Annotated in this window: 114 protein-coding genes, 1 tRNA gene, 1 other RNA gene and 2 pseudogenes (1 of these 118 only partly in view); 70 read left to right on the top strand and 48 right to left on the bottom strand. The window is 39.7% G+C overall.

Annotated features, from left to right (window positions below; translation table 11 throughout):
- A protein-coding gene (locus tag KV40_RS21025) for a folylpolyglutamate synthase/dihydrofolate synthase family protein (RefSeq protein WP_036485709.1) crosses the window boundary here: on the bottom strand, positions 1–1,258 show its 5' portion. It extends 5 nt beyond the left edge of the window; 1,258 of the gene's 1,263 nt are visible here — the first part of the coding sequence; the start codon lies at positions 1,256–1,258; its stop codon lies off the left edge, out of view.
- Positions 1,259–1,351: 93 nt separating this feature from the next.
- Between KV40_RS21025 and galE the strand changes: the two genes are divergently transcribed.
- The 6 genes from galE to KV40_RS20995 all read left to right on the top strand — a co-directional run bounded on the left by galE (position 1,352) and on the right by KV40_RS20995 (position 7,365).
- On the top strand, positions 1,352–2,347 hold the full coding sequence (galE, locus tag KV40_RS21020) for a UDP-glucose 4-epimerase GalE (protein WP_036485707.1): 996 nt from the start codon (positions 1,352–1,354) through the stop codon (positions 2,345–2,347).
- 6 nt (positions 2,348–2,353) lie between these two features.
- Complete coding sequence (locus KV40_RS21015; protein WP_036485705.1) at positions 2,354–3,046, top strand: urease accessory protein UreF; 693 nt, start codon at positions 2,354–2,356, stop codon at positions 3,044–3,046.
- Between the two features lie 107 nt (positions 3,047–3,153).
- A complete protein-coding gene (locus tag KV40_RS21010) occupies positions 3,154–3,474 on the top strand; it encodes a hypothetical protein (RefSeq protein WP_036485703.1) in 321 nt (106 codons plus the stop codon).
- A 13-nt stretch (positions 3,475–3,487) separates the two neighbouring features.
- Positions 3,488–4,027, top strand: a complete 540-nt coding sequence (locus KV40_RS21005) for a GIY-YIG nuclease family protein (protein WP_036485701.1) — start codon at positions 3,488–3,490, stop codon at positions 4,025–4,027.
- 57 nt (positions 4,028–4,084) lie between these two features.
- Positions 4,085–5,809 carry a serine/threonine-protein kinase gene (locus KV40_RS21000; protein ID WP_036485699.1) on the top strand — a complete coding sequence of 575 codons (1,725 nt, stop codon included), beginning with the start codon at positions 4,085–4,087 and terminating at the stop codon, positions 5,807–5,809.
- Positions 5,810–6,081: 272 nt separating this feature from the next.
- Positions 6,082–7,365: a pentapeptide repeat-containing protein gene (locus tag KV40_RS20995; RefSeq protein WP_036485697.1), complete on the top strand. Its 1,284-nt coding sequence runs from the start codon at positions 6,082–6,084 to the stop codon at positions 7,363–7,365.
- Positions 7,366–7,594: 229 nt separating this feature from the next.
- On the opposite strand, the gene KV40_RS20990 is transcribed toward KV40_RS20995, so the two are convergent.
- Together KV40_RS20990 and KV40_RS20985 are read right to left on the bottom strand one after the other, a co-directional pair.
- Entirely contained in the window at positions 7,595–8,920 is a 1,326-nt protein-coding gene (locus tag KV40_RS20990) for a hemolysin family protein (protein ID WP_036485695.1), read from the bottom strand.
- A gap of 81 nt (positions 8,921–9,001) precedes the next feature.
- A complete protein-coding gene (locus KV40_RS20985; protein ID WP_036485694.1) occupies positions 9,002–9,676 on the bottom strand; it encodes a hypothetical protein in 675 nt (224 codons plus the stop codon).
- A gap of 86 nt (positions 9,677–9,762) precedes the next feature.
- Here KV40_RS20985 and KV40_RS20980 point away from each other — a divergent pair.
- Positions 9,763–9,835, top strand: a tRNA-Ile gene (locus tag KV40_RS20980).
- A 41-nt stretch (positions 9,836–9,876) separates the two neighbouring features.
- On the opposite strand, the gene KV40_RS20975 is transcribed toward KV40_RS20980, so the two are convergent.
- Entirely contained in the window at positions 9,877–10,257 is a 381-nt protein-coding gene (locus KV40_RS20975) for a hypothetical protein (RefSeq protein ID WP_036485693.1), read from the bottom strand.
- Between the two features lie 73 nt (positions 10,258–10,330).
- On the opposite strand from KV40_RS20975, the gene pyrE reads away from it, so the two are divergent.
- Both pyrE and KV40_RS20965 read left to right on the top strand, forming a co-directional pair.
- Entirely contained in the window at positions 10,331–10,924 is a 594-nt protein-coding gene (gene pyrE, locus KV40_RS20970; protein ID WP_036485692.1) for an orotate phosphoribosyltransferase, read from the top strand.
- Positions 10,925–11,017: 93 nt separating this feature from the next.
- A complete protein-coding gene (locus tag KV40_RS20965; protein WP_036485691.1) occupies positions 11,018–11,527 on the top strand; it encodes a hypothetical protein in 510 nt (169 codons plus the stop codon).
- 41 nt (positions 11,528–11,568) lie between these two features.
- On the opposite strand, the gene KV40_RS20960 is transcribed toward KV40_RS20965, so the two are convergent.
- Entirely contained in the window at positions 11,569–12,249 is a 681-nt protein-coding gene (locus KV40_RS20960) for a hypothetical protein (protein WP_036485690.1), read from the bottom strand.
- 175 nt (positions 12,250–12,424) lie between these two features.
- On the opposite strand from KV40_RS20960, the gene KV40_RS20955 reads away from it, so the two are divergent.
- The 4 genes from KV40_RS20955 to KV40_RS20940 all read left to right on the top strand — a co-directional run bounded on the left by KV40_RS20955 (position 12,425) and on the right by KV40_RS20940 (position 15,047).
- The gene (locus tag KV40_RS20955; protein WP_036485689.1) at positions 12,425–13,390 is read left to right on the top strand and encodes a lysylphosphatidylglycerol synthase transmembrane domain-containing protein; all 966 of its coding nucleotides are present in this window, start codon (positions 12,425–12,427) and stop codon (positions 13,388–13,390) included.
- Positions 13,391–13,462: 72 nt separating this feature from the next.
- On the top strand, positions 13,463–14,422 hold the full coding sequence (locus KV40_RS20950; protein ID WP_036485688.1) for an SDR family NAD(P)-dependent oxidoreductase: 960 nt from the start codon (positions 13,463–13,465) through the stop codon (positions 14,420–14,422).
- 50 nt (positions 14,423–14,472) lie between these two features.
- On the top strand, positions 14,473–14,718 hold the full coding sequence (locus tag KV40_RS20945; protein WP_036485687.1) for a hypothetical protein: 246 nt from the start codon (positions 14,473–14,475) through the stop codon (positions 14,716–14,718).
- Positions 14,685–15,047 carry a type II toxin-antitoxin system PemK/MazF family toxin gene (locus KV40_RS20940; RefSeq protein WP_036485685.1) on the top strand — a complete coding sequence of 121 codons (363 nt, stop codon included), beginning with the start codon at positions 14,685–14,687 and terminating at the stop codon, positions 15,045–15,047. The genes KV40_RS20945 and KV40_RS20940 overlap by 34 nt, the downstream gene beginning before the upstream one ends.
- Before the next feature lie 89 nt (positions 15,048–15,136).
- On the opposite strand, the gene prfB is transcribed toward KV40_RS20940, so the two are convergent.
- Positions 15,137–16,247, bottom strand: a protein-coding gene (gene prfB / locus KV40_RS20935) for a peptide chain release factor 2 (RefSeq protein WP_156114108.1) whose coding sequence is annotated in 2 segments (ribosomal slippage) — positions 15,137–16,174 and positions 16,176–16,247 — 1,110 coding nt in all. Because the reading frame shifts where the segments join, the coding sequence is not laid out codon by codon here.
- A gap of 25 nt (positions 16,248–16,272) precedes the next feature.
- Entirely contained in the window at positions 16,273–16,491 is a 219-nt protein-coding gene (gene sipA / locus KV40_RS20930) for a regulatory protein SipA (RefSeq protein WP_036485683.1), read from the bottom strand.
- 108 nt (positions 16,492–16,599) lie between these two features.
- Between sipA and KV40_RS20925 the strand changes: the two genes are divergently transcribed.
- The 4 genes from KV40_RS20925 to ccsB all read left to right on the top strand — a co-directional run bounded on the left by KV40_RS20925 (position 16,600) and on the right by ccsB (position 20,152).
- Positions 16,600–17,469 carry a dienelactone hydrolase family protein gene (locus KV40_RS20925; RefSeq protein ID WP_036485682.1) on the top strand — a complete coding sequence of 290 codons (870 nt, stop codon included), beginning with the start codon at positions 16,600–16,602 and terminating at the stop codon, positions 17,467–17,469.
- A gap of 39 nt (positions 17,470–17,508) precedes the next feature.
- On the top strand, positions 17,509–18,174 hold the full coding sequence (locus KV40_RS20920) for an SDR family oxidoreductase (RefSeq protein WP_036485681.1): 666 nt from the start codon (positions 17,509–17,511) through the stop codon (positions 18,172–18,174).
- 69 nt (positions 18,175–18,243) lie between these two features.
- Entirely contained in the window at positions 18,244–19,101 is an 858-nt protein-coding gene (locus tag KV40_RS20915; RefSeq protein ID WP_036485680.1) for an SMP-30/gluconolactonase/LRE family protein, read from the top strand.
- Positions 19,102–19,165: 64 nt separating this feature from the next.
- Positions 19,166–20,152, top strand: a complete 987-nt coding sequence (gene ccsB, locus KV40_RS20910; RefSeq protein WP_036485679.1) for a c-type cytochrome biogenesis protein CcsB — start codon at positions 19,166–19,168, stop codon at positions 20,150–20,152.
- A gap of 101 nt (positions 20,153–20,253) precedes the next feature.
- On the opposite strand, the gene KV40_RS20905 is transcribed toward ccsB, so the two are convergent.
- From KV40_RS20905 to KV40_RS20895, 3 genes are all read right to left on the bottom strand, one after another.
- Positions 20,254–20,502: a hypothetical protein gene (locus tag KV40_RS20905; protein WP_036485678.1), complete on the bottom strand. Its 249-nt coding sequence runs from the start codon at positions 20,500–20,502 to the stop codon at positions 20,254–20,256.
- Between the two features lie 170 nt (positions 20,503–20,672).
- Positions 20,673–21,023: a DUF565 domain-containing protein gene (locus KV40_RS20900; RefSeq protein ID WP_036485677.1), complete on the bottom strand. Its 351-nt coding sequence runs from the start codon at positions 21,021–21,023 to the stop codon at positions 20,673–20,675.
- 33 nt (positions 21,024–21,056) lie between these two features.
- Entirely contained in the window at positions 21,057–21,653 is a 597-nt protein-coding gene (locus KV40_RS20895; RefSeq protein WP_072013864.1) for a DUF3611 family protein, read from the bottom strand.
- Between the two features lie 114 nt (positions 21,654–21,767).
- On the opposite strand from KV40_RS20895, the gene rnpB reads away from it, so the two are divergent.
- Together rnpB and rnc are read left to right on the top strand one after the other, a co-directional pair.
- An RNA gene (rnpB, locus tag KV40_RS32400) (RNase P RNA component class A) lies at positions 21,768–22,194 on the top strand.
- Between the two features lie 39 nt (positions 22,195–22,233).
- Positions 22,234–22,941: a ribonuclease III gene (gene rnc, locus KV40_RS20890; RefSeq protein WP_036485676.1), complete on the top strand. Its 708-nt coding sequence runs from the start codon at positions 22,234–22,236 to the stop codon at positions 22,939–22,941.
- Positions 22,942–22,990: 49 nt separating this feature from the next.
- Here rnc and KV40_RS20885 read toward each other — a convergent pair whose 3' ends face one another.
- Entirely contained in the window at positions 22,991–23,626 is a 636-nt protein-coding gene (locus tag KV40_RS20885; protein WP_036485674.1) for a M23 family metallopeptidase, read from the bottom strand.
- Between the two features lie 424 nt (positions 23,627–24,050).
- On the opposite strand from KV40_RS20885, the gene KV40_RS20880 reads away from it, so the two are divergent.
- On the top strand, positions 24,051–24,425 hold the full coding sequence (locus tag KV40_RS20880; RefSeq protein WP_036485672.1) for a hypothetical protein: 375 nt from the start codon (positions 24,051–24,053) through the stop codon (positions 24,423–24,425).
- 111 nt (positions 24,426–24,536) lie between these two features.
- A pseudogene (locus tag KV40_RS20875) lies at positions 24,537–25,871 on the top strand (CIA30 family protein); the annotation flags it as partial.
- A gap of 32 nt (positions 25,872–25,903) precedes the next feature.
- Here the strand turns inward: KV40_RS20875 and KV40_RS20870 are convergent.
- From KV40_RS20870 to KV40_RS37025, 3 genes are all read right to left on the bottom strand, one after another.
- The gene (locus KV40_RS20870; protein WP_036485670.1) at positions 25,904–26,164 is read right to left on the bottom strand and encodes a SemiSWEET transporter; all 261 of its coding nucleotides are present in this window, start codon (positions 26,162–26,164) and stop codon (positions 25,904–25,906) included.
- A gap of 199 nt (positions 26,165–26,363) precedes the next feature.
- Positions 26,364–26,639 carry a hypothetical protein gene (locus KV40_RS20865; protein ID WP_036485668.1) on the bottom strand — a complete coding sequence of 92 codons (276 nt, stop codon included), beginning with the start codon at positions 26,637–26,639 and terminating at the stop codon, positions 26,364–26,366.
- Positions 26,640–26,680: 41 nt separating this feature from the next.
- Positions 26,681–26,815 (bottom strand): hypothetical protein, encoded by a 135-nt coding sequence (locus KV40_RS37025; protein ID WP_256381154.1) that lies wholly within the window; start codon positions 26,813–26,815, stop codon positions 26,681–26,683.
- A 73-nt stretch (positions 26,816–26,888) separates the two neighbouring features.
- Here KV40_RS37025 and KV40_RS20860 point away from each other — a divergent pair, with 73 nt between their 5' ends.
- Both KV40_RS20860 and KV40_RS20855 read left to right on the top strand, forming a co-directional pair.
- The gene (locus tag KV40_RS20860) at positions 26,889–27,119 is read left to right on the top strand and encodes a DUF433 domain-containing protein (protein ID WP_036485667.1); all 231 of its coding nucleotides are present in this window, start codon (positions 26,889–26,891) and stop codon (positions 27,117–27,119) included.
- Between the two features lie 2 nt (positions 27,120–27,121).
- Entirely contained in the window at positions 27,122–27,424 is a 303-nt protein-coding gene (locus KV40_RS20855; RefSeq protein ID WP_216595662.1) for a DUF5615 family PIN-like protein, read from the top strand.
- Positions 27,425–27,528: 104 nt separating this feature from the next.
- On the opposite strand, the pseudogene KV40_RS37110 reads toward KV40_RS20855, so the two are convergent.
- The 5 genes and pseudogenes from KV40_RS37110 to KV40_RS20835 all read right to left on the bottom strand — a co-directional run bounded on the left by KV40_RS37110 (position 27,529) and on the right by KV40_RS20835 (position 29,430).
- Positions 27,529–27,717 (bottom strand): annotated as a pseudogene (locus KV40_RS37110) (type II toxin-antitoxin system HicB family antitoxin).
- A 29-nt stretch (positions 27,718–27,746) separates the two neighbouring features.
- Entirely contained in the window at positions 27,747–28,286 is a 540-nt protein-coding gene (locus KV40_RS20850) for an alpha-ketoglutarate-dependent dioxygenase AlkB (protein WP_036485666.1), read from the bottom strand.
- Between the two features lie 135 nt (positions 28,287–28,421).
- On the bottom strand, positions 28,422–28,688 hold the full coding sequence (locus KV40_RS20845) for a hypothetical protein (protein WP_156114105.1): 267 nt from the start codon (positions 28,686–28,688) through the stop codon (positions 28,422–28,424).
- 93 nt (positions 28,689–28,781) lie between these two features.
- Positions 28,782–29,000 (bottom strand): hypothetical protein, encoded by a 219-nt coding sequence (locus tag KV40_RS20840; RefSeq protein WP_036485664.1) that lies wholly within the window; start codon positions 28,998–29,000, stop codon positions 28,782–28,784.
- Positions 28,990–29,430 (bottom strand): PIN domain-containing protein, encoded by a 441-nt coding sequence (locus tag KV40_RS20835; RefSeq protein ID WP_036485663.1) that lies wholly within the window; start codon positions 29,428–29,430, stop codon positions 28,990–28,992. The genes KV40_RS20840 and KV40_RS20835 overlap by 11 nt, the downstream gene beginning before the upstream one ends.
- A 92-nt stretch (positions 29,431–29,522) precedes the next feature.
- On the opposite strand from KV40_RS20835, the gene ileS reads away from it, so the two are divergent.
- From ileS to KV40_RS20810, 6 genes are all read left to right on the top strand, one after another.
- Positions 29,523–32,444, top strand: coding sequence for an isoleucine--tRNA ligase (gene ileS, locus KV40_RS20830; protein ID WP_036485662.1), 2,922 nt, complete (start codon positions 29,523–29,525; stop codon positions 32,442–32,444).
- Positions 32,445–32,522: 78 nt separating this feature from the next.
- Positions 32,523–32,696 (top strand): hypothetical protein, encoded by a 174-nt coding sequence (locus tag KV40_RS37370; protein WP_371260811.1) that lies wholly within the window; start codon positions 32,523–32,525, stop codon positions 32,694–32,696.
- The gene (locus tag KV40_RS20825) at positions 32,696–32,905 is read left to right on the top strand and encodes a hypothetical protein (protein ID WP_036485661.1); all 210 of its coding nucleotides are present in this window, start codon (positions 32,696–32,698) and stop codon (positions 32,903–32,905) included. Before KV40_RS37370 ends, KV40_RS20825 begins: the two co-directional genes overlap by 1 nt.
- A gap of 159 nt (positions 32,906–33,064) precedes the next feature.
- Positions 33,065–34,438 carry a S1 RNA-binding domain-containing protein gene (locus KV40_RS32370; protein WP_052055801.1) on the top strand — a complete coding sequence of 458 codons (1,374 nt, stop codon included), beginning with the start codon at positions 33,065–33,067 and terminating at the stop codon, positions 34,436–34,438.
- Positions 34,439–34,928: 490 nt separating this feature from the next.
- On the top strand, positions 34,929–35,573 hold the full coding sequence (locus KV40_RS20815) for a Uma2 family endonuclease (protein ID WP_036485660.1): 645 nt from the start codon (positions 34,929–34,931) through the stop codon (positions 35,571–35,573).
- A gap of 86 nt (positions 35,574–35,659) precedes the next feature.
- On the top strand, positions 35,660–36,595 hold the full coding sequence (locus KV40_RS20810; protein ID WP_036485659.1) for a cobalamin-binding protein: 936 nt from the start codon (positions 35,660–35,662) through the stop codon (positions 36,593–36,595).
- A 115-nt stretch (positions 36,596–36,710) separates the two neighbouring features.
- Here KV40_RS20810 and KV40_RS20805 read toward each other — a convergent pair whose 3' ends face one another.
- Positions 36,711–37,181, bottom strand: a complete 471-nt coding sequence (locus tag KV40_RS20805; RefSeq protein ID WP_036485657.1) for a YchJ family protein — start codon at positions 37,179–37,181, stop codon at positions 36,711–36,713.
- A gap of 89 nt (positions 37,182–37,270) precedes the next feature.
- On the opposite strand from KV40_RS20805, the gene aroC reads away from it, so the two are divergent.
- Positions 37,271–38,359, top strand: a complete 1,089-nt coding sequence (gene aroC, locus KV40_RS20800) for a chorismate synthase (protein ID WP_036485655.1) — start codon at positions 37,271–37,273, stop codon at positions 38,357–38,359.
- Between the two features lie 32 nt (positions 38,360–38,391).
- Here the strand turns inward: aroC and KV40_RS35095 are convergent, their stop codons facing one another.
- Both KV40_RS35095 and KV40_RS20795 read right to left on the bottom strand, forming a co-directional pair.
- The gene (locus KV40_RS35095; protein WP_156114104.1) at positions 38,392–38,580 is read right to left on the bottom strand and encodes a hypothetical protein; all 189 of its coding nucleotides are present in this window, start codon (positions 38,578–38,580) and stop codon (positions 38,392–38,394) included.
- A 212-nt stretch (positions 38,581–38,792) separates the two neighbouring features.
- Positions 38,793–39,827, bottom strand: a complete 1,035-nt coding sequence (locus KV40_RS20795; RefSeq protein ID WP_036485653.1) for a sodium:calcium antiporter — start codon at positions 39,825–39,827, stop codon at positions 38,793–38,795.
- Between the two features lie 276 nt (positions 39,828–40,103).
- On the opposite strand from KV40_RS20795, the gene KV40_RS20790 reads away from it, so the two are divergent.
- Positions 40,104–41,039 carry a phosphoribulokinase gene (locus KV40_RS20790; protein WP_036485650.1) on the top strand — a complete coding sequence of 312 codons (936 nt, stop codon included), beginning with the start codon at positions 40,104–40,106 and terminating at the stop codon, positions 41,037–41,039.
- Between the two features lie 157 nt (positions 41,040–41,196).
- Here KV40_RS20790 and KV40_RS20785 read toward each other — a convergent pair whose 3' ends face one another.
- Positions 41,197–41,475, bottom strand: a complete 279-nt coding sequence (locus tag KV40_RS20785; protein ID WP_036485648.1) for a hypothetical protein — start codon at positions 41,473–41,475, stop codon at positions 41,197–41,199.
- Between the two features lie 165 nt (positions 41,476–41,640).
- On the opposite strand from KV40_RS20785, the gene KV40_RS20780 reads away from it, so the two are divergent.
- Positions 41,641–43,449 carry a glycosyltransferase family 39 protein gene (locus tag KV40_RS20780; protein ID WP_036485646.1) on the top strand — a complete coding sequence of 603 codons (1,809 nt, stop codon included), beginning with the start codon at positions 41,641–41,643 and terminating at the stop codon, positions 43,447–43,449.
- Positions 43,450–43,870: 421 nt separating this feature from the next.
- Positions 43,871–46,849 (top strand): choice-of-anchor Q domain-containing protein, encoded by a 2,979-nt coding sequence (locus KV40_RS20775; RefSeq protein WP_036485644.1) that lies wholly within the window; start codon positions 43,871–43,873, stop codon positions 46,847–46,849.
- Positions 46,850–46,892: 43 nt separating this feature from the next.
- Here KV40_RS20775 and KV40_RS20770 read toward each other — a convergent pair whose 3' ends face one another.
- Positions 46,893–48,827, bottom strand: a complete 1,935-nt coding sequence (locus KV40_RS20770) for an alpha-amylase family glycosyl hydrolase (protein ID WP_036485642.1) — start codon at positions 48,825–48,827, stop codon at positions 46,893–46,895.
- Between the two features lie 172 nt (positions 48,828–48,999).
- Here KV40_RS20770 and KV40_RS20765 point away from each other — a divergent pair, with 172 nt between their 5' ends.
- The 3 genes from KV40_RS20765 (at position 49,000) to KV40_RS32360 (ending at position 50,672) form a co-directional block, all read left to right on the top strand.
- Entirely contained in the window at positions 49,000–50,121 is a 1,122-nt protein-coding gene (locus tag KV40_RS20765) for a class I SAM-dependent RNA methyltransferase (RefSeq protein ID WP_036485640.1), read from the top strand.
- 103 nt (positions 50,122–50,224) lie between these two features.
- Positions 50,225–50,446 carry a hypothetical protein gene (locus tag KV40_RS32365; protein WP_052055800.1) on the top strand — a complete coding sequence of 74 codons (222 nt, stop codon included), beginning with the start codon at positions 50,225–50,227 and terminating at the stop codon, positions 50,444–50,446.
- A gap of 16 nt (positions 50,447–50,462) precedes the next feature.
- Positions 50,463–50,672 (top strand): hypothetical protein, encoded by a 210-nt coding sequence (locus tag KV40_RS32360; protein ID WP_052055799.1) that lies wholly within the window; start codon positions 50,463–50,465, stop codon positions 50,670–50,672.
- Between the two features lie 145 nt (positions 50,673–50,817).
- Here the strand turns inward: KV40_RS32360 and KV40_RS20755 are convergent, their stop codons facing one another.
- Entirely contained in the window at positions 50,818–51,267 is a 450-nt protein-coding gene (locus KV40_RS20755; protein WP_036485638.1) for an AAA family ATPase, read from the bottom strand.
- 156 nt (positions 51,268–51,423) lie between these two features.
- Between KV40_RS20755 and KV40_RS20750 the strand changes: the two genes are divergently transcribed.
- On the top strand, positions 51,424–51,831 hold the full coding sequence (locus tag KV40_RS20750; RefSeq protein WP_036485637.1) for a nuclear transport factor 2 family protein: 408 nt from the start codon (positions 51,424–51,426) through the stop codon (positions 51,829–51,831).
- Between the two features lie 173 nt (positions 51,832–52,004).
- Here the strand turns inward: KV40_RS20750 and KV40_RS37020 are convergent, their stop codons facing one another.
- The 3 genes from KV40_RS37020 to glp form a co-directional block, all read right to left on the bottom strand.
- Entirely contained in the window at positions 52,005–52,127 is a 123-nt protein-coding gene (locus tag KV40_RS37020) for a hypothetical protein (RefSeq protein ID WP_256381153.1), read from the bottom strand.
- 92 nt (positions 52,128–52,219) lie between these two features.
- On the bottom strand, positions 52,220–54,715 hold the full coding sequence (locus tag KV40_RS20745; protein ID WP_072013862.1) for an FG-GAP repeat protein: 2,496 nt from the start codon (positions 54,713–54,715) through the stop codon (positions 52,220–52,222).
- 253 nt (positions 54,716–54,968) lie between these two features.
- Complete coding sequence (gene glp, locus KV40_RS20740) at positions 54,969–56,198, bottom strand: gephyrin-like molybdotransferase Glp (protein ID WP_036485635.1); 1,230 nt, start codon at positions 56,196–56,198, stop codon at positions 54,969–54,971.
- Positions 56,199–56,507: 309 nt separating this feature from the next.
- On the opposite strand from glp, the gene KV40_RS20735 reads away from it, so the two are divergent.
- The gene (locus KV40_RS20735; protein WP_036485633.1) at positions 56,508–57,092 is read left to right on the top strand and encodes a PAP/fibrillin family protein; all 585 of its coding nucleotides are present in this window, start codon (positions 56,508–56,510) and stop codon (positions 57,090–57,092) included.
- Between the two features lie 423 nt (positions 57,093–57,515).
- Positions 57,516–57,872, top strand: a complete 357-nt coding sequence (locus KV40_RS20730; protein WP_036485631.1) for a DUF6464 family protein — start codon at positions 57,516–57,518, stop codon at positions 57,870–57,872.
- Here KV40_RS20730 and fmt read toward each other — a convergent pair.
- Positions 57,869–58,870 (bottom strand): methionyl-tRNA formyltransferase, encoded by a 1,002-nt coding sequence (fmt, locus tag KV40_RS20725; RefSeq protein ID WP_036485630.1) that lies wholly within the window; start codon positions 58,868–58,870, stop codon positions 57,869–57,871. The genes KV40_RS20730 and fmt overlap by 4 nt on opposite strands.
- An 89-nt stretch (positions 58,871–58,959) precedes the next feature.
- On the opposite strand from fmt, the gene KV40_RS20720 reads away from it, so the two are divergent.
- The 8 genes from KV40_RS20720 (at position 58,960) to KV40_RS20685 (ending at position 67,225) form a co-directional block, all read left to right on the top strand.
- A complete protein-coding gene (locus KV40_RS20720) occupies positions 58,960–59,310 on the top strand; it encodes a YtxH domain-containing protein (protein ID WP_036485627.1) in 351 nt (116 codons plus the stop codon).
- Positions 59,311–59,325: 15 nt separating this feature from the next.
- Entirely contained in the window at positions 59,326–59,700 is a 375-nt protein-coding gene (locus KV40_RS20715; RefSeq protein ID WP_036485625.1) for a hypothetical protein, read from the top strand.
- A 101-nt stretch (positions 59,701–59,801) separates the two neighbouring features.
- A complete protein-coding gene (locus KV40_RS20710; protein ID WP_036485623.1) occupies positions 59,802–60,602 on the top strand; it encodes a TPM domain-containing protein in 801 nt (266 codons plus the stop codon).
- Positions 60,603–61,007: 405 nt separating this feature from the next.
- Positions 61,008–61,646, top strand: coding sequence for a hypothetical protein (locus KV40_RS20705; RefSeq protein WP_036485621.1), 639 nt, complete (start codon positions 61,008–61,010; stop codon positions 61,644–61,646).
- A 333-nt stretch (positions 61,647–61,979) separates the two neighbouring features.
- A complete protein-coding gene (gene acpP, locus KV40_RS20700) occupies positions 61,980–62,228 on the top strand; it encodes an acyl carrier protein (protein ID WP_036485620.1) in 249 nt (82 codons plus the stop codon).
- A 126-nt stretch (positions 62,229–62,354) separates the two neighbouring features.
- Positions 62,355–63,605 carry a beta-ketoacyl-ACP synthase II gene (gene fabF / locus KV40_RS20695; protein ID WP_036485618.1) on the top strand — a complete coding sequence of 417 codons (1,251 nt, stop codon included), beginning with the start codon at positions 62,355–62,357 and terminating at the stop codon, positions 63,603–63,605.
- A 235-nt stretch (positions 63,606–63,840) separates the two neighbouring features.
- A complete protein-coding gene (tkt, locus tag KV40_RS20690; RefSeq protein WP_036485616.1) occupies positions 63,841–65,853 on the top strand; it encodes a transketolase in 2,013 nt (670 codons plus the stop codon).
- A 316-nt stretch (positions 65,854–66,169) separates the two neighbouring features.
- Positions 66,170–67,225, top strand: coding sequence for a Gfo/Idh/MocA family protein (locus tag KV40_RS20685; RefSeq protein ID WP_036485615.1), 1,056 nt, complete (start codon positions 66,170–66,172; stop codon positions 67,223–67,225).
- A gap of 116 nt (positions 67,226–67,341) precedes the next feature.
- On the opposite strand, the gene KV40_RS20680 is transcribed toward KV40_RS20685, so the two are convergent.
- Entirely contained in the window at positions 67,342–68,067 is a 726-nt protein-coding gene (locus KV40_RS20680) for a hypothetical protein (protein ID WP_036485612.1), read from the bottom strand.
- Between the two features lie 35 nt (positions 68,068–68,102).
- Complete coding sequence (locus KV40_RS20675; protein WP_036485611.1) at positions 68,103–68,789, bottom strand: hypothetical protein; 687 nt, start codon at positions 68,787–68,789, stop codon at positions 68,103–68,105.
- A gap of 261 nt (positions 68,790–69,050) precedes the next feature.
- Between KV40_RS20675 and KV40_RS20670 the strand changes: the two genes are divergently transcribed.
- From KV40_RS20670 to KV40_RS20655, 4 genes are all read left to right on the top strand, one after another.
- Positions 69,051–71,789, top strand: a complete 2,739-nt coding sequence (locus tag KV40_RS20670; RefSeq protein WP_036485609.1) for a valine--tRNA ligase — start codon at positions 69,051–69,053, stop codon at positions 71,787–71,789.
- A gap of 79 nt (positions 71,790–71,868) precedes the next feature.
- On the top strand, positions 71,869–72,336 hold the full coding sequence (locus KV40_RS20665; protein WP_036485607.1) for a hypothetical protein: 468 nt from the start codon (positions 71,869–71,871) through the stop codon (positions 72,334–72,336).
- Positions 72,337–72,414: 78 nt separating this feature from the next.
- Entirely contained in the window at positions 72,415–73,560 is a 1,146-nt protein-coding gene (locus KV40_RS20660) for a quinone-dependent dihydroorotate dehydrogenase (RefSeq protein WP_036485605.1), read from the top strand.
- Positions 73,561–73,933: 373 nt separating this feature from the next.
- Positions 73,934–75,109 (top strand): LL-diaminopimelate aminotransferase, encoded by a 1,176-nt coding sequence (locus KV40_RS20655; RefSeq protein WP_036485603.1) that lies wholly within the window; start codon positions 73,934–73,936, stop codon positions 75,107–75,109.
- 27 nt (positions 75,110–75,136) lie between these two features.
- Here KV40_RS20655 and KV40_RS33565 read toward each other — a convergent pair whose 3' ends face one another.
- Positions 75,137–77,605 carry a DNA polymerase III subunit gamma/tau gene (locus KV40_RS33565; RefSeq protein WP_072013861.1) on the bottom strand — a complete coding sequence of 823 codons (2,469 nt, stop codon included), beginning with the start codon at positions 77,603–77,605 and terminating at the stop codon, positions 75,137–75,139.
- Positions 77,606–78,006: 401 nt separating this feature from the next.
- Between KV40_RS33565 and KV40_RS20645 the strand changes: the two genes are divergently transcribed.
- Both KV40_RS20645 and KV40_RS20640 read left to right on the top strand, forming a co-directional pair.
- Complete coding sequence (locus KV40_RS20645; protein WP_036485601.1) at positions 78,007–78,282, top strand: hypothetical protein; 276 nt, start codon at positions 78,007–78,009, stop codon at positions 78,280–78,282.
- 5 nt (positions 78,283–78,287) lie between these two features.
- Complete coding sequence (locus KV40_RS20640) at positions 78,288–79,583, top strand: GNAT family N-acetyltransferase (protein WP_036485600.1); 1,296 nt, start codon at positions 78,288–78,290, stop codon at positions 79,581–79,583.
- A 73-nt stretch (positions 79,584–79,656) separates the two neighbouring features.
- Here KV40_RS20640 and grxC read toward each other — a convergent pair whose 3' ends face one another.
- Complete coding sequence (gene grxC / locus KV40_RS20635) at positions 79,657–79,986, bottom strand: glutaredoxin 3 (protein WP_036485599.1); 330 nt, start codon at positions 79,984–79,986, stop codon at positions 79,657–79,659.
- A gap of 112 nt (positions 79,987–80,098) precedes the next feature.
- Between grxC and KV40_RS20630 the strand changes: the two genes are divergently transcribed.
- The gene (locus KV40_RS20630) at positions 80,099–81,805 is read left to right on the top strand and encodes an ABC-ATPase domain-containing protein (protein WP_036485598.1); all 1,707 of its coding nucleotides are present in this window, start codon (positions 80,099–80,101) and stop codon (positions 81,803–81,805) included.
- Between the two features lie 173 nt (positions 81,806–81,978).
- On the opposite strand, the gene KV40_RS20625 is transcribed toward KV40_RS20630, so the two are convergent.
- Positions 81,979–82,176 carry a hypothetical protein gene (locus tag KV40_RS20625; RefSeq protein WP_036485597.1) on the bottom strand — a complete coding sequence of 66 codons (198 nt, stop codon included), beginning with the start codon at positions 82,174–82,176 and terminating at the stop codon, positions 81,979–81,981.
- A gap of 358 nt (positions 82,177–82,534) precedes the next feature.
- Between KV40_RS20625 and KV40_RS20620 the strand changes: the two genes are divergently transcribed.
- Positions 82,535–83,122, top strand: a complete 588-nt coding sequence (locus tag KV40_RS20620) for a hypothetical protein (protein ID WP_216595659.1) — start codon at positions 82,535–82,537, stop codon at positions 83,120–83,122.
- Between the two features lie 19 nt (positions 83,123–83,141).
- On the opposite strand, the gene KV40_RS20615 is transcribed toward KV40_RS20620, so the two are convergent.
- From KV40_RS20615 to KV40_RS20605, 3 genes are read right to left on the bottom strand one after another with little or no spacing between them, the layout of a single operon-like run.
- Positions 83,142–84,035, bottom strand: coding sequence for an MBL fold metallo-hydrolase (locus KV40_RS20615; protein WP_036485596.1), 894 nt, complete (start codon positions 84,033–84,035; stop codon positions 83,142–83,144).
- A gap of 24 nt (positions 84,036–84,059) precedes the next feature.
- Complete coding sequence (locus KV40_RS20610; RefSeq protein ID WP_036485595.1) at positions 84,060–84,494, bottom strand: thioesterase family protein; 435 nt, start codon at positions 84,492–84,494, stop codon at positions 84,060–84,062.
- Between the two features lie 12 nt (positions 84,495–84,506).
- Positions 84,507–85,310 (bottom strand): alpha/beta fold hydrolase, encoded by an 804-nt coding sequence (locus KV40_RS20605; RefSeq protein ID WP_036485594.1) that lies wholly within the window; start codon positions 85,308–85,310, stop codon positions 84,507–84,509.
- Positions 85,311–85,709: 399 nt separating this feature from the next.
- On the opposite strand from KV40_RS20605, the gene KV40_RS20600 reads away from it, so the two are divergent.
- On the top strand, positions 85,710–86,255 hold the full coding sequence (locus KV40_RS20600) for an FkbM family methyltransferase (RefSeq protein ID WP_156114103.1): 546 nt from the start codon (positions 85,710–85,712) through the stop codon (positions 86,253–86,255).
- A gap of 204 nt (positions 86,256–86,459) precedes the next feature.
- Here the strand turns inward: KV40_RS20600 and KV40_RS20595 are convergent, their stop codons facing one another.
- On the bottom strand, positions 86,460–87,026 hold the full coding sequence (locus KV40_RS20595; protein ID WP_036485591.1) for a manganese efflux pump MntP family protein: 567 nt from the start codon (positions 87,024–87,026) through the stop codon (positions 86,460–86,462).
- A 575-nt stretch (positions 87,027–87,601) separates the two neighbouring features.
- Here KV40_RS20595 and KV40_RS20590 point away from each other — a divergent pair.
- Entirely contained in the window at positions 87,602–88,339 is a 738-nt protein-coding gene (locus KV40_RS20590; RefSeq protein WP_036485589.1) for a succinate dehydrogenase/fumarate reductase iron-sulfur subunit, read from the top strand.
- A 20-nt stretch (positions 88,340–88,359) separates the two neighbouring features.
- On the opposite strand, the gene KV40_RS20585 is transcribed toward KV40_RS20590, so the two are convergent.
- The 4 genes from KV40_RS20585 to KV40_RS20570 all read right to left on the bottom strand — a co-directional run bounded on the left by KV40_RS20585 (position 88,360) and on the right by KV40_RS20570 (position 92,815).
- Positions 88,360–89,535, bottom strand: coding sequence for a M20 family metallopeptidase (locus KV40_RS20585; protein WP_036486007.1), 1,176 nt, complete (start codon positions 89,533–89,535; stop codon positions 88,360–88,362).
- Between the two features lie 203 nt (positions 89,536–89,738).
- Positions 89,739–90,461 carry a Stp1/IreP family PP2C-type Ser/Thr phosphatase gene (locus KV40_RS20580; protein WP_036485587.1) on the bottom strand — a complete coding sequence of 241 codons (723 nt, stop codon included), beginning with the start codon at positions 90,459–90,461 and terminating at the stop codon, positions 89,739–89,741.
- 41 nt (positions 90,462–90,502) lie between these two features.
- A complete protein-coding gene (locus tag KV40_RS20575; RefSeq protein ID WP_371260810.1) occupies positions 90,503–92,218 on the bottom strand; it encodes an ABC1 kinase family protein in 1,716 nt (571 codons plus the stop codon).
- A gap of 249 nt (positions 92,219–92,467) precedes the next feature.
- Positions 92,468–92,815, bottom strand: a complete 348-nt coding sequence (locus KV40_RS20570) for a DUF6825 family protein (protein ID WP_036485585.1) — start codon at positions 92,813–92,815, stop codon at positions 92,468–92,470.
- 165 nt (positions 92,816–92,980) lie between these two features.
- Between KV40_RS20570 and KV40_RS20565 the strand changes: the two genes are divergently transcribed.
- The 3 genes from KV40_RS20565 to KV40_RS20555 all read left to right on the top strand — a co-directional run bounded on the left by KV40_RS20565 (position 92,981) and on the right by KV40_RS20555 (position 96,508).
- Positions 92,981–94,618, top strand: coding sequence for a mechanosensitive ion channel family protein (locus KV40_RS20565; RefSeq protein ID WP_036485584.1), 1,638 nt, complete (start codon positions 92,981–92,983; stop codon positions 94,616–94,618).
- 216 nt (positions 94,619–94,834) lie between these two features.
- A complete protein-coding gene (locus KV40_RS20560; RefSeq protein ID WP_036485583.1) occupies positions 94,835–95,929 on the top strand; it encodes a class I SAM-dependent methyltransferase in 1,095 nt (364 codons plus the stop codon).
- A 198-nt stretch (positions 95,930–96,127) separates the two neighbouring features.
- Positions 96,128–96,508: a hypothetical protein gene (locus KV40_RS20555; protein WP_036486005.1), complete on the top strand. Its 381-nt coding sequence runs from the start codon at positions 96,128–96,130 to the stop codon at positions 96,506–96,508.
- A 4-nt stretch (positions 96,509–96,512) separates the two neighbouring features.
- Here KV40_RS20555 and KV40_RS20550 read toward each other — a convergent pair whose 3' ends face one another.
- Positions 96,513–96,956, bottom strand: a complete 444-nt coding sequence (locus tag KV40_RS20550) for a hypothetical protein (RefSeq protein ID WP_036485582.1) — start codon at positions 96,954–96,956, stop codon at positions 96,513–96,515.
- A gap of 580 nt (positions 96,957–97,536) precedes the next feature.
- Between KV40_RS20550 and KV40_RS20545 the strand changes: the two genes are divergently transcribed.
- The 10 genes from KV40_RS20545 (at position 97,537) to KV40_RS20500 (ending at position 111,259) form a co-directional block, all read left to right on the top strand.
- Positions 97,537–99,750 carry a polysaccharide biosynthesis tyrosine autokinase gene (locus KV40_RS20545; protein WP_052055798.1) on the top strand — a complete coding sequence of 738 codons (2,214 nt, stop codon included), beginning with the start codon at positions 97,537–97,539 and terminating at the stop codon, positions 99,748–99,750.
- Between the two features lie 61 nt (positions 99,751–99,811).
- Positions 99,812–101,488 carry an alkaline phosphatase family protein gene (locus KV40_RS20540; RefSeq protein WP_036485581.1) on the top strand — a complete coding sequence of 559 codons (1,677 nt, stop codon included), beginning with the start codon at positions 99,812–99,814 and terminating at the stop codon, positions 101,486–101,488.
- A 238-nt stretch (positions 101,489–101,726) separates the two neighbouring features.
- The gene (locus KV40_RS20535; protein ID WP_036485580.1) at positions 101,727–102,743 is read left to right on the top strand and encodes a glycosyltransferase family 2 protein; all 1,017 of its coding nucleotides are present in this window, start codon (positions 101,727–101,729) and stop codon (positions 102,741–102,743) included.
- 90 nt (positions 102,744–102,833) lie between these two features.
- On the top strand, positions 102,834–104,102 hold the full coding sequence (locus KV40_RS20530) for an O-antigen ligase (RefSeq protein WP_036485578.1): 1,269 nt from the start codon (positions 102,834–102,836) through the stop codon (positions 104,100–104,102).
- A 24-nt stretch (positions 104,103–104,126) separates the two neighbouring features.
- Complete coding sequence (locus KV40_RS20525; RefSeq protein WP_036485573.1) at positions 104,127–105,410, top strand: oligosaccharide flippase family protein; 1,284 nt, start codon at positions 104,127–104,129, stop codon at positions 105,408–105,410.
- 202 nt (positions 105,411–105,612) lie between these two features.
- Positions 105,613–107,190: an MBOAT family protein gene (locus KV40_RS20520; RefSeq protein WP_036485572.1), complete on the top strand. Its 1,578-nt coding sequence runs from the start codon at positions 105,613–105,615 to the stop codon at positions 107,188–107,190.
- Positions 107,191–107,207: 17 nt separating this feature from the next.
- Entirely contained in the window at positions 107,208–108,323 is a 1,116-nt protein-coding gene (locus KV40_RS20515; protein WP_036485570.1) for a hypothetical protein, read from the top strand.
- A gap of 23 nt (positions 108,324–108,346) precedes the next feature.
- Positions 108,347–110,296, top strand: coding sequence for a glycoside hydrolase family 9 protein (locus KV40_RS20510; RefSeq protein WP_036485569.1), 1,950 nt, complete (start codon positions 108,347–108,349; stop codon positions 110,294–110,296).
- A 154-nt stretch (positions 110,297–110,450) separates the two neighbouring features.
- Entirely contained in the window at positions 110,451–111,011 is a 561-nt protein-coding gene (gene def, locus KV40_RS20505) for a peptide deformylase (RefSeq protein WP_036485568.1), read from the top strand.
- Between the two features lie 44 nt (positions 111,012–111,055).
- Complete coding sequence (locus KV40_RS20500) at positions 111,056–111,259, top strand: hypothetical protein (RefSeq protein ID WP_036486001.1); 204 nt, start codon at positions 111,056–111,058, stop codon at positions 111,257–111,259.
- Between the two features lie 123 nt (positions 111,260–111,382).
- Here the strand turns inward: KV40_RS20500 and KV40_RS20495 are convergent, their stop codons facing one another.
- The 5 genes from KV40_RS20495 to KV40_RS20475 all read right to left on the bottom strand — a co-directional run bounded on the left by KV40_RS20495 (position 111,383) and on the right by KV40_RS20475 (position 115,304).
- Complete coding sequence (locus KV40_RS20495; protein WP_036485566.1) at positions 111,383–112,222, bottom strand: M28 family peptidase; 840 nt, start codon at positions 112,220–112,222, stop codon at positions 111,383–111,385.
- Positions 112,223–112,224: 2 nt separating this feature from the next.
- Complete coding sequence (locus KV40_RS20490) at positions 112,225–112,683, bottom strand: NUDIX hydrolase (RefSeq protein WP_036485565.1); 459 nt, start codon at positions 112,681–112,683, stop codon at positions 112,225–112,227.
- 32 nt (positions 112,684–112,715) lie between these two features.
- A complete protein-coding gene (argH, locus tag KV40_RS20485) occupies positions 112,716–114,101 on the bottom strand; it encodes an argininosuccinate lyase (protein ID WP_036485563.1) in 1,386 nt (461 codons plus the stop codon).
- A gap of 74 nt (positions 114,102–114,175) precedes the next feature.
- Positions 114,176–114,391 (bottom strand): hypothetical protein, encoded by a 216-nt coding sequence (locus tag KV40_RS20480; RefSeq protein WP_036485562.1) that lies wholly within the window; start codon positions 114,389–114,391, stop codon positions 114,176–114,178.
- Between the two features lie 352 nt (positions 114,392–114,743).
- Positions 114,744–115,304: an antibiotic biosynthesis monooxygenase gene (locus KV40_RS20475; RefSeq protein WP_036485561.1), complete on the bottom strand. Its 561-nt coding sequence runs from the start codon at positions 115,302–115,304 to the stop codon at positions 114,744–114,746.
- Positions 115,305–115,343: the final 39 nt, after the last annotated feature.

Here is a 115,343-nt window from a genome sequence, read left to right as displayed (position 1 = left end):
TAACATCATTTTGCTTGCCTAAGAAGTGACCTACTAAATACAGAGAACCGCACAGCACTACTAAAACATTACTATTATTTTGCCAAACGGCATCTAAGGCATAGAACACTCCAGCATAAGTTTTACAACTACTAAGTTGAGGACAAACTTGCCCTGCCAAAGCTGCTAAATCTTGAGGGTTGGCACTACTATGGTCGGGAACTGGAACCAGATGCAGTTCGTCTTGGGGTTTGAGCAAAATCTCCAAGATATCTTGATGATCTTTAGTAGACAGCATACCCATGACCCAAATTACGGGTTTATTAAAAGTATCTATGTATTTACGTAAAGCGATCGCCGCTTCTGGATTGTGTGCGCCGTCAATTAGCAACGGGCGATCGTGGTAAGTCGTCCATTGCAGTCTGCCTTGCCAGCGAGTTTTTCGCATTCCTGTTTGAATTGCCAGTTTGGAAATACTCCAACCCTGATGCTGTAAAACTTTAATAGTAGCGATCGCTATAGCTGAATTATTTAACTGTACTTCTCCTAGTAAAGGCAGAGGATATTCAAGATCTTCGTACTTTGCCCAGCGAGAGCTAGCAAACTTTAATTCTGTGGCGGGTTCTACCCAAACTGCGGGACAATTTAGTTCGGCAATTCTGGCGGCAACTACGGTTTTGGCTGCGGTAGGTAGTCTACCTATTACCGCAGGACAGTTAGCTTTTAAGATACCTGCTTTTTCTCTGGCAATATCGGCTACAGTAGGACCCAACCGCTGCCAGTGTTCTTTACTAATTGAGGTAATAACACTGACTAAAGAGCGATCGCCAGTATTAGTAGCATCCAATCGACCTCCCAACCCCACCTCCATAATTGCTATATCTACTTGTGTCCTGGCAAAATAAAGCCAGGCTGCTGCGGTAATGACCTCGAACTGCGTGGGACTTTCAGTATCTGGAGCAATTGCGGCTCGTACATCTTGTAAGATAGCAACTAAATCCCCTTGGCTAATCTTATTTTCGTTAAGATAGATTCTTTCTGTCCAATCAACAAGATGCGGCGATGTATAGCGTCCGACTCGAAAACCTGCCTCGGTCAAAATTGAAGATAAATAAGCGCATACCGAACCTTTGCCATTTGTTCCGCCAACGTGAATAATAGGAACTTGGCGTTCGGGATTTTCCAAGTTAGCTAATAATTTTTCAATTCGTTTTAACCCCAAATGCACTCCAAAACGCTGAAAGGGTTGGAGCAAAGATTGAACTTCGTCTTGTGTCATATTGAGTCAGTTTAAAAAATAAGAACAATATATAAAAAGCAATGTCAAACACCTTCAACGTTGAGTGCTGACGAACGAAATAAAATATAAAACATGGGCAAAATTTTAGTTACTGGTGGCGCGGGATATATAGGTTCTCATACAGTCAAAAAATTGGGAGAAGCTGGTTACGATATCGTAGTATACGATAATCTCTCTACAGGTTCGCCATCGGCGGTATTATATGGAGAATTAGTTACAGGAGAACTTAAAGACACTAGGTCGTTAACCAGAGTGTTTGCTAAATATCGCTTTGACGCAGTGCTGCATTTTGCTGCCAATATTTCCGTTCCCCAATCAATCAGACAGCCTCTCGCTTACTATGCTAATAATACCTGTAACGTAGTCAATTTGTTGCGCTGCTGTCAGCAATTTGAAGTCAACAAGCTAGTTTTTTCTAGTACGGCAGCAGTGTATGGCGAAACTCAAGAATATCCCGTTACCGAATTGTTTCCGACAGTACCAGTAAATCCCTACGGACGCTCCAAACTAATGAGCGAAACTATTATTAGAGACTATGCCCGAACTTCAAGCTTGAAATATGTAATTTTGCGTTATTTCAACGTTGCAGGAGCTGATAGCTCTGGCAAAATCGGACAGTCTAATAATGCCTCTCATTTAATTAAAATAGCTTGTGATGCTGCTTTGGGTGTTCGTCCTTCTGTTTGTATTTTTGGTACCGATTATCCGACTCCAGACGGTACGGGTATTCGTGACTATATTCATGTAGAAGATTTAGCCAACGCTCATGTTAACGCTTTGGCATATTTGGAAACGGCAACAGATAGCCAGATTTTCAACTGCGGTTATGGTAGGGGTTATAGCGTGCGTGAAGTTTTAGCGAAAGTTAGAGAAGTTTCAGGAAGAGATTTTGCGATCGCCGAAACAACTAGAAGACTTGGAGATCCTGCCTGTGTAGTGGCAGCCGCAGATAAAATTCGTCGGATTTTAGGTTGGCAACCTCGTTATGATAGTTTGGAGCAAATTATTAGCAGTGCTTTAGCATGGGAAAAAAAGCAGCTTATGGTTGAAGGTAAACGCGACTCGTAAGTAGAAATGAATAAAATTAACCGCCAGCTTGCTTTGATGCAGTTATCCGATTCGTTTTTTCCTTCTGGTTCCTATACTCTTTCTCATGGTTTGGAATCATTAGTGCAAAACGGCTTAGTAACTACAGCAGAAGATGTCAAACAGTTTTTAGACATACTATTGCACAATAAGATTGGCACTTGCGATTTAGTGGCGTTAATTCACGCCTACCGAGGTATTCTAAGCAATAACCTGGAAGCCATAAAAACGGCAGACAGGGAATTATTTACCCGAACCCTAATTCAGACTAATCGCGAGGCTCAAATTAAAAGCGGACGCGCTTTACTAATGGTTGCAAGCTCTACCTGGCAAGACGTGTGGTTAGAAAGCTTAAAACAACTTACGGCTACCAAGCAGATTTACTGTTTGCAGCCAACTGTTTTTGCTGTAGTTAGTAGGGTAGCAGGTTTGACCGAGTCAGAAGCCGCGATCGCGTTTCTGCATAGTTTGACTACTGGTTTGCTGGGCGCGGCAATTCGTTTGGGCGCGATCGGACACATTAACTCGCAACAAATCTTGACTTCTCTATCGGAGGCGATCGCAACTGTGTATCTAAAGGCAAAGTCTATGACCATAAACGAGATGAGTTCCTGTACGCCACAAATAGATTTAGCTCAAATGCAGCAGCAGAAACTAAGAATGAGACTATTTGCCAACTAAATAACCACCGAAAACTGTTGTCAATATAAGAAAGTTAACACTCGGTAATTAACTAAGTGATGTCTGCTACGATCGCATCAGTCCTTTGTTATGGCAAATAGTAAAATATGGCTTTGAAAATTGTCCAAAATTACGATACCAGCTTTACTCTCCAGCCCGAAGCTAAAAATATTTTGTTTGGTTTATTAACTAATGAAACGTTTGTCAACCAGATTACTCAAAGTCTTAAAGAGAATAAATTAGAGTTTATTAACCAATTATTTCAACCCGTACCCTACAGTCAGAAAACACCTAAAGGTATGCCCGTAGAGTACGAAAGATATCACGCTTCAGATGATTACATAATCATCAACGTTCCTCCTACTTTTATGTTTCAAGCCAAAATTTTCAAACCCAATCGCCTCTGTGCCATCTATCGCAAAGTTTAACTGAGTATTTTTTATGACCGCACAAACAGCAGCTACATCGCTTTCTAGTCTGCAATATATCGAGTATTTAGATGATAATGGTTGCATTGACGAAGATTTTCAAAAAACCATTGGTGCCTATGCAATCTTCGATCGCCACAAACAACTTCAGTATGTCGGTTTTTCTCGCGACATCTATCTTAGTCTCAAACAGCATTTAGTACGTCAACCCCAAAATTGCTACTGGCTGAAAGTTAAGCCAATCGATCGCCTGAGCAGAAAAATTTTAGAAGAAACTACTGCCGCCTGGATTGCCGAAAATGGCGCAACTCCAGTGGGCAATGCCGAAGCCAAACATATTTGGACTGAGCCGATTGATGCCCAACCAAATATGACAGACGAGGAAAAGGCACAGTATCAACAAAGTAGCGAATTGGAACAGACTAAGATTTTAAAACGAGTAGCGAGACGAGTTGAAGCCGAAATAAAAAAGCGGTTGAGCGAACGTGGAGTTACAATGGATATTCGTTTTAATCCCAAACTCAAAGAGCGCGGATTACTCGATTTAAAATAACCTGTAGTCGTCGGCGATGGGACGTTACTTCCCAAAACTATTGCCATCTATAGCTGTATGAAAGTTGGACTTCTAAATAACCGCTATCGCATTTTAGAAACTCTCGGTAGAGGAGGGTTTGGCGAGACTTATCTGGCTGAGGATACCCACATGCCATCAAAAAGAAAGTGTGTCCTCAAGCAACTCAAGCCAGTGGTAAACCAGCCTCAAATTCCCCCCTGGATGAAGGAAAGATTTCAGCGTGAAGCAGCAATTTTAGAAGAATTAGGAGAGGGCAATTCGCAAATCCCCCAACTTTATGCTTATTTTTCCGAAGCCGACAAATTTTATCTAGTTCAAGAATGGATTGACGGACTTACTTTAGAGCAGTATTGGCAACAGGAAGGCAATTTACGTCCCGAAGAAGTCAGACAAATTTTGCTACAGCTTTTGCCCGTACTCGATTACGTACATAGTCGTCATATCATCCATCGAGATCTCAAACCAGAAAATATTATTCTTCAAGGAAAAACTCCTTTTCTCATTGATTTTGGAGCGGTAAAAGAAGCAATTGTTACTACGGTAGATCGCCACAGCAGTATTTATTCTGCCGCTATCGGTACTCCTGGCTATATGCCATCAGAACAAGCTGTAGGTCGCCCCGTTTACTCCAGCGATTTGTATGCATTGGGACTGACTGCCATTTTTTTGCTTACGGGTAAGTCTCCTCAAGATTTAGACAGCGATCCTCGTAATGGTGAAATTCTTTGGCAAGAACATGCCGAACGTGTAGATAAAGAGCTAGTTGCTATCATTAACCGCGCCATTCGTCTGCATCCTCGCGATCGCTTTTCTACCGCCAGAGAAATGCTAGCGGCATTGAGGTCTTCAGGAGCAACCGAACGAGTTACAGGGGCTACCCTCAGAGTCGCTCCCGCTCATACAGGTACTGTAGGTGTTGCTTCAGAAAACTACAGTCATACTGTAGGTATTGACGTGCCCGAGCGCAGAAAAACCCAACAGCGTAGCTGGTGGGCGGGTGTCCTATGGTTTGTGCTAATCGCCGTAGGCGTAGCAGTCGGTACATTTTCTGTAGGATTTTATGCCGTATCCAGCTTGTGGCGATCGCGTCCCGAACCGACATCAGCCGAATTAGAGAAACCAGACCCAGAAACCGAAACAATTCGATTTCCTCCTTTAGAAGATTTAGAAGCAAAAGTAAAAACCAGGCAGCCCAAAGCCAAAAGCAATCGGCGAGCGGAAGCACGAGAAACCGAACTAGAACCAGAATCAGAAACAGCAGCAGAAAACGAGACAGAAAAACCTGAAATTGCCAAACAAACCAAATCTCAACCGCCAGAGGTAGTAGTAAATTCTCAACCGAAACCAGAGATCGACGTTCCTATTTTGACTACGGGAACATCAGAAAGCCAATTAGTTAGTACTTTAGGAGAACCAACGTTTCAAGAGCAAGACCGTAGGGGACAAGAAGGCAGCCAAATCTTAGTCTATCGAGATATCGTTCCAGACCGAGTCAATCTTAGCTATCGTTCTGATAATAAAGGTAATATACATCAAACAGATATTGCTTTAGACCCAGAGCTAAGTTTGGGAGCAATGCAGGAAACTTTAGCCAAACTTTTAGGCGGTGAAGCACCTGCAGTAGTCAAAGATAAGCTTAGAAGCGTCTATTCACGCCAGACCGATTTAAGTTCCTTTACAGTGGGGAATCGTAGCGGACAGATCAGACGCGATTCTAAAAATCGGGTTAATATTTCAGTCTGGGAAACGGGAACTTGGTGAGTCAATAAGGCTTTGCTTTTGACGGCAGAAGGCAGAAGGATTTTTCTTCTAATTTATTCCTTTGGATTAAATTCCTAATTTCCCAAGTTCCAAAAAAATAAACGCCGATAAGTAAAAAACTTACTCTCGTGAGGTATTTCTGTCTCTACTAATCTTAACTATCCGATTACGATGCAATGCCTATTTTTTACAGCAATCGGTAATTAGTAGAATGCTGCTAGGTCGTGGTTTGAGTATGATAGTTGAAAATATTATAAAATTTATCAGCAAGGATGAACGATCGCTCAAATACTTCTCAGGATAATTTGGATAACGCTCTAGCAAAAGTAACTGAAAATGGCAAAGATGCGCCAAATACAGACTCCAAATCTGTTTCATTAGTAGAGTCTGAATCGCCATCCTCTAACGAACGTCAGAATCCCAAAAAAATAGTCGTTCCCAGTCCTACCAGCAAATTTCGCTTTTCCCAATCACAGCTAATTTTACTCTCGGTAGCCGTGATGGGGGTCGGGTTGTGGCTAAAATTTTCCTGGCTGGGAGTAACTGGTGCGATCGCGGCGTTATTATTTTCCCTGGGCGTAGTTTTTAACTCGGTTCGAGTCTGGATTCTCAAATTTTTGACTCTTCAAGAAAGACGAACGCTGTTGGCATTTATTGGCTTCACTGCCGCACTGGCAGGTTTATTTAACTATCTAGGCGTATATCGTCGCGTTGGCGATTGGTTGACTCAGTTTAAATACGATGAGTTCGGTTCTTGGGCAGACTGGGTTGCAGCTGTAGGTCAAATATCGATCGCCATACTGGCAGTATATGTCGCCTGGGCGCAGTACGTTATTTCCAAAGATCTAACGATTCAACAAAACCGTATCACCCAACAGCAAACCATCGATGCTTATTTTCAGGGAATTTCCGACCTAACCCTCAACGAAGAAGGATTGTTAGAAGACTGGCCCCAAGAAAGAGCGATCGCCGAAGGTAGAACCGCCTCAATTGTTTCTAGTGTTGATGAAGGGGGAAAAGCCAAAATAATTCGTTTTTTGTCTCAATCGCGCTTGCTAACACCTCTACAAAGAGATAATCGCCTGGGTAGACCGATGCTAGACGGCAGCGGTGGTTATGCTGAAGATCGCCCTTACGGAACCAGAGTAATCGATTTAGGAGTGATGTTAGCTGGAGCAAGTCTTGTGGGTCAGGATCTACGTTGGACGGATTTAAGCGATGCCAACATGGTAAGAGCCAATCTCAGTCATTGCGATTTGGTCAAAGCCAATTTAGCTCGTACCGTACTATACGAAGCCAATCTGGCAGGGGCAGATCTCAAAAGCACTCGTTTGTATTATGGCGAACTAGAAACTGCTTCTCCACGCAGTATTAAAGGTTCGCCAAATTATAAAACGGGAGAAAATACTGGAGTGGTAATTGAAAAAGCCAATCTTTCGGGAGTTAAAAGACTTAGTGCCGAACAAAGGTATTATTGCTGTGCTTGGGGGGGAGAAAAAACGAGAGCCACGATTCCTGGAGGCTGTGAGGGAATTCCTAATAAGTTGGGTAGATAAATACAGCAGTTTTTAGTTGGATGAGGTACACTTTGGACTAGTCAGGCACTAGGCACTAGGGATTCAGCGATTCTCGTTCGCTCTAAATTTGCACTTAATTAATATGAAAATTGCTGTAAGTAGCAAGTAGCAATTAATAAAAGACGGGGAGACGGGGAGAGATTTCTTTAGTAAAGTGAAATCTCTTAGTCCCCAAGTCTCCTTTTTTCCCTAAAGCTTAAATTACATTCTAGTTATTACGGCGTACGGTAATGCGATCGAGACGATTATCTTTAGCGGCAGTAACGATAAAATCGAGATTATCGTAGTTGAGTTTTTCTCCTTGAACGGGGATTTTTTGCCATTGATACAGTAAGAAACCGCCTAGTGTATTGTATTCTTCGGCTAGAGGTAAATCTAACTCTAGCTGCTCGTTAACCTCTTCCAAATTCATTTGAGCGGGAACGATATAGGTATTTTCGTCAACTTTAATTGGCGAACCTGTAAGTGTGGTTGCGGAATTACCTACGTCACCAATAATTTCGTCGATCAAATCTTGCAGGGTAATTAGTCCCGACGTACCGCCAAACTCATCGACAACTACAATCATCTTTTGCTGCGATCGCTGCATTAAAGGCAATAGCTCATATAAAGAAGTTGATTCGGGAATAAAGCTAACTGGTTCGACCCAAGATTTAATTGTCGAGCGATCGAGCCAGCGTCCTTTAGCTAAAGCAGCAGCTATATTTTTATAATCGACAACACCACGAATGTCGTCTAAAGAGCCATCAATGACAGGATAACGGGAATATCCTTGACTGGCTACTGTATGCAGTAACTCACTAATAGTAGTATCGACAGTCAAAAACTTAATATCGGGACGGGGAATCATAATTTTGACTGCCGTGTCTTCTCTAAATTCAAATACGTTTTTAATTATTTGCCTTTCTTGAGCTTCTAAACCAGTAGATTCTCGTTCGGTAGCAATAATTAACTGTAATTCTTCAGAGGTTACTTGGTGATACCATCCCTGCCCGCTGTATTCTATACCCACAAGCCTCAAAAACCAACGAGTAGACCAATTTAAAATGGCGATAAAAGGACTAAAAATGCGAGCGATAACTATACTAGGAGCACCAAAAAACCTGGCTAACTGTTCTGGGTAGAGTAGAGCCACTGATTTGGGACATAGTTCTCCTAATACTATTTGTAAATAGGTTAAAAGTAAAAAAGAAATTGGAACGGCAAAAGAATGGGCTAGTGCTTCAGAAAGTCCAATCGGTAAGGCTAGGCTGCGGATCGCAGAAGCAATAGAAACCGCCATCGTTTTTTCTCCCACCCACCCCAAAGCCAAACTCGATAGAGTAATACCCAACTGCGTAGTAGACAACAAACGCTCGATGCTTCTCTGTAAAGATTGAACTGTTTGTGCCTGAATATCTCCATCTTTAACTAATTGGCTTATACGCGAGCGCCTGACTGAGACAATCGAAAACTCTGCGGTAACGAAAAAAGCATTAATCGCGATTAAGAGAAAAACACCAAAGAAAGTTAGAAAAAAGTTGCGCTCGACCATCAATTAATTAGCGATTGAAAAAAGTACTCGTACCACTTACATCAAACATTCTCAATCTAATTTTCAATAACGGGTTGCTATCTATCTAACTATAGGAATGTTATTCAATTGTAGTTCTATTTCCCGTTTGGGATAATCAGTCAAGGTTAATGAAACACTTTTACTGTTATCGAGTAATGTTTGGGGAATTTCAAGCTTACCGCGATAATTTTTTCCATCGGCAGGTAGTTCTGATGGTAAACCTTCGGGAATGGCACTCAAAGGCAAATTGCGATCGTCTATGAGATCGATAAAGCTATATAGAAAGCGAACCGAACGATCGCTGTCATTTTTAAGATTTAGTTCTAGCAATAGTGAATCAGCTTCGTATCGAGCATTTGATACCATTAAAGTTAACCCTTTAGATTGGCTGTCTACAGGCGTAAAATTGGCAACGGTTTGAGGCTTAGAATCATGTCTGACTATCTTATTCGATCTAACTGCTTGGGACTGCTGTTCGATTTTTTTTTGCTCTCGACCGTGAGTACGATTGTAAACATCGATTAAAATTTCTCTTTCGCTGACTAATTCTAAACCTTTATATTTTCCTGCGGGCTTGTTATCCGTACTACGCTCTCTAGATTGAATATCTGGCTGAGTTACGACTTTAAGTGCTTCTCGGCCCATTATATATCCTACAAAGGCACTGGCAACGCTAGCGGCTAGCATGAGAAAAAAAAAGGTTAAAGTCAGTAGTAATGTCGATTTTAGCTTCATCTAAAAAAATGACCCCGCTATAGAAGCGATTTCTTTTGTCAAAATAACGGTATTTATCTAATATAATGATCGAGCGAGAAAAAATACCAGGGTTGGCCGAGCGGTTTAGGCAACGAACTCATAATTCGTGCTAGGCAGGTTCAACTCCTGCACCCTGGATTATACTCAAAGAAAATAAAAAATAAGAGGTATACTAAATTTTATTCGATGCCTCCAGACTCTCTTAATGATGTTTCATAGGGATTGGGCAGATCTAAAGTCTTAATTGGCATTCCCACCTCTACTTGCTGGTTGAGGGCATCTTGATACAGGCGATCTACTGCCTTGCCATCTAAAAGAATTTGAGTTTCGGGAAACCTGTTAAAGCCAAGAATAGTATTTAACTGTCCCAGAATACCGCTTTCGTAATAAGCATCTCGAGCATGGTCAAAGTAAGCCTTTTTAAAAGCTTGCTCTAAGGAGATTGAATCTTCAATTACAGACGCTTCGGGTTCGGTTTGAGCCATAGTTTCCAGAGAAAATAGGCTAGCAACACCAGCCATCGCCAAAATTTGAGTTAATTTAGTAAACTTAATAAACATTTATGACAATTTCCATAAACTTCTGCTCGATCCTAGCCGAAGATTTAGCGAAAGCACAGTCTATTAGTTAATTGTGAATATAGATACAGTGGAAACATCTCTTTTATCTGCCGATCGCGATACTTTACGCCAAACTCTTTTAGATTTACTAGTAAAGTATGCCTATGTTGAAGGTGATTTTGTGCTTTCTTCAGGTGCTAAAAGTTCTTATTATATTAATGGCAAACAAGTTACTCTAAGAGCAGAAGGTGCTTTGGTTATTGGTCGCCTGCTGTTTTCCTTGTTACCGCCAGATACAGAGGCAGTAGCGGGTTTGACTTTGGGAGCAGATCCGATGGTTACTGCCGTTAGTCTGATTTCGGCAATTGCCAATCGTCCGCTTCCCGCTCTGATTATTCGCAAACAAGCCAAAGGACATGGCACCCAAGCTTATATTGAAGGCTGTCAGCTACCAGAGAAAGCCAAAGTAGTTGTTTTAGAAGATGTAGTTACTACGGGAGGTTCGGCTTTGACTGCGGTAGAAAGATTGCAGGAAGCTGGCTATCAAGTAGACAAAATTATTGCTCTAGTAGATCGCGAGCAGGGCGGTAGAGAATTATATCAGTCTAAAGGAATTGATTTTCAAGCTATTTTCTCAATCGCTGATATTCAACAGCATTCTCACTAAAAAGAATTTAAAAATACTTTACGTTTTGTGATGTTTTACACCAAAATTATTAGTTAAGCTGGAAATGCAATAAATAATATTTTTTCTAAATTTATGAATTTTGTTTCTTCTCGTCCTTCGAGACAAATTAATTGGCAAACAATTATAATGTTTGCTTTAGGTTTTTGGCTTAGTGGTAGTTTAGTTTTAGATTGTCTAATTATTCCTGGGCTGCTGTCGGCAGGCATGATGAATGAGCCTGGTTTTGCTGGTGCTAGCTACACAATTTTTGGTTCTTTCAACCACGTTGAAGCACTTTGTGCCGCTTTGGTCTTGACTGGTTGTCTGGTTTTTCGCTATGGCGATCGCTCGACAATGCACATTAACAACAAATCTATTTTTCTAGCTACTGTTTTACTGGCAATTGCTTTGGTTTATACCTACAATCTCACTCCTCACATGAGTGCGATGGGATTATCTTTAAATCAGTTTGAATCTATCGGAGCTACTTCTGGTTCCATGACTACAATGCACGTAAGCTACTGGATTTTAGAAGCGACCAAGCTAATTTGCGGTGCAACGTTGTTACGCAGTTTTTATCGTAACTCCTGTAGTCTGGGATAACGGCTATTAAACTTGTTACTAATTTGAGGGCGTGGTGCTTACTACGCCCTTATTTTGTGCGCGATCTTTCGCTGACAAATATACCAAAAGTAAACCGTGAGATTAATCAAACCAATTAGCTTGGTACCATCTTCTAGCATGGCGTGAATACCGCGACTACCTAAAGGGGTAATATCGATCGCGCTGGAAAAGGCAAATAAACAAAAAGCAATTAGTAAGGGAACATAAGGAGTTTTCTTAATTGTCTGGCGAAACGCTCTAGCATAAATAATCAAAAACGAGCCATAGACTAAATACACCGTAGTTTTTACTACTCGATATGCCCCAAAAAAAGTGCAAAGTATCAAAGTCAGACGGAAGCGGTCGTCAAAATACAGCAAAGCCATTAATAGTGCGCTAAAAGACAAGAAAACTCTAAATCTATAGTCCGCACGGGGTAATAAAGCAGTAGTAAAGCCACAAATAGCGATCGCCACACACCACATAATTTCTGAAATGCTAGTCAACCAACCAAAATAAAACACGCTAGCTTCAAAAGGATCGCTAAACAAGTTTTCAATACCCTGTCCTTTACTGCGAACTTCGGCATAGATACTGAGAAGTCCCAAACAGATAATCGTTAAAAAATTCAACCAAATTAAAACGGGTATGCGTGAAAAATCTCGTCGGCTTTTACGAAACCAAGATATAAAAGTAGGAAAGTTGATAATTTTATGATTCATTAAGGTTTTTTAAAGCTCGATCCTATTATTTCTGTCGGACAAATGACAACTTATAGCACTTTATAGCCGATCTAAAGTATGGCTCGATCTTGTTAAAGAATAGAAAATGCTAAAGCAATACTTGGGATACTATAAACTTAATTTTTAACCGATCGCGCTTGTTGATTAAGACTTCATGAATCTCAAACGATTTGTATCTATAGTAGTCAGCGTTGCTATTCTTCTAATTATCTACTCGCAAATAGATTTGCCCAATTTAGTACGGGTATTTCAGAACTGCGATCGCCTGTGGATGGTAGTTAGTTTGGCAATGGTAATTCCGATAACTCTATTTACTTCCTGGCGACTGCAACAGCTAATGCCTAAAAGTGCGAGTTTGGGGTTTATCGAAGCCAATCGCTTGATTTTAGGAGCGAGCGTTTTAAATGCGGTGTTGCCTTCTAAAATGGGGGATATTGCCAAAGCCTATTTTATGTGCGATCGCCACAATCTTAGTGCTACTTTGGCATTAGCCATTTCTATATTTGAAAAAGCCTGCGATCTGCTTTCTTTACTATTGTGGTGCGTGTTTGGTTTACTACTCTATCCTAATAAAGACAGTTTATTTTGGACGATGACTATCGGGGTAGGAACTGGACTAATTTTAGGTTTGTTACTATTAGGTTCGGTGCAGTTTGCCAACTTATTTTTTAATCTTTTTACTGCCATAACTCCCAAAGCAATTGGTAAAAAGCTACAGCAAATGCAGGCTTCCTGGCAAGAAATGCACGGTTATTTTTGGAGCGACAAAAAACAATTATTAGTTATTACCACTACTTCTATTTTTATTTGGTTTTTACATTTATTACAAATTTGGCTATTCATAATCGCTCTCAAAGCCTGGACACCTTTTATTGTCAGCTTGGCTTTGTCTCCGCTATCAATTTTAGCAGGCTTATTACCGCTAACCTTTGCAGGAATTGGTACTCGCGACGCAGCCTTAATTTATTTTTATCAAGATTATTTTAGCGAAGCAACGGGTGCGGCTTTGGGTTTGTTATGTACTTCACGTTACTTTATTCCCGCTCTAATTGGTTTACCTTTTCTGGGTCAAATGTTAGCAGCTTTAAAGAAAGCAAAAAGGTTAAAAGCCAACGGTTAAAAAGGATGTTGGCATAAGATTTTTTAGAGACGATAAATAAATCTAGTTAATTACTTTAGATAGAGAAGCAAAATGAAGACGGTTATTATAACTGGCGGCAATAGCGGCTTGGGTTATTATTGCGCCCAAGAAATTGCTAATAATGAAGATTGGCAGGTAATAATTGCCTGTCGCAACTTAGAGAAAGCAACTCAAGCGGTAGAAAAATTAAAAGCAGCGACTAACAGCGATCGCATTACAGCTATGTTATTAGATTTGGCTTCTCTAGACTCTATTCGCCAGTTTGCTAAAGAATTTGCTAAAAGAGAACTTCCTCCTTTAGGCGCGATCGTTTGTAATGCAGGGGTACAGTTTATTCAAAGACGAACTTATACCGAAGACGGCTTTGAAACTACCTTTGGTGTCAACCATCTCGGACATTTTCTGCTAGTTAATTTACTGCTGAAACAAATAACTCCACCAGCCAGAATTATTTTCGTTAGTAGCGATACTCACGATCCAGATAAAATTACGGGTATGCCAGAACCTCATTTTCGAGATCCCAAGCTGCTTGCCAAACCAGAACGAGATCCCGATCTCAAAAATAAAAGTATCGACGTAGCTGGAAGAATTGCTTACACTACTTCAAAACTTTGCAATATTCTTTGCGCTTACGAACTATCTCGCCGTCTTACAGAAGCAGGATATAGTACCGAAAAACAACCTATTACGGTAAATGTTTTTAATCCAGGTTTAATGCCTGGTTCGGGTTTGGCAAAAGATTATCCACCCGTAGCCCGTTTTATTTGGTATTCTGTTTTACCCATTCTGCAACTATTACCAGTAGTCAACGGTATGAAACAATCAGGCAAAGCCTTAGCAAAATTGGTTCTCGATCGCGACTTAGAAAACGTCACAAGAAAATATTTTAGCGGTTTTAAAATGACTGCATCTTCCAAAGAATCGAGCGATCGCTCTTTAGCCAAACAACTGTGGCAGGGCAGTATAAAATTGACCGAGCTGAAGCCAGAAGAAACGATCTTGAAACTATAATCGAACGTTTGTTTTGTTATGCTACTCTATGTACGATATAAAAATTATTCATGGCAAAAATATCTATTTATTTGGATGAGCTTAAGCTGAAACATTTAGATGATTTGGTAGACAGTAATCCTCATTTGACCAAACGTAGTCGTAGCTCTTTGCTTGGTTATTTAATCGAACAAGAAGTAGCCAAAGAAACTAAACGCAAAATGATAGAGGCAGCCCAAACTATAGACGAATTAGACTTAGGTTGGAACGAAGACGAAGAAGAATGCGCGATTATCGATCTGAAAGTATCTGGTTAGTTAATTTTGAACCGCAAATAGGAACTGAAATTAAAAAAACTAGACCAGCTTTAATTATTTCAGCCTCAGAGTTTAATCGAGTTAGAAAAAAAGTTACTCTATTACCTATTACTTCTAAGGCGATCGCCAATCCCACGTTAGAACCTGTGGTAGTTACGGTTAAGGCTTCAATAACTAATGGTTTAGATAAGGATAGTATTATTATTGCTATTGAACCCAATACTTTTGATAAAAAAAGATGTATTAAATATTTAGGGCAAATTGACTTAGAGATTTTGAGCGAGGTGAAGCAAAAACTAAACATTTATCTGGATTTACTAAACAGTTAGTTTATTGATGAACAATAAGCAGTTAGCAATGAGCAATTAACAGTCTTTAATGTTTAATGTTCAATGTCTCGCCACATTACGTATAATCTCTAAACCAATTGAGTTTCTTGACGCAGATAGGCTTCGATAAACGGTTCTAAGCTACCATTCATAACGTTGCTAACATCAGTTGTTTCAGTTCCCGTTCGTAAATCTTTAACCATTTGATAGGGATGAAAGACATAGTTGCGAATTTGATTGCCCCAGGCAGCTTCTACCATATCGCCGCGAATTTCAGCTATTTCTTTAGCCCGTTGTTCTTCAGCAATTACTAACAGTTTGGCTTTGAGTAAGGCTAAGGCTCTTTCTTTATTCTGCAACTGCGACCGCTCTTCCGTACAGCGAACCGCAATACCTGTAGGAATATGTAAAATTCTAACTGCCGTTTCTACCTTGTTGACGTTTTGTCCGCCAGCACCACCAGAACGAGAAGTGGTAATTTCTAGATCGCTGTCGGGAATTTCTACATTAATATCTTCATTGCCCAAATTGGGCATTACCTCTACACCAGCAAAGCTAGTTTGTCTTTTGCCGTTAGCGTTAAAAGGAGAGATTCTAACTAAGCGATGAGTACCTTTTTCCGCTTTTAAGTAACCATAAGCGTAACGCCCATCTATTTCGAGAGTTGCCGACTTGATACCCGCTTCATCTCCCGAAGATGATTCTACTAGTCTGACTTTATAACCTTGTTGTTCTCCCCAACGGGTATACATTCGCAGCAGCATTTCCGCCCAATCTTGAGCGTCAGTCCCCCCCGCACCAGCATTAATAGTTAAAACTGCTCCTTTGGTGTCGTAAGTACCAGAAAGAAGCTGCTGTAGTTCCCACAAATCTAGTTCTTTTTGCAGTTTCTCTAAATTTTTCTCTGCTTCTGTTGCCAGTGCGTCATCTGTTTCTAACTCTAACAATTCGGCGATCGCTTCGGTATCTTCTAAAGTTTTTTGCCACTGTAGATACTGTTCCAAATTAGACTTAAGATCGCTTAATTCTTGCAGCACCTTTTGAGCTGAGGTGTTATCGTCCCAAAAATCTGGTTGGGCAGCTAGCTGTTCTAAATCTTTAATTTTTGCCGTGAGTGCTGGTAGGTCAAAGATACTCCTGGGTTTGACCCAGGCGTAAAGATATCGTTTCTATATTGCGTTTGAGTTCGGTAAGGTCCATAAGTTGCGATGATTAACTATTAGTTTTATTTTATCGATTCTAAATACTGAGTTTCTAACAAAAAAGCTCCATTATCAAAACGCACTCCCCAATAACCACCAGGACGGCGATCGATTATTGTTCCCTCATCGCCAATCTGCAATAAGTTAGCAGGGCGAAGCATGGGCATGGGTTCTGCTGTTTTTAGATAGGGCGGTAACGCAATTAATCTGACGCGATCGCCAACAGTAATTTTTCGATTCATTCTTAAAAATACTTATTTTAACTTTTAACTTTTGACTTTTGACTTTTGCTATAAGTAATCTCAAACGTAGCTAGTATGATGATAAAGTCCGAATCATTGAGATAAAGCATGAAGCAACAAGGGAGTAAAAAATTAGGGTTAGTATTGGCATTTATAGTTACGCTGGTAGTTAGTTTGGTAGTATCTTCAATACCATCAGACGCGGAAACATCTTTAGCAGCAGTACATCAAAACGATCGCCCTACCCCAACCGCGATCGCCCGTGTCGAACCAAAAGTTGCTATAACTGCTAAAGAAGTGGACTATGCTACGGCAAATGGAAAAACTGTAACTGGTTACTTTGTCAGCCCTCAAGACCAAGCCAAACCTTTACCTGGAATCATTGCTATCCACGAATGGTGGGGTTTGAATAATAACATTAAAGCAATGGCAAGACGTTTGGCAGGTGAAGGCTATCAAGTACTAGCCGTAGATTTGTATAACGGACAAACGGCAGATTCTCCCGATAAAGCCAGTCAGCTTACCGAGACTGTAAGCGAAAATCCCCAGGTAGCCAAAGAGAATTTAAGATTAGCCTATCAATATTTAGTCGAACAAAAGCAAGCACCAACTATGGGTTCTATTGGCTGGTGTTTTGGCGGTAGTTGGTCGCTGCAAACTGCCCTAATATACCCTGAAGAATTAGATGCTGCGGTTATCTATTATGGCGGACAAATTGGTGAGGCGACTGAAGCAGAATTAGCCACTCTTAACGTACCAATTTTAGGAATATTTGGCGCAGAAGATAGTTCGATTCCCGTCGCTACAGTCACAGAATTTGAATCGACTTTAGATGAATTAAACGTACCATCAGAGTTTCATATTTACGAAAATGCAGGTCATGCTTTTGCCAATCCTTCTGGCAATCGCTACGTAGCTAAGGCAGCAGAAAAAGCTTGGCAAGAAACTACACAGTTTTTAGCTAAATATTTATCTTGAAACTTTTTTAGCTCTAAAAACATATTAAGAGGAACAAATATGTCTACTTATTTAGTAACGGGAGCCAATCGCGGTATTGGCTTAGAATATTGTCGCCAGTTAAAAAAAAGAGGTGATGCAGTTATTGCCATTTGTCGCTCGGTATCCGACGAACTTAAAGATCTAGATGTAGAAACCATAGCAGATATAGATATTACCTCAGACGAATCAGTAGCCAGTTTAGTAAAACAAATAGGCGATCGCACTATAGATGTTTTGATTAATAATGCTGGTATCGTCGAACGAGTTAGTTTGAGCAATCTTGACTTTACCAGTATTAGAAAACAGTTTGAAGTTAACTCTCTGGGAATGTTGCGGGTAACTCAGGCTTTATTGCCCAAGCTCAAAGACGGCTCTAAAATTGCCATTATGACTAGTCGTATGGGATCGATTGAAGATAATACTTCTGGGGGTTCTTATGGCTATCGGATGTCTAAAGTGGCAGTATCGATGGCGGGTAAATCTTTAGCTGTCGATTTAAAACCCCAGGGCATTGCCGTAATAATTCTCCATCCAGGACTAGTAAAAACGCGCATGACTGGCTTTACCGATTCTGGAATTACTACCGAAACTTCGGTAAAAGGATTGTTGGATCGTATCGATGAATTAAATTTAGACAATACGGGGACATTTTGGCACGCTAAAGGTGAAGTTTTGCCCTGGTAATGGAAGTTTGTAGAGGCAAGGCATTGCCTCGTCCGTACGGGAATTTGTAGTTATAAATTTTTCAACGATATGAAACCAAATATTTTGGTTGATGCACCCCATCACAACGCCGAAGTTCCTCTGTGGCACGAGCGAGAAGGCTGTTTGTATTGGACGGATATTCCCCAGGGGCAAGTTTTTCGCCACTATCCCCACAATAATAAAACCGAACAGATCTACTCTGGAGAACCTGTTGGGGGTATGACCATTCAGACTGACGGCTCGTTATTACTATTTAAAACCAAGGGAACGATTCAACGTTGGCATAAAGGTAATATTACCACGCTAATTGCTGAAATTCCTGCCGAAAGAAACACTAGGTTTAATGATGCGATCGCCGATCCTCAAGGGAGAGTTTTTTCGGGAACGGTAGCAACTCCAAAGCGATCGGGGCATCTCTATCGTCTCGATTGCGATGGTTCGCTACACCAAATTTTAGATGGGTTAATTATGCCCAACGGCATGGGCTTTACTCCCGATCGCCAGCAATTTTACTTTACTGACTCAGAACGCCGTATTATCTATCGGTTTAAGTACGATCGCGCCACGGGAAAATTAAGCAATCGCCGAATTTTTGTGGTTACACCGACCGATGAAGGAGTACCCGACGGACTGACAGTAGATGCTGAAGGTTATGTATGGTCGGCACGTTGGAATGGCGGTCATTTATTTCGCTACAACCCACAAGGGCAAGAAGTCGGACGAATTGCTTTTCCCGCTCGTAAAATTAGCAGCGTCATCTTTGGCGGTGACAACTGCGATCGAGTTTATGTTACCACTGCGGGGGGAGACTATCGAACACAAGAAGGGTCGGGGGCAGGGGCAATTTTTCAGCTTCAACCAGGGGTTAGAGGAGTACCAGAATTTCCCTCGCGAATTTTGCTGTGATGGTTAGATGTAGACTGGAATTAATTAAAATCGTATACACAGCTACTTATAATTAACAACTTAAATGAATCTAATTTCTTTAGAAAATTTCTTAGATAATACCTCTTTTGGTATTCTCTTGATGACAATGCTGGTTTACTGGGTAGGAGCGGTTTTTCCCCGCATTCCCTATTTAGCAATTTTGGGAACTACAGGCATGGCGATCGCTAATTTGTGTTTGGCGGTTTTACTCGGTGCGCGGTGGATAGAAGCTGGTTACTTTCCTCTCAGTAACCTCTACGAATCTTTATTTTTCCTGGCTTGGGGAGTTACCACCATGCACTTAATTGCCGAACAAATGAGTCGATCGCGCTTGGTTGGTGCGGTTACTAGTCCTGTAGCGATGGGAATTACGGCGTTTGCAGCCCTGTCTCTACCAGCAGAAATGCAGCAGTCGGCACCTTTAGTACCCGCTCTAAAATCTAACTGGTTGATGATGCACGTCAGCGTAATGATGCTTAGTTACGCTACCTTAATGGTTGGTTCTGCAATCTCCATTGCTTTTTTAATCGTAACTCGCGGTCAACAGGTACAGCTTAAAGGTAGTTCGGTAGGAACTGGCAGCTTTCGCGATCGCCTCAAACAAAAATCTCTGAAAACTTCTTTAGATAAAGCCTCTTTTGCTACTACTACTGCTAATACTGCAGTGCTAGATCGCCCTCAGACTGAAATTACTCTTTCTCCCGAACGACTCAGTCTTGCCGATACGTTAGATAATATTAGCTACCGTATCATCGGCTTGGGATTTCCCCTACTAACTATCGGCATTATTGCTGGTGGAGTTTGGGCAAATGAGGCTTGGGGTTCTTATTGGAGTTGGGATCCCAAAGAAACCTGGGCATTTATTACCTGGCTGGTGTTTGCGGCTTATTTACACGCTAGAATTACTCGCGGTTGGCAGGGTAGAAAACCCGCAATTTTGGCTGCGGTTGGTTTTGTAGTGGTTTGGGTGTGCTATTTAGGAGTCAATTTGTTGGGTAAAGGCTTGCACTCTTACGGTTGGTTCTTTTAGTATTTAAGCGATCGCTTGTTTCCAGATAATTTTTAGGCGTTGCCAATTAGGTTCTTCCTTCAATTTAGCAACGCCTGGCTAGCGGAAGTTCGATTACACGTTTAAATATCGCCGTCAGCTATAGAGATAGACTTTGGCACGATCGCAAAAGCATCTACTTCAGCTTTTTTATCGGCTTTGGCTTTTAGTTCTAATAGCGATCGAGGAATTACGATAAACCAGAAAATTGAAGCTAATAATGCTACAGTCAAATGAATGGGATCTTTAAGAGATGATTCTTTATCTTCAACTATAAGTACCAACAAAAAACTAAAATAGCTACAGGCACCAAATAAATATAGCGGTAACATCAAAAATATGTCGCTCTTGTATAAAATTCGGTTCAATTCTATCCCTTCAATTTTCTATTCGTAATCCGTAAAAATGTCCAGAGCAATTAAGATTTGTAAACCTCAAACATTTAACGAGCGAGATTTTCAATTTCTCACATAGCTAAAGGCCAAAGGCTTAAAGCTTGTCTTTAAGAACCCAACTTAAATGCTTCTACAAATAAACTATAGGTAAGACCAATTTTAAATAAATTGAGAATTTCAATTATTAGCGATCGCCTAACTGGTTTGGGACTTAGTGCTGGATTGCGACGATAATAAACTAAACGGCTGGTTATTTCGGTAAATATTAATAAAAAACCTGCAGCTGGCACATCCCAAACCGCATCCTGTCCCGCAGTAGTGGCAATTGCCGAACCCATAAAAAATCCCATCAACAGACTAATTAAGTTTAGGGCAATTCTGCGCCAGGGATTGCTAAACAAAGTTCCTAACTGTCTGTTAGTTATATCGATTAAAGTATAAAGTCGAGTACGTTGCACAATTTATGTATATTTAAATAAAGTAGCTGAATTTTATTCGGTTATGCGACCGAGCAACCATAAAGAAGAGGTTAATCCTGCAAAATGTGCCGCAATGATATTAGTATTAGCTTGAACGATAAATAAATCCAAAGAGTTAACAAATTCTTTGGTGTTTTGAGCGGCAAAAACTTCTCCCTGACCGAAAGCCAAGATTTTTGATAGTACGATACCAGCGATCGCTTCAGCACCCAGTATAGTCAACAACATTCCTACCAGGTTGATAATCAAGCCAATTTTAATAGTTTTAATTGTGGTAGATTTTTTGGGACGAGCGGTATTGTTTTGAAGGCGTTGAGCCATTTTGCCGTATCTAAAAGAAAAATAAATTGCCACAATCAAACAAATCAATCCAGAGGCGGCGCAAAATAGGCTAAATCCAGTACCAGGTCTGCTGGTTTCGGTACGATTGGTAATTGCTAGCAGTAACATTACCGTAGAAATTACTCCCAACACTAACTGAACCCAAAAACCAGTAAGACCAGCCCATTTTAGTGAGGTAGATACACGGCGTATCTTAGGAGTTTTAGTAGTTGTACGAGATTGAGAAGAGCGATCTTCAAATGGAGTAATTTCTGTATCTCTATTCATAATCGATTCTTGTAAATTAAGACCCTTAATATTGTTTAGCGTAACCTGTCTTTAGACAGTTAGTTTATAAAACTTAGTCAAATTTGAAGTTAAATAATAAACTTAATAAATGAGAGAGTAGACGAGGTGGTTGCAGAATTGCTCATTGTGAGTAATCTGAGGAAAGTCTGGACTCCCGAAAGACCGAACTTGCTGGGTAACGCCCAGTGCGAGCGATCGCGAGGATAGTGCCACAGAAAAATACCGCCCGTTCGATGAATCATAACCCATTTATCTAGAAACGGGTAAGGGTGCAAAGGTGCGGTAAGAGCGCACCAGCAGTATCGAGAGGTACTGGCTCGGTAAACCCCGGTTGGGAGCAAGGTCGAAGGGACTATGGTTGGTCTTTTTCCAGTTCCGTTTGAGGTGAACCGCCAGAGATGTCTGGCAACAGGCATCCTAGATAGATAACCGCCCTCACTAATTTGAGTCTGGTTCGGTAAAACGAACGGGGCTTTCGATCTAGTGAGAACAGAATCCAGCTTACGTTGCTACTCTCTCTCTGCTTTGCCAAATGCCTAATTTTTTTCTGTGTTGCTAAATGTTTGCCGATCCCAGACGTAAAAAACAACTTCAAACAATGCTTCTAAAATTGGGAGTACCAACTACTGCAGCTGTTAACTGGAAGTTGTTAGATTTAGCTCTTACCCATCCGAGTATTTCTACGACACACAATTACGAACAGCTGGAATTTGTAGGCGATGCGGTAATTCGTTTGGCTACAGCAGAGCTATTATTAGAAACTTATCCTCAAGAAACTGTAGGTGAATTTGCGGCAATCAGATCGATTTTAGTGAGCGATCGCCTGCTAGCCGAGTTAGCAGAGACTTATGGTATCGAACCATATTTGCTCATTGGTAAGAATGCTATGGGCAACATAGCAGGGAGACAGTCTTGGCTGGCAGATGCTTTTGAAGCTATTTTAGGCGCGTTATATCTAAGTACTAACAATATGGATTTAGTTCGTCCCTGGCTGGACGAAGCTTTATTAGACAAAGCTATAGAAGTCAAAAACGATCCCGCCCGACAAAATTATAAAGATGCTTTGCAAGAATGGACTCAGAGTAAATATAAAGTTTTGCCAGAATATCGCGTTAGGGAAAACAAATCTTTTAGTTCGCCAGGCGATCGCTTTATAGCAGAAGTCTGGTTGCAAAATCGCTGTTTGGGAACTGGTAAAGGTCGTTCTAAAAAATCCTCAGAACAGGCAGCAGCGAAAATAGCATTTTTAGCAATAGGCGAGCAATGAGCACTTAACATTTAGCATTTAACAGTCATCACCGTTCAATGTTCGCTGTTCACTGTTCGTGGATGCTCGAAACTGTCTGACGTTTGAACATTTCTTTTAAAACTAAAGCAGGATCGACATAATCTCCTCTATATCTTAAAACCCAATGCAGATGAGGACCTGTAGTGTTTCCTGTCATACCAATACGTCCAATTCTCGCTCCTGCGGGAACTTCTTGTCCCTGGAAAATTTTTATGCCACCACCAGCATCGAGCATATAAATACCGCTATTATCTCGTTCTACATGACCTTCTAAATGACAGTAAGAATGCTTCCAAGTACCAGATTCAATAGTTATAGAAGTTCCACAGTTTGTATTGTCCGATACTTTAGTCACTTTTCCCGACCACCAACTGCGAATATAGCTTCCTCGAGGTGCCGCTAAATCCAGACCATTATGAAATTGAGGTTTGCCATCGATGGGGGAGATGCGATAGCCAAAGGGAGAAGTGTAGGATTGAAAGTTTTCTACAGGAAAAGACCCTTGTTGCCAAATAGCACTGGCATTTTGAGATTCGGATACATTTTTTGGTGGAGTCGAAGCCTGAATCGCATTCGAGCAAATACTTTCAAATCCAATTAATAATAAGGTTGCAATTCCAACAACCAGCAGGCGATACCATTTCTTTTTAAAAATATAAATCATTTATTTTTATAAAAATAAACATAAATTGTACAAATTTATTACAAATTAATATACAAATAAAGCGATCGAGAAAAACCCTAGAAACTCGATAAATAAATACTGTGTGTAATGTATAAATGACAGTAAACTCGCTAATCTGGTTAAGTTAACGCCCATATTAACCGATCTTTCTGGCAACTATAAAATATTGTCAAAGTTACGCGTTAGGAAAAGTCGTTCGAGTATTATTGCCAACAACAATATTACAGACAAAAGTTAAATTTAGGGTCAGAGTTTTGTTAAAATTTTTTAAAACAAATTTAATTTTTTTAACTTATAGGGTTTCTCGAATTAATTGAATTCAGTAAGTATTTTTCTTAAAGATCGGAGTTTAAAAGCTATCGTTCTATAAAAGTTGAGAATCGCTATAAGTATCTTTAAGACTATGAGATTAAAAGTCTTACCATTTAGCTTTGAATTAAATACTGTAGCGATCGCGGGAGCCTGTTTGTGGTCGCTGGCTTTATATATTAGCTTTCCTAAAATCAAAAATTGGATTACCAAGCAACTAACCCGATGGTTTAATTTTGCCGAGCGATCGCTTTACACCCCAGAAGAATACGAAGCAACTCGCCAAGCCAGAGAATCTCAAAATGAATTTTATGCTTCGGTATTGAGTATCGTACCTTTTATAATTTTAGGAGCGATAACTTACTGGTCGCTCGACCTTAGCTTTGACAGCAGTAGCTGGGCAATTAGTTTGGGTATTATCACCTGTATGATTTCGGGAATATTTGCTTTGGGTAGTCTCGATTCTTAGCTAAAGCTTGAGGGGCGATTAGCAAAGCTAGCGCGTCCAGCGCGATCGCCACAACACTTAAAAACACCAAACTGTCCTAAGCTTAAGATTAGAGGCAAAAAAATACACAAAACGGTAATGGACAGAGTATTAGTAGCAGGTGCGACTGGTGGCGTAGGCAAACGGGTAGTAAAACTTCTTTTAGAAACAGGTTATGCAGTAACGGCTTTAGTAAGAGACGCAGAGAAAGCCAAAGATTTACTAGGCGAAGAAGTAAAGGTGTTTGAAGCCGACATCACCATTCCCGAAACCCTCAAACCAGAAATGATGGTAGGAGTTACGGCAGTTATTTGCTGTACGGGGACAAAAGTGCAGCCAGTTGAAGGAGATACTCCCACGCGTGAGAAATACTATCAAGGAATTAAATTTTATCTTCCCGAAGTTGCCGACAGTCCAGAACAGGTAGAATATCGCGGCATAAACAACTTATTAGAAGTAATAAAGCAAAATCTACCTCACGCTACAAACAAAGTTATTTTTGATTTTGCCGATCCTGCGGTCAATATAAAAGACTGGGGATTAGTTAACGATGGCGTAATGGGAGGAGTCAGCCAAAGTAAGATTCGTCTTGCCGATGACAAAGCAGTTTTTTCGGGAGTTGTGTCTACTGAAAATAATGGAGGTTTTGCCTCTACTCGCACTCGTAATTTCGACCCTCCCTTCGATTTATCTGCTTATGAAGGAATCGAACTAAAAGTTATGGGAGACGGTTTGCGCTACAAGTTTATCTTACGCAGTGAAGATAACTGGGATGGAATTGGCTACAGCTATTCTTTTGATACGGTACACAATTATCCCACTACAGTTCGTATTCCTTTTAGAGATTTAATCCCCGTATTTCGTGCCAAAACCGTACCCGATGCTCAACTAGATACGAGTAAGGTTTATGCCATGCAATTGATGTTGAGTAAGTTTGAATACGACGGCGAATTAAACCCCAACTTTGAAGCGGGAAACTTTGGTTTAAAAGTAGAGTATATTAAAGCCTATGGCGGTGAAGCTACGCCGCAATTTGTTATGGTTAGTTCGGCAGGAGTGACGCGCCCCGATCGCCCCGAAATCGACCTAGAATCCCAACCACCAGCCGTAAGAATGAATGAGCAATTAGGAGGGATTTTAACCTGGAAACTAAAAGGCGAAGAAGTAGTTAAAGCTAGCGGACTTACATACACGATAATTCGACCCTGTGCCTTGACCGAAAAACCAGGAGATAAAGTTTTATATGTCGAACAAGGAGATAATTTAACAGGACAGGTAAGTAGAAATGCGATCGCGCAACTTTGTACGGCAGCAATTATCTTACCCGAAGCAGTTAACAAAACTTTTGAAGTCTGCGAAACAAACAACACAGGCAAAACCCACTGGAGAGATTTGTTAGAAAAGTTAAGCGATGATAGTTCTGTTTAACGCTCTCTCGTACGGATAATAGTAATTTTGTTTTATCCGTATTTTAGCTTACAGACCAAAATCGAAGCAGCTAAAATAAAAGTGGCCAAGTTGGCTACAAACACGGGTAAGTTTTCTGTAAATAAGCCATAAATTATCCAAAGTATGACTCCCAGACAAAAGCAGAGAAACATCGATAGAGAGATATCTTTAGTTGATTTAGACTTCCAGGCTTTGACTGCTTGAGGCAGAAAGGAGATAGTAGTCAAAATACCTGCCAGCAAGCCTACATAGGTTATAAGTTCTAGTTCCATAGGATACAAAGCGATTGCGCCTAACCAGTATCGAGCAATAATTTTGGTATGGCGATCGATAAAGTTTAGCGTGAGTTTTCTAAATTTAACTTTAGCTAATCATAGACCGAGATCGACCAAATATTTAGTTGAATAAATTTTAGAAGCGTCTATACTAACATTTAGGCGATCGCTAATTAAATTTCATAAATATACAATCCTAAAAAATAGATTTTTTTAGACTTCGAGAGCCAAAGCGATAAACTGCTCTATGTCCAATCCTAATTATCCAGGGTTGAGCGTTAGGGTATCGCTTATAAAAACGATCTGTTGACGTGATGAGAGAGTCTGCTACTTCAAAAGCACCAGTTTCGATGTCGATCGCCACAATCTTTCCGTAGTTTCTTGCCTCAACTTGCGATCGCACTTGAGACTCATAAATCTCATCCCCTCGTCGAGCAAATTCTTCTTTACTATAGCGAGGTTGTCGAATCATAGAACTAACTTTGTTGTAACGCTTATCACTTCATTGTATTGTTAATAGGCTGTTTTTATTAGCAATCTTTCGGGTAGTGCGATCGCTCCACCTAAAGCTGTGTAAATTGCCTTAGTTAATCGATCTTTTAAAGCAAAACACAAATCGTTAAATTGCTCAATACGATCTTCTTCCACATTATGTTGTGTTTGCCTGCTTGTTAATATCCATGTCATAAAATTAAGGAAATGCTTTATTCGCTCATCTTTTATGAGTACAAACAGAATCTCAGTAAATTCCCAAGTCCACTTCGGTAAACCTTGTATATTAGGTACGCGAATCACGGTGCAAAGCATTCTCGAACTACTTAATGAGGGACTTTCTTTTGAAGCAATTATTCAAGATTACTATCCCGATTTGCAAGTTGAAGATATTCGTGCCTGTCTAGAGTACGCTATTGCGCTGATAGCGGCTGAAGACATTCGCCTTGTTACTTCATAGGGATGAGATTTTTACTCGACCAAGACGTATATGCTGTAACAGCCAGATTTTTAATTGAAGTCGGACACGATGTAATTCTTGTGGCTCAAATTGGTCTTTCAAGAGCTAGTGATGAAGAAATACTCAAAAAAGCTCAGGAACAAAAGCGGATTTTAATTACAAGAAATAGAGACTACGGAAATCTCGTTTTTGTTAGAGCAATTGGTTCTGGTATTATCTATCTTCGGATCTTGCCCTCAACCGTAAATGTAGTTCATGGCGAACTAAGAAGAATTAATAAGAGCGTTTGTAGTTGTAGAGCATAGTGGACACAGGTTCAGACGACCGCTTTCTTCCTAACCCGTTTGCGATCGCTTCGTTTTAAGCTTTTTGACTATAATTTTACACAAACGTTTGCTAGAAATAGATTTCATACAGCAATTTCGACAATGCGATCGCTTGACTCAAGTGGATTACGACTGTTAGCAACATTAAGCCATCCTTCAATGGCATCCTGTAAATTAGACCTTACTTCCTCTATTGAGTCACCCTCTGTTATACATCCAGTAAGTGCTGGAACCTCTGCCTAATAACCACCTTCCTCTGCTGGATGAATAATCGCTTATGGTTGCACTTGATTATATTTTGTTATTGTTCGCTACTTTCTCCTGCAAACAAGCGAAACGTCAAGCTAATTCTGCCATCCTCAATTTCTTTATGCTTCAAAATAGCGTGCTTCCAATGTTTTTGCACTTCTTGCGACATTAAAAGTAACGAACCACTCGTAAGCCAAATTTCGCGCTCGATAGATTTATCATGCTTGTTTTGAAAACTAATTGCTCGTTCTGCACCAAGCGAGACTATAATAACGCCAGTATTGTCTGCAAGGTTTTCAATTGCGTCAGAATGAAAACCCATTTTTGACTCGCCATTGTCATAGTAATTGATGAGACAGTTGTTCGGACGATAATTGAAACGCGCTTCGATATCTTTAACAAGCGGCAATAATATTTTTGGCATTGGTTGAAAAGGATAAGAGATACCCGAATAGTTGTAGGGTACACCAAAGCTTGCGGTTTTACGCGCTTGCATCCTTTCATCCCACTGTACTTCTCTAAGTAAGCGATCGAAGAGTAGTTGAGCGTTGGAAACAAAATGGTTGTCAATGGTCAAATTTAATTCATTCATCTGCTCGAATTATCTCATCGTTTGGCTTCAAGCAAACTACAATATGTATTTAAAATTATAGTTGAAGATAGTTTTACATCGCGATCGCCACCAACTTTAAAATAGATCGAATGCTCTATAAAAGGCTACTAACATTTATTTTATAGTGATTAAAACGGTCAATAATACAGTGATTATTATTGAAAAAATACCATAGAGCCATTTTAGCCAGGTTAAATCGTTTTTAATTACAGTAGTAGCAATCAAAATTTGTTCGGTTTTATCTTCTAACTTATTTATGCGGCGATTGCAAGTATTTTGTTCTAGCGAATCCTCAGTTTTGATTTCTGCTTGCTCTGCCATCTTAGCCAACACATTTATTTTTATTTTATCAAGTAGGCTAAAATCAAAATTTGCAATCAACGCGATCGCAACAAAACCTTATAAAAGATCGAATGTTTTATAGAGGACGATCGACTATCAATTTAAGTATATAAACTCAAAGCAGGGTTAATTTTAAGCTTCGCCCTTCGATTCCTGAAATTCTAAAATTTTGGAGTATAAACTTGCTACCGATTCTCGTTCAAAAAGCTCATCCTTAAGTTTTAAATAATCTCCACTTCCCAAATTACAAGCTGCACAAAAACGAGCAACTTTCGATGGCTCCATATTTGCTAACAGAACTTGAAGCCCTTCTTGTAAAATTTGTTGCTCATTCTTCACTTTAATTGTCACTGTCTATCTCCACCACAAAATTAACTGGATTTATTACCTTCAGCGTTAACTCAGAACATCTATTTATTAACCGTTTGTCGCAGGTAACTAAATAATCACAATTGCTAGCCTCAGCAAAAGCAACGTGTAACGCATCAATGGCTTTAATTCCATTATGCTCTAACTGTTCGGCTCTTTGTCTAATTACTTCATTTACTGTCTGCCGAAATTCAGCTAGCTGAAGATATCGATTCATAGCCTCTTGCTTAATGAGATAAGGATTTCGGCTATTCTCGTATTCTAACACTGAAGAACCAACTAGAGCGATCGCTTTGGTCTCTACCATTTGCATAACAATCGCGACAGCTTGCGTTTCTAGAAAAATTTTAGGCTGGGTTTGGTCGTCAAAAGGACGCTGATACACACTAGTATCCAAATACACTTTTGTCATGAGATTGTACAGCGCAAATTCTGTTTATTATATTTAATCGATCGCGTAATAATATACAAATAAACAAACCCCTAGCCAGATCGAGATTGACTGTGACAGAAGCAAAGAGCTATAAGGATACCGTAAATCTGCCCCAAACCGATTTTAGTATGCGGGCAAACTCTAAAGTACGCGAACCAGAATTGCAGCAATTTTGGGCGGAAAACCGAATTTACGAGCAATTGTCGCAGCATAATCCTAAAGAAGCTTTTATTCTCCATGATGGACCACCTTATGCCAATGGTTCGCTACACATGGGTCATGCGCTGAATAAAATTCTTAAAGATATTATCAATAAATACAAGTTGCTACAGGGTCATAAGACAGACTATATTCCTGGTTGGGACTGTCATGGACTGCCTATAGAACTAAAAGTTTTACAGAAAATTAAATCTAAAGAAAGAAAAGAACTTACTCCTTTAAAACTACGACAAAAAGCCAAGGAATTTGCCTTAGAAGCACAGCAAGAACAGTGTGAAGGCTTTGAGCGATATGGTATTTGGGGCAACTGGCAGCATCCCTATTTAACTCTTACTCCCGAATACGAAGCCGCGCAGATTGGCGTATTTGGAGATATGGCGTTAAAAGGCTATATCTATCGCGGTTTAAAACCCGTTCATTGGAGTCCTAGTTCTCGTACGGCATTAGCAGAAGCAGAATTAGAATATCCCGAAGGGCATACTTCTCCTAGTATCTATGCCGCGTTTACCGTAACTGAGTTAGGAGAGGGCGCAAAAGCATTAGAAGAATATCTGCCTAATTTAAACGTCGCGATTTGGACGACGACACCCTGGACTATTCCTGGTAACTTAGCGGTTGCCGTCAATGGCGATTTAGAATATGCGGTTGTGGAATTAAACCCGCCTTTACCAACTGTAGAAGCAATGGCAGCAAAGGAAAATGCATCTTATTTAATAGTTGCTAAAGATTTGGTGGAAAGATTATCAGCAACCTTAGAACGAGATTTAACCGTAAAAACTACTTTAAAAGGTAAAGCTTTAGAAGGTACGACTTATCGCCATCCTTTGTTTGACAGAGAAAGTCCAGTAGTTATTGGTGGTGACTACATTACTACCGAATCTGGTACGGGATTGGTTCATACCGCACCTGGACACGGACAAGAAGACTATATCACGGGGCAAAAATATGGTTTACCTATTATTTCGCCTGTAGATGATGGCGGCAAATTTACCGAAGAGGCAGGTAAGTTTGCAGGTTTAAACGTTATTGCTAAAGGTAACGAAAAGGTTAGCGAAGGAAATAATGCCATTATCGAAGCCCTAACTGAAGCAGGTTCTTTACTCAAACACGAAACCTACGCCCACAAATATCCCTACGACTGGCGCACTAAAAAACCAACCATATTTCGCGCTACAGAACAGTGGTTTGCTTCAGTAGAAGGCTTCCGCGATGAGGCTTTAAAAGCCATCGGTACTGTAACCTGGATTCCCGCTCAAGGAGAAAATCGCATTACGCCGATGGTCAGAGAACGTTCCGACTGGTGTATTTCTCGTCAGCGCAGTTGGGGCGTACCAATTCCCGTATTCTACGATAAGGAAACTAACGAACCACTATTAACCGAAGAAACCATCGCCTACGTTAAAAATATTATTGCCGAAAAAGGTTCTGATGCCTGGTGGGAATTATCAGTAGAGGAGTTATTACCCGAATCATATCTTAATAACGGACGCACCTATCGCAAGGGTACGGATACGATGGATGTCTGGTTTGACTCTGGTTCTTCTTGGGCAGCGGTAGCCAAACAAAGAGATTTAAAATATCCCGTCGATATGTATTTAGAAGGATCGGATCAGCATCGGGGTTGGTTTCAGTCTAGTTTGCTTACCAGCGTCGCGGTTAACGACATCGCACCTTATAAAACTGTCCTGACTCACGGCTATGTTGTAGACGAACAGGGGCGCAAAATGAGTAAGTCTCTGGGTAATGGTGTCGATCCTAACATCATCATTGAAGGCGGAAATAACCAGAAAAAAGAACCTCCCTATGGTGCTGATGTTTTGCGTTTATGGGTATCTTCTGTCGATTATTCTTCTGACGTTCGTATTGGAGGTAATATTCTCAAACAGCTTGCAGACATTTATCGTAAGATTCGCAATACGGCGCGTTTCTTACTCGGTAACTTACATGACTTCGATCCCAAACAAAACGCTGTCGCTTATGCAGACTTGCCCGAACTAGATAAATATATGCTGCATCGCATTACCGAAGTGTTTGCAGACATTACTAATGCTTACGACAGCTATCAATTTTATCGTTTCTTCCAAACGGTACAAAACTTTTGCGTCGTCGATCTGTCTAATTTTTATCTCGATATTGCCAAAGATAGGCTTTATATCAGTAATGTAGACTCTTTTCGTCGTCGTAGCTGTCAGACGGTACTAGCCATTGCAGTAGAAAATTTAGCTAAAGCGATCGCGCCAGTATTATCTCACATGGCTGAAGATATTTGGCAATCTTTACCTTACGAAATGGATTATAAGTCGGTGTTTGAATCTGGTTGGGTAAAAGTAGAGGAGGAATGGAAAAAACCAGAATTAAATAAATTCTGGAATACGATCCGTACTCTAAGAGATGAAGTTAACAAAGTAATGGAAGAAGCCAGAAAAGATAAGGCGATTGGTTCTTCTTTGGATGCTAAAGTGTTACTTTATATTCCCGATACAGAGTTACGCCAAAAATTAGCGTCTTATAATTCTTCCGATATTTTAAGTGAGACAAACGTAGACGAACTACGCTATTTCTTTTTAGCTTCTCAAGTAGAACTTGTAGATTCAGCAGATGCAATCGCCCAAGAAAAGTATAAAAGTGATTTTAATATTGCTTCTATTGCTGTAGTTAAAGCCGATGGCGAAAAATGCGATCGCTGTTGGAATTATTCTTTAAGCGTGGGCAGTTTTGCTAACGATCCGACAATTTGCGATCGTTGTGATGCAGCCTTGAAGGGAGAGTTTTAATTTTAGTTTATTTTAGGGGTAATTTCTAAATTATCTTTATAGCACTTGTAACCAAAAATAAAACAGTGAGGGAAAGCAATTTTACCAACAGCCAATCAAGGAATTACTGTAATTTTGTGTCAATCTTTAACCAATACATTCACACCAATTTTCATCGTTAGAATAGATGAAAGAACAAGAAATGTTTTTATTCTGGCTGGAGATGATATACAAATAGAAATTTATTCTAATGGTAACTGGAGGTTCTTATAATGAAAGTAGATTTCGATAAAATGACAAAAAATGAATTAAGAGCCTATTTAATTAAGCATCCTAACAATAAATCTGCGTTTCAAGCTTTTGTAGATTGCTATACTTCGGAAACTTCTTCTACAACCTATTCTATGGCAGAAACTCCTGAAGATATACAAAAAGTTGACAATTTAATTCGACGAAAAGTTACTCAATCTAAAAGTAGTTAGCAATGCAATACTAAAATTATTCTTTAAGCGTGGACAGTTTTACAGACGATCCAACAATATGCGTCGTTGTAATGCAGCATTGAAAGGAGAGTTTTAATTATTAGTTAAATGTAGAAATGAGTTATTAATCAACTCTTATCTATACCAATCAAAAACAATATGAACAAACAATTAAAAAAATTTAAGCGAGGTGATATTGTATTAGGTAAAGTTATTGGAATAGAACCATCAAAAGCTTTAATTAAGATAGAAGACTGTGAACCAGTTTATATTATCAAGGAGGTTGCATCTACTCAAGAAATAAAATCAATTGAAGAAGTTTTACAACTCAATCGAGTTTATGAATTTGCGATCGCGATAGATTATACTGCCAGATATTACAAAACCGATGAATACTATTTGTCAATTGTTGAATTAGAATATTTAAGAAGGATAAAGAGATTAGAGCAATTAGCAGCAGAAGATGTAACAATATACAGTGAAGTCATTCAAGCTTATGATTATGGAGTATTAATAAAGGTAGAAAATCGAAATTTTATTGTTTCTAATATCTATCTTAAGACCAAAACATCAAATCAAAAATTAGTTGGAATAAAAATACCGATAAAGTTTGTAGCTGTTAGAAAAAACAATGTTTATAATGAAATATTTGCAAGTCATCGCTGGACATTAGAGAGTACAAAAAATTACTCTTTAGGTGATATTGTTATAGGTAAAGTAATAGAATTAAAAGACAGCTATGCGTTAATTGATATTGGAGCCGAGAAACTTGCATGTATTGAATTGAGAGATGTATCAGTTTGGGCTAAATCTTGCAAAGAAGTTTTACATATTAACTTAATTCGTGAGTTTTTAGTTTCTAGTATTTATCATTATCCTTACAGTGAAACACTTGGACTATCTATTAAAGAACTAGAGCGTCAAATAGGTTGGGAAAGATTACAACAGGTAGACCAAGAAAAGACAATATTTTACTGTCAACAAGCTAAAAGAAATACAGTAAACAATGGATTTTTAGTTAATCTTGAAGGCGTAAGTGCTTTTCTTCCCGACAGTCATATAAGTTGCCAACTTTTTAAAAACAACAAATTCAAAACTAAAATTCCTTTTAAAATAATTAGATTATATTCAAGAAGCCGTTCTGTAGTAATTAGTAATCGAAAAGCATTAACTTATTTTAGATTAAAACAAATCAAAGTCGGGGATTTAATAACAGGAAAGATACTTGCAATTAAAAAGTACGGTTTGTTTATTCAGACAGATAATATAACAGTTTTGTTGCATATTTCTGAAGTCTCCCAGGTTTCTATAGGCTTAGAAGATTTATATAATATTTTTAGAGTTGGCGATGATATAAAAGCGTTAATTATTTGGATGGACATTCACAAAGGACGTGTTTCTGTCTCTACCAAAGAGCTTGAAATAGACCCAGGCGATATGCTTAAAAATCCGCAATTAGTCTATGAAAATGCTGAATCAATGGCAATTAGATACCGTGAACTAGTTTTAGAAAGATTGAACAAATTTGAGTAATAAAATTAATTTTAATTAAAAACTTTTAGAATCATCTTCTTTAGAACGTTCGATCGGCTATATAATATATTATGACTGTATTATTATAGTTTTTACGATCGCTGCTAAAATTGTCTTCCATTAGTAAAAATTTTGCTGACGATCTGAGTATATGCGATCGCAGTTTGTACTTTGTTGAAAGACGTTTTATGTATATTTTATAGTATAAGCATTACTACAAAATTATTTACCAAGTAACCTGTATATTTATCTATTTAATATAGCTTATGAAAGATGTACTGAGATTTAGCAAAATATTTTATCCTTAGCTGCTTTAATCTTTGTAAATTTAGTCTGGTTTGGTAAGAGAATTGCGATCGAAGAAGATATGTTAGTTCGAGAATTTGGCGATGATTACCAAAGATATCGACAACAAACCAAAAGATTAATTCCTCTGGTGTATTGAGTTATTCTTTTAGTATAGAAAGCTTTGCTAACGCTGCGATAGTTTATGATTGCTACTTCACCTACCAAACTAATAACGGATACTTGGGTAACTGCTACCTGGGATGAATATCTGCAAAATATCGAACATCCCGACTGCAAGAAAACAAAAGGCTATTATTACGATGGCAAATATAGAATTGAAATGACTCCAATTGGTAATGACCATTCAAAAGATCATTGTAGTATTCAGACGGCAACTAGCCTATTTGCTATTTCAAAGCAGATAGCTATAGATATTCGCGACAACTGTAGCTATCGTAAAACTGGCTTTAAAGAGTTTCAACCAGATTTATCCTGTTATGTAGGAGATAATGCCGATGCTATTCCTTGGGGAACGGGAGTAATTAATTTAGATGAATATCCCACACCAGATTTGGTAATTGAGATTGCCAACACTTCTCTATCGGACGATCTGGGAGCAAAAAGATTACTATACGAAGAGTTAGAAATAGCCGAATATTGGATTGTTGACGTACACAATGCCCTAGTGATGGCTTTTAAGATCGAAAATAGAGGAAGTAGAAGAGTTACCGAATCAACAATCCTACCAGGACTAGAAATTAATGTATTAACTGAGGCTTTAGTGCGATCGCGACAAAGTAATCATACACAAGTTGGTACTTGGTTATTACAGCAATTTCAACAATAAAATAAATCTGGGTTTATTGACAAGTTAGTGAGAAGTAGTAGTAACTTTATCTTATGCGGCGAAAAATTCGATTCTGGTAAGTTAACATGAGCAAAAAAAACAATCTGAGAATTGTTTCACTTCTTCCTAGTGCTACAGAGATCGTTGCTTGTTTGGGTATTAGCGAGGCATTGGTAGGACGCTCTCATGAATGCGATTATCCTCCAGATGTTAGAGATTTACCCGTATGTACCGAAGCTAGATTAAATACGGATAAACGAAGCGGTCAAATAGATGCCGATGTACAAACTTTGCTACAAAATGCACTAAGCATCTACAAAATTAAAACTGAAGTTTTGGGGCAACTCAAACCAACTCATATTATTACTCAAGACCAATGCGATGTATGCGCGGTTAATTTAGCAGATGTAGAACGAGCTATAGCCGAACTTACTAATTCTAATTTTAAGCCTCAGATTATTTCTCTCCAGCCAAATTTACTAGCAGAAGTTTGGCAAGATATCGAAAGAGTGGCTCAAGCTTTAAAAATTGACGCTTTTCCCGTTATCTTTGAACTGCAATCTCGTATGGAAGCGATCGCCAAAAAAAACAAACAGCGGGCGACTGAAATACCGACTGTAGTAGCCTTAGAATGGGTCGAGCCATTAATGACAGCAGGTAACTGGATTCCCGAACTAATTGAAGTTGCTGGAGGAAAATCGCTACTCAGTGTAAAAGGTGAAAATTCTCCTTACCTCTTTTGGGAAAGTTTGCTCGATCTAGATCCAGAAGTAATTATTATTATGCCTTGTGGTTTCGATCTAGAACGTACCGAACGAGAATCACGAGTTTTGACTAAACGTCCTGGCTGGAAGAGTTTAAAGGCAGTAAAAAATAACAGAGTTTATTTAGTAGATGGTAACTCCTACTTTAATCGACCAGGACCTAGATTAGTCGATTCGACAGAAATACTAGCAGAAATACTCCATCCTGAAATATTTACTTTTGGTCATAAAAACCAAAGCTGGAAGCCTATGGTTTAAATCGAAGTTTATTTAGATTAGAGAATAAGAAATAGGGAACGGGGAAAGGGGAACAGTTTAATGTGTAAGTAATTATTCTTAGATACCTACTTGCTACTCGCTACTCGCTACTCAATTAAACACCATGACATTTTTTATATTTTTTGCCACTACCACACCAACAGGGTTCATTGCGCTTGGGAATTATTGGCGGTAGAAAAACGCCATCTACATAAAACCAGCGATCGCTTTCTTTAACAAACCGAGAGCGTTCGTGTAGCTGTTGTGGTTCGCTGACTCGATAAACTGCCACAAATTCGACGAAACCAAGCTCGTCTTTTGACTGTCCTTTGTTAGTAGCGATGACTTTTAGTCCTAGCCAATCGGTATTGTGAATACTTTTAGCCAGTTGTAGGCGATCGTCAAATTTACGCTTGTCGGGATGAAGCGTAGCAATTAAATAATCTATCTTACCCTGACAAAAAGCCGTATAGCGCGATCGCATCAATTTTTCTGCCGTTAGTGCAGTTGCTTTGCCCGATAGATACACTAGGCAACAGTCTCGATATGGTTGGTTACTCCCACAGGGACAGTCTAGCTGTGACATTGATAACTATGAAAAACGATCGTTAGTTTTTACTCTACAGATTTATAGGTTACAATACATATCGCCGAACCCTACAAATTAAGAGCAGCATGGGTAACACTTTCGGACAATTATTTCGCATTACTACATTTGGTGAGTCTCATGGAGGTGGAGTCGGAGTAGTTATCGATGGCTGTCCCCCGCAGTTGGAAATTAGCGAGGCGGAAATTCAGCAGGATCTCGATCGCAGACGACCGGGACAGAGTAAAATTACCACACCACGTAAGGAAACAGATACTTGTGAGATTGTTTCTGGAGTGTTTGAAGGTAAAACTACAGGAACGCCAATCGCAATTATCGTGCGAAATAAAGATGCTCGTTCTCAAGACTACAACGAGATGGCGGTAAAATATCGTCCTTCCCACGCCGATGCTACCTATGATGCTAAATATGGAATTCGTAACTGGAAAGGCGGCGGACGTTCTTCAGCCAGGGAGACAATTGGGAGAGTTGCCGCAGGTGCGATCGCCAAAAAAATTCTGCGACAGGTAGGAGGCACAGAAATTGTTGCTTATGTCAAGCGAATTAAAGATTTAGAAGCAGTAGTAGACTCCAACACGGTCACTTTAGAACAAGTAGAAAGTAATATCGTGCGCTCTCCCGATAGCGAGTTTGCGGAACGCGCGATCGATCTGATCGATCGCACGCGCCGAGACAAAGATTCTCTTGGTGGAGTTGTAGAGTGTGTGGTTCGCAACGTTCCCAGAGGTTTGGGCGATCCCGTATTCGATAAATTGGAGGCAGATTTAGCCAAAAGCGTCATGTCTCTACCAGCAACAAAAGGATTTGAGATTGGTTCTGGTTTTGCAGGAACTACTATGACGGGAAGCGAACACAATGATGAGTTTTATATTGACGAACGGGGTGAAACGCGTACCGTTTCCAATCGCTCGGGAGGAGTCCAGGGAGGCATTTCCAATGGCGAAAACATTATTATTCGGGTTGCTTTTAAACCTACAGCTACCATTGGTAAAGAGCAGCAAACTGTAACCAAAGGTGGAGAGGCGACGGTATTGGCAGCTAAAGGCAGACACGATCCTTGTGTTTTGCCCAGAGCAGTACCGATGGTAGAAGCAATGGTAGCTTTGGTACTTTGCGATCGCCTTTTAGCACAGCAAGCACAATGCAAATTGTTATAAAGTGTTGTTGTAATTAATATCGTAATACGATATTATTTTCTAATTGAAAGATGATAGTTTTGAGGATCGCTCAAGGCAGCTTTTTGTAATTCGGCTTTAGTTTTTTTAGTTAGATCGGGCATTTCTTGCCAGCAGTGGCGACAAAACCAGTAGCTGCGATCGCGCTCTAAACATCGCAGCATCGAGTTAGAACAACAGGGACAAATTTTATTAGTGGTCACGACTATTTAAACCTCTGTTAAAAAAGTATATTAAATTGTTAGCTTTACAGTTTAAATATAATTACAAATTTTCAAACTTTAAAGATTTGAGGAAGCTACCCCCTATATTCTTTAGAATTCTTTAGATAAAGTAAGAAAATTAAACTTACAGTTTTTTTAGGTAGCATTAGATACCAAATCAAATAATATTAATTGATGTTTATCAATTAGAGTTAACTACTAGAACCCGCTGGTAGCAATAACATAACGACACCACTGGCGTAGAGCAAAAGAATTAGCAAGCTTTCAAAACCGATATTGCCAATACCGTGTTTTTCGCGGCGCAATAAACCAAGCAAGAGTACTCCCGTCATTAAAATAGTCAGAGACATCACAAAAACTTGTCGATTGGCGATCGCGCCATAAATAGAACCCTGACGATATGCCACGTCAGAAAAAGCCAGCAGCATTAAATCGAAACAGTTACCGCCGATAACACCGCCAACTCCTAAAGATAATGCCCCCTGACGTACTGCTGCTATAGTAGTGACCAATTCTGGTAAAGAAGTAGTTATGGCGGTAAATAGACCCCCGACAACGGATTCAGAAATTCCCGTTAGAGAGGCTAGTGAAACACCAGCACGAGCAATAATAAAGCCAGCCACCGCTACAATGATGGCGTAACAGACAAACTTTAACCATAGTTTAGTCAGACTGCTATTTTTGGCTGTCTCATCGGGTTCATCGATATTAGTTTCTTTAGTTTGTCTTGGCGACCACATTCTTGTCTCTTGCGAACGAGATACCAAACGCAAACCCATGACATATGCAGTAATTAAAATGATAGTCGCAGGATGAATTCCCCAAAGATCTACTTGGGGACTGGACATAGCCAACATGGGAATTGCCAGCAGAGTCATCAATAATGTTCCCTGTACCAAATTAGCAATTGAAGCAGCAGCATGTTCTAAATTAGCCTTGGCATAAAAGATATCGGCGATCGCCAGAAAGGCAGTCTGCGCGGCAATACCCCCAACAGCGTTACTGATAGCTAGTTCTGCATGACCGTCGGCAGCAGCTGTTACCGAAGTAACAATACCTGAAAGAGAGGTGCTGCCGCCCAAAAATACCGCTCCCATAACCGCTTCACCCCAACCCGTGCGATCTGCCAGGCGATCGCATACACGGGACATTCTCACGCCAACTACAGCGATAACGAAAGCCGCAACTATAAATAAACCAATACTAATTGGTAACGATTCAATCACTGTTTTATCCGTTTCCCTCTAAAGCTTAATTTGATTCTGTAAGACACAAGAATTAGTTCGACGGTTGTAGACTACTCCTGAATATAAAGATGCAGTAATTTAACTTAACCAACCATACAGCATATATTCCAGTGTAAGTTTCAAACATCTGGCGCGAGAGAGTTATCGATCTATTAATCTATTGCAGAATTGTTCGCTATTTGTTTTACAATCTTCTTCGATAGTGTATTGTTTAGTTTTGAGCTTGAGTTTAACGCCCGAAGTTAAGGAGAAATTATGAACGAAAGACCAGTGATTCTTGGTATTGTTGGTGATAGTGCTGCTGGTAAAACCACTCTAACCAAGGGTATTGCTCAAGTATTGGGAGCAGAGAATGTAACTATTATCTGTACTGACGATTATCATCGCTACGATCGCGCCCAACGGGCTGAAAAAGGTATATCGGCACTACATCCAGACTGTAACTACCTTGATATTATCGAACAGCATCTGGCTTTATTAAGAGCGGGACAGGCAATACTCAAACCAATTTACAATCACTCAACGGGTAAGTTCGATCCGCCAGAATACATCGAACCCAGACAATATGTCATCGTCGAAGGACTTTTAGGATATACAACTCCCGAAATGCGCGATAGCTACGATGTCAAAGTCTATCTAGCACCACCAGAATCTTTAAGGGCAACTTGGAAAACCAAGCGGGATACACGCAAACGAGGTTACAGCGAAGAACAGGTTTTAGAACAGTTACGCAAACGCGAACCAGATTCAGAAGCTTTTATTCGTCCGCAAAGACGTTGGGCAGATGCAGTAGTTATTTTTTATCCTCCCGATACAGACTTAGATGAAAGTAATTTATTACTCAACGCTAACTTAATCTTGCGCCCTACTATACCTCATCCCGATTTAACTACAATTTTAAGCTCGGAAGGTAATCATTTAGGCTCGGCAATTCGTTTGGAGTTGGATCGGGATATGGGCAAACCAGTTGATGTTTTAAAAATTGACGGACACGCTACTCTAGAGCAGGTAAGAGAATTAGAAAAACTCCTTTGCAAAGAAGTGCCTTATTTAGGTCAGTTTTGTAGCTTGGAAGGTAATCAAGAGCTTGGCAAACTTACGGGAACCACAGGAGAAACCTTGCAGAGTTATCCTTTGGCTTTAACTCAGTTATTAATCACCTATCATATGCTTAAAGCATCTAGCAGCTAATAGTTAAAAAGGTTTTGGGAAAGTAGAAAGTAATTTTAGGCTTTAGGGAACAGGGAAAAAAAGGAGACTTGAGGAGTTGGGGGATCTCTCTACAAGAGAAAACCTTCTCCGCCTTTTCTTAATTGCTACTTGCTACTCTCGCGAAGCGGTACTAGCATTACATTTTTTTCCAGCCCATAATTTTGCTACCGTCACGAAAAATTATGGAATTAGCCAAACCTAATTTAGCTAGTGCTTGGGCTAAAAGTTCTGTCTGCTGACGATCGATGGGAAAAAATTGCGGACAGCTTTCAAAATCAATACACAATACAGTAGAACGTCCCCAGGGTTCGCGAAAAATTTTGCTATCTTGAGGAAGACAATCAGCCAAAGAGCGAAATTTAGCCAGAGCGGCTTTTTCAAAACTAGCACTCGTCGAGTTAGGAAGCGAATCCATCAAATATTATCCTTAATTTAGCAGAGACAAAAGCTCCAAGTATGCTTGCACTTATAGGTTAGCATTTACTATTTAGCCAGTGGTATTCTTAGCATTTATTTAAGAAAACTCAGTAAAGCTAATTTGCGGCAAAAAATAAGTGTATTCGACGCTATAAAAACAAACATGAAAAAAATCGCACAACGGGGGCATAAAATAGAACAATATCCTAAAATTTACTGGATAATTGCGATTTTATGGTTATTGGTAATTAGCTCGATCGCCTTTATAGTCAATTTAGGCAGCACCAGTTTGGTAGATGAAACCGAGCCATTATTTGCCGAAGCAGCCCGTCAGATGAACGTTACGGGAAACTGGATCACTCCATATTTTAATGGCGAAACTCGCTTTGATAAACCACCTTTAATCTACTGGTTAATGGCGATCGCCTACAAATTAATCGGAGTCAATGAATGGGCGGTGCGTCTTCCTTCAGCCTTAGCAGCGATCGCGCTTATGTGTTTGGGTTTTTTTACTCTCAAACGTTTTGGTTTTTCTCCTTTTAGCGTCAGCAGAACAGATACCGATAGAATTCAACGACAATTATGGTTTTCAGCAACAATTGGTGCGGCTTTGATGAGTTTAAACGTACAAGCAATTGTCTGGGGGAGAACTGGCGTTTCCGATATGTTGTTGAGTGGCTGTATGGGATGCGGCTTACTGTGCTTTTTCTGGGGATATGTCAGCGAAGACAAGTTAATTGAAGCTAATCAACAATGGCGACTGCCTAATAAATGGTATTTAGCATTTTATATTTTAATTGCTTTAGCCGTACTAACTAAAGGTCCAGTAGGCATTGTGTTACCAGGATTAATAATTTTTTGTTTTTTAATTTATGTCAGACAATTTTGGAGAGTTTTAGGCGAATTAAAGCTGTTTTGGGGAACAATAATTTTTTTAATTATTACTTTACCTTGGTATATACTCGTTTATTTAGAAAACGGTAACGCCTATCTAAATTCATTTTTTGGCTATCATAACTTTCAACGCTTTACCGATGTAGTTAACGGTCACGATGCCCCGTGGTATTTTTACTTTATAATTGTCTTAGCTTTATTCGCTCCCTGGTCGGTATACTTACCTTTAGCTTTAGTTCGGGTTCGTTTTTGGCGATCGCGCTTTTGGTACAAAAAACCCCGACAGGCACAGTTTAGTTTGTTTGCAGCGTGCTGGTTTGTCTGTATTTTTGCTTTTTTTAGTATTTCCGTTACCAAGCTACCCAGCTATACTTTACCTTTAATTCCTGCCGCAGCTATACTGGTTGCTCTAGTTTGGAGTGAAGCTCTAACAAACTATAATTCTAAAATCGATCGCGGCTTACTTATTAGTATCGTTCTTAATTTATTGCTGGCGATTGCCCTTGCTATTGCTTTTTATTTTTGTCCTCAATTTATCGGTAAAGATCCGGTTATTCCCAATTTAGGTGAAAAAGTAGCCAGAGCTAATTTACATTTAAAGGGTGCAACGATTTGGGGTACGATTTCGTTAGCTAGTATTGCTTGTTTGCTATTAAAACATTGGCGTTGGACGATATTCATCAATCTAATTGGTTTTCTAGCTTTTATTAGCTTGGTCTTACAGCCCAGCTATATGTTTGTCGATCGCCTGCGACAGGCACCGATTAAAAATTTAGCGCAGACGGTAATCGAAGTAAAACAACCAACCGAAGAATTATGGATGTTGGGCTTTGAAAAACCCAGTCTCGTTTTTTACTCTCAAAATTTGGCAAAATTCTTTAGAAATGATGAGCAAATAGAAGATTATTATCGCCAGCCTGATGTTACCAAACCGCAAGCTTCTAGCGTTTTAATTGTCTCACGCGATCGCGAACTTAAAGATCTTGATTTGCAACCTCAAGATTATCAGGTATTAGACAACGAAGGTGTATATAAACTAATCCGTATTTCAACTCAAAAAATGTTTGAAAGTTTATAAAGTTTTTTAAAGAGCTTATTACTTTACGGCGATCGCCTATTAATTTTAAGAAACGGTTTGGGTTAAAAACATATTGCTTTATCTTTACTTTATAAAAAAACAATTGTTTATCAGTATTTTTACGTAAACTAAATACAAATACAACATCATCCAATTTTCTAGACTTACAGCTTAGTGCTTTATCTTTGCTTTATAAAACAACAAATTATCGACCGGTATCTTTACACAAACTAAATACAAACATAACACCTTCTCTGTTTAAATACTTAATATAGGCGGCAATATTGAGATGTAAGGATTGCTTGTGGATTGGTATTTTAATGCAAATAAAAATTATTTTAATTTGCTCTTAGCTGGCTGCGTTTTTTAGTAATCTGCTCGATTTTTGAGCTTTATGTAAACTATTTATGTGGTAAGTCAAATGAACTCTAAACAGAATTTTTCAGATGAAGCAAAAACAACTTTTGTAGTCAATACTGCTATTGATAAAAACGATGGTGATTTCAATTCTGGAGAGCTATCTTTAAGGGAAGCGATCGCCTCCGCTAATGAAAAGAAAGGTACAGATACAATTACTTTTAACTCTAGTCTGAGCGGACAGACTTTTAATTTATCTCTTGGTGAATTAAAAATAGAAGATTCGCTAACTATTAATGGTTTGGGTGCAGAAAATATTATTATTGATAGCAATAAAAACAGTCGTGTATTCAATATTGATGACGGTAATTCCGACACAGAGATTGATGTCACTATAGAGGGAATAACTATTACAGGTGGCAGTAGCGATTCTGATGAAGCTGCTGGTGGTATTCTCAACCAAGAAAACTTAACTATTTCTAAAAGCACCATCAGCAAAAATAGTGCCATTAGCGGTGGCGGAATTACCAATCAAGGAACAGCAAAGATTGAAAAGAGCAATATTGTAGATAATTTTAGTCCCTTTGGCGGGAGCGGTATTCTTAATGATGGTGAAATAATTGTTATTAGCAGTAATATCAGCAATAACAGTTCTTTTCGGGGTTCTGGTGTGGGAATTGCCAACAATGGAATTGCCAGAATTGATAACACTAGCATTAACAATAATCGTATTAGTTCATTAGGTTCTGGTGCAGGGATCTCTAACGAAGGTACGCTCTCACTCACTAATAGCACTGTTAGCCGTAATAACGGCGGCTTTGGTAATGGTGGTGTTGAAAACAGAGGCACAATAGAAATTTTTAATAGTACTATTACTGACAACAGCGGCAGTATGGGTACTGGTGGAATTTCCAATCAAGGTTCGGCAACAATTAGCAGCACTATCGTTGCTGGCAATAAAAATAATGAAGATCTAAAAGGAGATGGATTTATCAGTGGTGATAATAATCTAATTGGTAACGGTAACGATATTGCTGGCTTTACTGACAAAATAAATGGGGATATTGTCGGTACTAATGACAATCCCATAGATCCATTATTAGGAGAGTTACAGGATAACGGTGGCGTAACTTCAACCATTGCTTTGCTTGAAGGAAGTCCCGCAATTGATGCTGGTAGTAATCCTAATAACTTAGAAACCGACCAGAGAGGAAAAGGTTTCAATCGCACTGTCGGTAACGGCACAGACATTGGCGCATTTGAAGTGCAAAACATTGATGGCGAAGAAGATTTGGTAGTTTCTACCATAGAAGATGAAAATGATGGCGACTTTAGCGCGGGGGATCTATCTTTACGAGAAGCGATCGCACTTGCCAACAAACGAGAAGGTGCAGACACGATTACCTTTGACTCTAGTTTTAATGGCGGAACGATTACCTTTAATGAAGCTGAAGAACGTATATTATCAATTGACGACTCACTTAAAATTCAGGGTTTAGGTCGAGAAAATTTAACTCTTGATGGTGCTTTTCAGTTTGATATCTCTTTAACCAACATTGATGTCGAACTTAACGATCTGAATATTGTCGGGGGTAGGATTGAAAACTCTGGTAATTTAACTCTTACCGACAGCTCTATTAGAGAAACTATCGAACGTGCTTCGGTAGACAATAGCTCGATTATCAGTCGAGGCGAGACTCTGATTATCAATTCAACCATCAGGGATAACAGTGGCGGTGGTAATGTGGGAGTGCTGATTGAGTCTGGAACCACTACCATCAAAGGCAGTACGATTGCCAACAATGACGCTACCGCTTACGCTCAAGCTGGATTAATTATTCGCGATCGGGCAAGGGTAAATCTTAGTAACAGTACGGTTGCCAATAATCGTGGTAGAACTAATGCAGGTATAGAAAATGGTGGAACTTTAATAATCAATAACAGCACCATAGCGAATAACAGGGGTGGTTTGGGTGCAGGAGGCATCGTAAATTTTGGTACTGCCACTCTAACTAGTAGTCTTTTAGCTGACAATACTGGCGGTTTGACTTTAATTGGAGATGTTTCTGGTTCGAGAGAGTTTATCAGTGGCGGAAATAATCTTATTAGTAATGGTGATGAGGCTGAAAGTTTTGTAGATGGAGTTAATAGCGATCTAGTTGGTAGTAATGGAGACGATTTCGAGAATCCACAAATGGAGTTGTTAATAGATGCGCGACTCGGAGAATTACAAGATAACGGCGGTACGACTCCAACTATAGCTCTTTTAGAAGGAAGTCCTGCAATTGATGCTGGTATTAATCCCAGTAACCTGGAAACCGACCAAAGAGGAGAAGGTTTTAGCCGCACTGTTGGCAACGGCACGGATGTCGGCGCGTTTGAAGTGCAAGCTGTTGATGGTAATGAAGGTAAGAATCTTATTGGTAGCTCGAAAGCCGATACTTTAATTGGGGGTGTAGGCGACGATTTTCTTAAAGGATTGGCAGGTAATGATTCTCTCGTTGGTAATGCTGGTAAGGATGCCATCAAAGGCGACAAGGGTAAAGATACTCTTAGTGGCGGTACAGGTAATGATACTCTCCAGGGAGGCAACGGCAAAGATCTTCTCTATGGTGGCGACGGTACAGATATACTTTTGGGCAATAACGGTAAAGACACTCTTAAAGGTAGTTCTGGTGACGACACTCTTATAGGTGGTAACGGCAGAGATAATTTATATGGAGGCAATGGTGACGATCTTCTAATCGCAGGTAGAGGCAAAGATACCCTCTATGGTGGAAAAGGTATTGATTCGCTTGTGGGGGGAGATGGTGCCGATGTCTTTGTTCTCGAAGTAAATGGAAAAGATACCATTGAGGATTTTCGCGATCGCACAGATTTCTTTGGCTTAAGCGACAAATTGAGCTTTGGCAGCTTAAATATCGTTAACAATGATGCTGGTACGGCAGCTTTAATTCAAGATGGCAGTAACAATTTGACTCTTTCCGTAATTAAAGGTATTGATGCCACAAATATTAGCGAAGATGATTTTGTAAATATCTAAAGTTAGCTTTCAAGGGCGTTGGAAACAAACGCCCTAAAAATAATTAACTTGCCCAGCGATCGCGCCATTTAACCGTGCCAGATTCGGCAATTACCCAGCGACGAGCAACATTGTTTTCTCGTAAAGGCGATTGTCCTTCGCGCCACATGGCATATTTATAGCTAATTAGTTTGCCCGCACTTTCGTTAAAGGGAATTTCGCCAAACCAAGTATTACTGTTTACATATTCTAAAGGATAAGCATCGGCAATATTCCAGTTACCCAATTCAGGACAGTTACCGATAACAACGATAGTTTCTCCAGGCAGAGTATCTACACCGTTTAACTGTACCCTAACTACAGTTTGACCTCTAACACGTTCTCCGACATGACTGATAACAAGCGCTTCTTTACTACCTAATTCGAGATTGTATAGCATTCCCTCTTTCACTTCCAATTTTCGATGGGTCAAAATGCAGGTATGTTCGCCATCGGGAAAGTTGGTTTGCACCTTGTCTATAGTTGCTGCTTCTCCGCGATTAAGCGCGACAAAAATCCGCGAATCGCGATAGCGGCGAGTATAACAGTAAAGATCGGGTGTGAGATATTTTTGCCACTGACTGCCCAAAGATACCGCAGGATTGAGACGACGTAACCCAGAAAGAAAGCGTATTTCGCGATATAAAGGCGTTTCTGTATCCCAATTTTCCATCATCGGACGGTTGTAAGGATCGTTATTGCCATAGGGATTATTATCGCCGTTAGTATCGTTATGTAAATATTGTTCCGTACCGTAAAAAATACAGGGAATACCACGTGAGGTCATCAATAATATCATTGCCAACCGCAAACATTCGGGATCGGGATTGAGGGTTTGAAAGCGGTGCATATCGTGGTTATCGATAAAGGTAATTAACTCCGTCGCACCATCGTAACGAAAGTCTAAATCTAAAACCTCTTGAACTAGATGAAATCCCCCTGCTTCCCAAGAGCCTACTGCCTGACGAATAGCTATACACAAACCAAAATCGAGAATGGTCATTCCTGAATTGTTGGCAAATTCTACCGAGCGATCGTCATGAGGACTGCTGTAAATCCACTCGCCAAAGATAAATACATCGGGTTTGTGAGCTATTATATCGGCGTTAAACTCTTGCCAGAACCAAATAGGCATATGCTTGACCGTATCAACGCGCAACACATCTACACCACGATCTAGCCACTGTTTGATGGCACCTTTAATATAGTTGCGATATTCGGTATTGTTTTCGTTAAAGGTGGCTAGTCCCGATAGTTCGCGGTTTTGTACCTGCCATTCGTCTTCCCAATCAGTTACTGCGCCGTAATGATGATACCAATGGTTTTTATCGTTATTAAAATCGGCAATTTTGACTCCATCGTCATATAGTTCGCCTTTTTTACCGTCAACTTCAGGATTGCTATGGTTACAAACAACATCCAGAATCATCTTCATCTGTCGCTTGTGTAGTTCTGCTATCAGGCGATCGAAAGCGGTATTTTTTTCGTCTTGGGTGGCATTAAGAGAGGGATTATCATCTTTGCCAATAAAGCGGGGATTAATGCGTTTAAAGTCTTTTGTCCAATAGCCATGAATAGCAGCACTTTCTACAAACAGTCCTTCTACCTGCTCGAATAGTGGATTGAGCCAAACGGCAGTAACTCCCAAATTTTTTAAATAATCTAACTTATCGATAATTCCCTGTAAATCACCACCCCAATATTTACCCCATTCCTGACATTCAGGATCGTATAGTTCGGGGTTGGGACCTGGATTGTTATTGGGATCGCCATCGTTGAAGCGATCGACTACGATAAAATAAATAGTTTCTTGACGAAATTCAATATCTCTAGTGTATAAAAAGTCCAGATCGAGATCTTCTGTTTTTTGTTCTGACAAGTTCTGAATCTTGTCTTGAGCTTGGCTAGTACTTACAGGAGATTGAGGAGCGGCTGATTTACCTGAAGGATTAGAAACCATTACGATTACCTTAAGTATTTTTACGCAAACAAATAAAAGTTGGTTTTTATTATCCTACAATTTTTAGAATAGAGTACATTTGCTGTAGGATAAACATCTGTATATAAATATCTAAAAAAGTGCGATCGCCTTTGGCGGTACGCAGAGCGCAATCGCGCCTTCAAACCCGCAAATGAATAACTATTTTGCTACTGTAGCTCGCGGCTTAGAGGCGATCGCCGCTAAAGAATTAACCAGTTTGGGTGCTAAAAATGTCCGTCCCGATTTTACGGGAGTGCATTTTCAAGGAGACAAAGCTTTACTCTATCGCGTTAACCTCTGTGCCAGAACTTTATTTCGCCTTCTCGTGCCTATAGCCGAGGTTAAAAGTTACAATGCCCAACAGCTTTACCGTCAGGTTTATAATCTCAATTGGGCAGAATACTTGCAGCCTAACATGACTATAGCAGTAAACTGCACTGGTCAAAACCAACATCTCAATCACACTCACTTTACCGCTCTAAAAATTAAAGATGCGATCGTCGATCGCCAGCGCAAAACTAAGGGAAAACGTTCTAGCATAGATATAGAAAATCCCGATGTTTTAATTAACGCACATATAAATGGCGATCGCTGTATTCTTAGTTTAGATAGTTCTGGTTCGAGTTTGCATCGTCGGGGTTATCATTCGGCAATGGGTAACGCACCTCTAAAAGAAACCCTCGCCTCCGCATTATTAGATATGGCTGAATGGACACCCAATATACCGTTTTTAGATCCTTTATGTGGTTCGGGAACTTTACCTATAGAAGCCACCTTAAAAGCACTAAATATTGCTCCAGGTTTAGAGCGTAAATTTGGCTTTCAAACTTGGTTAGATTTCGATGAAAGCTTGTGGAAAAAAGTTGTTGATGAAGCCAAAGAAAAACAATTATCTACTATTGATGTTCCGATAGTTGGCAGCGATAAAAATAAGAACGTTATCGAACAGGCAATAATTAATGCTAAAGAATGTGGTGTAGAAAATATAATAACTTTAAAACAACAAGAATTATCAAATATACAACCACCAGCAGAGAAAGGAATAATTATTTGCAATCCTCCCTACGGTAAGCGCATTGGTAAAGAATCTGAATTAGGCGAACTCTATCAGCTTTTAGGAGATACTTTTAAGCAAAAATTTACAGGTTGGACGGCGTATATATTAACGGGAAGTAGGCAGCTAACTAAAAAAGTGGGTTTGCGAACTTCTAGCCGTACGCAAGTTTATAATGGTGCTATTCCCTGTACGTTATTAAAATACGAACTGTATTAATGTAAAATTTATTAGATTTGTTGCTGATTTAGGAAGATAAAAAGAAAATCGGAACTTAGAGAAAAACTATGGTTCGTGTAGCAGCTAATTATCAAAATAGAGTATGGAATGCACTCCCAATAGACAAAAATTAAAAATAAATTTTACTATTATTAATGTACCTACTATTTTTGAAGGCTCGAAAGATCAGGCAAATGTTGAAGGCAAACTAAAGATTTATATTGATAAAAAACTTTTTTTTGATGAAGAGAATATTTTGCTACTTGAGTTGGCAATTAGTTTGAACGATTGGGTGAAAAAAAATAAAGCAAAACGAAGTTACTAATTTTTATTATGAATCAATGGACTATGAAGATGAACCAATATTAGCATTTGTTAATGAACAGGAAGATATTTGGAGGTTACGCTCTGTATGGGAAGTGTTTCCAAGTAATAACGAAATAAAATTAACTGTGCTTACTGAAATAGCACAACATTATATAAATAAATTAAAATGCGAACTAAAGAAAAATTTTAATTTAGATATTTCTAGTCTATTTTTAAATAAGTAAAAAATAATAACTTTTCTTGGAAGGTTTTTTAAAGTTATCGTATCGGATACTGAGATCTGCATGACGGTCGCTTGATGGAAAGTTTTATAAACTTATGCTCGCTAGCAATCTGTTTTTTTCGTAAATCAATGATATTAATTAGAACTCAAATTTTACTAACCCATTTCTCTACAATAAATTCTCTTTCTGGTAATAACCGAACGTAGTAGAGTTCGTCAAAGCCTTCTGCATAGATTGGTATTATTAATCGTGCGTATGTTCCTCTAATCCCTTTTTCGGGAATTTGTTGTTTTGGTGGACGGTTACGATCGCGCCGAATTGAATCGGCAATCTTAGACTCAAAATAATATCCAATAATTTTAAAACCGCGCTCTTTTGCTGGCTCAATGTAGCGTTTGCGTTCTTCTGGAGTGGGATTGGTATTGTCTACCACAAATGGTTGAGCAATCTCAAGGCAAGTTTCTAGAAGCCTTTTTTCTCGGTGTCTGGTTTTGAGCATATCTAGATTGATACGAACATGTGTCTGAAAAAAGCGTTGACTGTAGAAGGTTGATTTACCGCTGGCTTGGATACCTATAAAAACGATCGCTTGCACTGCTAATCTACTTTAACTGCTCCTTAATTAAAAATATCAGACACAGTTGAAGAAACAGAGCGCGATCTCAACTTTAAAAAAGTCATTCTGAAGACACAAGAAAAAATAAATTGAATATTTTAAACTGGCGATCGTTGTCTAACGCGATCGAATGCTATGTCTGTCGATACAGAAAATTTAATTATTAAAGGAATCACCGAGCCTGTCATTTTAGATTATTTTACTACTATTAACAAAAGTAGATTTGATGAAACAGCATCCTTATTTGCTGAAGATGGTATTTTACACGCACCATTTACTGCCCCTGTTGTAGGTAGAGAAAAAATTGCTGCTTATTTAGAAGCAGAAGCTACGGGTATGAAATTGATCCCCAATCGGGGAATTAGTGAAACAGACGAAACAAATGTAAACTCATCTTTGTTTACTGTTATGGGTAAAGTACAAACGGCTTTATTTAGTGTTAACGTTCGTTGGCAGTTAGTATTAAATAGCAACGGCAGTTTAGATAACGTAAAAATAAAACTATTGGCTTCTCCTCAAGAACTTTTAACAATGCGACAATAGACAAGGCAAACACACCTTAAAAATTACCGATAAAAATCGAACGCACCAAGAGTTATTTATTAATTGTCATTATTGTCTGCTCCGAAACCTAGTTTACTCAATGCCTTGGGGAGTTAAGAATTTTCTGTTGGTGACAACAGACAAATTGGATATTTTATAAGAAGACGATTGCGCTACCGCGCACTGACGATGTGAACGGTAGCCAAAGATAAAAAACCATTAAAGTTAATTTTTCGGCGTTCGATGGGAACGTCAAGACGGCGATATTTACGATATTTACGTTGAAGCCCTCGCAAAACATCTCTCTTGTTGAAACAGAGGAACAGATATTTTGATTAGTCTACTTTTTTAGCAGTGGGAAGAAAAAATTCCTAATCGTTGCCTAGCTTTAAACAAAAGTAAAAGCAGAATCTTCGATACTCAAGTTAGAGTTAACATCTTCTATAACTGCAATAGTTTCTCCCGTGCTATCAATACCCGAATCGTATATTAGTTTGGCATTAATAGTTCCTGCCGTAGAAGTAAAGAAGTCGAGGCTATAATTGTCTGTCGTTCCTTGAAGTTGAATCGTATCTTGTTCTAAATTGAAATTAGTAATTAGTGCAAAATCTTCTTCCCCAGAGGTAAAATTATCGCCATCATCGTAGAAGACATCGTTGGTATTTGCTAGTACAAAGGTATCGCTTCCGCTGCCACCAGTTAGGGTATCTAATTCGCCAACGCTAGCACTATTTAGATTAACTCCGATTAACAAATTATTATTGCTATTACCACTGAGACTATCATTACCGTTACCGCCAATAAGGGTGTCGTCTCCAGTTCCTCCATTTAGAGTATCATCGCCATCATTACCAACAACTTTATCGGCACCACTATTACCAAAAATTAAATCCTCACCAAAGTTACCCCTAAGAGAGTCATTGCCCGAACCGCCATAAATCACATCATTACCAGCTTCACCTAAAACCAGGTCGTTTCCACCGTTTCCTGCTAGAGAATCATTACCGATATCGCCAAAAAGGCGATCGCCTGCCGCACCACCAGTAATACTGTCGTTACCAGCCTCTCCGAAAAGACGGTCGGATTCACTATTACCATTGAGCGTATCGTTGCCATTACCACCAAAAATATCGTCTTCGCCGCTATTGCCGCTTAGACTATCATTACCATCATTACCAGAGATGTTGTCATCGCTTGCTTCGCCGCTAACAGTATCACTGCCATCTCCTCCAGTAATTAAGTCTTTTCCATCACCACCCAAAATTTCATCTCTGCCATCACGACCCTGGATAATGTCATTACCTCCCAAACCAGAAAGAAAGTCATCTCCATCACCACCAGTTAAAACATCATCATTGTCAGTGCCAATAAATTCTAAAGGAGCAATACCAAAGATGACATAGCTTTCTCCTTCGTTGTTATAACTATAATTATTGCCTCCACCAGCATAAGGTGCGCCGATAATCAGGTCGTCAATACCATCACCGTTCACATCACCAGCGGTACTAACCGAACTACCTAAATTGTCATTGTTATCAATGCCTGTAAAGATAAAACCATCAAAGTTATCAGGATTGGCTAAATCTAGATTGGCATCAAAATCACTGCTACTACCAAAAATGACATAGCTTTCTCCTTCGTTACTGTAATTGCCGCTTTCGTCGGCAGAAGGTGCGCCAATAATCAGGTCGTCAATGCCATCGCCATTGATGTCTCCCGCTGTGCCGACCGAACTACCTAAGTTGTCGCCATTGTTAATGCTTGTAATGACAAAACCATTGCTACCATCTAGTTGCGAGGGTTCCAAACTAGCATCAAATCCATCGCTACTGCCAAAAATGACATAGCTTTCGCCTCCAGTACCAGCATAAGGTGCGCCGATAATCAGGTCGTTGATGCCATCGCCGTTGACATCTCCCGCACTGCTGACCGAACTCCCTAAATTATCATAGCTATCGCTCCCTCCAATAACAAAACCATTGTTACCGTCTAGTTCTGAAAGCAACAAAGTACCAGAAGTTGCTATCTCAGAACCGCCAAACACTATATAGCTTTCACCTTCGTTACTGTAACTACCACTCTCACCGGCATTAGGTGCGGCGATAATCAGGTCGTCGATGCCATCGCCATTTACGTCTCCCGCGCTGCTGACCGAACGTCCAGAATTATCGTAATTATCGATACCAGGAATGACAAAACCATTATTTCCATCTAATGTTTCAGGGTCTAAATTAGCGTTAAAGCCATTACTACTACCAAAAACAACATAGCTTGCGCCTTCGTTATCGTAATTGCCGTTTTCATCGGCAGAAGGTGCGCCGATAATCAGGTCATCGATGCCATCGCCGTTTACATCTCCCGCACTGCTGACCGAACGACCTAATTCGTCACCATTGTTAATGCCTGGGATGACAAAACCGTTGCTACCATCTAGTTGCGAAGGTTCTAAACTAGCATCAAATCCATCACTACTGCCAAAAACGACATAGCTTTCGCCTCCAGTACCAGCATAAGGTGCGCCAATAACTATATCGTCGATATCATCGCCGTTTACATCTCCCGCACTACTGACCGAACGCCCCAAATTATCGTTATTGTCGATACCTGTAATGACAAAACCATCGTTACCATTAAGTTGCGAAAGTTCTAAATTGGGATCGAAGCTACTGCTACTGCCAAAAACGACATAACTTTCACCTTCGTTACTGTAGTTACCGCTCTTATCGGCAGAAGGCGCACCAATAACTAAATCGTTGATGCCATCGCCGTTTACATCTCCCGCAGTGCTGACCGAACGTCCAGAATTTCCGCCATTGTCTGCACCTACAATTACAAATCCTTGCGTGCCATCTAATTCAGACAAATCTATTGTAGAAAAAGCCATAATTGTTCTCCGTTCTCTAGTTTGTTGGTTGAATAAATTGCAAGATTACAACTTGTTGTATCTATATAACTATTGAACAGTAGTTGATGAACGCTTAATTTAACTTGTAATTAATTCTTTACAAACATCTTGCTCTAATCAAAGCTGACAAGATAACAGCAATAAATAGACTGGATTCTAATCATGTAACTTTTTATACAAGCCTTATCTTTTTGAAGGATTGAGAAGTTTTTTGAAATTGAATTAGCTTTTATCAGTCGAGCCGCATTACTCTGACTACTTCGTCTGGGGCAATAGATTTTTGTCCTACTGGAATTACTGCTAGAGCATTGGTTTGAGCTAGATTGATTAAATTACCAGAACTATGACTTCCTCCAGCCAAGCTAAACTCATATTCTTCATCGATCGCCAAGAGTTTACCCCAGAGATAGGTTTCTCTCGTGCCCCCCGAACTCAATCGATCGCGACAACGAGCTTTAATAAAAGTCGGTCGATAATTTTCTGTGAGTCCAGATAACTTAAGGAGAGCGGGACGAACGAAACGCCAACAGCTAACCAGTGCCGAGACGGGATTTCCTGGAATGCCAAAATACAGGCAAGAATTAGGAAATTTGGCTACTGTAAGTGGTTTTCCTGGTTTGACAGCAACGCTACGAATATGAAGTTCGCCTCCTAGTTCGGCTAAAATGCGATCGACATAATCGTAATCTCCTACCGAAACCCCACCCGTTGACAGAACCATGTCCGCAGACTCAATTGCTTCGGCGATCGCCTGTTTTAACGCTGCGGGGCGATCGGGAACTATGCCTAAAGAAACAGGGATACCACCGTTAGACTCCACAAAGCTAGCTAAAGCATACTGATTGGAATCAACTATCTGTCCTGGTTTTAAAGGGCGATCGGGAGTAATTAATTCGTCTCCCGTAGATAAAATAGCCACGCGAGGACGACGGTAAACTGATAAATCGGTACATTGAGCGGTAGCTAAAACTGCAATATCTGCCGCACCAATAGTCACTCCAGGCTCTAACATTGGCGTTCCCGCTCGATAGAAAGCTCCCTGGTGTCTGACAAATTCTTGAGGTTGAGGGGCATTTAAAATTTCGACGCGATTGTTTCTACGTATAGTATTTTCTTGAATGACAATCGTATCGGCACCAGGAGGTAACATAGCTCCTGTGAAAATGCGAGCAGTTTGTCCCGCTTTGATTTCTACAGTAGGTTCTCTACCAGCAGAAATTTCTGCAACTACTTCTAAAGTTACCGTTTGCTGTGGACTACAATCTTTGACATCGGCATAGCGCACTGCATAACCATCCATCGCTGAATTATCCCAATAGGGAAAATCTAGCTTGCCAACTATTGGTGCTGCCAAAATGCGTCCCGTCGCTTCTGATAGGGGAATTGTTTTAATATCTTGCTCCGCATCAAAAGGCGTAGCTAAATTAAGAATAATAGTTTCTGCTTCTGCAACTGATAACATGAGGTGAATTTAGAGCAATGAGCAATTTCGGGCGGTCAGCATTCGGAGGAAACCTTAGAATTACGCCCTCACAATGAGCAATTAACAGTCATCAATGTTCAATGTTTAATGTTCATTGTTTATTGAAAAATTGTCAATTGCCAAATTCGGTCTTATCAAACGCGATAACCTTATATGATAATAGCTATAGAAATGGAAACAAAGAGACAAGCTAGATTTATGTCGGATTTACGGAATCATTTGTTATCTGCAAGCCATACATAAATAAACAGCCCGACCTCATCCATTACTACAGCTAAAACAAGACTTATGAGCAAGAAAGCAGAATTATTAGAAGCAATAGCTGGAAAAAATCGTGGGTTGTTAGCTAATGAAGTTGACAACGTTCGCGTCCTCTCAGCAATTCAGCAGCTAGAAGATTGTAACCCCAATCCCCAGCCGCTTAAAACCAAAGAGCTATTAGAAGGCGATTGGCGATTGCTATATACCACCAGTAAGGGAATACTGGGTTTAGACCGCTTTCCCTTGTTGAAGTTAGGGCAAATTTATCAATGTATACGCACCTCAGAAGGCAAGGTTTATAATATTGCTGAAGTTGTAGGTTTGCCTTTTTTAGAGGGTTTGGTCAGTGTTGCCGCTACCTTTGAACCAGTAAACAATCGCCGAGTCAGCGTTATGTTCGAGCGATCGATAATTTGTTTGCAGCGTTTTTTTGCCTACAGTTCGCCAAGTAAGTTTATTCAGCAAATAGAATCGGGTAAAAAGTTTCTTCCTCTTGATTTTAGTCTCAACCGTCGCGAACAAAGTGGATGGCTAGATACAACTTACTTAGACGAAGATATGCGTATAGGTAGAGGTAATGAAGGTAGTGTATTTGTTCTCTGTAAAAATTGAGCTACTAAATTTTAGGCTGGCAAAATTAGGCTATTTTTAACTATTTTAGCGACCTCGAAGTGCAAACCCTTCGAGCTTATCCTATGCTCGCCGTAACGTTGACTCTGCAAGAGTGCGACTGACCTGACGGAGGCATAGCCTTCTGTGAAGTATAGCATTACCTAAAAAAATTAAGACATCAAGCCAAATTTAGTATATGTTTTCTATTGCCCATTTGTGACAAGTTAAAAGACTACGGTGTTTGTCAATTGGTTTTTAGCTGCCTCACGCGAATGGCAGCGCTACGCGCATAAGCCATGCTAGGGGTGGGTATCGCCGTTGCTCCGCAACGTCGGCAATTTCCAGACTGCGAGCCGATAGGCTCTGCGCTTTGAGCTTTAAGAAATACATACAGCTTTATCCATCTACTCAACAAGCAAATTGATGTCATCAAAGTCAAATTCATTACTAACAGAAATCATTCTTAGCAACTCCCGTCAGTCCCTGGGTAAAATATATCTCGAACAGATGCCCCAACCAGGTAGTCATCTGGAATTATCGGGAAAAACCTATGCTATTTTAGAACGACACCATCATTACCAATACAAAATCGGTGGCTATTGCCTGCAAAGAATTTCTTTACACGTTCAAGAATTGAAGTTGGCTAATGAAAAAAGCCTAATTGAGGGACGCTGGGTTATCGGTGATGCTACCTGTCGTTACAATGCGCATTCAGAAATTATGCGCTGTGCCGTTAATCCCGAAGGGCCCTGTCAAGACTGCCATTACTACGAACCCTAACCATTTCCGAGTTGGGTGCCAATTGACAGACGCATACCATTGACAAAATCCCAACCAGACTGTTGCCGTTTTCCCGCAGGCTGCACCCGTTCTAATAATAATAATCCCGAACCAGTTTGTACTATTGGACCCAAGTTTTTAATATTGCGGACGATTTCACCTGGAACGCCCGTTAATAACTCTAAATCTGCCCATTGCTGTTTGATAATGTCATAATGTTCTGGAAGCTGTTTTAAGTAGGGTTCGATTAGGGGTACCGTAGTTAATAACTTTAATCTTTGGTTTTCATAGGTAGCGATACAGTTGGGATAAAATCCTCTAATCTTATTATGTAGGTCGATTGCCGTTTGCGACCAGTCAATGGCTAAGTCGGTTTTTTTGATTAAGGGAGCATAAGTTGCCAGGGAGTCGTCTTGGGGAACTGGTTTTATTTTTTGCCCCTCTAATTTGAATAAGGTTTCAATTAATAAATCTGCTCCCTGTTGGGAAAGTTTAGTAGCAATGCTTTCAGCGTCATCTAAAATGTCGATCGCCGTTTCGGCTTTCAGCAGCATATCTCCCGTATCCATCCCCCGATCCATCAGCATAGTGGTCACACCAGTTTTGGTCTCGCCACGAACAATACTCCATTGAATTGGTGCTGCACCCCGATATTGGGGGAGTAGAGAGCCATGCACGTTGATACATCCTAGTCTGGGCATTTGCAGGATTTCAGGGGAGAGAATCTGACCGTAAGCTACTACCACAAAAACATCGGCAGCGATCGCCTCAAGTTTATCTAAAGTCGCTCGATGTTTTTTGATATTTGGCGGTTGCCAAACTGTTAAATTATGTTCTATTGCAACTTTTTTAACAGCCGAAGGTAAAGTCTTGTTTCCCCTGCCTCTGCGCTTATCGGGTTGAGTAACTACGCCAACCACCTCTAGCTCCTGCTGTTGAAGCAGTTTTTCTAGAGTGGGGACGGCAAATTGAGGAGTACCAAAAAAAACTAGTTGCATATTATGATAAGAAGACGATCGCATTCAATTAATTTTTGTCTAATAATAAGCTGAAATAAAAAATTAAGATTGTAAATCGAAATTAAAAAATGTCAAAATCAGTTAGAGACCGTACATTTGTCAGTGGCATCGCGATCGGGAGTGCCGTAGGTACTCTGTGTGGATTGTTAATCGCACCGCGAACTGGCAAAGAAACCAGAAAACTTCTGAAAAAATCTGCTGCGGCTTTACCAGAGTTAACTGAAGATTTGGCTAGCACCATTCACATGCGTGCCGAGCATTTGGGAGTAAAGACGACGCGCAACTGGCAAGCAACTTTAAGCAAAATACGTGTGGCGATCGCCGCAGGTGTGGCAGCAAGCCAACAGGAAAGGGAACGCGAACAGGCTCTATCTATCTCTCGCAATTCAACTCCTGCTGCAAAATCGTCTCGACCTTAAAACGAGATCGCACTTATGAACTATTCGCTAGATCCTGTATTTTGGTTAGGACTGTCTCTATTTTTGGTCGGATTTAGTTTGGTTGCCGTATTAATTGTCGCGATTCCTACTTTACAAGAGGTAGCTCGCGCCGCTCGTAGTGCCGAAAAACTGTTTGACACTCTCAATCGCGAATTTCCACCTACCCTCGAAGCCATTCGTCTGACTGGGACTGAAGTGGGCGAACTGACCGATGAAATCAATCAAAGTGTAGAAAGTGCGACTCAAGTAGTAAAGCAAATGGATCGCAGTTTGGTTGGTGCTAGAGAACAGGTCAAACAAGCCCAAACCAACACCCGCAGCATTGTTACAGGAGTAAAAACCGCCTGGCGCGTCTGGCGCAGTCGCTAAACTATTTTAGAAAACGTAAAAACGATCGGATAAAGTAAATAATTACATCAAATATAGTGCGATCGATCGCGATCGCAGACACAAAAATTATTAAATACACTATGCAAAAACTTTTTACACGGCGTTTTCTGGCGATTTGGGTAACCTTTATATTAATTTTGTTTACTTATTTTACCCCTCCAGCTCTAGCAGTAAATAATCCAGAACTACTGCCTGCTGAAGAAACTCCCGTAGTCGATTTGGCTAATTTTATCCCTACTCTGCAAGAACAATCTTTAATTGAAAACTTAAACGAGTTTGAGGCACAGACAGGCTGGAAAATGAGAGTGTTAACTCAATACGAACGTTCGCCTGGACGAGCCGTTAAAAAATTTTGGGGACTAGACGATAAAAGCATTTTACTAGTAGCTGATGGCAGAGGTGGTAATCTTTTAGCTTTTAGCATTGGCGATGATGTTTACGAACTGTTGCCCCGAACTTTTTGGATCGAGCTACAAACCCGTTTTGGCAACATGTATTACGTTAGAGAACACAGTGAAAATAATGCGATCGTCGAAGCAATGGAAACAGTTCAGGGCTGTTTGTTACGAGGTGGTTGTAATGTAGTTCCAGGACTTCCCAGAGAACAGTGGATCTTGACTTTAATTAGTTCGATTGTTGGAGGAATAATTTTAGGCATAGCTGCTATACCTCGTAAAGAAAGCCAAGGAATAGCCTGGCAATGGGCATTGATTCTGTCTCCGCTATGGGGAATTTTATTTATTGCTTTTGGTATGGGTCCTGTAATTACCCGCACTCCCGAACTATTGCCTTTATTACGCAATATTCTCGGTTTCATTCTAGGTGCAGTAGTTGCTTTTCTCTCTCCCATAGTCGATCGCCATCCCACTGAGGAAACTTAAAAAAGTAGTAAGTAGCAGGTAACAAGTAAGTTTTGGCTTTGGGAAAAAGACATTTAGCATTTATCAACGAACACTTAGCAGTTCAACTCATCTTGTTAATTGTTCATTGCTCATTGATATAGCGATCGCTTCAATAAATTTTTGTAAACTATCATTGCAATAGTTTGAGTTATCTGGCTTTATTGAGAATAATCGAACATTTTGTTACATTTACTTTCATAATCTCGATAGAAAATAAAGATAGATAGCTTTTAACGAGATTTGATAGATAGTCATAGATTTTCAATGTTGTACGACGAAGCCTAATGCGACCGTTAGTAAACAGCAATTATTTGGCGATGGCTTTCACTTAATTTTCCTCGAATTTATAAACATTAATTAACGTTTTTTAGGAGCAAATCGAAAATGATTCAACAAATTAAACAACTATTTAACTCTGCCAAGAAAAAAAGCGAATACTATTTAGAGTTGGATGAAGATGAGTCTCTTCAAGAGAATCTTCAAGATAAATTCAGTCAAGCTAAACAAGCAGTCGGAAACAAGGTGTCTCAAGCTCAAGACGTAGTAAGCGATACAACTGCTGCCGCTCAAGAGATAGTAGCAGAAGGAGCTACAACTGCCAGAGAGGCTTTGGTAGAGCGAGTAAATTCTGCTGCCGAAGGCACCAAAGAAACAGCAGACTCTGCTAAAAAAGAGACCGAAAAAAAAGCCAAAGCTGCTAAAAAAGAAGTCGAAAACAAAGCTAAAACTGCTAAAAAAGATTTAGAAAAAACAGCCAAAACTGCAAAAGACGACACTGCAAAAACCAAATCTGCTTCAACATCAGATTCACAAGAGTCTGGTGGTGATTCTGGAGCATCTTCTTGGGAACAACCATTCTGGGTCAAAGCCATGTTTGAGAAAAACATGACTAATGGTGCCAAAGCGGAAAAAGAGCCAACTTTTGCTACCGATCACCTAATGCCCGTGCCTACTAATTATCGTCGTCGTCCCGGACCGAGTTTAGATAAATACAAAAAAATGCTGTCTAAAAAGCAAGGTTAGTAAAAATTAATAATTTCCCACTGAAAACTGCGTAAATAGCCTGACTATTTAAAGCAGATAAGCGGAACTGTCAATCCATTTTAATTGACTTCCGCTTTTATTTTTGGTCTTTCAAAATGTTTAACTGCCTAAAATTTCGTCAGAGCAACGTGCCAATTGTAGAAGCGACTACAGATTTACATCGATCTGTGTCTCTTTTCAGATAAGATGAGAATTGCTGCTCGACGTTAAAATATTCGAGCTAGCATCAAATAAAGAAGCGGCAAAACCCAGACCGTTTCGACTTAATTCTTTATAAATAAATTTTGTGGGTAATTTGGTAGGAAAAATCTAATGAATCAAGAAGTTTTTGCAAAAGTACAAAAAATCGTTGTCGAGCAACTAGAGGTTGAAGAAAATAGAGTTACGCCAGAGGCAAGCTTTGCTAATGATTTGGGTGCCGACTCACTCGATACAGTAGAGTTGGTCATGGCTTTAGAAGAAGAATTTGATATTGAAATTCCCGATGAAGCAGCAGAACAAATAGATACGGTTGGGAAAGCAGTAGAGCATATAAGCTCGGAAATAGAAACAGCCGCTTGATGTAAAAAGATGGACGAGCAAACCGTAGGCAACGCGGTAGCATAGTGCTTAAAAATTTGACGCAAACAAATTTATCGCGTTAAGAAAAATCCAGGCAAAATTTTCTAAATATAAATATAGACAAAGATGACAAATTGGCAACCTAAAAGAGTAGTGGTGACAGGGCTGGGGGCCGTTACTCCCATAGGTAACAATCTCCAGCAGTATTGGCAGAGTCTTTTAGCTGGACGTAGTGGAGTCGCGCCAGTTACATTATTTGATGCCTCACAACACTCCTGTCAAATTGCAGCTGAAGTCAAAGATTTCGATCCTCATAATTACTTGGATAAAAAAGAAGCCAAGCGGATGGATCGCTTCGCTCAGTTTGCGCTCGCTGCTAGCCAACAAGCAATTGACGATGCCAAATTTGTCATCGACGAACTCAATGCCGACCGCATAGGCGTATTAATCGGTACGGGAGTAGGCGGCATTAGAGTTATGGAAGATCAAAAAGAAATTTTGCTCAACAAAGGACCGAGAAAAGTCAGTCCTTTTACCATCCCGATGATGATCGCCAATATGGCGGCAGGGKTGACGGCAATTCATACGGGAGCTAGAGGTCCAAACTCTTGTACCGTAACCGCCTGTGCGGCTGGTTCCCATGCCATAGGTGACGCTTTTAGACTAATTCAGAGAGGCTATGCTACAGCAATGATTAGCGGTGGTACAGAGGCTGCTGTTACCCCCCTATCTTTTGCTGGTTTTTGTTCGGCAAAGGCTCTTTCTGGTCGTAACGATGAACCAACTCGCGCTAGCAGACCGTTCGATCGCGATCGCGATGGTTTTGTAATGGGTGAAGGAGCGGGAATTTTATTACTTGAAGAATTAGAACACGCGGTAGGGCGTGGAGCTAAAATCTATGGCGAAATAGTCGGTTATGGTATGACTTGCGATGCCTATCATATTACTTCTCCCTCACCCAACGGTCAGGGAGCGACTAAAGCAATAGAATTAGCGATCGCTGATGGTTCTCTATCGCCCGAAGATATTGACTATATTAACGCTCATGGAACTAGTACGGGAGCGAACGATACTACCGAAACTCAGGCAATTAAAAAAGCTTTGGGTACTAGAGCTAAAGATATTCCCATTAGCTCGACCAAATCAATGACTGGTCATTTATTAGGCGGTTCTGGAGGGATTGAGGCAGTAGCAGTATTGATGGCGATCGCCAATGACAGAGTACCCCCAACCATCAATTTAGACAACCCAGACCCAGAATGCGATCTAGACTACGTTCCCCATAGCAGCCGCGAGCATCGGGTATCGGTAGCACTTTCTAACTCTTTTGGCTTTGGCGGTCATAATGTCACCTTAGCTTTTAAAAAATATCAGTAGATTCTAAAATTTTATTTCCACTAATAAAACTTGCCCCTCGATCCCAAGAATGGGAAGATGTAGATAAGCCTTGGGGCAACCCATAGCCATCAATATTAAAAGCCGTCCGCATCAAGTTTCGCGTCGGCAAAGACACAAACTGCACTTTCGGGGAGTTGATTTCTAGAAAGTGCTGGGTCTGGCTAGGTCAAATTTTGTTTTATCGTAGTTTGTAGTTTACTTTATAGAACCAATTATGGTAGTCGCCACTCAATCACTTGAAGAACTTTGTATAAATTCAATTCGTTTTCTAGCGATAGATGCGGTAGAAAAAGCTAACTCAGGTCATCCAGGGCTGCCGATGGGTGCTGCTCCTATGGCTTATGTCCTTTGGAATCAATTTATGCGTTTTAACCCCAAAAATCCCCATTGGTTAAACCGCGATCGCTTCGTACTCTCGGCAGGACATGGCTGTATGTTGCAGTACGCCCTCATGTATCTTACAGGTTACGACAGCGTTTCTCTTGAAGATATCAAACAATTTCGTCAGTGGGATTCTAAAACTCCAGGTCACCCCGAAAACCATATTACTACTGGAATTGAAGTAACCACAGGTCCACTAGGACAGGGCATTGCCAATGCAGTTGGTTTGGCAATGGCAGAAGCCCATCTAGCGGCGACATTTAATAAGCCCGACTGTGAAATCATCGATCATTACACCTATGTAATTTTGGGTGATGGCTGTAACATGGAAGGTATTTCTGGTGAAGCCTGTTCTCTGGCAGGACACTTAGGTTTGGGCAAACTAATCGCCTTTTATGACGACAACCATATTTCGATTGATGGTTCTACCGATTTAGCATTTACCGAAGACGTAAGTAAGCGTTACGAAGCCTATGGCTGGCACATTCAGCACGTAGAAGATGGCAATAATGATTTAGAAGGTATTGCTAAAGCTATTGAAGCTGCCAAAGGCGTTACGGACAAACCTTCTTTGATTAAAGTCACTACCACTATTGGTTATGGCTCTCCCAATATGGCGAATACCCACGGCGTTCACGGTTCGGCTTTAGGTAAAGAGGAAGTGCAGGCTACCCGCGAACATTTAAACTGGGAATATCCCGAATTTGAAGTTCCAGAAGATGCTTTAAATCATTTTCGCCAGGCGATCGATAAAGGTGACAAAGCCGAATCAGAATGGAATGACCTGTTAACTCACTACAAAGCCGAGTACGAAGAAGAAGGTGCCGTTTTAGAACGAATGATGAAAGGCGAGCTACCCGAAGGTTGGGATAAAGTTCTGCCCTCCTACACTCCAGAAGATAAAGCTAACGCAACCCGCAATCATTCTGGTATTGTTTTAAATGCTCTGGCAGGGATATTACCAGAACTGTTTGGCGGTTCGGCAGATTTGGCTCCCTCTAACAAAACCTTATTAAAATCTTCTGGTGACTTTCAAAAAGGTCACTACGAAAACCGCAATATTCGCTTTGGTGTAAGAGAGCACGGTATGGGAGCTATTTGTAATGGTATTGCCTTACACAAATCGGGGCTCATTCCCTACGGTGCGACTTTTCTCGTCTTTACCGACTATATGCGTAATGCAATTCGCCTCTCTGCTCTCTCAGAAGCAGGGGTAATTTGGGTGATGACTCACGACTCTGTAGGGTTGGGTGAAGATGGTCCCACTCACCAACCCGTTGAACACGTTGCTTCGTTGCGGATGATTCCTAATCTTGCCGTTTTCCGCCCTGCTGATGGTAACGAAACTTCTGGTGCTTACAAATATGCCATCGAACATCGTCATAGCCCTACTTTACTGGCTCTTTCTCGTCAAAACTTGCCTAACCTAGAAGGTAGCTCTATTGAAGATGCAGCTAAAGGAGGATACGTTCTTGCTTGTGGCTTTGCTCCTGAAGAACTGGATCTAATTTTGATTGGTACTGGTAGCGAAGTCGAGCTATGTGTTAAAGCAGCAGACAAACTTAAAGCGGAAGGTAAAAAAGTTCGCGTTGTATCTCTACCTAGCTGGGAAGTATTTGAAGAACAAGACGAGGAGTATAAAGACTCCGTATTGCCCAAAGTTGCTAAAAAACGGTTAGCGGTAGAAGCAGGTACTACTTTTGGCTGGTGTCGCTATACTGGCGATGTAAATGCAGTTATTGGCATCGATACCTTTGGAGCTTCTGCTCCTGGTAGTTTAGCTTTAGAAAAATTTGGTTTCACAGTAGAAAAAGTAGTTGCTAAAGCTAAAGAGTTAATCGGCTAAATTTATTGCATAAATAAATTTTAAACAGCTTCTTATCATTTGATAAGAAGCTGTTTTGCTTGTTTCGACCGTTGGCGAGTATTAACGACAAAACATTGCTCGAATTAGTAAAAAACTGTCACATACTGGCTCTATATTTTTTGTTCTCACCGCAAAATGTAAAGATATATAAACTATAGTAGATAGTAAAAATAACCTAATTTAAATCGAATTTCAAATTATCGCGAATAAATTGCTCTGTGGTACTATCTGGATGACTGCGTCAGGGCAAGTTCGGTAATCTGGTAAATTCTAGTGGTGAAGGAGTTTATTACAAGTGCAATCTGATTTTTCACAAAAACAGCCCAATTACTCAGACAAAATTGGTTCTCGTCCTTTAAGAATGGGGGTAATTGGTGTAGGTAATATGGGAAGGCATCACGTTCGCGTTCTCAGTCTGCTTAAAGATATAGAACTAGTCGGGGTGTCAGATATCAATTTAGAAAGAGGTCTGGATATTGCCAGTCGCTATCATACCCACTTTTGGGAAGACTATCTCGAACTCTTAGCTCATGTTGATGCCGTTTGTATTGCAGTACCGACAAAACTACATCATCAAGTGGGAATTAACTGTTTGCAAGCAGGGGTTCACGTTTTGATTGAAAAGCCCATTGCCGCTTCAATTATCGAAGCCGAATCTTTAGTCAACATGGCGGCAGAAACTAACTGTATTTTACAAGTCGGTCATATAGAAAGATTTAATCCCGCTTTTCAACAATTGACCAAAGTCGCTAAAACAGAATCAATACTGGCTTTAGAAGCTCGACGCATGAGTCCCTATTGCGATCGCGCCAATGATGTTTCTGTAGTTCTAGACTTGATGATTCACGATCTCGATCTCTTACTAGAGTTAACTGCCTCTCCAGTAATTAGTTCTACAGCAAGCGGCAGCAGTGCTGGTAATTCAGGGTATTTAGACTATGTAACCGCAACTTTAGGCTTTGCCAACGGTATAGTAGCAACTCTAACCGCTTCTAAAATAACCCATCGTAAAATCAGAACTCTAGCAGCACACTGTAAAAATTCTTTGATCGAAACTGATTTTCTGAAAAATGAAATTTTGATTCATCGCCATCAACTAGCAAGCAACTCTTTAATGAGCGATCGCCCCTATCTGCAAGATGGCATTATTGAAAAAGTATATACTAACAACGTCGAACCTATATATGCTGAAATAGAACACTTTGTAAACTGTATTCGCGGCGGCGAAAGACCCTCTGTAGGAGGAGAACAGGCTTTAAAAGTTTTACGTCTAGCCAGTTCCATCGAACAAATGGCTTTAGATGGTTTGGTGTGGCAGCAAGAACGTCAACTTCAACCTTTAAGGGAATAACACTGTAGTAAAAAAGGTATAGGGATGCGAGGGAAAACTTGTAAACTTTAGGCAAACTCCTCAATTCCCTGGCTTACTATCGTAAAAATACTTGGCTTTTATCAAGCGAACCTACGTCAATGAGTTCGCAAAGATTGAGTTTTTCTAATTTCTTGATGAACGCTCAACCCAATTTCTACTGCTTCTGTCAGTAGCTGTTGATATTCATTGCTAGAATTAGTTTGAGGAAAAGATAGTAAGTTGATTAGGTTGTTTTCCAGGTTAGCTAACATTTGATAAGGATCATTTCCAAACTGGCGATCGCGACTAATAACTTTCTCAAGTTCGATACTTTTAATCAAACTATTTTTAGTTAGGTTTAAAGCTGTAGTTAATTCTGCTCTAGATTGCAAATTTGCTGCTAAAGCGTCCCGTTCATCATTGTATTTTACCGATTCAATTTCTGATAGTAGTTTCAAACTATCGATTAAATGATTGTAACGCTCTACTTTGTCTAGAAGAATTGCGAAAACTTTAAGCTGCTTGGCAAGTCTCCACAGATAATAATTAAATAATAGAGCGATTGAGAGCGAACAAACAATCGTACTTAATAACAACAAAATTAAACCGCTGATATTATTAGATAACCAGCCTAGATTGCGAAATATAATTAAATTTATTGGAAAAAATAGCAGCAAAATCAAAAATAAGATCGAAGCTTGTGTGAATAATAAAGAAATGCGAGCTTTTTTTTGATGCAACATAGTTACGCGAGCGAAATCGAGCGCCCAAGTAGACAAAATATTAAACTTTAAAAGATTATCTAATTCAGATTGTTCAATCTGAAGTTCATCCCAATTCATCGGCATTTATTAAGTATTTTGTAGCTTTACGGCAACTAATTCAAACCAAAAACATTACCTATTATTTTTAAAACTTGGATGTAAAAATTGCTTTCTACTTCTCTAAACAAAGCAAATGGTTCTTCTGGCATACCAAAAAAGGGACGCAGAGTCCATCCTAACTGACTACCAACAAAACCATAAAGAACTAACCAAGCTGTAACTAATTTGCGTCTATTAGTTGTTGCTACGGAGTCTTTTTCAATTAAAGCCAGCATTCCTTTATAAAAAAACTTAACGCCAATAATACCTGTTAGAGCTAAAACTAAAATATTTAGTAGTTGAAAGAAAATATAGTCATTAATAGATAAACGAAAAAATAAGGTAACAGGTGCAAAACCAAATAACATGACGCTAATCATTGCCATAGAAGACAACAGTAAAGCCACATATTGCCCAAAGGTGCGTTTAGAACCTAAAACAATATCTAAAAAGTAAAGTGTAGGCAGACAGATTAATAAGGTTAGTAAATATAAAGCAGGTAATTTAAATGCCGAAGATAGCATTTGTAGCCAACCTTGAATCGAACCAATAATAGCACCATACAAGGCGAAAAAAATCGAGCTTGTAATTAGTAAGGAAACGATTTTTTCATCAATTCGCTTATTTTGTTCGATTTCTGTTAAAAAAGTCACGCGATTGCGCAAGAGTTGCATTAATGTTGCAAAAGAAGCCGATTTCATTGGGATAATTTTTTAGCTAAAACATCAATGTTTAGTATGCAGTTTATGTAGCACTTCTGCAACACAAAAAACCGATCTTTGTAGCATTTTTATGGTTAGCTTTATACTTTTTTAGTAATTGCCAGCAGACAAATAAGAAACAAAAGCTTAAATAAAATAGTTATAAAAAGCTATTTAAATTTGTAGCGAGAATTTGCCCAATAACTATACAATATATAATCTCTCTAGTCGTTCGTACACTCTACCGACTCGTTCATTCTCATGACCGATACTACATCCAATCTTGCTACTCAATACGATCCCGCAATCGCCGAAGCTAAATGGCAACAATACTGGGAAGAACGAGGAGTATTTACTGCCAATCCCAATGGTTCGGGACAGCCATACTGCATTGTTATCCCACCGCCAAATGTTACTGGTAGTTTGCACATGGGTCACGCTTTTGAAAGTGCGCTGATCGATACTTTAATTCGCTATCATAGGATGCTTGGCTTTAATACTCTATGGTTGCCAGGAACGGATCATGCCAGCATTGCCGTGAGTACAATGCTCGACCGACAGCTTAAAAATGAAGGCAAGACCAGACAAGATTTAGGGAGAGAAGCTTATTTAGAGCGTGCCTGGGCATGGAAAGCTGACTCTGGCGATCGCATCGTCAAGCAGTTAAGACGCTTGGGAATTTCGGCAGACTGGACGCGAGAACGCTTTACAATGGATAAGGGTTTATCTAAGGCAGTAAAAACAGCTTTTATCCGACTCTACGAAGACAAATTAATTTATCGCGGTAAATATCTAGTAAATTGGTGTCCTGCTTCTGAGTCGGCAGTATCGGATGTAGAAATTGAAAATAAAGAAGTACAGGGACATTTATGGCATTTTCGCTATCCTTTAACCGACGGTAGCGGTTATCTAGAAGTTGCTACTACTCGCCCTGAAACCATGTTGGGTGATACGGGAGTGGCAGTCAATCCTAATGACGATCGCTACAAAAATTTAGTGGGCAAAACCCTGACGTTACCAATTGTCGGCAGAGAAATTCCCATAGTTGCTGACGAACTGGTAGATCCTGAATTTGGTACGGGTTGCGTTAAGGTAACACCGGCACACGATCCCAATGATTTTGAGATGGGAAAACGCCACAACCTGCCGATGATTAATATCATGAATAAAAACGGCACCCTCAATGAAAATGCAGGGGAGTTTGCAGGACAGGATCGCTTTGCTGCCCGTAAGAATGTAGTTAAAAAGTTAGACGAACTAGGGGCATTGGTCAAAACCGAAGACTATACCCATAGCGTTCCCTATAGCGATCGCGGTAAAGTACCAGTAGAACCCCTGCTATCTACTCAATGGTTCGTAAAAATGGAACCTTTGGCAAGCAAAGCTCTAGCCTATTTGGATAACGATAACTCTCCTAACTATATTCCCGAACGCTGGCGCAAAGTCTATCGAGATTGGTTAGTTAAAATCAAAGACTGGTGTATTTCTCGCCAGCTATGGTGGGGACACCAAATACCAGCCTGGTATGTAGTTTCGGAAACTGCAGGAGAAATCAAAGATAACACGCCATTTATCGTAGCTTACGATGAAGCCGAAGCCAGGGAAAAAGCCATCGCCCAATACGGTGAAGATATTACCTTAGAACGAGATCCAGATGTTCTCGATACCTGGTTTTCTTCTGGTTTATGGCCATTCTCTACTATGGGATGGCCTCAGAAAACTCAAGATTTGGCAACTTACTATCCTACCTCTACATTAGTAACGGGTTTTGATATCATCTTTTTCTGGGTAGCCCGTATGACCATGATGGCGGGCTATTTAACCGATCGAATGCCTTTTCAGGATGTTTATATTCACGGCTTGGTATTAGATGAAAACGGTCAGAAAATGTCTAAATCTAAAGGTAACGGTATCGATCCCCTGTTGACTATCGATAAATATGGGGCAGATGCTTTACGCTATACCTTAATTAAAAAAGTAGCAGGTGCGGGGCAAGACATCAGCTTTGATTACAATCGCGATAAAGACGAATCGCCTTCAGTAGAAGCATCGCGTAATTTTGCCAACAAGCTGTGGAACGCAGCGCGGTTCGTAATGATGAACCTAGATGGCAAAACGCCGCAACAGTTGGGTAAACCAGATACGAGTTCGCCAGCATTAGAACTATCAGATAAATGGATTCTGTCCCGTTTTCAGCAAACGGTTAAGCAAACTAGAGAATACATTGCCGTTTATGGTTTGGGAGAAGCAGCAACGGGACTTTATGAATTTGTCTGGGGAGATTTCTGTGACTGGTATATCGAACTAGTCAAATCGAGACTTTGGCAGGATAATACTTCTAGTTCCAAACAGATCGCCCAACAAACTCTGGCTCATGTGTTAGACGGCATCTTAAAATTGCTCCATCCCTTTATGCCTCATATTACCGAAGAAATTTGGCAAACTCTAACTCAGGCAGAGGGAGAAGCGACTCTGGCATTACAAGCTTATCCAGAAGTTAGAGCAGAACTTATCGATACCGAACTAGAACAAAGCTTCGAGCTACTATTTAATGTTATTCGGACGATTCGTAATTTACGTACCGAAGCAGGAATCAAACCAGGGGCGCAAATAAAAGTTATCTTACAAACCCAAAGCGATCGCGAACGGAGTATTTTAGAATCTACTGCCGATTACATAGGAGATCGCGCTAAGGTAGGAGAACTAAAAATCGTCGATAGTTTGGCAGGACAACTAAAACAGGCGATCGCAGGAGTATTCGGTACCGTACAAATATTAATTCCTCTAACAGGATTAGTAGATTTGTCAGCACTACGTAGTAAATTAGAAAAAAACTTAGCCAAAGTCGAAGCAGAAATGAAATCTTTACAAGGACGTTTGAGCAATCCTGGATTTATTAATAAAGCACCAACAGAGGTAGTCCAGGGGGCTAAAGATTCACTTAATGAGGCTGAAACCCAAGCTCAGATTCTTTGCGATCGCCTCAAAGGTTTAAACTAAAATAGCTTCTATTTTATTTACAAAGCTTTTGTTCGATCTGTATCTACTAGCCCCATTAGACAACCCAGACAAAATAGCTATGTTATACCTAGCTCAAGTCCAAACCAATCCTAATTCTGAAGAAACACAGCTACAGTTGCTAGCTTACCAAAAATCTGAATATGTCTGGGAAGTAGACAATTTAGAAGCTTTAATGCTGACTAAAGAAACTTCTCTTTATCCTGGGGTATTGGTATTAGTAGAAACAGGTAATGAGGGACAAATTGTCAGCATTCAAGAAGCTAAAGACTGGATTCTCAGCTTACTACAGCAATATTTAACTAAAAATGCGATTAACCCCCAATTTGTCGAGGCAGAACAGCATAAAATAGAACAGTGGCGACAGGAAATTACCGTGCAAAATCTAGAATTGAATCGTCGCGCCCTGGAAATTGAAACTCGCCGCGAACAACTCCAAGAATTAGAACAAGAACTCAAACGCTATCGGGAAGATTTAGCCGAAAAACAGCAACAGCTAGACGACCGCCTCAAACCCGAACAAATATAACTAAGTAGAAAGTAAAAAGTAGAAAGTAGGAAGTTAAGATAATTTACCTATTACCTATCACCTATTACCTTTTTTAGTATGCTCGATTTCACCAAACCCTTTTATCCCCTGCTGCTTTCTGCTGTCAAAGGCGATCCCGAAACCGCTCATCGACAGTTGTTAAAAACGCTACATAAGATAGAAACCTCTCGTAACTCTGCCTGGGCAAATTTGGCAATTAAACAACTAGAAAAATCGTTTGTCGTTAATGATTCTCGCCTTCAGCAGTCCCTTTGGGGCTCGAACTTTAATAATCCTCTCGGTTTGGCACCAGGCTTCGATAAAGACGCTACAGCAGCAGGCATCTGGTCGAGCTTGGGCTTTGGTTTTGCCGAACTAGGGGCGGTAACGCTACACTCACAACCAGGAAATCCCCGTCCGCGAATGTTTCGTTTGCCTGAAGACAAAGCCGCGCTCAATCGCATGGGTGCAAATAATCTCGGCGCAGCGGTAATGGCAGATACTCTGAAGCAAACCTGGCAGAGAAAACCCCGTACTATTCCGATCGGTATCAACCTGTGTAAATCAAAAATTGCTGACTTAGAAACAGCAGCAGCAGACTATGTAGGTAGCTTCAACTATTTGCAAGATCTTGCCGACTATTTTGTAATCAACGTTAGTTCTCCTAACACTCCTGGACTGCGATCGCTCCAGACAGGAGAACAATTAGAGCCTATCTTGTCTGGGTTACAGCAAGCAAATATTAATAATCGACCAATTTTAGTCAAAATTTCTCCCGACTTAGAATGGCAAGATATTAAAGACATAATCAATTTGGCTACGGAATACAATTTATCTGGTGTAATTGCCACTAATACTACTACTCGCCGCGATGGCTTAAAATCCGACATTCTTAAGGAAACAGGAAAAAAACTTAAAGATGAAGCGGGAGGAATTAGCGGCTTACCTGTAAAAGAGCGATCGACAGAAATTATTCGCTTTATTTATCGAGAAACTAACGGTAAATTGCCTATTGTTGGCGTTGGCGGCATCTTTACCGCTAGAGATGCTTGGGAAAAAATAATTGCTGGTGCCAGCTTACTGCAAACCTATACGGGCTGGATCTATCAAGGTCCCTGGATGGTTAAAGAAATTTTGTTGGGTGTATTAGATAAGCTCGAACAGTCAGGCTTGGAAAATATTAACGATGCAGTTGGTATAGAACACAAGCGATCGGGCGTTTGATAAAGTGTTACGGTGAAAGACTTGTTTTCTAGCTAGTATTAAACAAAGCATATTAAATCAAATTATGAAAAGAACACCTAAAAAAGTAATTAATATCGATGCGGGAACGGCACTTTTAATCGTATCCGCTTTGATTTTGTTACCATTGTTGCTTACGGGTTTTATCTCTCAATAGTTTAAAAAATAGTTTTCTAAGTGCGCCGACATCTCGATCGATAAAATTATTAGAGAATCGCAAACTATGGATGCTGGCGCACTGCCTAAATTTTGCTTCTCTCCATTATCTGCGATTTTTTTGAGTCTAAGTATTCGGTTGAGTTATTTTATAAGAGCTAATCAAGCAAAAATCGATTGAAAACTAAAACTATCTATCATGCAGTTCGCCCAGCGTTTAAAATCATTTTCTAACAATGTTTTTGCCGATATGGATCGAGCTAAAGCTATGGCTCGAAAAACTGGGCAAGAAATTATCGATTTGTCTTTAGGTTCTTCCGATCTGCCAGTAGATCCACACATTCTTAATAAGATCGCTCTAGCTTTGAAAGATCCCAGTACTCACGGCTATTTACTACATCAGGGGACTCAGGAATTTCGCGAAGCTGCTGCTAACTGGTACGCTCAAAAATTTGGCATTACCGTCGATCCCGAAACAGAAGTCTTGCAGCTAATTGGTTCCCAGGAAGGTACTGCCCATCTGCCGCTAGCAATTCTCGATCCTGGAGATTTTGCTCTTTTGCTAGATCCTGGTTATCCCTCCCATGCTGGAGGAGTGTATTTGGCTGGCGGCGAGATCTATCTTATGCCCTTGCTAGCAGAAAATCAGTTTTTACCAAAGTTATCAGCCGTTCCCTCAGATATTCTCGACAAGGCAAAAATGATGGTTCTGAGCTATCCCCACAATCCGACTGCGGCGATCGCTCCTTTAGAATTTTTTCAGCAGGCGGTGGCTTTTTGTCGCCAACATGACTTGGTATTGGTTCACGATTTTCCCTATGCAGATCTAGTCTTTGATGATGCTCCCGCGCCTTCGGTGTTTCAAGCAGATCGCCACAAAGAAGTAGCGATCGAGTTTTTTTCTCTTTCCAAATCCTATAATATGGGCGGTTTTCGCATTGCTTACGCTATTGGCAATGCCGAACTAATTGCCGCCTTAAGAAAAGTCAAAGCCGCAATTGACTTCAATCAGTATCGCGGGATTTTAAACGGCGCGATCGCAGCCCTGTCTGGTTCGCAAGAGTCTGTATCTCAAAATGTGGCTATTTTTAAACAGCGTCGCGATGCTTTTGTTGCCGCCTTAAACCAAATTGGCTGGCAAGTTTACCCACCGCCTGCAACTATGTATATTTGGGCAAAATTACCTCATCCCTGGCAGCAAAAATCGGTAGAATTTTGTACCGAGTTAGTCGCTAAAACTGGCGTTGCAGTTGCTCCTGGTGCTGGCTTTGGTAAATCTGGAGAAGGATACGTGCGCTTTGCTTTGGTAGAAGATCCAGAAGTTTTACGTTTGGCAACAGCCAAAATTGCTGAATTTTTGCATTCCTCTCGTTAAACGGTAAGAAAATAGCTAAAACAATTTTTAGAACGGAACATCCTCATCATCGTCATAACTATCCACTTCGCCTCGTTTAATTACAATATTATTAGAGGCAGGAAAAGAGGAGAGATTTTGCCTCCTGGGTTCTGATGATGAGGTAGGTAGATCTAAATCATTTAGCTCTGAAGATAATTGAGACTGAGTCTCTGAATGCTCCTCATTTACCGCATCTGTAGATAACGACAATTCTGGCGGTTCGACAACCTGACTATCTAACTGAACTAGTTCACCTTCAAAACATCGAGTCAATTCAGCGATCGCTATTTCCAGGTCATCTTCATTTTTTGCATCGCCTACAGAGATAAGCGAAATTGGTGTTACCTCAGTTTCTGGAGGTGTGCCTATAGCAGGCTCGTTTGCTGTAGGTGGAGGAGCTACTTCTGAAGTTACTGGCGAGGGAAAGGCAATCGGTTTGGCAATATTTTTTTTGGGCGGTGGTAATGAAGGAACATCACTATAAGTAGTTGGTTCCAAAGCGCGGCTCTCTACTAAGTCAGAAGAAACCCCGTTGTGGGACGACGGTGGCTCTCTGACTGGTTGACTGGTAATAGGTGAACTAGCTTCACGAGCCAAACTCGATTTTGCTTCTGGGGGCAACTCAGTTTTTGGCTGGGGTGGTGAAGTAGAAACAGCATCGCCCACTGGAGATTTTTGGGAGGTAGCAACTTCTAGCTTGACTTTCACACTACGCTGACAGACTTTAGCAAAAGCCGTTTCAATATTGGTTACTTTACCCTGATGCAATCTTTGTAGCTTTGCCGAACCAATTCCCACGATTGCTCTAGAATCTTCCAGACTAATTAAATGACACTGTTGCCGTAATAAAGCCTGAGTTGTCGGTGGTTGAAGACACTCAATTACTTTCTTCCAAATTGCTTGATTAGCCACAGGATCGGAACTATCAGTATTTTCAGCATTAGAGGTTGCTGTGTTACTAACTGGTTCGCTTACCTCATTTTTACTATTAGCGTCGGCTGGCAATTTTGACTTAAATTCAACTACTTGGCTATTGCGCTCGACAGGAACTGACGATACTTCATCGTTTGGTGCGTTTTCTCTTTCGGACTTATTATCTTTAGCAGTAACAGCAAGATCGCGTTTAACATCCTGTTTAACTGAATTTACTGCCGCTGGCTTTTCGGCAGTTTTGCTGGTTTCAGTTGCTTCGAGTTTTGCTACTCGATCGTTCTGGTGTTTGTCTGCTTCATTAGTAGATTGTGCCGATGCAGCAAGATTTGGTTGCGATTTTGGTTTAACAAAGTTAGAGGCAGTCCCGTTGTTATAATGCGGAGACTCTCTGACAGTAGCGCGATCGCTTTGGGTTTCGACTGCTAATCTTGGCGTTAAAGTCTCAATTCGCTCGGCAGTAGATAATAAGCCCAGTAAAGTTATTTCTAACCACAGACGAGGTTGGGTTGTTTGTTTGAGTTGAGTTTCAGCGGTTTTAAGCTGCTGCTGTCCCTGTAAGATTGTCTCGATTTGCCAATTAGCTGCTTCGTTACATAGTTCTTGCCAGCAGTTTTCTGTTACCGCTACCATCTCGCTGTTATTGGGTGCGGTTTTAGCGATCAGCAGATTGAGATAAAAGCTAGCCAGATTTTGTAGAACTACTAAAGGTTCTCGTCCCCTGTCTAATAAACTGCGACACTGCTGGATAATTTCTGCCGTGCGACCACTTCTTATTGCCTTTAGCAGCTTTAACAAATCTAATTCTGGAACTGCGCCAACAAGATCCCAAACTTTGGCTACCGTAATTGTTTCTGGTAACAGACTTAACTGATCGAGTAAACTTTCGGCATCTCGCAATCCTCCGTTGGCAATTTGAGCGACCAAAGTAAGGGCATCATCGGCGATCGCAATATTTTCTTCAGTAGCAATATATTTCAGATGTTCGACCATTTCTGCCAGCGGAATACGCCGATAATCAAAACGCTGACAGCGAGAAATAATCGTTGATAGTACCCGTTGCGGATCGGTAGTAGCCAAAATGAATACTACATTAGGCGGCGGTTCTTCTAATGTCTTGAGCAAAGCATTAAAAGCGGCAGTACTAAGCATGTGACACTCATCGATCGCATATACTTTGTAACGACACTGTACGGGAGCAAAGCGAGAACGCTCGATGATTTCGCGAATATTATCTACTCCTGTATTGCTAGCGGCATCAATTTCCATCACGTCTAATGCCGTGCCTCTGGCGATCGCCAAGCAAACTTCACATTTACCGCAGGGATTGGCAGTTGGTTTATTACTATGCAGGCAGTTAAGAGATTTGGCTAAAATTCTGGCACTAGAAGTTTTTCCCGTTCCCCTCGGTCCAGTAAATAAATAAGCTGGAGCAATTTTAGCTTGCTCGATCGCATTGCTCAAAGTCAGTGCGATCGTTTCTTGACCGACTAAATCCCGAAAAGTTTGTGGGCGATATTTGTGATGTAGGGGTTCGTAAGTCATGTTATCTGTATTATTGCGGTTTTCTATTGCCGCGATCGCGAAGCAGATGCCTTTTTAGCTCATCACGCGAGCAGTTTCAAAGTCGAGCGACACTATTATTCCCTAGAAGCTACTCCAATAAAACTAGTATATTAGATCTAATAAACAAATTATTGGAAGACGAGCGTGTTTGTGAGTTGAAGCAATTATAAAATCATAAAAATCCCCAATCGCTTGACAAAAATCACTATAGATCGAACCAAATTTTTACCTGAAGCGATCGAAATATCCTAATTTGGTAAGAGAAAATTTTGGTACAAATTAGTTAAGATGACGGTATGAAAATTATGGAATAAACTTTAAACTAAAAATCCAGTTTCATCTTTAAACCCAATCGTAAATTGTTTGAGTTCTTGATACCTATGACAGAATCAGCCAACAACGCAATGGAAGAAATAAAAATATCGAGTGAAGAAAGAGTCAACGAACTCAGGAATTTAATTGATACACTTAGAATTGCAGAAGAAATAGCTACTAATGGGTATTTAATCAGTAGCTCGGAACTTGCAGATTTAATGGATATTAACGCTAGCGCGGTTACTAGCCGAGGAGATCACTGGTCATGGCGAAATTGGGTTGTTTCTAGAGTTAGAAGAGAAGGCAATCAAATTTTGTGGCAATTAGAAAAGGTTGATTAACAAATATGAGTTCATCCGTACAAAATACTCCCAAACTTGTAGTTCGTCCACTTCAGTATCGCGATGTCGAGGCAATCAATGCCTTAGTTAACGAATGCGTTGTCAGAGAAAACTCCAAACGTTTAGTCACGATCGATAGGGAACTAGAGCAAGTCGGTTCTTGGTACGGACTAAAAAGGTTTTTGAGCTTTTTACCGCAATCTTACTATCATGGGTGGCGCATTTATGTCGCTCAACAGCTTAAGGAGGTACTGGGTTTAATTCAGGTATCTTCCTTAAACAGCACTCATAGCACATGGAGAGTCGAACGAGTTTTGCTCAATAGTAATTCTCCCAATTTAAAGCTACTTAAAAGTCAAAAAGAAATTGGTTCTCAGCTATTACGCCACTGTTTGGAAAATATCTGGGAAGCACGAACCTGGATGTTAGAAGTTAATGTCAATGAAAAAAATCATCTGGCTTTATATCGCGAAAATGGTTTTCAACCTCTGGCACAGATGACTTATTGGCAGCTTTCTCCAGAACTTTTGGAAGAATTAGCACAGCAAGAACCAGACTTACCCAATTTTTTGCCAGTAAGCAACGCTGATGCTCCTTTACTCTATCAGTTAGATTGCGTTTCCATGCCGCCATTGCTACGCCAGGTATTCGATCGCCGCGTCGAAGATTTTAAAACTAACTTGATTCAAGTCGCAGTAGCTCAAATTCGGCAGTGGTTAAATCGGATTGATGTAGTTAGCGGTTATGTCTTTGAGCCACAGCGCAAGGCTGCAATCGGCTATTTTAAATTAGAATCTTCTTTAGATGGCTCTCGACCTCACAAAGCCCAGTTGACGGTAAATCCAGCCTATACCTGGCTCTATCCCAAGCTAATCGCTCAGATGGCGCAAATAACTCAAAAAATAAATCTCAAAAATAAAGCATCTACTGATAAAGAGCGATCGAATTGGCAGTATTTAGAAATTGCTTCTGCTGACTATCAACCAGAACGAGAAGAATATTTTACTAAAATTGGTGCCAATTCCGTAGAAAACACGTTATTAATGTCGCGTTCTGTCTGGCACAAAATAAAAGAAACCAAACCGCTAGAAGGTTTGCAGTTGTCGGATATGTTGCAGGGATTAAAACCCGCTCGTACTCCTATTCCATCGCGCATATCTTGGTTAAAATTTCTCCTTGCCTCTTATCAAAATACAGTTAGGCAAAACAACATTTTTTCTTCTAAGTCAGTAGATTTTTCTACCGTCAAAGAGCGCAATATTAATCCACCAGAACATTCTAGCAATGGACATCATGCTTAGAAGTTATCAGCAGTTACCAAAGTAATAGGAAACAGACAAAAGGCAAAAGTTAAAAATTTTTACTCGCTACTTACTACTTCTGCGTAGCGGTACTGGAAGTTTGAGCCAGCAAAGGATCTAACTGATTTTTTGCATCTAGTTCGTAAAGCTCGTCGCAACCGCCTACATGGTTGTCATTAATAAAAATCTGAGGAACGGTTCTTTTGCCGTTGGCTCTTTGAGCCATTTTGTTTCTAGCTGGTTCGTCGCCGTCTATTTTGTATTCAGTAAAGTCAACTCCTTTCCACCACAACAGCATTTTGGCGCGAATGCAAAAAGGACAAATAGCCCAAGTATAAATTTCTACATTAGCTTTCATGCGTTCGGGGTGCCGATTTAAAAGCGGATTGAGAAAATCAAACATCTGTTTACAAGGGTTTAAATATTCGTTTTGCCTAAATTATAGCGATTATGAAGCGATCGCAGATTTTAAATCAGTGAAAACAGAAAGGATTTATACTAACTATTACTACACAATGTCTGACAGTCATACTTTAAAATCTACTTTATTAAAACTCGATAACGCTAGCTACAAAGCATATAAAAATATTAAAGCAATCTATAAATTCGATCGCTTTACTTTAATAGTCGATCGCGTACAGGGAGATCCTTTCGCCTCACCTAGTAATTTAAGAGTAAAAATCCCCCAAACTATAGCCAAATTTCCCGCAGATTTATATCGCTCTCATAGTCGAGAAGTTGCTTTGAGAGATTACCTCGTCCGCCAGTTCGATCGCGCCGCACGTAGAATAAGTTCGCGTCGGGGTACGGGCAAAAGTGGACTAATTGCTATCGCTAGTTATGGACAAGAAGTATTAAAACGCACTGCGGCTTTTATCGATAAAAACTTTGTAGAGATACGTTTTGTCGTGGGACTTCCCGCCAGGGGAAGAAGAATTTTAGGTTGTCAGGCGGCAGAAATGCTCTGTGAAGATTTACCAGATATAGTCGAAACGGCTTTACTATATTCTTCTCTCAACGCCAAAGATATAAAAAAGCACGTCGAAACTATTGAAGATGCAGACTGGTTGCGCCAACAGCTATCAGCTAAAAAATTAGTAGCTTTTGTGGCGAATGGGGCAATTTTACCTCGTCGTAGCGGTGTTGATTCTCGTCCCCTCCAGCAAGAAGTTATTTCTTTTCAGTCACCACCTAGTTTAGAAGTAGAGTTCGAGCTACCAAATTTTGGTTTAATAAAGGGTATGGGCATACCAGAAGGCATCACTTTAATTGTCGGTGGTGGCTATCACGGTAAATCTACTCTGCTCAGAGCCATAGAATTAGGAGTTTACAACCAAATTCCTCAAGATGGACGAGAATTTGTAGTTACTAATCCTGCTGCGGTTAAAATACGGGCTGAAGATGGACGTAGCATTGTAGGAGTAGATATTTCTCCGTTTATCGACCATTTACCCCAAGGACGTTCTACAACTAGTTTTTCTACTACCAATGCCAGCGGCAGCACCTCTCAGGCGGCAAATATTATCGAAGCTTTAGAAGCAGGTGCCAAATTACTTTTAATTGACGAAGACACTTCTGCAACTAACTTTACTATTCGCGATCGCAGAATGCAGGCTTTAATCGCTAAAGAAAAAGAACCCATTACCCCTTTTATCGATAAAGTACGGCAACTCTATAACGACTATGGCGTATCGACAGTTTTAGTTATGGGGGGCAGTGGTGATTATTTTGAGGTTGCAGATCCGGTAATTGCGATGGAAAACTTTGTGCCTTATGAAGTTACAGAAAAAGCTAAAGCGATCGCGCAACAGTATGCTACAGATAGACAAGCCGAGGGTGGAGATAATTTTGGCAAGATTAGCCCCAGAATACCGCTACCAGACAGTATAAATTCCAGTAGGGGTAGAAAAGAAGTTAAGTTAACAGTTCGTGATGTTAATAAAATTGTTTTTGGCACCGAAGATATCGATCTTTCTGCCGTAGAACAACTTGTCGATGCAGGGCAGTTAAAAGCGATCGCCCGAGCTATAGTTTATGCTAAAGAAAATTATCTCGATGAAAAACTTACCGTATCCGAAATTTTAGATAAGGTTATTAACGATATTACTTATAAAAGTTTGGATGCGATCGCTAATTTTCCTCAAGGTGACTTAGCTTTGTTTCGTCGCTTCGAGCTAGCAGCAACCTTAAATCGTTTGAGAAGTTTAAAAGTTGCAGAGTAAAATTATGATATTTTCCTAGCTATATTAACTACATTAACTACTTTGACGAGAAGGAACAGTACAAAGGTCGGCGTTCTCTCGAATGCAAGTTTCAAAAGCTGCCTTGACTTCCTCAAAGGAGAAAAGGTTTAATTATATTTATTTGTGCAAGAAGTCTATTCTATTTACAAACTTTAGTCATTTTTGTTGTGGTGGTTTTCTAACAATTCTCGTTCTTCTTCAGATTGAGCCGAAAATTCTTTTAATAGTTCTACATACCGTGTAAGTGTAGCATCGCTTTCTTCAGCAGTCGAATGCGACCGAGAGCGTATTTGCCAAACGCTTAATCCAACTAAAGTTAATCCGATTATCAAACCAAAGATGACTTCCATAAAAAGGGAATGATTTAAACAACAATATGTTTTCTGGCTCTGTCTTTATCCTCAATAGTTCCCAAATATTGAGTTTTAATAAACCTGTAATGCCAATTAATTTTTTGGTGTTGGTAAATAGAGAAGGCTGATTGAGAAATTATGTTACTCAATAGTTTAAATTTTCGTAAACATTTGCATCAAAAGCATGACGCAATCACCAACGCCAATTTTTTAATTTTTAGATGACTACAGATTAGTACGGATTGGTATTGTTATTTTTTAAACAAGTTAAAAAATTTACAGGAAAAAAATTGATGTTATTTGATGATTGTTAATATGGTAAGCTGCTTGACACACGAGTTTACTGTAGTTTTTTATGTTCCAAGGTAATGAAGCTAGGACGATAAAAAGCACCAATTGGCGAGGTTATCGAATTGCGGCTTGGATAGGACAGTTTTTGCTAGCGATTGCTACTGCAATTGTGTGGGTTCGCGTTGGCTGGCAAGCAGCAATTATCTTATTAGTTTTTTTAATTGCCTCGTTTATTTTTGTCTTAAAGGATCGCCAGTTACCTACTTTATTTGACTTGTTATTTGTAATAGCAGCACTGCTTAATGCTGGTGGCTGGATTGGATTATTTTATCAACCAGGACCTTATGATGAAATCGTACATGGCTATACCACTTTTTCTATCACTCTAGCAGTTAGTTTTATCGTCTATCACTCAATGCTGTCAGTATTTCGCAGTCACCGTCTGCTGTATATTGTGACAATTATTTCTTTTGGCATTGCGATCGGTGCGCTGTGGGAAATATTTGAATGGGTTACTGCAACTATCAACTCTCTAGACGATACTATTGTAGATCTAATTATGGATACTATTGGAGCCATAGTAGCATCTCTATTGAGCTTATGGGCTTTACAAGAGCAAACTAAATCTCGCTCTTCTAACTTAGATGTCTGATAATTAACTATACCATTTACTACTGCGATGGAGTAACATCGGAACGCCTGAGCAGATAAGATTCATCTACTAAAGTGCGATAAACTCCTTTGATGTTGAGAGGTAGCCATTCTTCATACATAGGTAAGTCGCGATAGTCGTCGAGCCGAATTTCTTGCTGAAGCGTGGCGAGATCTTTGCCAGCCAGGATGCCATCTCGAACTGAATTGTAGAGTGTCTGAAGATAGCTAAGATACCGCTTTATGTCTTCTTTTTGACCTATTTCGGCATGTCCCCCTACAAAAATGTCGAAATCCATGTTTAATACTTCTTGGGTAGAATCAATCATTCCCTGAATATCGTAACCCTGAAGATCTTTATAAGGCATTCGTCCTAGAACGATCCAATCGACTACATGTAAAACACCAGCAGGTTCAAACAGCATTGAAATTGAGCCGCGCCCATTGTTTCTGCCGTGATAGCGTAAGCGGACGAGATTGTTATCAATATAAAGCACCATTTCATCTTCAAAAACTAGATTGGGAATTCGAGTTTTTGCTAAGGTACGTACTAAGTCTTCACGTGCTAGTTGATGGGAAACAAACTGAACGCCTTCTCCATCGAAAACTTCTCCACCATATACATGGTCTGGATGATTGTGGCTATAAACGACATAGCGAATTGGTTTATCAAAACGCTTAGCTAATTCTTGCTTCAGCCAGGTAGCCGCCTCTTTGTTTATCGGGTCGCTTACGACTATTCCCCCATCAGTCTCCATAAATACGGAACGATAATTTCCTGCGGTGAAACGGTAAACGTTACCGCGAATTCGCTCGATTTGATAATTTTGCGCCAGGGTAGGTTTGCCAGTAGTAAACAGTAGCAGTAGCCCCAGACCAATACTAACGAGCTTTGTATGGTAGTAATTTTTCATCAGTGCTGCGTCTAAAATTTGTAGCTATTCATAGTCTGGCATGAGAGGAAAAGAAGTCCTAATACTTTCGGGAATAGCTCGAGGTCGTCCGCTGCTATTGATGAAAACCCAATCTGTCTCACCTCTGGCGAGAAGCCTGCCGTCAGATAGCCACACGAATTTGTAGCGACGCAGAGATCTAACTCGTCGCAAATTCACTACCCAGGTAATAATTGCTATTTCATTGCCAGCAAAAGCAGGACTCATATATTCAATTTGATGCGATCGCACTACCCAGGTGCATCCAACAGACTGCATTGCCGCTGTGCCTCCTGTGGCATCAGAATGGCGAATAGCAACATCCTGCATCCACTGGATATAAAATACGTTATTAACGTGACCATTTCGATCGATTGCGCTATGAGGAACGACGAATTCATGGCGAAAGATAGCTTGAGACTCAAATTTTGTATCGTTCATAATCTCGAATTGTCAACCAACAAAACGCATCAATTCTGCATTTAATTTTTCTCTTTCATCTAAAAATATTCCATGACCGCTATTTTCAAAATGAATTAGCTGCGAGTCTTTAATTGCTTTGTGGTTTACTTCCGCAGTTATCTTTATAGGTGCGGAACTATCGTAAACGCCGTGCATAATTGCTGTTGGTACTTCAATTTTAGCTAGATTAGGGCGTAAGTCAGCATCGCGTAAGGCAATCAAAGTCTTGACTGTAGCATGTGGCGATGCTTGCATGGCAATACTAGTAAACCAACTGGCAAGAGCGGAACTAATTGGTTGGCAAAATATTCCTTTACTAAAATCAGCAAGTGTTTGTGGTCTATCGGCATAAAGCTTATCGAGAAAATCATTATAAACTGCCTCGTCTCGCCCTTGAGGAAAGTCTGGCTTTTTGGTCAAACATGGGGTAGACGCGCTGAGTAGTGCGAGTTTGGTAACTCTCAAGCCCAAATATTTGCCCATATAGCGTACTGCTACTGCACCCCCCATTGAAAAGCCAACCAAAGTTATAGCTTGTAAATCTAGAGCCTCAAAAACCAGATGCAAATCGTCTGCAAAAACGTCAAAGTTATAGTCTTCATAAGGTTGGTCTGATTTTCCATAACCACGTAGGTCGATGCCAATACAGCGATATCCGTGTTTGAGCAAAGGCAAATACTGATACTCAAATATTTCATGACTATAGGGCCAACCGTGAATAAAAACAATTGGTTTTCCAGTCCCCCAATCTCGAACAAAAACTCTTACATCTGGTTCGACCTGAATGTATTGCATCGAGCCTCTTATTTAGATCGTGTGGTAATATTGCGATCGCTGATTTAGAATATCACAAAAAACCGCTGGCATTTCGCTCTGGTGTTAATAAGTCAAACAAATGCTATTTAAATTTTATAAATTAACTTGCGATCGTCAAGCTAGATCTATCTAACTTGTTATATCATTTCGGTTGGGATTATTGATGTAGGCAAAGATTATTGATATAGGCAAAATAGCTGGTTGTATACATTTAGGCAAGCAAACACAAATTTCTTTTAGCGAGCGATGGCTTTAGAAAAACTGGAAACGAAAGCTTTCATAAAAAAATACGCAAAATTATTACTAGGAAAGTCTATTCTGGGAAAGAAGTTAATTCTTTTCTATAGCTTGAGGCTTTATCTAGAAAGAATTGGATATTTGAAAAGTTTTACTGAAGGATTACCCGTAGCTCGAGACGGTAGTTGCTTGCCTTGGTTTACTTATTCCATGATTTCTTTCCTGAGCGGGAAAATACGTTCTGATATGAGAGTATTTGAATACGGTAGCGGTCACTCAACTTTGTGGTGGAGCGATCGAGTTTCTAGTATTATCTCCTGCGAACACGATCTTGACTGGTACAATTATTTAAAACAGAAAATTCCGCCAAACGTAACCTACATATATTGTCCGCTAGATCGTGGCGGCAAATACTCTCAAACTATTTTAAAACACTCCAAAAAATTTGATATCGTCGTTATTGACGGTAGAGATAGAATCAATTGTGCTAAAAACGCACTAAAAGCATTAAAAGATGATGGCGCGATCGTTTGGGATAATAGCGATCGGCAGCAGTATCTCGAAGGTTACGCTTATCTTATCGAACGTGGTTTCAGGCGTATAGATTTTCAAGGTCTAGGACCAATAGGTACTCGCGAATGGTGTACTTCAATTTTTTATCGCGACAATAACTGTTTTAAAATTTGATAATTTAAATTTGTTTACTACCCACATCTAAAACAAGATCGTATACGCATTATTTAAATTTATAGCTGTGACAATTGCTAATCAAACCGCATCTAGTTTCAAACCAAGAATTCTAAGATATCGATTTGAGGAAACAGGCAATAGGTAATAAAGTATTAAAAATAAAACTCCAGTTTTCAAATTAGACGGGGATTATATTTTTCTTTAAACCTTACCTATTAAATGTTCTAATAAAATTTTACTACCAATTAAAATTAATATCGCACCTCCTGCAAATTCGACCTTGTTTTGATGTAAGTTGCCAAAATAGTGACCGAGACAAACGCCGATGGCAGATAAATTAAAAGTAATAACGCCAACAACTACAGCCGTTAACATAATTTGTATTTTTAATATTGACAAGCTAATTCCTACAGCTAAAGCATCAATGCTAGTAGCAATAGATAAAGCTATCAAAGTATAAACTTCTAAGGGATTGAATTTAGACTTTTTGTCTTCTTCTTGATTCGATTCATAAATCATCTTGCTTCCTAAAACAAACAAAAGTCCAAAAGCCAACCAATGATCGATCTCTGAAATAAACTCTCGAAAGCTTAGACCTATCAGCCATCCTCCAAAAGTCATTAAAAATTGAAATACACCAAAGAAAACAGCAATTTTAAGAATTTTGTTTAATTTTAAATATTTAATTGTAAAACCACTAGCGAGAGAAACAGCAAAAGCATCAGCAGCTAATCCTAAAGCCAAAATAACTATTGTAAAATTCATCATTGTTTAAACTATAACTCTATTAATTTCATGTTTTATTCATTTTTTTGTCACTTTTTGTTCATATTTTTGTCTAACAGTTTACTAACAAAAATATTATATCTGACAATCGTAAAAAGCTCAAATTCAGCAGAAGAAATTTAATTATTTTAAGCAGTGATTTATTAAATAGCTTATAAAAAAATGATGACAATACCTTAATTTATTAAATAATTTTCTTTTACTATTAAATAACAAAGCAAATAAATAAACTTAGATATAAAAAATGATGTTTTTTTATTTTTGCTATTTCTTAAATCTTAATATTAGACGAGCTTGTTTGTTCAAATCTGTATGTATAAAAACCTTGAAATTATTAATCATTTAAATTAAATCGATAGCATTTGTAACTTATGATTGTTACCCTAGAGATAGCACCCAATTTTTTTATATAGTAAAGCTTTGTCTTGTGAGTAATAAATAGAAGTTAAAATTAATAGATTTCTCGAACACTCTATATCGGTAGCTCAAATCAGAAATTACTTCGCAATCTTTCATTATCGGTCAAAGTATTGCAAATATACATAATCATCTCAGCTATGAAAATCAATTTAAAAATTTGGCGACAGGCAAAACCCAAACATAAAGGACAATTTGCCGTTTATACTCTCGATAACGTTTATCCAGAGATGTCTTTTTTAGAGATGCTGGATGTTTTAAACGAACAGTTAATCGTCAGTAACCAGGAACCTGTAGAATTTGACAGCGACTGTCGCGAGGGAATTTGCGGTTCTTGTGGGTTGATGGTTAATGGTATCGCTCACGGCAAACAGCAGCTTACTGCCGTCTGTCAGCTACATATGCGCTCTTTTAATGATGGGGATACGATTATAGTAGAACCTTGGCGCGCTAAAGCTTTTCCCGTAATCAAAGACTTAGTAGTCGATCGCTCGGCTTTCGATCGCATTATGGCAGCAGGAGGCTATGTATCTGTAAATACTGGTGCGGCACCCGATGCTAATTCGCTTCCCGTAGCCAAACCAAATAGCGATCGCGCTTTTGACTATGCTGCCTGTATCGGTTGTGGTGCCTGTGTTGCTTCCTGTCCCAATGCTTCGGCATCTTTGTTTACTGCTGCCAAAATTTCTCACCTGGCATTGCTCCCGCAAGGACATCCAGAACGCCAACAAAGGGTACTAAATATGACCGAACAAATGGCAGAAGAAGGTTTTGGCGATTGTTCTAATCATGGTGAGTGTCAGGCGGTATGTCCCAAAGGTATTTCTATTGATGCGATTTCCGCTATGCGTCGGGAGTATATCAACGCTCAATTTTAAGGATCCAGACAACAGAATTTTTACCGTTGCCAATACTTACAAGCAGTGTAAGCTAAAGTAACTACCCCTGTAACAATTGCCGATTCATCAATTTCAAACTTAGGGTGGTGCAGGGGATAGTTAGGGCGATCTTGATGTCCTACTCCCAAACGAAACATACAGCCAGGAGCGCGATCTAAATACACGGAAAAATCTTCTGCGCCTAAAGACGGTTCGGGAAGAATTTTTACGTATTCATTGCCCCAGGCTTCAATACTGGCGGTTTCTAGGATTTGAGTCAGGGTAGGATCGTTTTGTACTGAAGGAACGCCCCGACGATAATTTACTTCGCATTTTGCTCCGTAAGTAGCGCAGATGTGAGTAGCAATATTTTCAATCCACTGAGGTAAACTGGCGTGGCTTTCTGGATGTAGCGATCGCACCGTACCAACCATTCTCACGCGATCGGCAATAATATTGGGTGCAGTACCTCCTTCAATTTTGCCAAAAGTCAGCACGATTGGATGTAGGGGATTTTGGGTTCTGCTAATTGCCTGTTGTAATGAGGTGATTATCTGCGCGGCAATCCAAATTGAGTCGATCGCCTGATGTGGACGCGCTCCGTGTCCCGATTCTCCTCGAATAATAATTTCTATATCGTCAGCAGCCGATGTCAAAGCACCATAGCGAACTCCTATATGACGCGCCTGAACTGAGGGATACACATGAACGCCATACACCGCATCTACACCTTCCATAGCACCATCTTTTACCATCCACTGCGCTCCACTAGCAATTTCTTCTGCTGGTTGAAACAAAAAGCGGGTATTGCCTGGTAGTGGTTCTGACAGTTGCGATAAAATCATTGCCGTTCCCAAACCTATAGTGGCATGAACATCATGACCACAAGCGTGCATAATACCTGGTTTGCGGGAAGCAAATTCTAACTCAGTTAGTTCCTCTATTGGTAAGGCATCCATATCCGTACGGATTGCCAATGTTCGGGGGTCTGCACCTTTTCCCGCTAATTCTCCAATTACTCCTGTCTTACCTACTCCTTCCCTAATTGAAATTCCACAAGAAGATAAAACACCAGCAACATAGGCAGCAGTTTGATATTCTTGCCCGCTTAGTTCTGGATGAGCGTGAATGTGACGGCGAATTTCTAATAATCTAGGAGCAAAAGCTTCGGCAAGGTTTTTTATTTCAGAGAGCATTGACAAATAATTTTTGGGTTGAGACGGCAATCGCATCATCAAACAGAATTCAAGATTTTGGCGATATCGTCTATATCTTTACTTAAAAGAATTATAACTATAGTTAGTTTTCTATTGCTTATTGCCGTCTTAGTGCGCGTTCCGCAGCCCGCGCTCGCCTATTGCCTCGAACAGACAATTTAAAAATTACAGGAACGAGATACTTATTCTTGAGCCACCAAAATTGCCGTAATGTTATCAGAACCACCTGCTTGCTTAGCAGCAGCAATTAGCTCTTTTACGGCTGCTTCAGAACTTATTTTTTGACTTAAATAGCTTTCAATTTTATCATCGGGTACTTCTTCGGTAAGACCATCGCTACAAATTAACAGGCGATCGCCAGATTTTAGATCTATTTCTCTAATGTCAATACGATGTAAATCCTTACGTCCCAAACACTGAGATAAAACGTGTCGCCAGGGATGAAATTTTGCCTGTTCCTTATTAATTTCGCCAGCTTTAAGAGCCAAACCAACCCAGGTGTGATCTTCTGTAATTTGTTCGATACACGAGTCGCGCCAGCGATAGAGACGAGAATCTCCTACATGAGCGCACCAAGCTTTTTCCTGTCGAAAAATAGATACTACTACTGTAGTGCCCATGTCTCCACGTTCGGGATGCTGTTGCTGATCGGCTAAAATTTCCTGATTGGCTTTTTCGATGGCTTCTTTTAGCAGCACTTCAGATGACACTGTCGAATCCCAGTTAGCAGCCAGAAAAGCTTTGATTTCCTCAGTAGCAATTTTGCTAGCTTCTTGTCCGCCAGCATGCCCTCCCATACCGTCAGCTACGATACAAAAACGTCCTAAGTCGTCTATATGGTAGTTATCTTGGTTGACCGTTCGTACAATCCCCGTGTCAGTAAGACCTGTAAAGTGACGTTTCATAAACAATTAGTCAATAACAAAACAATAAAATTAATACTCCTCTAAAACATGCGGTCGATGCGATCGAGACGCTTGACTAGTCTTAGCCAAGCCCAACCAGGTATTAATGCTAATATAGCAGCGATTATTGCAAGTGGCTCGTATTCACCAATCAAAAGTAAAGTTGCCGATACAATCAAGGCTCCAAACAACAAAGCATAGTTAGTACATAGTTGAACTGCACCCAAGCGTCGTAATACTCGTTCTGACTCTATAGAACGAACGCGGAGTCTTAAGTCTCCTCGTTCTAACTTATCTATAGTATCGTCAATTCTTCTGGGTAATCCCAAAGCCGTACTGCCCACGCGAGCCGCCTGTTTGCCTAACTCGTCAAATATAGTATTGCCGTCACCATTAGTATTAGTCATAAGCTGCATTGCATAAGGTTGAGCTACTTCCATAAAATTAAATTCAGGATCTAAACCTTTACCTACTCCTTCTAAAGTCGAAAATGCTCGCATTACAAAGGTAAAAGTTGCTGGAAAGCGAAAGGGTTGTCCGTAAGCAATTTGGTAGAGATCTTCGCTAATTGCATCTACGGACTGCTGCTCAAATGGCTTATCCATAAAATTATCCAGCATAAATTGCACCGATCGCCGTACGGGAGTCATATCGCCAGTTGGAGCTAATGCCCCAACTTCAATTAGCGATTGAACTACTAAGTCGCCATCTTTCTGGGCAATACCAAACAAGGTATCGAGCAACTTCTCGCGAATATTGTTTTTAATTTGCCCCATCATGCCAAAATCGTAAAAAATCAGCGCGCCTTCGGGATTGACTGCAATATTACCAGGGTGGGGATCGGCATGAAAAAAACCACTATGAAGTAGTTGCTGTAAATAAGCTTTTGCTCCCAATCTCGCTAGTACTTTGCGGTCTAAACCTGCCGCTTCAATTGCCTCATAATGGCTAATTTTAATTCCTGGCAAATATTCCAAAGTCAGAACTTTTGGTGAAGTGTATCTCCAATGTACTCGCGGAACTTTGACCCAGTCTGCATGGCGAAAGTTACGGCGAAACGTATCGGCATTGCGTCCTTCATTTAAGTAGTCGGTTTCTTCCCAAAGAATGCGACAGCACTCTTCATATATTCCCAGCCAGTCTCTACCTCTACCCCATTCGGGATGATGGTGAAAATAGCGTGTAATCTGCTTTAAAATTGCTAGATCTACGGTAAAAAGTTGTTTTAAACCAGGTCTTTGCACCTTAACTACTACTTCTTCGCCACCGTGCAATTTAGCTTTGTGCACCTGTCCCAAACTCGCTGCTGCCAGGGGTGTAGGATCGAAGTTGAGAAACAATTTAACGATTGGTTTGCCCAAGTCTGCTTCGACAATTTCTGTAACTTGTTCGTAGGCAAAAGCTGGAACCCGGTCTTGTAATTTGGAAAGTTCTTCTACGTACTCAATAGGAAATAAATCGGCGCGAGTTGAAAAAAGCTGTCCGACTTTGATAAACGTAGGTCCTAATTGTAAAAAACTCTCGCGAATCCAGTTTGCCTGCACTTTTCTTCTTGCTGAGAGTTTTTCTGGAGTAAAGCCACCTGGATAAGTCCATTTTTGATTGCTGCGCCAAAATCTAAACAAAAAAGACAGCACAAACAGCCAAATATCTATCCTGCGGCGAAGGGGAGAATATTTTCGCTTATTCCAACGATAGGATTTTTGAGATTTGACTATTGGTTTATTGGGCTGTTTTTCGTAGAATTGAGTATCGATAGCTTCTATTTTGGTCGAAGAGTGAGCCTGTTGGCTCTTATCTCTAGCTATTGAATTTCGATCGGAAGAGACAGAAGACACAGGGTTATTTAACAGAAAATTAACTGTAATATTATGTTTTAATTAGGCAGAATGGTTTGATGCTCGAAGATGGCTTTGTTGTTTTAATCGATCGACGTGGAGCAATTTACTCCATGTTAAATCTCATTTAAAAAAAATAACTTGTGGCTTCTAAGAGCATTGCCATATTTAGGCGACATCACGATGTTGTTTTAATTCCGCTCTGACGCTGGCAATTTCGGCTCTCAGTTTATCGAGCATAGCTTGCAGGTCTCCTGAATAGAGATCGCTATTGGAGTTAGTAACGGGGCGATCGCTACTAACGTTGCTGACATCGGTAGTGCCAGGTGAATTCGCCGCTATGTTTTCGGCGCGTAATTCTACTTCTTCAATAAACTCTCTGAGATTTTCTCGCTGTTGGGCATCAAACTTACCAAGTTCGCTCATAGCGTTGGCAAATGAATCTTCTAGCTTTTCACTCAAAACTTCAGCTAAAGCTCTGCCAAAAAAAAAGGCGTTAGTGACCGTATTGCTCATAAGATAAATTATTTAAATAGCTTCAGGAATAGGTTGTATCTTCTAGAGAAGTTAAATGCTCTATTAAAGATATTTATTTTTTATTTATATTATGACAGTAAACCTGGGGATATTTTAGCCGATCGACCAAAATATCGAAACTAAATAAATTTTTAATGGGTTTTTATGAGAATTCGCTTTTTAACGGGAGTAATTTTAGTGGCGATCGCCTTGAGTTTCATCCTAATTACACCAGTGCGATCGCAACGACCTTTTTTACCCCAACTTAATTGGCAGACTTTGAGATCGCTCCAGGATCGAGAAGATGCTTTGATTTCAGGTTGCGTACGCCTCGACGGACGTTGTCTGTTTAAAATTTTCGACCGTCAGGCTAATTTACCCCATCGTATTCAATATATAGAGGAACGTATAAGAGAAGTCAGTCGAGATTATTTTAGCGTTGATGATGAGAGCAAACTGAATGTATTTTCAGAAACCGACGAAAATCGCTCCAATATCAAGATCGCTATTGGCGATCGCCAACCGAGAACGATTTTTACATTATACGAGCGCGATGCCGATCCCAGGGGAGTATTACTAGGGGAACGAGCCAGAGAAATTGCCACCGATATCCAAAAGGGAATTATCAAAGCTAAAGAAGAAAGGCAGAAATCGTATCTAATCGAAAAATTTCAGATTGCTATTGGCATTGCAGTTGTGGCTTTATTAAGTGGTTTGGCGGTCTTTAACGAACAAAAAAGTCAGCAAAAAGCTAAAAAAAGGCTAAAATCTCAGCAAAATACCGTTTTTTCTTCCGTAGGAATTCATCTAACTCAAAAACAAAAACTCAATATCCGAGAAATAAAATACCGTCTGTTGCAGTGTACGCAAATAGCTATTTGGCTGGGAGGGTTGTTATTAATTTTAGAATTATTTCCCTACACCCGTTCGGCTCGCTTGTGGATAGTTACTTTAATACGTATTCCTCTCAGAATTGCTGTTGTCGGGTTTCTGACTTATGTTTTGATTCGTCTGAGTTACGCACTGATTGCCAAAATCAACCGTAGCTTTACTGAAAACTATGTAATGAATCGAGATAGTCGCCAGCGTATGCAGTTACGAGTTGCGACAATTGCTCGCTTGGTTGGCGGTATTATTACGGTTTTTTGGGTAATCTTGGGATTTATTGTCGCCATTACCGTTATTGGTATTGACGTGACTCCTTTACTGGCTGGTGCGGGAATTTTGGGTTTGGCATTTTCCTTTGCTTCGCAAAACTTGATTAAAGATGCTCTAAATGGTTTTTTTATTATTCTGGAAGATCAGTATGCCGTCGGCGATATAGTTAATATTGGCGAGTTCGGCGGTCAAGTGGAAAATCTCAATTTAAGAATTACTCAGCTTAGAGATGCCGAAGGGAGATTAATTACCATACCCAATAGCGAAATCAAAACTGTTGCCAATTTATCCAGTCAGTGGTCGAGAGCCGATGTTAATATTCCGATTGCCTATCAAACTGAAATCGATCGCGCTTTAAAGTTAGTTGCTACGGTAGCAGAAGAAATAATCGCAGATGGCAATTGGCAAACCAAAATTTTGGAAACTCCCGAAGTATTAGGTGTAGATAATTTTGGCGATCGCGGCGCGATGGTTCGCGTCTGGATTAAAACCCATCCTTCCAGGCAATGGGAGGTAGCACGCGAGTTTCGTCGTCGCATTCAAAATACTTTTCGACAGGCTGGTATTTCTATTGCCGTACCCCAGCGTCAAATTTGGTGGGAAAATTCAGCCGCAAAAATTCACGACAACAATAACAATATGTAGGCGCGACAGAAGCCAACCTTGAGATTGACAATTAAATTTACAGACGCTAATCCGTTGAGATGTTGTTTAAAAAATTACGCTCGCGAGTTCTGGTTGATTATACTTAATATATAGATATTTACAAAACACAACAAAACTTTATTTCGTTTAGTTAGCTATTTTTTTGAGGCTAACTTCAAATTATTTTCATCTACAAAATCGAACTAATAAACATTTATGCAATCGACTCCGAACATAGATCAATTTGTCCCCGACTCTTTAACTAAAGTCGCGTACCAAGGCTTTCAAGAAAGTAAGAAAGTTTTTGGTTTTGCTCATAAACTCGTGAGCGATCGCCTGACTGATACCTTTGTACCCGAACGCTACCATAAAAGCCAACCGCTTTCACCTCAAATTTTGGAAAAACTCCAGCAAAGACTAAAAAAGCTAGAAGAAATTGACTGGCAGGAGGCGCGACAGGGAATTTATCCTACCAGCTTGCTATTCGATAATCCTTGGTCGGATTTCTTTCGCTATTATCCCGAAGTATGGTTAGATATGTTCAAAATCTGGGATAGATTAAAAACCAGAGAATATCAGCAATTTGACGCTAAAATCGACCGAGAAGGATATCCTTCCTATTACTTACAAAATTTTCACTATCAAACAGATGGCTATCTTAGCGATTTATCTGCCAATCTTTACGATCTTCAGGTAGAGATTTTGTTTAACGGTTCGGCAGATGCGATGCGTCGGCGAATTATCGCTCCTCTGAAACAAAGTTTGACTGCTTTTGATGTTCCCCCACAACAGCAAAAAATTCTCGATCTTGCTTGTGGTACTGGTCGTACTTTGAGAATGATTCGCGGTGCGTTACCAAAAGCAGCTTTATTTGGAGTCGATTTATCTCCTGCTTATTTACGAAAAGCCAATCAGTTACTTTCAGAAATTCCTGGAGAACTACCGCAGTTGTTAAAGGCTAATGCCGAAGAATTACCTTATTTAGACAATTACTTTCATGCTGTTACTTCGGTGTTCTTATTTCATGAGTTGCCTGGTGATGTTCGCCAGCAGGTAATTAACGAGGCATTTCGGGTGATTCAGCCTGGAGGTACGTTAGTTGTCTGTGATTCTATGCAGGCAGATGATTCTCCCGACTTTAGAGTGATGATGGAAAACTTTCCTGCTATCTTCCACGAACCTTATTACAGACACTACACTACTGACGATTTGCAAGAGCGATTGACAAACGCGGGATTTACTGAGGTTCGAGTCACAAATCATTTTGTTAGTAAGTATTGGGTAGCTCGCAAACCAATGGCATCTGGTTAAAAGTTTGTATTCTAACTTAGTCGTTCTTATACTTAAGCTCGCTGACGCGAGCTTAATTTGTATTTTGTAAGCTTTAGTTTTTATTACGTAAAGTGTGTAGCCGATCGCCTCGCGTTAAAATATAATTTACAGGTCGCCAAATCATTTAGACAATCTTACCAGAGAGCACTTATAGCCGTGAACGATCGCTTTCTACAAATGTTTCGATATAACGCCAATACTTCAGGGCTTGGTTGCGGGTTGAGCTTTATTTTAATTGCTTTTCTTTTAGCGTCAGTAGGTTTGGGGTGGGTAGTCAACGGATTTTTAATCTTGTTGTGCGTATTGCTAATCACACCGATTATTGCTTTTTGGGGCTTTCAATGGTGGCTCAAACGCAAATTAGTCCAAGATGAATGTCCTGTATGTAGCTACGAATTTACTGGATTTAAAAACACGGAATTTAGATGCCCTAGCTGTGGAGAGGCGCTGCAAGTAGAATCAGATGGTTTTAGCCGTATTACTCCTCCTGGCACTATTGACGTAAATGCAGTGGAAGTTTCACCCCAACAGATTGAAGAAAATACTTACAACGAATAAGTGTTTAATTTCTGGTAGAAATATCTAGAGTAAACTGGTAGTTTTCTCCCAAGCGATCGCCTACATAAATTTGATATTTTCCTGCTTCCCAAACTCCAGAAATTTCTGGCTGCAATCGAGATGCTTCTCCCAGAACGCAAAAACGATCTTCAGGCTTTGGTCCTAAAACCAAAAGCGTTGGTTGTCCGCCAGAAGTCTGCAAGGTAAGACGCATATAGTCAACTCTTTCTGGAATGTTAAAAGTATGATTTGGTGTATTGGCAATAAAACCGCAACCCTTGCTATCAACCGAACCGCCTGAAAGTCCACTAATAGTTTCTCGAACTGTACCGTCTATTTTTGTTTGAGCAAAGACAGATAAACTATTGCTATCTTCTCCAACACCAACAACAAAAATGCCGATTGCTATAGCTATTGATTTAATAATACTGTCATGAAGCAGTTTCATAAAAAAAATCTTAAAAGTCAAAAAATTTTTACTAAAAATATACTAAATTTGCTAGTAATTTTAATAAATTTGTATTTATATTCTACAAAACCCAAACACTATAAGTGCGCTAATTGTTCCAGTTTGTAGACAGTCATAAATATTTTTTGACAATCTTTTTAGAACGAGCAAATTGAGTCGTTTTATCGTAACATAAAATAATTATTTAACCTTTGACGATAACAATTTAAATTCTCGTTACAAGACTGAATTTTGACGGTTGATAATACTTATAATTATTTGCTCGCTCTCTCTAATATTTGCTGCTAATAAACATCTAGTAACTGTAGTAATAAAAACGCAGTTTGCTGGTTTGAGTTTTGTGGTCAATAATGGAAACAATTTAGATGATAGTTAGCGACCGCAGGAGACTTTTTGACAAATTTACGCTTATCTAGCTACAACTTTATCAAAACTTTAAGCTAACTCCCTAATTTATCGTTTATAAAGAATTTAGACCAAAAAATGTCAGAAAAGTTTTTTAGAACCAGCAGTCAGGGCAATATAAGTTAAAATCGTACTTCAAGCAGTCTACATAAAAATGACCAATATACAAACAGATAAACTTGCATACGAGCGTGCCAATAATACAGAACGAAGAGAAGCAATTGATGTCAACGTAGAAAGCTATTTACGAAAACTTAGAAGGCGTTGGCTACCGGCTTTGGGAGTATTTTTATTGACGATTGGTGCGACAGCTTTTTTAAGCACTTTATTAAAAGAGACCTATAAATCTGAAGGCAAAATATTATTTAAACAAAATTCTATTGATAACTTAACGGGATTGGGAGGAGAAACGCAGCAATTAAATTCTTTATTAAATAATCAAACACCTTTAAGCACGGAAAAACTGCGGCTAGTTTCCGAGCCAGTTTTGCAGCAAACTATCGATAGTTTAAAACTGGAAGACAAAGAGGGAAAGCCGCTCGATATCAAAGCTCTGAAAGACAGTTTAGATGTAGAGATTGTTGGTGGAACTGACGTAATTTCTATTTCTTACGAGCATCCAGACCCCTACCGAGCTGCTAAAGTAGTCAATACTTTAATGGATACTTATATTCAAGAACAAATTCGCAGCAATCAAGCCGATACAGTCAATGCCGATAGCTTTATTAATAACCAGATTCCCAAAGTTGAAACCAAACTCAAAAATATCGAATCAAACTTACAACAATTTTACGAAAAAAACCAAGTTATCGATCTTCAAGAAGAAAAAAGAAATTTGGTCAACGATCTCGGTACGCTAAACCGTCAGATTTCAACGACTGGAGCGGAGTTACAGGGAACGCAAGCACAAGCATCGAGCTTGCAGAGTCAACTAGGCTTAAATTTGAAACAGGCGATCGCTGCCAATCAATTAGGCAGTACTCCTACCGTGCGCAGTATTCTAGAACAGTTAACCACTACCGAAAGCCAACTGGCACAAGAACGCCAACGATTTAACGACAATCATCCTAGCGTTCAAAGCCTGTTAGAGAAAAAAGGTTATTTAAACCAACAACTTCAGCAGTTGGTTACTAAGTATGTAGGAACAAAAGTTTCTGAAGGCTTATTAGAAAGCGATCGATTAAAAGAAAATCAGTTAGAAAAATTTATCAATTTAAAAATAGAGGAGCTTAGTCTTCAAACCCAACTTTCCGCTTTATACAATTATCAAAAAGCATATTTAGATCGAGCCAAACAGTTGCCAAAACTAGAAAAAACAGAACAAGAGTTGCTACGTGAAGTAGAATCGGCTCGTAAAACCTACGAAACTCTTTTAGGCAATCAGCAAGAACTACAGTTATTAGTCAATCAACAAACTGGTAATGCCGAAGTAATCGAACTTGCTAGAGTTCCAGAAGAAGGTTCTACTGGCAGAATGGCTTTAATGATAATGGGCGTTCTAATAGGACTGTTACTATCAAATTTAACGGCAGTTTTGTTAGAAATGCAGGATCGTACTCTCAAAACAATTCCCGAAATCAAACAGAAGTTTGCTTACAAAGTTTTAGGGATTATTCCTTTAGATTCTTTAAAGACAGATCTTGGTGGAATTATCGTTCGAGAAGAGCCAGACTCTTTTACCAGTGAAATTTACCGTATGATTCAGGCTAACTTAAAATTTCTCGATCTCAAGAGACAACCAAAAGTTATTTTGCTTACCAGTTCCGTTCCAGGAGAGGGAAAATCTACTATTGCAGCAAATCTAGCGGCAGCTATGGCTCAATTAGGTCGTCGGGTACTAGTAGTTGATGGCGATCTAAGGAAGTCTTCTCAACATCAACTGTGGCAAGTAGATAATAAGCTTGGAGTAAAAGATGCGATCGCTCATAAAACTGCTTTAGAAGAATTGGTATCCAGACCGATGAAACAGTTAGATCTGTTAACTTCTGGAGTAACTGCTCCCAATCCTCTAGCACTTTTAGATTCGGCAGAAATGAGCGAATTGGTTGCTAGAGCGAGAAAAGAGTATGACACAATTATCATTGATGCTCCTCCATTGCCAGTAACTGCCGACGTACTCACTCTTAGCAAATTAGCCGACGGTATTTTATTTGTTACTCGTCCTGGTGTAGTCGAACACGAAAGTGCCGAGCTGGCGCAAGAAACTTTGAACAATGCTAATATCGGACAAAAAGTTTTAGGCATGGTAATTAATGGAGTTAAAGCCAGCGAGTTCGATCGCTATTCTTATCATGCCAAGTACAGCAAAAACTATTTTGATAAATCTACATCCAAATCTAAAAGTAGTTCAAAAATAGCAACTGCATAAATAATCGGTTTTTTACCATACTTAACCTTAAACTTAAAACCGATAATAAATATAAATAACCATGAAGCAGCCAGTTATTGCTATTGGTTTGGATGCTGCCGAACCAAAATTAGTCGAACAGTGGATGTCTGAAGGACATTTACCCAATCTCAAACAGATTAGTCTACAAGGAACTTATAGCCGTTTAAATAACACCGTTAACTACTGCGGCATTCCTACCGAATATTCGACAACGGAACCACTATGGGCAACATTTTCGACAGGCTGTCGTGCCGATAAACTCGGCTATTGGGATACAGTTAGTTATAATCCGCAAAATTACGAAATTATTTGCGATGTAGTTAAAAGTGGCTATGACTATCGAGAGTATCCACCTTTTTACGCTTTAGGAAATGATTATAAAGTAGCGGTTTTTGATGTACCAGTAACTGTTTTATCAGAAGGAGTAAACGGAGCGCAAATTTTGGGTTGGGGGGGGCATTATCCCTATACAGTAAGCGATTCCAACCCACCAGAATTGTTTGGCGAAATTATTAATAAATATGGTAAAAATCCCGTTTTACATAATGACAATGGGCTTTGGTGGCAGCCAGAATATGTAAAATGGATTCAACAAGCAGTAGACCAGAGTATTCGGGGACATTCAGCGATCGCTCGCGAATTGCTTCAGCGCGAAGCCTGGGATCTATTTTTAATGGTGTTTGGTGAGACTCACACTATCGGTCACGATCTCTACAACCACAGTCAGCCAGATCATCCTCTCTACAGCCATCTTACTAAAAATGGTACTAAGAGCGATCCTTTACTAGCTACCTATCAAAAAGTCGATCGCGCGATTGGTGAAATTATAGCTGAAGCTCCTCACGATGCTAATATTATCTGCTTTGCCGTTCATGGTATGGCAGCTAACTTTACCGATTTACTGAGCATGGCAGTTTTACCCGAATTGCTCTATCGCTACAGTTTTGGTAAACCCGCACTGGTTTCTGGCAGACTTGACCGAACTCCCGCATCGATAACAACTAAGCCTGTAAGAAATTCTTGGCCTGGAGAAATCTGGAGTCAGATTTACGAACCCAATCCCATCAAAAAACTATTTAGAACCTGGACTCATAAAAAATTCCTTACAGGAAGAAAGCATGGACTTTTATCTCCTTATGGCTTAATGGATTATGGCACAGAACCAGAATTGGCTATGAGCTGGATGCCTGCTATGTGGTATTCGCAGCTTTGGTCGACGATGAAAGTTTTTGCCTTACCAGCATTTACCAACGGACATCTCAGAATCAACCTCAAGGGACGAGAAAGAGATGGTATTGTCGATGTTTCTGAGTATGAATCTCTGTGTAATGAATTAACAGAAATTCTCTATCGCCTACGAGATGGCAGAACGAGAAAATCTGTAGTCAAACAGGTAGTCAGAACTCGCACTAATCCTTTAGATACAAATCCCAAACTACCTGATTCCGATCTTGTCGTACTGTGGAGCGAACCTATTACCGATGTTATTGATAGTCCCGATTTAGGTCGTATCGGACCTTTAACTCATTGCCGAGCAGGAGGACACAAAAGCCAGGGATTTTTAATAGCAAAAGGGTCAAACATCTCGCCTGGTTGTAATTTGCCAGCAGCAGAAGCTGTGGACTTAGCTCCAACGATTTTAGAATTAATGGGAGCTTCAATACCAAAATATATGGATGGCAAACCTTTGTTTTTAACCTCTAAATTAACCTATTAATTAGTATTTATTTGTTGATATTTTTGGTTGAAGTTAAATAGTCAAATATTTATTAATTTTAAATTTATGTTTTGTCTGACAAATTTGCAAAATCATATGTCAAATTTGCAATATAATTTATTTCAGTTGTAAATCAAAATTAGACAAAATATTGTATATTTGATTTAGGTTTGTTCGATCGAAAATAATAACGCGCTCAATTGCCGCTCGCGCTTGCAATAAAAAGATAAGTTAAATTATGAGTTCTAAAATCTCGGTTATTATACCTGCTTACAATTGCGAACAGTACGTCGATCGAGCTATTGAATCTGTTTTAGATCAAACCTATTCTAACTTTGAAATAATAGTCATTGATGATGGTTCTTATGATAATACCTATCAAATTGCCACTAGTTATAATGACAGCAGACTTAAAGTAATTAAAAACCCAAAAAATTTAGGTGTTAGTATTAGCCGCAATCGTGGAATAGAAGAGGCTAGTGGCAGCTGGATTTCTCTTCTCGATGCCGATGATTGGTATTCTCGTACCAGATTAGAAAAACTGTTACAAGCAGCCCAAAAACATAAAGCACATTTAGTTGCAGATGACCTTTATTTGATTAATGATGGCGATCGCAATCCTTGGAGTACTTTGTTAATTGAAGGGAAACACCACATTGTATCGCCAAAAGCGATCGATGCGGTTCAGTTTGTTGAATCCGATCGCTTAAATCCAATTAATTTAGGCTCGAATTGGAGCTTTGGTTATATCAAACCATTAATCGACCGTAAATTTTTACTCGATCGCAAAATTAAGTATCGAGAAAACTTAAAGGTTGGAGAAGATTTTACTTTGTATTTAGAATGTTTGCTCCAACAGGGCAAACTTTTGTTTGTACCGCAATCTTACTACTTTTATCGTCTCAGGCAGTCCTCTCTTAGCGATCGAACTCCAACTGCTTATTTACAAGAATCTTGTACGATCGCCAGGCAATTTATCGCTAATAAAGCTTTAAAAAATAATCCTCAACTGCTACAAGCTATAGAAAAAAATTTAGTTTTATTTGAAGAAAGACTATCTTATTATCGATTTATTGAATCTTGTAAAAGCAAAAAAATGCTCGATAGCATTAAAGAAATTATACTCAATCCTTATCTTTCTAAAGACGTTATTTTAAAACTACTTGCTATTTTGAAACCCAAAATAAATTTTATTTTAACAAAAAAAAAGTCTAGTTCTCCTTTTAAAAAAAACAAGTTTTATAGTTATCGTTAAAATAGATAAGAGCGACTCACTGTTTTTAGTTTTTAAAACTATAGTATTATAGCGATCGAACAAACCTGTTTAATTCGTTTAAAAATTATTATGGCTCAGACTAATAGAAAAGCTTTAAAGTTATTTGAATTAGTTTTTTCTGTTTTTGCTTTATTTCATTTATCAGGAGCAGTTACGCCATTAATTTTAACGGGTGGTATTAGCGAAGGAGACGGTTTTAAAGTAAACGATGCCGATCTAGCTTTGAATGCTCAAATTTGTCTGCTCATTTATTTAGTAAGTTTTGTATTGTTGTCACTGCGTTGGAAAAGAGTTATTTATTACATTGCTAAAAATCAAATAATTTTATTGCTTGTAGCCATTATATGTTTATCTTACTTTTGGTCGGTATCCCCATCAGAAACTTTTAAAACCGTAATTTATGCTCTTGGAACTACTGCTTTTGGGCTTTATCTAGCTACCAGATATTCTCTTGAAGAACAGTTTAATATTTTTGCTTACACTTTCGGGCTAATGACAATTCTCAGTGGTCTATTTGCAGTTGCATTACCTCAATATGGCATTATGGGCGGTATTCATGAAGGAGCATTGCGAGGTGTATTTACTCACAAAAACCAATTTGGGGCAATTATGGTGCTAGGCGCAGTTGTTTTTTTATTAAAAGCCTTCAAAAACGAAAAAATGAGTTGGCTTTACTGGCTGTTGCTGGCATTTCTTATTGCTTTGGTCGTTTTATCTAATTCGACGACTTCTTTAGGTACACTAGGCGTCATGTTGATGCTTTGTCTAATTTATCGTATCTTTCGTTGGCGATATGAAATACTAATTTCTGCTATATTGGCTGCTACTGTTTTTGGATTTGCTGCACTTTTGTTTTTTGCAGGTTTTATTGAATCCGATTCTTTTTTTATAGCACTTGGTAAAGACGCAACTCTATCTGGTCGTACTTATATCTGGAAGTATGTCTGGGATGAAATTCAGCTTCGTCCCTGGCTTGGGTATGGTTTAGCTGCTTTCTGGAATGGTTTGGAAGGTCCTTCTGCTTACGTTCAACTAGCAATGACGGTAGAAGTTATTTATGCTCATAACGGATTTTTAGATTTATGCCTTTCTATTGGATTTGTCGGCTTAATAGTATTTTTGGCAGGATTCTTTAGTACGGGATATAGATCTTTGGCTTTATTGCGCCAAACCAATACTCCAGAAGGCTTGTGGCCGCTACTGTTTTTAACTTATATTTTGTTATCCAATATTACCGAAGGAACTATTACTACAATGAACAACTCCTTTTGGGCTATCTATATAGCAATATCTTATTCCCTAATCATAGCTAGAGATAATAAATACGCTATATATTAATAATCGCAATATAGCTTCAGCAATATGAATTTAGCAAAAGCCAAAGCAAAGGTTGTCAAATTGTTTCACAGTAATTTGGCTAAAGATACTTTATGGATGTTGTTTGCTAAATTATTTAACATAGTAATGCAGGCAGGTTATTTTATAATTGTAGCCCGCGTTTTGGGTGCCGAAAACTACGGTTCTTTTGTAGGAGTAACTGCTTTAGCCTCGATTGTTTTTCCTTTTTTGGCTCTTGGAAGCGAACATATTTTAGTTCAGCAAGTATCGACAAATAAAGCTTCGTTTAGTAATTATTGGGGCAATTGTTTACTTTTATTGGTGGCAAACGGTATTGCTGTAACAATTATTCTCTTATTACTCTCACCGCTAATTTTTGCTAAAAATATTTCTTTGTTAACAATATTAATAATACTATTAGCAGATCTGATTTTTTTGGGACTGCTTGATGTTAGCTACAAAGCTTTGACCGCCGTTAATATGCTTAATAAAGTGGCACATCTAGCCATATTTAGCACCTGCGGAAAACTGTTGGCTGCTCTTTGCCTGTGGGCTTTTTTTACCAATCCTTCTACTAATACTTGGGCCTGTCTGTATTTGATTAGTTCGATAGTTATGGGGATATTTTCAGTCATGATGGTCAATAAACTGGCTGGTTATCCACATCCCCTATTCTCAAAACTGAAATCTAATCTTAAAGAAGGATTTTACTTTTCTATTAGTGCTTCGGCATACAATGTTAACTCTAGTCTGGATAAAACAATGCTTGCCAGTCTATCTACTTTAACCGCTACTGGTATATATGGCTCTGCATATCGTTTTATCGATGTAGGCTATGTTCCTTTGTTTGCATTGTTTTCAGCTACTTATACCAGATTTTTTCAACATGGAGCTTCGGGAATAAAAAATAGCCTGGGTTTTGCTAAACGTCTGTTTCCGATAATCTTATTGTATGCAGTTGTTAGTGTTGTAGGCTATTTTGTTTTTGCTCCTCTATTACCTGCAATTTTAGGAGAAGAATATCGCTCGGCAGTTGCAGCTTTGCTGTGGTTGGCACCATTACCAGCGATCGCTTCATTCCAGTTTTTAGCCGCCGATACTCTTACGGGTGCGGGACATCAAAAAGCTCGTAGTTTCGTTCAGGTTGCTGCTGCTGTAATTAATGTTTTATTAAATATCTGGTTGATACCTATATACTCTTGGAAGGGTGCAGCTTGGGCGACTTTAATTTCAGATTCTTTAAGGCTGTTTAGTCTATGGGTAATAATTTTGTTTTTATATAGAAGAACAGCTATAGCTAAACATTAAATTTAACTATTAATTATAACTACGAACAAATATAGCAAAGTAATTCAATTTAATTAAATCTTCAATTTTACTTTATCATAAATTTATATTAAACTTTACTTTTATATGTTAGCTTTTTCTTGAACTATACTTAAGTATATAAAAAATATTTAACTTAATAACTTTGTAACTATTTTTTAAAATAGGTAGATTTTGCCGAAACATGCTTTTTAATTCATTTGAATTTATTTTACTTTTTTTACCTATAACTCTAAGTTTATTTTTCTGGTTCGGAAAAAAAAGTAATTACAAACAGCTTCCTGTTTTAATATTAGTTATTGCCTCTTTATTTTTTTATGGTTGGTGGAACCCTGCAAACTTACCTATAATTATCATTTCCATTTTGTTTAATTATGGATTGGGTGTATTGCTCGGCAATGTCTTTGAAGGCAAAACGGCTAAAAAAGCAGTGTTGATTTTAGGCGTTATTTTTAATTTGGGATTGATTGGTTATTTTAAATACGCCAATTTTTTTATAAATAATGTCAATCAACTACTCGGTACAGAAGTCAATTTACCGCCAATTGTTTTACCGTTAGCTATATCATTTTTTACATTTCAACAAATAGCTTATTTAGTCGATGCCTATCGAGGAGAAACTAAAGAATACAGCTTACTCAAATATATGCTGTTTGTTTGCTTTTTTCCACAGTTAATAGCAGGACCAATCGTACATCACAAAGAGATACTGCCTCAATTCAATCGACCTTCTATTTATCACTTCGATCGCCAAGTTTTTGCGATCGGTCTGTCTGTATTTATGGCAGGTTTATTCAAAAAAGTAGTTTTAGCCGATCGCATTGCCGAATATTCCAATTTAGCTTTTGGTGCTGCCGCTCAGGGAATAGATTTAACTTTTTCTGAAGCTTGGATCGGCGCGTTGGCTTATAGCTTACAGCTTTATTTTGATTTTTCTGGTTATTCCGATATGGCAATTGGTGCGGCATATATGTTCGGTATCAAACTGCCGCTAAATTTTAACTCTCCCTACAAATCAATTAGTATCGTTGATTTTTGGCGACGCTGGCACATTACTCTTTCTCATTTTCTTAGAGACTATTTGTATATTCCTTTGGGTGGCAGTCGCCGAGGTGAATTGCGACGCTATTCTAATTTATTAATCACTATGCTTTTAGGAGGTCTGTGGCATGGTGCGGGATGGACTTTTGTATTCTGGGGTGGTTTACACGGTATCTATTTAGTCGTCAATCATCTCTATCGTTCGCTACGCAAGTATTTAGGACATAATCTTAGAAATGATGGTTGGTTGCTACGAGGTGTAGGATGGTTGGTAACATTTATTGCCGTAGTTATTTCCTGGGTGTTTTTCCGTGCCAGTAGTTTTGATACTGCATTAGGAATTTTGGGTGCGATGTTTGGTGCTAATGGCATACAGTTACCGCCTTTTTTCGAGCCACATATGGAATTTTTAAGAAATTGGGGTGTGGGATTTCAGGGCATTACTGTCAATGTTGGCATTTCTCAAAAATATGCCACTTTTGGCGTAGCAATGCTGTTGTTAATCGCGTGGTTTACCCCCAATACCCAGCAGTGGATGGGCATTTACAATCCAACCTTGACCGAACCAACAACTCAAAACAGACCTTTGTGGCTAGAAAGGTTCTGGCAGATTTTAGCTTGGCGACCCAACAAGATTTGGTCGGTTATTATTGCTGGTTTGACTTCAGTTTCTTTACTTTGCTTTACCAGAGTCAGTGAATTTTTATATTTTCAATTTTAGAAGAATATACATAGAATATGAATCTCAAAAGCTCCAACCTAAAATCAATGCGATCGGGTAAAAACAAACACTCTTCAATATTGGCTAAAGATTCAGAGGTTAAAAAAACAAATTCGGGATTTAGTTTTAAACTTTATGGCTCGCTCGTTTTGCTGCTGTTGGGTGCTATAAGCGGCATAAACTGGCTAGTAGATCCTCTTTGGTACAGTCACGGAAATATCTTAACTGGCAAAAACTTTGCCTTTAACGAAAGAGTTACTAAAACCAATTTGTATCTTAGAACTAAAGATAAAGTTAACTATAACTGTTTAATTTTAGGTAGTTCTAGAGCTATTGCCTTGAATTCCTCTAATTTTCAACAGCAAAACTGTTTCAACTATGCGCTCAAAGGGGGTGAAATAGAAGATTTTATCGATTATGCCAAGTTTTTAAAAGAAACGGGATTAACGCCAAAAAAAGTGTACATAGGTGTAGATGGACTAAACTTTGTCATTAAAACTCGTAAAGAACGCGAAGCATTTGATGTTAATACAGTTGCCACCCAGTCTTTTACTCAAGCATATTTATCGGCTGATGTTTTTTTATTTTCAGTAATGACATTGCTGGGAATAAGTCCCGATCCCAGTAACTATTACGATCGCAATTTTGAAGTAGCAGATTTCGCGCAGCAGCCAATATACAGACCCGATTTTTACAAACCTCAAAGTCAGCAAAAATGCGATCTTTCTATCGTCGAGCAGTTTGCTAATTTACGGCAAATCTTTCCCAAAGCTGAATTTATTGGTTATATACCGCCCGTTTCAGCCTGGAGTATAGTCAATGACACCTATGGCAGGGGGTTGATGGATTGCCAATTAACAGTAGCTTATCAACTCGCTCAAAGTTACGATGTGATGTACGATTTTACCGTACCTTCAAGAATAACTAAAAATCCCGATCTTACTTTTGATGGCAGTCACTATTCTGTAGCAGTGAACGACGAAATTGCGGATATTTTACAGGGAAAACCTGTCAGCTTTGGGCTAAAAGTAAATAAATACAGTTTTGAAGAATATCGCCGTCTTTATTTAGAAGAAATACGAAAATTTTTAGCCGAACATGACCAATTAAAACGTTGGCAAGGAGAATTTTAATTTAATTAAACTACATAACTGTAATGAAACCTATTGGCAAGATCGCTCGTTTAAAAAGCACTAAAAAAATTGGTACTATCATTTCTTTTCTACTAGTATTTTTTATCTCATCTTTGCCGCTAAAATCCACAACTCAGTTTAACTACGGCGAAGCCTTACAAAAATCGATACTATTTTATGAAGCGCAGCAGGCAGGAGAGCTACCTGACTGGAATCGTGTTCCCTGGCGCGGGAATGCTGCCATTGACGATGGTGCAGATGTCGGCATCGATCTAAGTGGTGGTTGGTTTGATGCTGGAGATCACGTTAAGTTTGGGTTTCCGATGGCGGCTAGTGCAACTACTCTGGCTTGGGGAGGAATTGAATATTACGATGCTTACCAGAACTCAGGACAGCTAGACGCTCTAACTAAAAACATTAGATGGGTAACAGATTATTTTTTAAAAGCTTTTGCTAACGATACTCCAGAAAATTACGTACTATACGGACAGGTAGGCAACGCCGAACTAGATCATAATTGGTGGGGGGCGGCAGAAGTAGTTCGCTATCAAATGGAACGACCTGCATACAAGATAGATACTAATTGTCCTGGTTCGGATTTAGCCTCGGAAACTTCTGCCGCGCTAGCTTCAGCCTCAATTTTATTTCGCAAAACTGGCGATATTGATTATGCCAATTTGTTAGTAACAAAAGCCGAACGTCTTTATGAATTTGCCGATCGCTATCGAGGTGCTTATTCAGACTGTATCACTGCAGCCGTACCATATTACAAATCTTACAGTGGCTATCAAGACGAGTTGGTTTGGGGAGCGATTTGGCTGCATAAAGCCAAGCAAGCTCAAAATTACAGTTATGGTGGAGAATATTTAAGTAAAGCGATCGCTGAATATCAGGCGATGTCTAAACCTTATAACTATACTTTTATTACCGACGATAAGTCCTACGGAGTTTATGTTTTGTTGGCAAAAGAAACTGAAGATCCAGAATACCAGCAAAGAGCCGAAGCCTGGTTGGATTTTTGGTCTACTGGCTACCAGGGAGAAAAAATTCAGTATACTCCAGGAGGTTTGGCTTTTTTGACTAAATGGGGTTCGCTGGCTCTAGCTGCCAATACGAGTTTTGTCGGCTTTGTCTATAGCGACTGGTTGCGAGAGCGTGGTGAAATTGCTAAGGCAGACCGCTATTTTAATTTTGGCGTAAGTCAGATTAACTATATTTTGGGAAACAATCCCCATAACCGCAGTTATCTAATTGGCTATGGTCATAATTATCCACAAAATCCCCATCATCGAACTGCTCATGGAAGTTGGACGAACGATAGCAACAACCCCGCACAAAGCCGCAACCTGTTGATTGGTGCTTTGGTAGGAGGACCAGACGAACATGACAACTGGCAAGACAATCGCAACGACTGGGTTGCTAATGAAGTGGCAATTGGCTACAACGCAGGGTTTTCAGGTGCGTTGGCAAAAATGTATGCTGAGTTTGGCGGTCAACCTACAGCCAATATTGTTTTTGAGCCGCCAGAAACAGAGCAAATTTATGTAGAAACAGATATTAAAAAAGCCAGAAACCAAGCATTAGTAACGGCTTCGATTATCAATAAATCGGCTTTCCCCGCTCGCGGATTAGAAAATGCTGCCTTAAGAGTTTTTTATACTATCGATCCCAAGTATGCCGAAACAGTATCGGTATCTAGCAACAACAGCGAATGTTTTAATTCTTCTTCATCACCAGTAAAAGTAGAGCAAAATCTTTACTATGCAGAAATTAGCTGTCAGGGAACGGTTATTTATCCTGGGGGAGAATCGCAATATCGCAAACAAGCTGAGATCGCGCTGAACTCTAACGCAAACAACAATGATAACTATGGGCTTTTAGATAATATTACTAGTATTTTTGCTCGACCGCTAGAGGTCGTGAACCTTGAATTGCGCGATCGCCAAGAATTAATTTGGAGTCACAAATTTTGAGCGAACGCTTTCAGTAACTGTAAACTTTTACCGTTTTCTCGCTCTATTGTTTTCGATTTAAATGCGGTTTTAGAAAATCTTAAATCCACTACAGCAACAGCTATTAGTATTTAACGATAAAATATAATTAAAGAGATAATAATTTACTTTAAATATGACCTCTGTAGTCACCACAGAAAAGAAAAAATTAGCCCAACCACCTTTAGAACTTCATTATTTAGGCGATCGCGTCTTGCGTCAACCAGCCAAACGCATTTCCAAAGTAGACGATAAAATTGCCTCTCTCATTGAAGAGATGCTGCAAACTATGTACAGTTCCGACGGTATTGGTTTGGCAGCACCTCAAGTAGGCGTTAATAAACAGTTAATCGTGATTGATTGCGAACCTAATAAGCCTGAAGATACATCTTTAGTGTTAATCAATCCTAAAATTATTAAGTTTGGCGATCGCCTCTGCAAAGCTGAAGAAGGATGTTTGAGTATTCCTGGGGTTTATTTAGAAGTCACCCGTCCCGAAGAGATTATAGTATCCTACAAGAACGAACGGGGAAAACCTTGTAAATTAAAAACTACTGGCTTATTATCTAGAGTTATCCAGCACGAAATGGATCATCTTAACGGCGTGATGTTTGTCGATCGCGTTGAGAACAATTTGGCACTAACAGCGGAATTACAAAAAAAAGGATTCGATCTTGGTGCAGTCAAGCCAGTTTAATAAACTAAAAGCAAAATTAGAGGAGTAAACTTTAGGTGACACCAATAACAATTAAAAGTGGTGTATTACTATTGCTTTGCTGTATTACAGCAATTGCAGCAGTTGGTTCGGTTTTTGAGTTGTCTTCTGGCAATCCCGAATTAGGTAGTTTGACTACCAGTATTATTTTGGCAGCTAGCATTCCCTTAACTGGGATCTTGTTTTGGGCGGCAGTACAAGATACTAAAGCCAAGCAAAATCAACAATAACCAGCTGTAGTCTGGTAATGATAAATCCAATAAATGAGTAGGATGGGCAAATTTCTTCCAGTTGTCGGCAATTACCAAAGCGATCTTTGCCCACCTTACATACGGTAAACAATCGGATTGAGTTTAAATCGCTTCTATAGCCACAATTAAACTCTGACAGACATTGGTTAAAAAATTGAGATCTAAGCTGTCGATAGTATCGCTAGAGCGATGATAGTTGGGGTTGCGTAGCATAGCCGTGTCTGTAATCATGATGGCGCGATATCCTTGTTGCCAAAAAGGATAGTGATCGCTCAACCCTGTTTGGGGTATCCACTTGCCACTGCTAGGATCGGGCAAAAACTGACATGGTGTACCCTGGCGTTTTATCTGACGACTGAGGTGAAACAGATCGCCAAGAGCCGCCAAATTGCCTACTAAAGCAATAAAATTACCGCGATCGGGATAAAAACGCTTAATTAGATCGGGATAGGTCTGAGAGTTAGGCGTATCGTCACAGTAGCCAAGCATTTCTAGCGACAGCATCAGGCGCAAAGCTTGTCCCTTAGCTTTGAGAGCTCGGGCATAAGCAGTGCTACCCAACATGCCATACTCTTCTAAATCAAAAGCGACCAACCTCAGAGGATATTTCAACGGACAATCGCTAAAGTACTTTGCCATTTCCAGCAAAACAGCAACTCCCGTAGCGTTATCATCCGCACCTGGAGTTCCAGGAACGGCATCGTAATGCGCTCCTATTAAAATAGGTGGTAAATTGCGATTTTTACTTGCTGGCAAATCGAGAATTAAGTTTTGGTAAATTTTTTCTCTAACCGTAAATTCGTGAATTGTTACCGTTCCCAATAGTTCTAGCTGTTGGCGAATATATTCTCGTACCAGAAAGTGTCCGCCAGAAGCAACATAGGGATCTCTTTCTCTGACAATTTGTTGTAGATGTTCGTAGAGGCGACTTTCTATACTCATTTTTATTTAACGAGCGCGATTTTGCCATCAAGGTAATCTTTCAGCTGGCGGTCGTGGTCGTGGCTGAGATCGCCCAAGGGTAATTCTTCGGGTAAATAAGCTTTTGCCTGTAAAATTTCCAACTTATCTTCGATCTCTATCTCTCCTGTAACTTTAGCTTCTACTAAAACAGAAATTGAATGAAGGCGAGGATCGCGATAGGGATCGGAGTAAACACCGATTAAACGCTCGATGTTGACTAGTTCTAACCCCGTTTCTTCAGCTAATTCTCTTCGAGCGGCAGTAGGAATATCTTCTCCCCAGTCTACCATTCCCCCAGGCAGCCCCCATTTTTCTGAGTCGCTGCGCTGTACCAGGACGATACGTCCATCAGGCAAGACAGGAATAATTGTCGTTCCCGTCACGGGGTGGCGGAAAATAATGCCCATTACGGTAGAAATAAATCGCCAAGTACGACGCATAAGACAATAGCTAATTTAAAAAACGATTGGATTTATGAATTTAGCTGAGATTTGGCAACAGCGATCGCCTGTCGGACTCGTTCAAAACCAGTACCGCCATAACTATTTCGTGCCGATACTACTCTTTCTGGCGCGATCGCCTGATAGATGTCGGCTTCAAAAGCGGGATGAATCTGTTGCCATTCTTCCAAGCTTAAATCTTTGAGTAGTTTACCCGCAGCCAAACTAGTTTTAACTACTTTGCCAACTAAATTATAAGCTTCGCGAAATGGAACCTGCTTGGCTGCCAGATAATCGGCAACATCGGTAGCATTGGAAAAATCTTCAGCTACGGCAGCATTGAGTCTGGCGGTACGAAATTCAATGCCTTCATTTAGCAATATTGTCATTGCCGACAGACAACTTTTAACAGTTTTAACGCTATCAAAAATACCTTCTTTGTCTTCCTGCAAATCTTTGTTATAAGCTAACGGCAGTCCTTTCATAATTACCAGCAAAGCCTGAAGATGTCCGAAAACTCTACCTGTTTTGCCTCGCACTAGTTCGGGAATATCGGGATTCTTTTTTTGAGGCATGATGCTCGAACCAGTAGCGCAGCTATCTTTGAGAGTAATAAAGTTAAATTCTTGAGATGCCCAAAGAATCATTTCTTCACTCAAGCGGCTCAAATGCACCATAATCAGACTAGCGGCGCAGAGAAATTCAATAGCAAAATCGCGATCGCTGACTCCATCCAAACTATTTTCATAAGGGCGATCGAATTCTAACAATTTGGCACTGTATGCTCGATCTATAGGAAAAGTCGTTCCCGCTAAAGCACCGCAGCCCAAAGGGGATACATTTGTTCTTTTATATACGTCAGCCAATCTTTCCCAATCTCTTTGTGCCATTTGAAAATAGGCTAGTAGATGATGAGCCAAACTCAATGGCTGCGCCCGTTGCAGGTGAGTATAGCCAGGTATTAAAGTTTCTACGTGTTGTTCGGCTTGTGCCAATAAAGCTGACTGAAAGGCTTTGATTTGCTCCTGTGTTTGCTCGATTTCAGCCTTTAAATACAGACGAATATCAGTGCCTACCTGGTCGTTGCGCGATCGCGCCGTATGTAGTTTTTTACCAACATCGCCGACAATTTCGGTAAGCCTTTTTTCGACGGCAAAATGAACGTCTTCGGCTTCTACTCCTGGATTAAACTTTCCCTGACGATATTCTTGGCGAATTTGCTCTAACCCAGATACCAACAGTTCTGCTTCTGCATCGGAGATAATAGCTGTTTTGGCTAGCATTTTAGCGTGAGCAATCGAACCCGTAAGATCGTATTCAATTAATTGGATGTCGAAGCCAATACTAGCATTAAAAATAGCGATCGCGGGATTTAGGGCAGTTTCAAAGCGATCGCTCCAGGTCTGTTTCTCGGTCACGATTATATATTTATTGGTATTATGGGTCGCAATATATTTTAAATTAAATTATCGGCGATCGTTATACCAAATACTTAACCTGTAAATCCTTTAAAGGTATAGCCTAGAAAAGCACCAATTGCCAAAGCCCATGCCTGCCCTGATTCTAAAAAATTATTCCAGGCATCCTGCATTTGACCGAGAATGTCGGGGTCTTCGATTGACTGTGCCAAAATACTGGAAAATGCAACTAAATAATCGTAGGAGTTTTCTACAATTATCTGAAATAGCTGAATATCTAAAATTTCCATAGTCGAGCGATAACTTACTTAGTTTAGCTAGCAGAGCGACGACCAATCTAAACTAGAAAAGTTATAATCGCCTTATATTTTTACTAACGTTAAAATTTCTTTACGTTTATGATTACCAATGAAATGAATGCCTGTCGTAACAACATTTGTTAATAAAGCAAGAATAAATAATATTAGACGTAATAAATATCGTGTTTACTTTAATTCTAGTTATCTAAACTACATTTAATGTGTATTAGACGCTCAAACTATAATTCTATTGTTATTTAGCACGGTTCCCTATTCTCCGTTGCCTGTTCCCTAACCCAATCGAGAGTTTGAGATAATTCACATCAGAGGTAAAATACAGTTTTTATGATGAATGAAGCCACTCATAAAATAAACGAGTTAACTTAGGCATTACTACATAAGCTAGTAAAATAACAACCAATCCTGTCATAATCGCTTGACGTAATAAATAGGGTAAATCTTCTAAATAAGGTGCTAAAAAGTAACCTAAAATAGATACACATGTAAAAACTCCAATCCAGGTGACGAAAGCCGTTTTATATTTTGGTGGAAGAGAAGAAGCAGTATGGGGAAGGGAAACTAGGTACTCTAAACCCGTAAGAATTTGAACGTTTTCAGGTTTTTCAGTTAAAGGTGTAGCAAGTTCGAGCCATTCTTTTCTTACGGGCGATCGCATCCAGCGGCAGAGATTTTGATATTTGTCAAAGCGTAAAATAATTACATATTCTGCTCTAGAACCAGGTTGCGGTTTGAGAATAGTTATTCCATTATGACCTTCAAATTTTCTGGCTGCTTGAGAAATTCCATTGAGCCATTCTTCATAACCTCGTTCGCGACCAGGACGAATATAATGTGAAATAATAGCTGTTACTTGATGGTTTGGCTCGGATGCTAAAGTGTCCATCTGATTAACGGTTTAAAAGTTAGACAAGCTGGCTATAAA

It is taken from the genome of Myxosarcina sp. GI1, from assembly GCF_000756305.1.
In the GTDB taxonomy this organism is placed as follows: domain Bacteria; phylum Cyanobacteriota; class Cyanobacteriia; order Cyanobacteriales; family Xenococcaceae; genus Myxosarcina.
Note: the sequence above shows the minus strand (reverse complement) of the source record. Positions and strands in the feature narration are given on the sequence as shown.

Excerpts from the sequence above, each read along its gene's own strand:
- galE (WP_036485707.1), top strand. The coding sequence starts at position 1,352 with ATGGGCAAAATTTTAGTTACTGGTGGCGCGGGATATATAGGTTCTCAT.
- KV40_RS21015 (WP_036485705.1), top strand. The coding sequence starts at position 2,354 with ATGAATAAAATTAACCGCCAGCTTGCTTTGATGCAGTTATCCGATTCG.
- KV40_RS21010 (WP_036485703.1), top strand. The coding sequence starts at position 3,154 with ATGGCTTTGAAAATTGTCCAAAATTACGATACCAGCTTTACTCTCCAG.
- KV40_RS21005 (WP_036485701.1), top strand. The coding sequence starts at position 3,488 with ATGACCGCACAAACAGCAGCTACATCGCTTTCTAGTCTGCAATATATC.
- KV40_RS21000 (WP_036485699.1), top strand. The coding sequence starts at position 4,085 with ATGAAAGTTGGACTTCTAAATAACCGCTATCGCATTTTAGAAACTCTC.
- KV40_RS20995 (WP_036485697.1), top strand. The coding sequence starts at position 6,082 with ATGAACGATCGCTCAAATACTTCTCAGGATAATTTGGATAACGCTCTA.
- KV40_RS20990 (WP_036485695.1), bottom strand. The coding sequence starts at position 8,920 with ATGGTCGAGCGCAACTTTTTTCTAACTTTCTTTGGTGTTTTTCTCTTA.
- KV40_RS20985 (WP_036485694.1), bottom strand. The coding sequence starts at position 9,676 with ATGAAGCTAAAATCGACATTACTACTGACTTTAACCTTTTTTTTTCTC.
- KV40_RS20975 (WP_036485693.1), bottom strand. The coding sequence starts at position 10,257 with ATGTTTATTAAGTTTACTAAATTAACTCAAATTTTGGCGATGGCTGGT.
- KV40_RS20965 (WP_036485691.1), top strand. The coding sequence starts at position 11,018 with ATGAATTTTGTTTCTTCTCGTCCTTCGAGACAAATTAATTGGCAAACA.
- KV40_RS20960 (WP_036485690.1), bottom strand. The coding sequence starts at position 12,249 with ATGAATCATAAAATTATCAACTTTCCTACTTTTATATCTTGGTTTCGT.
- KV40_RS20955 (WP_036485689.1), top strand. The coding sequence starts at position 12,425 with ATGAATCTCAAACGATTTGTATCTATAGTAGTCAGCGTTGCTATTCTT.
- KV40_RS20950 (WP_036485688.1), top strand. The coding sequence starts at position 13,463 with ATGAAGACGGTTATTATAACTGGCGGCAATAGCGGCTTGGGTTATTAT.
- KV40_RS20945 (WP_036485687.1), top strand. The coding sequence starts at position 14,473 with ATGGCAAAAATATCTATTTATTTGGATGAGCTTAAGCTGAAACATTTA.
- KV40_RS20940 (WP_036485685.1), top strand. The coding sequence starts at position 14,685 with ATGCGCGATTATCGATCTGAAAGTATCTGGTTAGTTAATTTTGAACCG.
- sipA (WP_036485683.1), bottom strand. The coding sequence starts at position 16,491 with ATGAATCGAAAAATTACTGTTGGCGATCGCGTCAGATTAATTGCGTTA.
- KV40_RS20925 (WP_036485682.1), top strand. The coding sequence starts at position 16,600 with ATGAAGCAACAAGGGAGTAAAAAATTAGGGTTAGTATTGGCATTTATA.
- KV40_RS20920 (WP_036485681.1), top strand. The coding sequence starts at position 17,509 with ATGTCTACTTATTTAGTAACGGGAGCCAATCGCGGTATTGGCTTAGAA.
- KV40_RS20915 (WP_036485680.1), top strand. The coding sequence starts at position 18,244 with ATGAAACCAAATATTTTGGTTGATGCACCCCATCACAACGCCGAAGTT.
- ccsB (WP_036485679.1), top strand. The coding sequence starts at position 19,166 with ATGAATCTAATTTCTTTAGAAAATTTCTTAGATAATACCTCTTTTGGT.
- KV40_RS20905 (WP_036485678.1), bottom strand. The coding sequence starts at position 20,502 with ATGTTACCGCTATATTTATTTGGTGCCTGTAGCTATTTTAGTTTTTTG.
- KV40_RS20895 (WP_072013864.1), bottom strand. The coding sequence starts at position 21,653 with ATGAATAGAGATACAGAAATTACTCCATTTGAAGATCGCTCTTCTCAA.
- rnc (WP_036485676.1), top strand. The coding sequence starts at position 22,234 with ATGTTTGCCGATCCCAGACGTAAAAAACAACTTCAAACAATGCTTCTA.
- KV40_RS20885 (WP_036485674.1), bottom strand. The coding sequence starts at position 23,626 with ATGATTTATATTTTTAAAAAGAAATGGTATCGCCTGCTGGTTGTTGGA.
- KV40_RS20880 (WP_036485672.1), top strand. The coding sequence starts at position 24,051 with ATGAGATTAAAAGTCTTACCATTTAGCTTTGAATTAAATACTGTAGCG.
- KV40_RS20870 (WP_036485670.1), bottom strand. The coding sequence starts at position 26,164 with ATGGAACTAGAACTTATAACCTATGTAGGCTTGCTGGCAGGTATTTTG.
- KV40_RS20865 (WP_036485668.1), bottom strand. The coding sequence starts at position 26,639 with ATGATTCGACAACCTCGCTATAGTAAAGAAGAATTTGCTCGACGAGGG.
- KV40_RS20860 (WP_036485667.1), top strand. The coding sequence starts at position 26,889 with ATGAGTACAAACAGAATCTCAGTAAATTCCCAAGTCCACTTCGGTAAA.
- KV40_RS20855 (WP_216595662.1), top strand. The coding sequence starts at position 27,122 with ATGAGATTTTTACTCGACCAAGACGTATATGCTGTAACAGCCAGATTT.
- KV40_RS20850 (WP_036485666.1), bottom strand. The coding sequence starts at position 28,286 with ATGAATGAATTAAATTTGACCATTGACAACCATTTTGTTTCCAACGCT.
- KV40_RS20835 (WP_036485663.1), bottom strand. The coding sequence starts at position 29,430 with ATGACAAAAGTGTATTTGGATACTAGTGTGTATCAGCGTCCTTTTGAC.
- KV40_RS20825 (WP_036485661.1), top strand. The coding sequence starts at position 32,696 with ATGAAAGTAGATTTCGATAAAATGACAAAAAATGAATTAAGAGCCTAT.
- KV40_RS32370 (WP_052055801.1), top strand. The coding sequence starts at position 33,065 with ATGAACAAACAATTAAAAAAATTTAAGCGAGGTGATATTGTATTAGGT.
- KV40_RS20815 (WP_036485660.1), top strand. The coding sequence starts at position 34,929 with ATGATTGCTACTTCACCTACCAAACTAATAACGGATACTTGGGTAACT.
- KV40_RS20810 (WP_036485659.1), top strand. The coding sequence starts at position 35,660 with ATGAGCAAAAAAAACAATCTGAGAATTGTTTCACTTCTTCCTAGTGCT.
- KV40_RS20805 (WP_036485657.1), bottom strand. The coding sequence starts at position 37,181 with ATGTCACAGCTAGACTGTCCCTGTGGGAGTAACCAACCATATCGAGAC.
- aroC (WP_036485655.1), top strand. The coding sequence starts at position 37,271 with ATGGGTAACACTTTCGGACAATTATTTCGCATTACTACATTTGGTGAG.
- KV40_RS20790 (WP_036485650.1), top strand. The coding sequence starts at position 40,104 with ATGAACGAAAGACCAGTGATTCTTGGTATTGTTGGTGATAGTGCTGCT.
- KV40_RS20785 (WP_036485648.1), bottom strand. The coding sequence starts at position 41,475 with ATGGATTCGCTTCCTAACTCGACGAGTGCTAGTTTTGAAAAAGCCGCT.
- KV40_RS20780 (WP_036485646.1), top strand. The coding sequence starts at position 41,641 with ATGAAAAAAATCGCACAACGGGGGCATAAAATAGAACAATATCCTAAA.
- KV40_RS20775 (WP_036485644.1), top strand. The coding sequence starts at position 43,871 with ATGAACTCTAAACAGAATTTTTCAGATGAAGCAAAAACAACTTTTGTA.
- KV40_RS20770 (WP_036485642.1), bottom strand. The coding sequence starts at position 48,827 with ATGGTTTCTAATCCTTCAGGTAAATCAGCCGCTCCTCAATCTCCTGTA.
- KV40_RS20765 (WP_036485640.1), top strand. The coding sequence starts at position 49,000 with ATGAATAACTATTTTGCTACTGTAGCTCGCGGCTTAGAGGCGATCGCC.
- KV40_RS32365 (WP_052055800.1), top strand. The coding sequence starts at position 50,225 with ATGGAATGCACTCCCAATAGACAAAAATTAAAAATAAATTTTACTATT.
- KV40_RS32360 (WP_052055799.1), top strand. The coding sequence starts at position 50,463 with ATGGACTATGAAGATGAACCAATATTAGCATTTGTTAATGAACAGGAA.
- KV40_RS20750 (WP_036485637.1), top strand. The coding sequence starts at position 51,424 with ATGTCTGTCGATACAGAAAATTTAATTATTAAAGGAATCACCGAGCCT.
- KV40_RS20745 (WP_072013862.1), bottom strand. The coding sequence starts at position 54,715 with ATGGCTTTTTCTACAATAGATTTGTCTGAATTAGATGGCACGCAAGGA.
- glp (WP_036485635.1), bottom strand. The coding sequence starts at position 56,198 with ATGTTATCAGTTGCAGAAGCAGAAACTATTATTCTTAATTTAGCTACG.
- KV40_RS20735 (WP_036485633.1), top strand. The coding sequence starts at position 56,508 with ATGAGCAAGAAAGCAGAATTATTAGAAGCAATAGCTGGAAAAAATCGT.
- KV40_RS20730 (WP_036485631.1), top strand. The coding sequence starts at position 57,516 with ATGTCATCAAAGTCAAATTCATTACTAACAGAAATCATTCTTAGCAAC.
- fmt (WP_036485630.1), bottom strand. The coding sequence starts at position 58,870 with ATGCAACTAGTTTTTTTTGGTACTCCTCAATTTGCCGTCCCCACTCTA.
- KV40_RS20720 (WP_036485627.1), top strand. The coding sequence starts at position 58,960 with ATGTCAAAATCAGTTAGAGACCGTACATTTGTCAGTGGCATCGCGATC.
- KV40_RS20715 (WP_036485625.1), top strand. The coding sequence starts at position 59,326 with ATGAACTATTCGCTAGATCCTGTATTTTGGTTAGGACTGTCTCTATTT.
- KV40_RS20710 (WP_036485623.1), top strand. The coding sequence starts at position 59,802 with ATGCAAAAACTTTTTACACGGCGTTTTCTGGCGATTTGGGTAACCTTT.
- KV40_RS20705 (WP_036485621.1), top strand. The coding sequence starts at position 61,008 with ATGATTCAACAAATTAAACAACTATTTAACTCTGCCAAGAAAAAAAGC.
- acpP (WP_036485620.1), top strand. The coding sequence starts at position 61,980 with ATGAATCAAGAAGTTTTTGCAAAAGTACAAAAAATCGTTGTCGAGCAA.
- tkt (WP_036485616.1), top strand. The coding sequence starts at position 63,841 with ATGGTAGTCGCCACTCAATCACTTGAAGAACTTTGTATAAATTCAATT.
- KV40_RS20680 (WP_036485612.1), bottom strand. The coding sequence starts at position 68,067 with ATGAATTGGGATGAACTTCAGATTGAACAATCTGAATTAGATAATCTT.
- KV40_RS20675 (WP_036485611.1), bottom strand. The coding sequence starts at position 68,789 with ATGAAATCGGCTTCTTTTGCAACATTAATGCAACTCTTGCGCAATCGC.
- KV40_RS20670 (WP_036485609.1), top strand. The coding sequence starts at position 69,051 with ATGACCGATACTACATCCAATCTTGCTACTCAATACGATCCCGCAATC.
- KV40_RS20665 (WP_036485607.1), top strand. The coding sequence starts at position 71,869 with ATGTTATACCTAGCTCAAGTCCAAACCAATCCTAATTCTGAAGAAACA.
- KV40_RS20660 (WP_036485605.1), top strand. The coding sequence starts at position 72,415 with ATGCTCGATTTCACCAAACCCTTTTATCCCCTGCTGCTTTCTGCTGTC.
- KV40_RS20655 (WP_036485603.1), top strand. The coding sequence starts at position 73,934 with ATGCAGTTCGCCCAGCGTTTAAAATCATTTTCTAACAATGTTTTTGCC.
- KV40_RS33565 (WP_072013861.1), bottom strand. The coding sequence starts at position 77,605 with ATGACTTACGAACCCCTACATCACAAATATCGCCCACAAACTTTTCGG.
- KV40_RS20645 (WP_036485601.1), top strand. The coding sequence starts at position 78,007 with ATGACAGAATCAGCCAACAACGCAATGGAAGAAATAAAAATATCGAGT.
- KV40_RS20640 (WP_036485600.1), top strand. The coding sequence starts at position 78,288 with ATGAGTTCATCCGTACAAAATACTCCCAAACTTGTAGTTCGTCCACTT.
- grxC (WP_036485599.1), bottom strand. The coding sequence starts at position 79,986 with ATGTTTGATTTTCTCAATCCGCTTTTAAATCGGCACCCCGAACGCATG.
- KV40_RS20630 (WP_036485598.1), top strand. The coding sequence starts at position 80,099 with ATGTCTGACAGTCATACTTTAAAATCTACTTTATTAAAACTCGATAAC.
- KV40_RS20625 (WP_036485597.1), bottom strand. The coding sequence starts at position 82,176 with ATGGAAGTCATCTTTGGTTTGATAATCGGATTAACTTTAGTTGGATTA.
- KV40_RS20620 (WP_216595659.1), top strand. The coding sequence starts at position 82,535 with ATGTTCCAAGGTAATGAAGCTAGGACGATAAAAAGCACCAATTGGCGA.
- KV40_RS20615 (WP_036485596.1), bottom strand. The coding sequence starts at position 84,035 with ATGAAAAATTACTACCATACAAAGCTCGTTAGTATTGGTCTGGGGCTA.
- KV40_RS20610 (WP_036485595.1), bottom strand. The coding sequence starts at position 84,494 with ATGAACGATACAAAATTTGAGTCTCAAGCTATCTTTCGCCATGAATTC.
- KV40_RS20605 (WP_036485594.1), bottom strand. The coding sequence starts at position 85,310 with ATGCAATACATTCAGGTCGAACCAGATGTAAGAGTTTTTGTTCGAGAT.
- KV40_RS20595 (WP_036485591.1), bottom strand. The coding sequence starts at position 87,026 with ATGATGAATTTTACAATAGTTATTTTGGCTTTAGGATTAGCTGCTGAT.
- KV40_RS20590 (WP_036485589.1), top strand. The coding sequence starts at position 87,602 with ATGAAAATCAATTTAAAAATTTGGCGACAGGCAAAACCCAAACATAAA.
- KV40_RS20585 (WP_036486007.1), bottom strand. The coding sequence starts at position 89,535 with ATGCTCTCTGAAATAAAAAACCTTGCCGAAGCTTTTGCTCCTAGATTA.
- KV40_RS20580 (WP_036485587.1), bottom strand. The coding sequence starts at position 90,461 with ATGAAACGTCACTTTACAGGTCTTACTGACACGGGGATTGTACGAACG.
- KV40_RS20570 (WP_036485585.1), bottom strand. The coding sequence starts at position 92,815 with ATGAGCAATACGGTCACTAACGCCTTTTTTTTTGGCAGAGCTTTAGCT.
- KV40_RS20565 (WP_036485584.1), top strand. The coding sequence starts at position 92,981 with ATGAGAATTCGCTTTTTAACGGGAGTAATTTTAGTGGCGATCGCCTTG.
- KV40_RS20560 (WP_036485583.1), top strand. The coding sequence starts at position 94,835 with ATGCAATCGACTCCGAACATAGATCAATTTGTCCCCGACTCTTTAACT.
- KV40_RS20555 (WP_036486005.1), top strand. The coding sequence starts at position 96,128 with ATGTTTCGATATAACGCCAATACTTCAGGGCTTGGTTGCGGGTTGAGC.
- KV40_RS20550 (WP_036485582.1), bottom strand. The coding sequence starts at position 96,956 with ATGAAACTGCTTCATGACAGTATTATTAAATCAATAGCTATAGCAATC.
- KV40_RS20545 (WP_052055798.1), top strand. The coding sequence starts at position 97,537 with ATGACCAATATACAAACAGATAAACTTGCATACGAGCGTGCCAATAAT.
- KV40_RS20540 (WP_036485581.1), top strand. The coding sequence starts at position 99,812 with ATGAAGCAGCCAGTTATTGCTATTGGTTTGGATGCTGCCGAACCAAAA.
- KV40_RS20535 (WP_036485580.1), top strand. The coding sequence starts at position 101,727 with ATGAGTTCTAAAATCTCGGTTATTATACCTGCTTACAATTGCGAACAG.
- KV40_RS20530 (WP_036485578.1), top strand. The coding sequence starts at position 102,834 with ATGGCTCAGACTAATAGAAAAGCTTTAAAGTTATTTGAATTAGTTTTT.
- KV40_RS20525 (WP_036485573.1), top strand. The coding sequence starts at position 104,127 with ATGAATTTAGCAAAAGCCAAAGCAAAGGTTGTCAAATTGTTTCACAGT.
- KV40_RS20520 (WP_036485572.1), top strand. The coding sequence starts at position 105,613 with ATGCTTTTTAATTCATTTGAATTTATTTTACTTTTTTTACCTATAACT.
- KV40_RS20515 (WP_036485570.1), top strand. The coding sequence starts at position 107,208 with ATGAATCTCAAAAGCTCCAACCTAAAATCAATGCGATCGGGTAAAAAC.
- KV40_RS20510 (WP_036485569.1), top strand. The coding sequence starts at position 108,347 with ATGAAACCTATTGGCAAGATCGCTCGTTTAAAAAGCACTAAAAAAATT.
- def (WP_036485568.1), top strand. The coding sequence starts at position 110,451 with ATGACCTCTGTAGTCACCACAGAAAAGAAAAAATTAGCCCAACCACCT.
- KV40_RS20495 (WP_036485566.1), bottom strand. The coding sequence starts at position 112,222 with ATGAGTATAGAAAGTCGCCTCTACGAACATCTACAACAAATTGTCAGA.
- KV40_RS20490 (WP_036485565.1), bottom strand. The coding sequence starts at position 112,683 with ATGCGTCGTACTTGGCGATTTATTTCTACCGTAATGGGCATTATTTTC.
- KV40_RS20480 (WP_036485562.1), bottom strand. The coding sequence starts at position 114,391 with ATGGAAATTTTAGATATTCAGCTATTTCAGATAATTGTAGAAAACTCC.
- KV40_RS20475 (WP_036485561.1), bottom strand. The coding sequence starts at position 115,304 with ATGGACACTTTAGCATCCGAGCCAAACCATCAAGTAACAGCTATTATT.